This is a genomic window from Altericroceibacterium indicum, from assembly GCF_009828105.1.
Classification (GTDB): Bacteria; Pseudomonadota; Alphaproteobacteria; order Sphingomonadales; family Sphingomonadaceae; genus Altericroceibacterium; species Altericroceibacterium indicum.
The window spans coordinates 912,132-1,027,474 of sequence record NZ_WTYQ01000001.1; the positions used below are offsets into that span (position 1 = coordinate 912,132).

The following is a 115,343-nucleotide window of genomic DNA, read 5'->3' on the forward strand; positions in this document are numbered from 1 at the left end:
TTGCTTGGCCACTTCGATAATCCGGTCAAGCGAACGCCCAGCGACACAAAGCTTCCGATTGGTTTCCTGTGCAATGTAGCCCAGCGTTTGCAGCCGCGCGACATTAGAGGCGAAAGTCGTCACCAACACCCGCTTACCGGTATGCTGTTTCACTTCTTCCAGAAGCCCGCGATAAACCGCACCTTCAGAACCCGAAGCCGTGGGGTTAAAGACATTGGTGGAATCACAGATGAGAGCCAAAACGCCCTCGTCCCCAATCGCGATAAGCTCTTCTTCCGTGGCAGGAATCCCCACCAACGGTTCTTCATCCAGCTTCCAATCGCCCGTATGGAAGATGCGGCCATGCGGCGTTTCGATGATGAGCGCATTGCCTTCTGCGATCGAATGCGCCAGCGGAACATAGGTGATGCCAAACGGCCCAATTTGGAGCGAGAGATCATCTTCTTCGATGATGTTGAGCTCAACATCATTCACAATCCCGGCTTCTTGCAGCTTCCTTCTGATCAGCTCAGCAGTGAATGGTGTCGCATAAAGCGGAACACCGAAATCTGCCGCAAAATAAGGAATAGCACCGATATGGTCTTCATGCGCATGGGTCAGAACGATCCCAAGCAGATCATCCAGACGATCTTCAATAAAATCGGGATCAGCAAAAACAAGATCGACACCGGGATATTCATTCCCGCTGAACGTCATGCCAAGATCGACCATCAGCCATTTGCCCTGACAGCCGTAGAGATTGACATTCATACCAATCTCGCCCGACCCTCCCAGTGCGAGGAAAAGAACTTCATCTTCGGGGGTGTAATTCTTTTTCACTGGGCGTTCGCCCGCGCGGCAAGAAGGGCAAGGCCTTCAATGGTCAAATCTGCGTCCACTGCGTCAAAAATCTCCGTTTTTCGGTCGAAAAGGATAGCCAAGCCACCGGTTGCCACAACCTTGGCGGGCCGACCTATCTCGGCTCGTAATCGGGCAATAAGCCCTTCCATCATTGCAACATAGCCCCAGAACAATCCGATCAACATCTGATCTTCAGTGTTCCGGCCAATCACAGAGCCAGTCCTGGGCTCCTCAATCGCGACTCGCGGCAATTTCGCGGTCTGATTAACCAGCGCATCTAGCGACAGATTGATACCGGGCGCAATGATACCGCCTTTATAAGTGCCACGAAAATCAACCACGTCGAATGTGGTAGCCGTGCCGAAATCAACAATAATCAAATCGCCTTCGTGCTTGGCATGAGCAGCCATGGCATTAACCGCGCGATCAGCACCGAGCGAGCGGGGCTCATCAACATCAATCGGGAAATCCCAGGCAGCGGCCCCTTCCCCGGCAAACAACGGAGCCACGCCAAAATATTTCTGCCCCAGAACATCAAGATTATGGCGCGCGCGCGGTACAACGGTCGAGATAATCATCTGATCGACCGACTTTGGCGAAATGCCTTCAATGTTCATCAATTGGGTTAGCCAGACGGCATATTCATCGCCCGTGCGGCGCGGATCAGTTGCGATCCGCCAGCGCGCACGGATCTGCCCATCTTCGAAAAGAGCGAACACCACGTTTGTATTGCCCATGTCGACTGCCAGAAGCATATTCAATTCCTTCCCAGCATCACGTCGCCTGCGTGAAGCGTGTGAACACCGCCATCGCCATCTTCCAGCAGCAGCGCTCCATCCTCTGCTAAACCGACGAAACGACCAAAAATTCTTGAACCATCGGTAGCATGAACCGCCAGGGGACTGCCAACAGGATGTGCGACCGAAAGCCAGCGTTTGAACAGTGGCTCCAGGCCAGTGTCACGCCATGCGGCAACTTCATTTCGGAAACTGTCAGCAAGTGAATGGGCAAACACATCGCGGTCAGGGCGGCTTCCTGTGCCGGCTATGCTGGCTATGTCACGATCAGCTATCTTGGGAGCAGACACCAGATTAACCCCAATTCCGATGACAATATTGCGCCCTCGCCCTTCAAGCAAAATGCCCGCAAGCTTGGCTCCACTCATCAGCACATCATTGGGCCATTTGAGCTGAAGCCGATCTGGCCGGTCCATGATCGGCACAAGTGCTTCATAGGCTGCCAGCGCGATGACAAAAGACAAGCTTGCTGGTGGAGGGTCAGAGGCTTGCAAAGAAATACAGGTCGACCCGAAGAAGTTGCCCGGTTCACTGAGCCAGGGCCTACCTTGTCTTCCCCGGCCAGAGGTCTGTGTATCGGTGACCAGCCAGTAATTTTCAGCAATCTCCTCACCCGCCGCGAGGCGGGCGAGGAGATCTGCATTTGTAGACCCGGTTTCGGGAATAATCTCGATCAAAGGGATCGCCGTTGCTTAGGCCGCCACGAGGAACAAAGTCGCCGCAGCCTTATCAGCAATTCCGCCCAGCCATGTTGTAAGCAAATAGCCGAGTGGGGAAATGAATGCCGTGCTGATAATCAGCAGAGCCCAATGTGCCCAATCGGACTGCCCCTTCACCACATCTGCTGGTTCGTCAAAATACATCACCTTGACGATTTTCAGATAGTAAAACGCGCCAATCACACTGGCGGCAATACCGATCGCAGCCAAAGCGACAAGATTTGCTTCAACGGCGGCCTGGAACACAACGAACTTGCCCCAGAAACCGAACAGTGGCGGAATACCAGCAAGGCTGAACATCATCATTGCAAGGCAAAGCGCCAGAGCAGGCTTTGTCCGCGACAGACCAGCAATGTCTGAAATCTTCTCGACAGGTGCGCCAGCTTCATCCTTCATCATGATGATGGCAAGGAAACTGCCGGCGGTCATCGCGATATAGATAGCGAGGTAAACCAGCATTGCGCTTGCGCCCTGAACGGTCCCGGTCACGAGACCAATCAGAATAAAGCCGACATTGTTGATCGAGCTGAACGCCATCAGACGTTTGATGTTGCTCTGCCCGATGGCACCCAGTGCGCCGACAACAATCGAAGCCAGAGCGACGAAAAGCACAATCTGGCGCCATGCGTCTGCCTGCATGCCAAAGGCATCCAGCGAAACACGCATCAACAAAGAGACCGCAGCCACCTTAGGTGCAGTGGCAAAGAAAGCCGTGACCGGGGTTGGCGAACCTTCGTAAACATCAGGCGTCCACATATGGAATGGAACGGCAGAGATCTTGAAGGCCAGACCAGCCAGAACGAACACCACAGCAAACATTGCGCCAGTGGACATATCACCCGTCAGAGCCGCACGGACAGTGCCAAAGTCGGTCGAACCGGTGAATCCATAGGTCAGGCTCATACCGAAGAGCAGGATCCCGCTCGCCAATGCGCCAAGCACGAAATATTTGATGCCAGCTTCCGCTGAACGCTCATCATTGCGCAGGAAGGCTGCCAGAACGTAAGATGCAAGGCTGTTGAGTTCGAGACCGATGTAAAGTGTCATCAGATCCGTCGCAGAAACCATCAAGCACATGCCAAGCGCAGCCAGAAGGATCAGAACCGGAAATTCCGGCATCATCGAATTGGTACGCTCAAAGAACTTGGGTGCCATCACCAGAGCAGCACCAGTAGCAGCAAAGATCAACAGCTTGGCAAAGCCGGAAAAAGCGTCAGCCGTGAAGAGGCCATTAAAAGCAACGACATCGGGGCCAGCTACGCCAGCACAGACTGTGGGTGCGACGATGAAGAAACATGCACCCAGAACGAAGCAGGCAACCACACTGATGGCCCGGCTCGCCTTATCACCTGCCCAGGCAGAAACCAAAAGCAGGACAAGGCTTGCAATCGAAAGCAGTATTTCAGGCGCAATAAGCCCAAGGGATTGCTTGAGTTCCATTAGTGTGCTCCCCCCTCAACCGCTTCGTGAGCACTGTTGGCATGATCTGCCATCGCTTCGGGGTCCCTCATTTGAAAATGTGAATCGCTGACCGGAGCCGAACGGGTAACCCGTGCTTCCAATGTCATAATGTCTTTACGCATCGGAGCAAGGAAGCTCTCAGGGTAAACGCCCATCCATAATGTGGCAGCGGCGAGCGCGCTGAGCATGATCCATTCGCGAGCATCAAGATCAAGCATCGCAGCCGCATCGGCGTTCTTCTGTTCACCAAAAACAACCCGGCGATAGAGAAAGAGCATGTAAGCTGCACCAAGGATGATGCCCGTGCCGCACACCAGCGCCGCCCATGTGGATACCTGATAAATACCGGCAAGGCTCAAAAACTCACCAACGAAGCCGGCTGTGCCCGGAAGGCCAATGCTGGCCATGGTGAAGAGCAAGAACAGCACCGCATATTTCGGCATATTGATAGCCAGACCGCCGTAGCGGCTGATTTCACGTGTGTGGAGGCGATCATAGATCACGCCAACGCACAGGAACAATGCGCCTGACACAACACCATGGCTCAACATCAGGATCATCGAACCTTCAAGGCCCTGAATATTGAATGAGAACAGGCCAACCGTCACAATCGCCATATGCGCGACCGAGGAATAGGCGATCAGCTTCTTCATATCGCTCTGCACGAGAGCGATCAGGCTGGTCACCACGACCGCGATCATGGACAGCGCCCAGACGAAGTTTGCGAAATAGGCCGATGCTTCCGGCAACATAGGCAGAGCGAAACGGATGAAACCATAGCCACCCATCTTCAGCAAGACACCGGCCAGAATAACCGAGCCTGCCGTCGGCGCCTGAACGTGGGCGTCAGGCAACCATGTGTGGACCGGCCACATAGGCATCTTGACTGCGAAGCTGGCGAAGAATGCCAACCAGAGCAAAGTCTGCGCTTTCACTGGGAAATCATAGGCCATCAGGGTCGGGATATCGGTCGTACCGGCCTGGTTCACCATCCACAACATTGCGATCAGCATCAGAACTGAGCCGAGCAAGGTGTAGAGGAAGAACTTATAGCTGGCGTAAATCCGGTTATCGCCGCCCCAGATACCGATGATGAGATACATCGGTATCAGGCTGGATTCGAAGAAGATGTAGAACAGGAACATATCCTGTGCTGCGAAGACGCCGATCATCAGCACCTCCATCAGCAGGAATGCCGCCATATATTCGCCCACGCGCTTGTTGATCGATTTCCAGCTCGCCCCAATGCAGATCGGCATCAGGAACACGGATAGAATGATGAGCATCAAGGCAATGCCATCAATCCCCAGAGCCCAATTGAAACCGGCGAACAATTCAGCGCGTTCAACGAACTGCCACTGAGCACCACCAATATCGAAATTGAGCCAAAGAATGATCCCGAGCGCGAGATCGATGAGAGTGGCGATAAGCGCGATCATCCGCGCGGCGCGAGCCTCTGCAAAGAGACAGGCAACCGCCCCGACGAGCGGCACCAGCAGCATCAGCGAAAGAATTGGAAAGTCCCCCATTAGCGCACCATTACCCAGCTAATCGCGGCAATCAGCCCGAGCAGCATGACCAGCGCATAGGAATAAAGATAACCGGACTGGATTTTCTTGGCCACGACAGCGCCGCGTTCCACAATCCAGGCCGCACCATTTGGTCCGAACCGGTCAATCAAGCCGACATCACCACGCTTCCAGAAGACGTTACCGAGCCAGAAAGCAGGGCGAACGAACAGGAAGTTGTACAGTTCGTCGAAATACCACTTGTTATACAAGAAGGCATGAACCTGACTGAACTGGGCGACGAACTTACCGGGAATAGATGTGTCCTTGATGTAGGCAAGCCAAGCAACAGCCAAACCTGCAAGCATCGCGATCGAAGCCGAAATCTTCACCCAGAATGGCACACCGTGCATTTCATGGATGAGATGTTCATTGAAAGCGATTGACCCCTTCCAGAAGCTTTCGCTTTCCACAAAGAACGGGCTGAACACATAACCAGAGAAAATGGCCCCCATCGACAAGAGGATGAGTGGGATCAGCATAACCAGACCGCTCTCATGCGGATGGTAACCGGCTGTGCCATCATCTTCATGGGGTGATGGAGCGTGATGATGAACATCATGCCCGGCATCTTCCTGAGCAGCCGGATTGGCGTGATCAGAATCGTGATGGCCGTGATGGACAGCATGCTGAATATGCTCAGACTGCGCCCAGCGCGGCTTGCCCCAGAATGTGAGGAACATCAGGCGCCAGCTATAGAAACTGGTAAGCAATGCAGCAAAGGCACCAAGCCAGAAAGCTGAACGCCCCATATCGGTGCCGCTGGCGAAAGCCGCTTCAAGGATAGCATCCTTGGAGTGATAGCCTGCAAAACCTGCATGAAGCCAGTAGATGCCAACACCAGTAATAGCGAGCGTACCTGCCATCATGGCCCAGAAGGTTACCGGGATCTTCTTACGCAAGCCCCCATAGTAACGCATATCCTGTTCGTGATGCATCGAATGGATCACCGAACCGGCACCAAGGAACAACAGAGCCTTGAAGAAGGCGTGTGTGAACAGGTGGAACATGGCCACGCCATACGCACCCACGCCTGCAGCAAAGAACATGTAACCGAGCTGCGAGCAGGTCGAATAAGCGATAACCCGCTTGATGTCCCACTGCGTTGTGCCGATCGTTGCCGCAAAGAGGCAGGTGACACCACCAATGAAGGTGACGAAAGTCATCGCGTCAGGCGCAGCCTGAAACATCGGTGACAGACGGCAAACCATGAACACGCCAGCGGTCACCATGGTTGCCGCATGGATCAGCGCCGAAACAGGTGTCGGGCCTTCCATAGCGTCCGGCAACCAAGTGTGCAGACCAAGCTGAGCAGACTTACCCATCGCCCCGATAAAGAGCAGCAGGCAAAGAATGGTCATCGTGTCGAATTGCATTCCCAGGAAGTTAAGTTTTGCGCCAGCCATGCCGGGAGCTGCAGCCAGGATTTCCGGAATGGACACTGTGCCGAAGACCAGAAACGTGCCGAAGATACCCAGCATAAAGCCAAGGTCACCCACACGGTTGACCACAAATGCCTTGATCGCAGCAGCGTTCGCGCTTGGTTTTTTGAACCAGAAACCAATCAAGAGATAGGATGCAAGGCCCACGCCTTCCCAACCGAAGAACATCTGCACCAGATTGTCCGCTGTCACCAGCATCAGCATGGCGAAGGTGAACAGGCACAGATAGGCGAAGAAGCGCGGCTGATCGGGATCTTCATCCATATAGCCCCAGCTATAAAGATGAACGAGAGCCGAAACGCTGGTAATAACCACCAGCATGATCGCAGTCAGCGTATCAACGCGCAGTGCCCAATCGAAGCTGAAGGCTCCGGAATGAACCCATTGCAGCACCGGAACCACACCGGGTTCAGCCGTGCCAGCAAGATAGCTCAGGAAAATCGGCCAGCTTAGCCCACATGAGATAAACAGCGCGCCAGTGGTGATGATCTTCGCCGGGACATTCCCGATCGACCGATTGCCGAAACCGGCAATGATCGATGCCACCAACGGCAGGAAGACAATAAGTAGGATGGTGGACATGTTCTTTTATCCCTTCATCCGGTTGACGTCATCGACAGCAATCGTGCCGCGGTCACGGAAGAAGATAACCAGAATAGCAAGACCAATAGCAGCCTCGCCTGCCGCAACGGTGAGGATAAACATCGCGAAAACCTGACCAACCAGATCGTTCAGGAAGGCGCTGAAGGCCACGAAGTTCAAATTCACCGAAAGCAGAATGAGTTCGATCGCCATCAGGATCACGATCACATTCTTCCGATTAAGGAAAATACCAAGCACGCCAAGCACGAACAGGATCGAGCTGACGACGACGTAATGTTCAATGCCGATCACAGCTTCACCCCGGTCATAGTTCAATCCCTTTGCCCACTTCGGGGCGCGTGTTGACGGTTGCATCACCGGGACGGCGACGAACCTGCTTGTTGATATTCTGATGTCCGCGCACTGTGCCACGTTCACGATGCGTCAGGACGATGGCACCGACCATCGCCACCAGCAGAACGAGCCCTGCGCTTTCGAACAGGAAGAGATAACGGCCATACAAGAGCGCGCCGATACTGCGGATATTGCTTTCACCCATCAGCGGCGTGCCAACCCCGTCGGCCGTGCCAAGATGCATCGAGCCAGCGCTGTAAGCGCCAATACCCAAGATCATCTCTGAAACCAGAATGAGCGCCAGCAATACGCCGAGTGGGAAATATTTGACGAAACCGGCACGCATTTCCGCGAAGTCGATTTCGAGCATCATCACGACGAAGAGGAACAGCACCGCAACCGCGCCAACGTAAACGATCACCAGCAACATGGCGATGAACTCGGCACCGACCAGAACCATGAGACCGGCCGCGTTAAAGAACGCGAGGATCAGCCACAGCACCGAGTGAACAGGGTTTCGCGCAGTGATGACAAGTGCCCCAGAGGCAATCACCATCGCGGCGAAGATATAAAAAGCTATCGTATGGATCATGACATTCCGTCCTTGGCGAGCCGGTTAGCGATAGGGCGCATCGGCTTCAAGGTTCGCGGCAATCGCCCGCTCCCACTTGTCCCCATTCGCGAGCAGTTTCGCCTTGTCATAAAGCAATTCCTCACGCGTTTCGGTCGAATATTCGAAATTCGGCCCTTCAACGATAGCGTCCACCGGGCAGGCTTCCTGACAAAAGCCGCAATAGATGCATTTTGTCATGTCGATATCGTAGCGAGTCGTACGGCGGCTGCCGTCATCACGCGGTTCGGCTTCGATCGTAATCGCCTGCGCCGGGCAAACGGCTTCGCACAGCTTGCAGGCAATGCAGCGCTCTTCCCCATTGGGGTAGCGACGCAATGCGTGTTCACCACGAAAACGCGGGCTCAGATCGTTCTTTTCGAACGGATAGTTGATCGTCGCCTTGGGCTTGAAGAAATACTTCAAGGTCAGCGCGTGCGCCTTCACGAACTCATAAAGAGTGAAGGACTTGATGAGATGGGGGATGCTCATCCGTACCTCGTCAGCATAAGATAACCGGAAACCAGCACAACGAAGAGCAGGCTCATCGGAAGGAAGATCTTCCAACCCAGACGCATCAGCTGGTCATAGCGGAAGCGAGGGACTGTTGCCTTCACCCAGGAGAAGACAAAGAAGAAGAAGAATGTTTTCAGCAGCCACCAGATAAAGCCCGGCACCACATAAAGAATGCCGATGTCCAGCGGAGGCAACCAGCCACCGAAGAACAGCGTGGTGTTCAGCGCGCACATCAGCAGGACGTTGGCATATTCACCAAGCCAGAAGAGCGCGAAGGCCATCGAGCTATATTCAGTTTGGTAACCCGCAACGAGTTCAGATTCCGCTTCGGTCAGATCGAAAGGCGCACGCGCCGTTTCAGCCATGCCGGAAATCAGGAACAGCACCCACATCGGGAACAGTAGAATATTGAAAAAGAACCCGTTGACGATGCCAAGGCCCGCTCCCTTCTGCGCCATGACGATATCGCTGAGATTGTTCGTCCCGGCCCATAAGATCACGCAAATCAGGATAAAGCCGATCGAGACTTCATAGGAAATCATCTGCGCCGCAGCGCGAAGGGCTGAAAAGAAAGGATATTTCGAGTTGGAAGCCCAACCGGAGATCACCACACCATAAACACCGAGGGACGAAATCGCCAGGATATAGAGCAGGCCAACGTTAATGTCCGCCAGCACGGCACCTTCGGCAAAAGGCATCACCGCCCAGGCCATCAGTGCAACCGTGAAGGTGATGATCGGCGCAATCAGGAACAGGCCCTTATTTGCTGCCGATGGGATGATGGTTTCCTGAAGGAAAACCTTCAAGCCATCTGCAAAGCTCTGCAAGAGACCGAAAGGGCCAACCACGTTGGGACCACGGCGCAAAGCCATCGCGGCCCAGATTTTACGGTCAACGTAAATGATCATAGCCACAGCCAGCATCAGCGGCAGCGCAATCAGCAGAATTCCGCAAATGGTCGCGACAAACCACGCCCATTCGTAATTCATGCCAAGGGATTCAAAAAAGGCGGTCATTCGGCTGCCTCCGGAAGCGCTTCGCCATGGAGCAATTCGGCAGAGCATTGCTGCATCACCGCGCTCGCCCGAGCGATCGGGTTGGTCATGTAGAAATCCTTGATCGGATAGCTCATCGCGCCCGATGCTTTGACGGACATGTCAGCCTTGGGAAGCGCGCCGTAATCGGCCACAGCTTCGTGTCCAAGTGCCGGAACTTCTGCGATCATCTGGGCGCGAAGCTGTTCAAAGCTGTCGAAACCGACCGAAACGCCAAGCGCATCAGCCAATGCGCGCAGAATAGTCCAGTCTTCGCGAGCGTCACCGGGGGCGAACACGGCCTTGTCAGCAAGCTGAACGCGACCTTCCGTATTCACATAGGTGCCGCTCTTTTCGGTGAAGGCTGCGGCCGGCAGAATGATTTCTGCGCCATGCGCACCCTTGTCACCATGATGGCCGATATAGACCTTCAGCGCATCGGCGAATGGTTCCAAATCCATTTCATCCGCGCCGAGGGACAGCACAACTTTCGGCTTGGCCGCAGCGATATCCGCCATGCCACCCTTCTGCGCGAAGCCGAGCATGAGTGACCCCATGCGCGCAGCAGAGAAGTGGAGGACGTTAAAGCCGTTCCAGCCATCACGAACGAGGTTCCATTCAGCGGCCAGTGCCAGTGCCGGATGCAGAGCACCCTTTGCCAGAGCCGCGCCGCCAAGGATCACCGCCGGACGTTCCGCCTTGGACATGGCTTCGGCAACATGGGCCGGAAGGTCATGCAGGACAGAAACATCAGCGCCGATGAATTCAGCCGGATAAGTCGTTTCCCATTCAGGGCCGACAAGGAAAATCTTCGCGCCGCTCTTCGCCGCTTTACGCAGGCGGACGTTAAGAAGGGCCGCTTCCCAACGCACATGGCTTCCGACGATCAGAACCGCATCAGCATTTTCAATCTCGGCAAAGCCGGTGTTGAAATTGACCGCTGCGAGGTTTGACACGTCGTAATTCATGCCGGTCTGGCGCGATTCAACGAGATTGGAGCCCAATGCGTTCAGCAGCTTCCTGGCCGCAAACATGGTTTCGCAATCGACCATATCTCCAGCGACAGCGGCAATATCCTTGCCCGGCTTCGCCGCAGCGATCAGTTCGAAAGCTTCGTTCCAGCTGGAAGCCTGCAACTTGCCTGCCTTGCGGATCCACACCTTGTCGAGACGGCGGCGCGTAAGGCCATCGACCTGATAGCGTGCCTTGTCCGAAATCCACTCTTCGTTCACATCATCATTGATGCGCGGAAGAGCGCGGAGCACTTCGCGGCCACGGCTGTCAATACGGATATTGGCACCCACTGCGTCAGACACGTCGATCGACATGGTCTTCTTCAATTCCCACGGACGCGCTTCATAAGCGTAAGGCCGCGAGGTCAGCGCACCAACTGGGCAAAGATCGATCACATTGGCCGAAAGCTCATGTTTGGCAGCCTGTTCGAGATAGGTCGTGATCTGCATGTTTTCGCCGCGATAAAGCGCGCCGATTTCATCCACACCAGCCACTTCTTCCGAAAACCGAACGCAGCGCGTGCAATGGATGCAGCGGGTCATGATCGTCTTGATCAATGGCCCCATATTCTTGGATGTCACCGCGCGCTTATGTTCGTGGTAACGTGATGCACCACGGCCATAAGCCACGGACTGATCCTGAAGATCGCATTCACCACCCTGATCGCAAATTGGGCAATCGAGCGGATGGTTGATGAGAAGGAATTCCATCACCCCTTCCCGCGCCTTCTTGACCATCGGCGTATCCGTGCGGATCTGCTGGCCTTCAGCGGCGGGCAGCGCACAGCTAGCCTGCGGCTTGGGCGGTCCAGGCTTCACTTCAACCAGACACATCCGGCAGTTGCCAGCGATTGACAGGCGTTCATGATAGCAGAAACGCGGGATTTCCTTACCCGCCAGCTCACAGGCCTGAAGGACTGTGGCGCCATCGGGAACATCCAGTTCCTGGCCGTCTACGGTTACTTTAGGCATTATTCAGCAGCCTCCTGGAGGGAGCCTTCACGCGCTTCAATGCGGCGCTCCAATTCGGGGCGGAAATGGCGGATAAGGCCCTGGATCGGCCATGCCGCAGCATCGCCCAATGCGCAGATCGTATGACCTTCCACCTGCTTGGTGACTTCAAACAGCATATCGATTTCGGACTTGTCAGCCTCGCCTTCGCGCAGCCGTTCCATCACACGCCACATCCAACCTGTGCCTTCACGGCAAGGGGTGCACTGGCCACAGCTTTCATGCTTGTAAAAAGCGCTGATCCGGCTGATCGCCCGAACTATGTCGGTGGACTTGTCCATCACGATAACCGCAGCAGTCCCCAGACCTGAACCAACTTCCTTCAGGCCATCAAAGTCCATCGGGCAATCCATGATCTGTTCAGCCGGAACCAGTGGAACCGATGAACCACCGGGAATCACAGCAAGAAGATTGTCCCAGCCACCACGGATGCCGCCGCAATGCTTTTCAATCAGCTCGCGGAAAGGAATGCTCATCGCTTCCTCTACCACGCAAGGCTTTTCAACATGGCCGGAAATCTGGAAGAGCTTGGTGCCCTTGTTGTTTTCACGGCCAAAGCTGGAGAACCACGCAGCGCCGCGACGAATGATCGTCGGCGCCACCGCGATAGATTCCACGTTGTTCACTGTGGTCGGGCAGCCATAGAGGCCTGCACCTGCCGGGAATGGCGGCTTGAGACGTGGCTGACCCTTCTTGCCTTCGAGGCTTTCGATCATCGCGGTTTCTTCACCGCAGATATAAGCGCCCGCGCCGCGATGGACGAAGACATCGAAATCATAGCCGGAGCCGGCTGCATTCTTACCGATCAGGCCAGCGTCATAAGCTTCCTGAACAGCTGCAAAAAGCGTTTCGGCTTCACGGATATATTCACCGCGAATATAGATATAAGCGGCACGTGCCTGCATCGCGAAGCCCGCCACCAAAGCGCCTTCGATCAGCTTGTGCGGATCGTGGCGGATGATTTCACGGTCCTTGCAGGAACCGGGTTCGGATTCATCGGCATTGATGACAAGAAAGCTCGGGCGCGGATTGCCGTCCCGATCCTTAGGCGCTTCCTTGGGCATGAAACTCCATTTCATACCCGTGGGGAAGCCTGCCCCGCCCCGGCCACGCAGACCAGAAGCCTTTATTTCATCAATGATCGCATCACGCCCCTTGGCGAGGATCGCTTTCGTATCATCCCAGTCACCACGCTTGCGCGCAGCATCAAGGTTCCATGGCTGGAAGCCATAGAGATTGGTAAAGATACGGTCCTTATCGGTGAGCATCAGCTCATTCCTCCGAATACGATAATGGCAGCGACCAACGCGATCGCGACCAGTGCGATTGTCTTGGCAATCCCTTTAAGCACGTTCCATGCAAGGACCACCGCAACAATTGCGATAATAAGCGTAGCGAGCGAATAGCTCACCATTCCCCCCGATAGTCATGGTTTTCTTTTACCATGTCTTTCAGAGTGGTCGGCCCGCCTGAGGGTTCACTGGTGTGGCGCCCCGATTCCTGCGTGCCAGCCTTGGGCGTATCTCCTGCGGCCAGTGCATCAAGCACACTATTCAGACGTTCAGGCGTCAGATCTTCATAATTGTCATCATTGATCTGAACCATCGGTGCGGTAGCGCAATTGCCCATGCACTCAACTTCAGTGAGGGTCCACAGACCGTCATCCGTTGTGTGACCTTTCCTCATGCCGCGCTTGTAGCAGGCATCAAGAATGTCATCAGACCCGCGCAACATGCAGGGCGTCGTTCCGCAAACCTGTACATGATAGCGACCAACTGGGGCCAGATTATACATGGTGTAGAAAGTGGCCACTTCGAGCACGCGAATGATCGGCATGTCGAGATAATTGGCAACATATTCCATCACTGGAAGCGGCAGCCAGCCCTGCGTGTTCGTCTCTGCGCCAACCTGACGCTGCGCCAGATCGAGCAAAGGCATCACAGCCGACTTCTGGCGACCTGCCGGATAACGGGCAACGACCACCTTGGCCTGTTCCGCATTTTCAGTGGACCACGTGAAATTACCCCAGCGCTGGCGCAGTTCAGGGGTATCGGGTGCTGGTGCGCGTTCAGCCATTAGCGAACAAACTCCACGCGAGAGCATTTGTCGCCCTCGAAACTATAGACGGCCATAACCTCGAAGGGCTCGGCGGTTGATGAACGAAAAACCCGTTCATGCAGCACGGCATAATTGTCGAATTCAGCGCCGTAGAGGATTTCGACCCGATTTTCGGGGAATTCGGCAAACATGGCAGTCAGGCCGGAAACAATTCCCTGCCGGCCATCACGCACGACATCGCCGCGATAGCCTGCTTCACAGGCATCTTCGGTCATCAGCGCAACATAGCTTTCAGCATCCTGCGCGTTGTAATGGCCAATCATGGCTTTGGCTGTGGCAAGCTTGCTCAACGGTCACACTCCCCGAACACGATATCCATCGCACCCAGAATAGCAGTCGCGTCGGGCAACATATGGCCCTTGCTCATGAATTCCATCGCCTGAAGGTGGCTGAATGCAGTTGGGCGGATCTTGCAGCGATACGGCTTGTTGGACCCGTCAGATACCAGATAGACGCCAAATTCACCCTTCGGGCTTTCCGTGGCGACATAGGTTTCGCCAGCGGGAACATGGAAGCCTTCGGTGTAAAGCTTGAAATGATGGATCAGCGCTTCCATCGATTGCTTCATTTCACCGCGAAGGGGCGGAGAAACCTTGCGGTCAGACGTATGCACCGGACCTTCAGGCATTTCAGCCAGGCACTGCTTCATGATCTTGGCGGACTGGCGGACTTCTTCCACCCGAACCATCATACGATCATAGCAATCGCCATTGGTGCCAACCGGGATTTCAAAATCCATTCGGTCATAGACATCATATGGCTGGCTCTTGCGGATATCCCAAGGGATGCCCGCGCCGCGGATCATTGGACCGGAGAAGCCCCATGCCAGTGCATCTTCCTTGCTGACAATGGCGATATCGACATTGCGCTGTTTGAAAATGCGATTGTCCACCACGAGGCTCATCGCATCGTTGAACAGTTCAGGCAGGCGCGTATCGAGCCAGTCACCAATGTCGGTAAGCAGCTTCAACGGCACATCCTGATGCACACCGCCGGGACGGAACCATGCACTGTGCATCCGGGCGCCTGATGCACGTTCAAAGAAATTGAGGCAGTCTTCGCGAATTTCAAACAGCCACAGGTTCGGGGTCATCGCGCCAACGTCCATGACGTGGCTGCCAATGTTGAGCATGTGGTTGGAAATACGCGTCAATTCCGCAAACAGAACACGCAGATATTGCGCGCGCAGCGGAACCTCGACGTTCAACATCTTTTCGACCGCCAGAACATAGGAATGTTCCATGCACAGCGGTGAACAATAATCGAGACGATCGAAGTACGGGAGCGCCTGAAGATAGGTCTTATATTCGATCAGCTTTTCAGTGCCGCGATGAAGCAGGCCCACATGCGGATCGATCCGCTCGATAATTTCCCCGTCCAACTCCATGACGAGCCGCAGCACGCCGTGAGCCGCAGGATGCTGCGGACCAAAGTTGATCGTGTAGTTGGTGATCGCTTCATCGCCGACCGTGGTGGGCGATTCTTCTACTGTAAAGCTCATGACCCGCTCTTGTCCTTATCGACTTCGGTGGCCGACTTGGTGTCAGTCGTATCACCTTCGCGAGGCGCCTTGCCGGGACGATCCTCTGTCGCATCGGGAGCGCCGCTTGCATCCTTGCCCTTATCTGTCTGGGCAGGAGCAGCATGGCTCTTTTTCTCGGCAGCCTTGGCATCCGTCGCTTTGCCAGCGCCAGTATCGGAAGGCTTTTCGGTGGTTTTGGGCGCATCGCTCTTGGGAGCGTCAGCCTTTTCATCACCGGGCAGCACATATTCTGCGCCTTCCCACGGGCTCATAAAGTCAAAGCTGCGGAAATCCTGCGCCAGTGTCACCGGCTCATAGACGACGCGCTTTTCTTCTTCAGAATAACGCACTTCCTGATAGCCAGACAGCGGGAAATCCTTGCGGAAAGGATGCCCTTCAAAGCCATAGTCAGTGAGGATGCGGCGCAGATCCGTGTTGCCCTGAAAAAGCACACCATACATGTCGAACACTTCGCGTTCGAGCCAGCCTGCACAGGGGAACAGATTGGTCACTGTCGGCACCGGCGTATTTTCATCAGTGCTGACTTTCACCAGCAGGCGATGATTTTTCGTTACCGACAGCAGCATGTAAACAACTTCGAAGCGCTCAAGCCGCTGCGGATAATCCACCCCGGCCATTTCCATGAGCTGCTGATATTCATGCTCATCACGTAAAGTGCGGATGACATCTTCGATGCTTTCACGCTTTACGGTGAGAACCAGCTCTTCATGGACGATCTTAGCTTCGAGCAGCACAGCCCCGAGGGATGCAACAATTGCATCCTTCACGTCCTCAGCGGGAGTGAATTTGGGGGCGGAATGAAGGACAGTAGCCATTGCTTTTCCTTACCGCTCTATCGTGCCAGAGCGGCGGATTTTCCGCTGCAACTGCATCACGCCATACAACAGCGCTTCGGCTGTCGGAGGGCAACCTGGGATATAGATATCCACCGGCACCACCCGATCACAGCCACGCACCACAGAATAGCTATAGTGGTAATAACCGCCGCCATTGGCGCAAGACCCCATCGAAATGACATATTTCGGGGACGACATCTGGTCATAGACCTTGCGCAGCGCCGGAGCCATCTTGTTGCACAGCGTACCGGCCACGATCATCACGTCGCTCTGACGCGGAGAAGCGCGCGGTGCAGCGCCGAAACGTTCCATGTCATAACGAGGCATGTTCACATGGATCATTTCCACCGCGCAGCAAGCGAGGCCGAAAGTCATCCACCACAATGAACCGGTGCGGGCCCATTGGAACAGCTCTTCCGTACTTGTGACAAGAAAGCCCTTGTCGTTCACTTCCGTGGACAGGGCCTGAAAATAGTCCTGATCAGGCTGGCGTATTTCGCCCGGCCGTGCCGCAGGAACTGTTTCGCTCATTCCCATTCCAACGCTCCTTTCTTCCAGGCATAGGCGAAGCCAATAAGCAATTCGCCAAGGAACACCATCATGGTGATCCAGCCAGCCCAGCCAGTCAGATCAAGGCTGACTGCCCAAGGGAACAGAAAGGCAGCTTCAAGATCGAATATGATGAAGAGAATCGCGACCAGATAAAAACGCACATCAAACTGATGACGCGAATCTTCAAAAGCCGGGAAGCCACATTCATATTCAGCAAGCTTGTCCTTGCTGGGCTTATGGGCACCAGTCAGACGGGACACACCCATCGGCAGGAAAACAAACAATCCTGAAAGCCCCAGTGCAATGACAAGGAAAATTAGGATCGGCAGATATTGCGTGAGATCGACCAAGTTCTGACTCGACTGTTACGTTCGGTTGTGTGCGCCCTAATCCCACCTGCCCCGCTGTTCAAGGGCACAGCAAGCAATTTTCGTGTTGTTGCGAATGGCCCGCAATAACAGCGTCAAAAATGGGTGTAATTTGCTTTTATCACCCCATGTTTATAGACCATCAAACGCTGCAAAACCTTCAGCAAATGAGAGGCGTTAAAACCACATGTCCGTCTTTTCCGAAAATGATCCAATCGTTATTCTTTCTTACGCACGAACACCGATGGGTGCGATGCAGGGCTCTCTTTCCGGCGCAAGCGCTACTGACCTTGGCGCAACCGCCGTCAAAGCGGCAGTAGAGCGCGCTGGCGTAGATGGCAGCCATATTGACCGCATCTATATGGGTTGCGTCCTCCCGGCAGGCCTCGGGCAGGCTCCTGCTCGTCAGGCAGCCCTCAAGGCAGACCTTCCCAAGAGTGTTGAAGCCACCACGGTGAATAAAGTCTGTGGCTCCGGTATGCAGACAGTGATTATGGGGTCAGAAGCTCTGGCTTCCGGCTCGGTCAGTTTCGTCATTGCGGGCGGCATGGAAAGCATGACCAATGCGCCATACCTCCTCAAGAAGCACCGCTCAGGTGCCCGGATCGGACATGATATGGCCTATGACCATATGTTCCTCGACGGACTTGAAGATGCTTATGACGCTGGCGCTGCCATGGGCTCCTTCGCGCAGACGACGGCTGACGAATATTCCCTCACCCGCGAACAGATGGATGATTTCTCCATCGAATCACTCGCCCGCGCCAACAAGGCGATTGAAAGCGGCGCATTTGCTGATGAAGTCGTTCCAGTTACCATCAAGGACCGTAAAGGTGATGTGGTTGTCGATACAGACGAACAGCCCGGTAAAGGCCGCCCGGACAAAATCCCGCAGCTGCGCCCGGCATTCGCCAAGGATGGCACGATCACTGCCGCAACCTCTTCTTCGATCTCCGATGGCGCGGCGGCCATGGTCCTCACACGGGAATCGGTTGCCAAAGATCAGGGCCTTGCCCCTATCGCTCGCATCGTCGGCATGAGCGCGCATGCCCATGACCCGAAGGCTTTCACCACCGCTCCTGTGGGCGCGATTGAAAAGCTGCTTAAAAAGACCGGTTGGTCCAAGGACGAAGTTGACCTGTTCGAGATTAATGAAGCCTTTGCTTGCGTAGCAATGTTTGCAATGAAGGATCTCGATCTGCCGCATGAGAAGGTCAATGTGAACGGCGGCGCAACAGCTCTGGGCCACCCCATCGGGGCCAGCGGCAGCCGTATTCTGGTGACATTGATCAACGCACTGAAGCAGCAAGGCAAGAAAAAGGGCATTGCCAGCCTCTGCATCGGCGGCGGCGAAGCCACTGCCGTTGCGGTAGAAATGATCTAATTATTGAATGGCTTGGCGGGTGTTTCTCTTACGGAGCACCCGCACCCCATAAACGCTTTTCTTCCATCCAGCCCTTGTGACCTTCAATATCCATGCGGCACCAGCCATTCTGGCATTCACCAAGCATCCCAACAGCGCCCGGCTCCACATTCCATCGCAAGCCGGAATTCGCATCGGCATCCGCCCGCATCGCGGCAAGCCCCTTACCAATCACCAGAGCTGAGCGCTCAGGACTGAGCAAACGGGCCACGATCCAGCCTTGCGCGCCATCGGGATCTTGCACCAGACGCCAGCCCTCCTTCAATCTGACGACTTTCATCGGCAGTTTAGCGCGGTGATATACCCAATCCACCTGGTAGCTTTCACTGGGCCCAACCCGCATATTCACTTCATCGGCGCGCATCGACGCCCAATAAGGGACTTCACGGTCCTGCGCGGCAAGAGAACCGGTGGCAAAGACTGTCAGTAAGAGCGTGGCAGACACGAAGTTTCGTAAACGGCGATACATAAGCAATGCTTTAGCGTGAGTGCACGTTGCACTTCAAGCGCCGCTTGGAGAAGAACTGGCGGGTTCAGCCAATTGGCCAGCAAGTGGAAGGCGTACCATTCCGGGCAAGAAAGAAATTCAGTATCGCAATCGCGGCAACCGCTTGCTCAGAACGACAATTACACTAGCCTAGCCTAAAAAAATCAGCATGCACGGAAGAGGTTTAATAATAATGAGATACCGGCTTGCCGCGGGATTGGGAATTGCCGCTAGCTCTACTGCGGCTCTTGCTCAATCGCCCTATGCTGCTGTGAATGACAGCGGTGATACAGCCTGGCTCCTTACCTGTTCAGCACTGATTTTGTTTGCTGCCATTCCCGGATTTGCATTCTATTATGGCGGTCAGGTCAAACGCCGGATCTTCCATTCATTATTGACCCAGATCGCGATTATTGCGGCCGTTGTTTCGCTCCTGTGGGTCGCAATCGGCTACACCTTGGCCTTCGGCTTTGTCAGCAATGGCTGGATTGGCGCAGGCAATGCCGCGATGCTGAAGGAATTGGGGAGTTTGCGCGCGGCAACGCGCATTCCTGAAAGCACTTTCGTTCTGTTTGAACTGGGCTTCGCCCTGCTTGGCCCGATCATCATGCTCGGTGCATGGGCTGGCCGCGCTCGGCTATCCTGGGCAATTTGCTTTACCGCCATATGGAGCCTGCTGATTTATGCGCCGGTTGCCCATTGGGTATGGGGTGGTGGCTGGATGGCATCGCTTGGCGTGATTGATTTCGCTGGTGGATCAGTGGTTCACCTCACTGCCGGGATTTCGGCAATCGTCATCGCATTGCTAATGGGGAAAGGAATTGCTTTTCGCGAAAGTGGCGTCACACCCCCACCTCGCTCCCCGGCTACAACTCTGGCAGGCGCAGGGCTCATCTGGCTCGGGTGGTTCGGGATGGTTGGAGGCTCTGCATTGGCAGCAACGGATGATGCCTCCAGTGCCATCATCAACATGCATATGGCCTCCTGCACCGCCGCACTGACATGGATCGCAATGGAAAGAATATTCCTTGGCAAAATATCACTGAGCGGTTTTGCCAGCGGCCTCCTCTCCGGCCTCATCACCATTAGCTCAGCAGCGCTGTTCGTCTCGCCTCTGGCAGCCATGCTGATAGGCCCGGCCGGTGCACTATGCTGCTATAGCTTTGCCCGCTTGCTCAAAGCCAAATTCCAAATTGATGACACACTCAATATCTTTGCGCTCCATGGTGTTGGCGGAGCTGTTGGAATGATTTGCGCGGGTATTTTCACGAGTTCCCAGATGGGTGGGACAGGCCTGCCAGAAGACGTATCTGTTTGGACCGCATTTGGCGTTCAGCTCCTTTGTGTCACTGTTATAGCACTTTATGGTGCTGTTGTGAGCGCTTTGGCGTCTCTTGCAGTGTCCCTATTTCTCCCCATGAGGGTCAGCGAAAAAGAAGAAAGAGATGCAGACCTGACAGCCGAATGATTACAGATTATCCTTCTAAAACAAAAGGCTGGCAAAGGATTTAAAACCCTTCGCCAGCCTTTTGAAATTGAAAAGTGCTTGCCAGAAAAAATCAGTCGCCGGTCAAAATACGATCAACCAATTCCTTAACAGTTGGCGTGAAGTTATTGGAATAAAAAGGATCTTGCTTAAAGCGATAGGCTGCGTGGCCAGCAAACATCAGATTTTCGTCAACATTGCCACCATGAGCAATGTCTTGAAGGGTCTTTTGGATACAAAAGCTGCGTGGATCAGCCAGTCGGCCAGTGGTGAAGTCATCATGATCTTTCCATGAAGAGAAGCTGCAATGGGACAGGCAGCCCATGCAATCGGCCTGATCCTGCCGGATTTGGCCACGCTCTTCTGAATTTACAAAAATGACAGTATCGTCAGGGGTTTTCAGCGCATCGCTATGGCCCTCAGCAACCCAAGCGCGCGCTCTTTCACGATCTTTCGGGGTGACCCAAAAATTCTTGCCCTTCACGCCCACATCAAGCTGCACGGTATGTTCGCCGGCCTCTACGCGAGAGTAAGGAATCTGCCGCTCTGAGCGCCCCTCAAGGCTACGCAGGAATGGATTTCGAACAGCCGAACTATAAAAGCCAGTCGGCGAAAAGCGGTGCAGAAGCACATCACCGGGCTCCAGTTCACGAAGAGCGTCCTTCCAGCCTTGTGGAATAGGGCTTTCATGCGTCAACAGCGGCCGTGTGCCGTATTGAAAAGCAATCGTACCAAGCTCAGGATTATCGATCCAATCCTGCCACTCTCGCAGAAACCAGACGCCGCCGGCCATTACAATCGGCACATCATCGGAAATGCCTTCTTTGCGCATGACATCACGCAAAGCTTTCACGCGGGGAAAGGGATCTTCCGGTTTCGTAGGATCTTCAGCGTTGGAAAGGCCATTATGCCCACCAGCAAGCCAAGGGTCTTCGTATACAACCGCCGCCATCAAATCGGCAACTTTATGATAAGACCGCTTCCAAAGCGCACGAAACGCCCGGCCAGAACTTACGATAGGCAGATAGCAAACGTTAAACCGAGCTGCGATTTCCGCCAGTTTGTAAGGCATACCCGCACCACAAGTCACGCCCTGAACAAGACCAGGAGTCTGCTCAAGCACGCCTTCCAGCACTTCCTGAGCACCGCCCATTTCCCAAAGAACGTTGATGTTAAGCGCCCCCCTGCCTCCGGCAATATCATGCGCTCGCTTAACCTGAGCCACTGCGCCATCAATTGCATAGCGGATCAATTGCTGGTGGCGCTCTTTACGGGTCAATTGCTCATAGACCTGAGGAACAATTTTTCCTTCAGCGTCATAGCTGTCGGCATTGACCGCACTGATCGTACCAATACCTCCGGCAGCAGCCCAAGCACCAGAACTCGCGTGATTCGTTGCCGAAACACCTTTGCCACCCTCTACCAATGGCCAGACTTCCCGACCGGCATACTTAATCGGCCGTAAACCTTTAAAAGACATTTTCCATCCTATCGTTACCGCTAAGCGGCGACGTTGTCGTCCCTTTCGCCGGGCTGGCTGCAGGGTTCTATCGCTTCAGGCTGAGGCCTTTTGCCCACTGCCTCGAACTGGGCATAATACCCTGCAAGTTCGGGTTTACGGACAAATTCCACCAGGCGGAAGCCCACTTGTTCGAATTCACAAAAGAGTAAGCGCGGGTCAATCCCATGATCCGCTGTTGGGCGGTCAATATCGACCACCACGACCTGACCGCCTTTTCGCAAAGCAGGCCGTAAACGCCAAAGAAAAGCGTAGGGCTCTGACACCTCATGATACATGTGTACGAGAAATATTCTGTCAAAACTGCCCTTTGGCAGTCTGGGGTCATCTTCACTTCCCAGCTTAATCGATACATTATCCAAACGTTCACGTTCAACACGATCACCAAGCTGGCTCACTACCTCCGGATCAATGTCTTGCGCTAATACCCGGCCGGATTCGCCGACCTTTTCAGCTAACCGGACGGTGTAATAGCCCTCACCCGCACCAATGTCAGCAACGGTCATGCCCGGCTTGATATTGGCCAGCGCCATTACGGTTGCAGCTTCCCGCCGATCATCGCGCGTTTCCTCAGATGAGAAAGAGCTTTCCCCGCCTTGGGAAACAGGACGATAGGCACGGGGGAAGTCTCGAGCCGTCGCAAGACGGTCGGTATCACCCTTATTGCTATCGCACGCAGTACAAAACAGCGTGAGCGAAGCAGCGAGGGTTAACCTGCCAATCAATCGACGTCTTCCACTTCAACCGTTTCACCCGTTACGCGCTGCGCTAAAGCTGCTGCAATGAACTCATCGATCTTTCCATCAAGCACATCGCCGGGACTCGTAGAAATGACGCCTGTACGTAAATCTTTAACCATCTGATAAGGCTGCAAAACATAAGATCGAATCTGGTGGCCCCAGCCAATTTCCGTCTTTTCCTGATATTCACCAGAAGCTTCCGCTTCACGCCGCTGCATTTCAGCTTCATAAAGCCGCGCCTTCAGCATGTTCATAGCTGTCGCACGGTTTTTATGCTGCGAACGATCGTTCTGACTTGCAACCACAATACCGGAAGGAAGGTGGGTGATGCGAACAGCAGAGTCCGTAGTGTTAACATGCTGGCCACCTGCGCCACTGGCACGATAGGTGTCGATCCTCAAGTCACTTTCGTTAACATCAATATCGATGTCATCGTCAATCACAGGGTAGACCCAGACACTGGAAAAGCTCGTATGGCGACGGGCTGAACTGTCATAGGGGCTAATCCGGACAAGGCGATGAACACCACTCTCCGTTTTAGCGTAGCCGTAGGCATTTTCGCCTTTGATGAGCAAAGTGGCAGACTTGATACCCGCCTGATCACCGGAATGATAATCGACCAGTTCAACCTTATAACCGCGCTGTTCTGCCCAGCGAGAATACATTCGCTGAAGCATTTCAGCCCAATCCTGACTTTCTGTACCACCGGCACCGGCATGAACTTCAAGATAGGTGTCATAGGAATCCGCTTCCCCTGACAAAAGGGCCTGCACCTTGTCAGCATCTGCTCTCACGGCAAGACGTTCAAGCGTATCCAGCCCTTCCTGAACTGTATCACTATCATCTTCAGCTTCACCAAGCTCAACAAATTCAATGGCATCAGCCATTTCTAGCCTGATTTCATTGACCGTACCAACAGCGCTTTCCAGCCTGCGGCGCTCACGCATGACAGCTTCCGCTTCCTTGGGATTGTCCCACAAGGTCGGATCTTCAACGCGTGCGTTCAATTCATCGAGACGGCGCAATGCACGGTCCCAGTCAAGCGACCTACGCACTAGTGCCAGCGCAGCTTCGATACGGTCAATTTGGGCCTGCCCTTCGGCACGCATGGCAAATTCTCCAACTAGTCGCCTCCCCCTCTAAAGGAAGAACGACCGACACAAAAGGGATTGGATATCTGAGGTCGGTGACGACACAAAACGCCACAAACAAACGACCAGAGCACGCTCACAACCGAGCTGCATGTTCAAAAACTTGAAAATGTATTGAATTGTCAGTGGTGCAGCGCTTGCACAGCCTTTAGCGTCATCGAAACGTGATGACGCCAGTCAAGATCAGAATGAACCATCACAATCTTACCATCCTGACCGATAACATAAGATGTGCGGTCAGTAAGGCCTGTCGCACTGCCTTTCATTACCATTGATACATCGTAAGATTTGATGATCGATGGTGTCGCCTGAGCAACGGGGAAAGCATCACGGCATTCCTCAGTAGAAAAGCGCTTGAGAGTGGGCAGATCATCAGCCGAAAGACCAATCACTTGCGCGCCAGCTTTCTTGAAATCACCCATCGCTTGAGCGAAAGCATTGGATTCAAGAGTACAACCTTGCGTGAAAGCTTTTGGGAAGAAATAAAGCACTACAGGCCCCTTCTTCAGGGCTTTCTGCAAATCAAATGAGAAAGGCTTACCCGCCAAGGCACCAGCCGTATTGAACTCAGGCGCTTTGGCTCCTTCATTGAGAGCAGCCAAAGCAGGTGTGGCCAACAAGGACAGTGCGATTCCGCCGAATAAAGCAAGGGATGCAGTTTTCATTCCTCCATGATGGACTCGCCCGAAGCCGAAGTCCAGCATGGAGTGATGAGAACCGATCAATAGATACCACCCTGCTCTTCAGCAAAGTTACCAGGTGCCCCGCTATTCGCCTTTGGCCCAGCTTTCGCCCGCTCTTCACTGCGGCGCAATTGTGAGATCGCCAGTTCACGCAAGGCATCGATTTCATCCTGTCGCGCATTGCGGCGCGGCTCTGTATCGGGTTTGAAAGCCTCCCAAATCACAGAAGCTAGCGGTTCGTTGCTCGGCCATGCGTCAAACACACGACGCCCTGTACGTCTGTCAATCCGAACCATACGCACCCCTTCCGGAGCGAGGAACGGACGACCCGACCATTCATTACGAGTTTCCTGCACGAACTGTTTGAAGATTGGCGCTGCATAAGTGCCGCCCTGCGCATAGCCACCCATGTTACGAGGTTTATCGAAACCCATATAAACGCCCGCGACAATATCTGGTGATCCACCAACAAACCAAACATTGGTCGGGCCAGTCGTCGTCCCGGTCTTCCCGAAAAGTGGCATATTGAGGTCGCGAAGTACAACCGCTGTACCACGCTGAACGACACCCTCAAGCATATGAACGGTTTGATAGGCCGTTCTCGGATCAAGCACCTGCTTACCCTTTTGCGCCAGACGGGGCATCGGTTTGCCATCCCATTCTGGCATATTGCAGCCTGAGCAGTCGCGGGTGTCTGCGCGCCAAATTACCTTACCGTGACGGTCCTGCACATAATCAATAACAGTTGGCTGATGTTGAAGGCCATGATTGACCAGTGCGGAATAGGCATTCACCATTTTAAGAACAGTGGTGTCGCCAGCACCCAACGCGAAGGATGGATAAGGCTTATATTTACCGATACCCACGCGATTGATGGTATTAACAACATTATTCATGCCAGAATCCATCGCCACATGGATAGTCATCAGATTGCGGGACTGCTCAAGTCCCCAGCGCATCGTATGCTCACCACCGGAACGGCCACCATAATTCCGGAAGCACTTCTCCCCAAGATTAGCGCCCTGATAGAAACAATATGTGCTGTCCGGCACCATGGTTGCAGGGGTAAAGCCGTGATCGAGACCTGTGGCATAAACGAATGGTTTGATCGTTGAACCTGGTTGCCGGTCAGCCTGCGTTGCCCGGTTGAAAGATCCCAAATGGAAATCAAACCCACCCTGCATGGCAAGGATGCGGCCTGTATTGGGATTCTGTGCAAGAAACCCGCCAGATACTTCAGGGACAGTTTGAACGCGATAATTGCTGCCCTCCGGCGAAGCAACAATCACGTCCCCTGCTTTCAGAGCATCTGGAAGGTTTGTGAGCGGATATTCCTTGCCATCGGTAAACCCGATAGTGGCCGCACTACCGTTGCGCCTTGTGACAACCCCAACCCGCCAGTTCTTGTAATTGATTGAGAGGTATGAACTAGCCAACTGACTCTGCCAACCGCCATCCGAAACATTAATTGTCGCAATTGGCCCACGCCAACCACGGTTGGCATGGTAGCGCAAAAGTCCAGCACGCAGACTGTCTTGAGCAGCCTTTTGCAGTTCTGTATCGAGCGAGGTGCGAACCCACAGGCCACCTGCATAGACGCTATGCGGTCCGTCTTCCGCCTTCTCGCCATATTTAGCAATCAGTTGCCGGCGCACCTCTTCCAGAAAATAACCTGCATCCGCAGATCGAGCTTCCGGTGCATGGTCAATCAAGCCCAGTGGCTTGCTTTTTGCAGCGGCGGCCTGCGCTGCGGTAATGTGACCATTGGCTACCATCTGATCGAGCACCCAGTTACGGCGAGTAAGCGCCGCTGCTGCATGCTTTTTCCGGCTGTAGGTTTCCGGCGCCTTAGGCAAAACGGCCAAAAAGGCCATTTCATGCAGATCGAGATCGCCAACATCCTTATCGAAATAAGCCCGCGCGGCTGCTTGAACACCAAAGCTGCGACGACCCAGCGGAATCTCGTTGAGATACAGCTCCATAATCTGTTTTTTAGTCAGAACACCTTCGATCCGGCTTGCAAGTATCATTTCCTTCAGCTTGCGGGTTAGCGAATATTCATTACCGACCAGGATGTTCTTGGCGACCTGCTGAGTAATCGTTGAACCGCCCCGCGCCCGCTCACCGGAGCCCATTTTGCTGATATAATCGACAACTGCGCCAGCAAGACCGGTGTAATCCACCCCGCCATGGGTCCAAAAAGTCTTATCTTCAGCCGAAGTGTAAGCGTTCACCAATTGCGGTGGAAAATCCTGAAATTGCAATTGCACACGCCGTTCACGTGCAAAACTATGGACAATTTCACCATCAATTCCACGAACGACCGTTGGCAAAGGGGGTTCATAATCGAGCAAAGTCTTGGCGTCAGGCATATCGCGGACGACCATAACCCACCCGCCTATCAAGCCAATCACCCCAAGAGCGGCAAGAATCGCGCCCCAACGGAACAGACGGCGTTTGCGCCAATTTTCAGAGAAGAAAGCAAGGACACCGTGCGTGTCGCGCCGAATACGGTAGCGAAAATACTCGCCGGTGCTCAGTTCATTATCGGACATGGGCTGAGCCCATAGCACGCAAAATTGACCTAGCGCCAGATTGAAGCTGCAAAGGACGGGGTTTCCCCCTTTCCACAAAAGCTATGCCACCTCAGAATAAGGCTCAAACTGACTAACTTCCAGTCGTTTCGCTAACAGGATGGCGGATGAAATAAACGCGAATTGCGCGCGCCAGTACCTCAGCCACGTTTTGCTGTCCCTTTGAGGATGCCAGCGTTTTTTCATCCGCTGGATTGGTAATAAAACCCGCTTCATACAAAACAGATGGAACATCAGGTGCGCGTAAAACCCGCAAGGCTGCAGAGCGAAGAGGAGAATTCAAAAAGTGAATGTCCTTATGACCCTCGCGTAAAATCAACTCAGCGAATTCAACCGAGCGTTCTTGAGTATGGCGTTGCGACAGTTCCACCAAAATGGAACTGACTTCATCGTCCTGACCTTTTAGCAATGCGCCATTGACCTCACTCTCGGCGTTCTCACGTGAGGCAAAGCGAGCTGCCGCTTCGCTCGAAGCTTTCGTGGAGAGAGTGTAAACGCTCGCCCCTCCCAATGAAGATTCCGGACCGGCGGAATCTGCATGCAATGAAATGAACAAATTGGCTCTCAGCTTGCGTGCCATTGCGAAACGCTCTTCCACCACAAGAAAGCTATCATTATCGCGCGTTAACGCGACACGAAACCCTCCTTGCTCAAGCAGTTCCTTACGCAGCGACTTTGCCAACTGAAGTGTTAGGGTCTTCTCCAGCACGCCAGATCCGTTGGCGCCCGGATCATGGCCCCCATGCCCCGCATCAATGACAATCAGCGGACGCATCGGACCTTGCGGCCCCTCCACATTGGGAAGATTAACGGTCGCACCTACCAGAGGCAAGTCGAGGCGTATCACATAGGCTGGCACACTACGGGATTGAATTATCTGGGATGCCAGTAAGGCAAGCAGTAGCAGAACCAACAAAGGCCCCAGGAAAACCAACACTATTTGAAGGCGGTAACTCATCCTGAAGGCAATACTTGTGCAAAACGGGTAAAAATATGATAGCGAGACGGATAGGGTAATTTTACCAAGATGCGCAACAAGGTTGCTCGATTTTCAACTCAATGCTAGCAAAAGCATACCGGGCATAAAACCGCCCGGCTTTATCCGGGCAAAATATCCCGGCTTCGTACAGGTTGATGCCACAATGAGAAGTTCTAGCCCGTCAGTCCCGCCGCAGCTTGATGCTAGCGTCGCGGCAGTGACGCAGGCAGACGCGCAGACAGTAATCCTGCGCCTTCCATTGATGGCCGAAACATTTGATCCCACCGCTGCCAATAGAGGCTGCGGCGTCATTAACACTTTCGCGAAAATGAAGGCAAAGTGCCTCACAATCAGCGGAACCCCAACATTTGCGCGCGCCCTCCTATCAGATAAAGCGGCCGGGCTTCTTGCCCCGGCACCACGTATAGTGAGCAGGACGTCGCGCGCTCGGAGAATAATAAATGGCAACGCGCATGTTAGTCGATGCGCGCCACCCGGAAGAAACGCGGGTGGCGGTCCTCAAAGGAAACCGCATTGAGGAGTTTGACTTTGAATCTGCAGAGCATAAGCAGATCAAAGGCAATATTTATCTAGCAAAAGTAACCAGGGTTGAACCTTCCCTGCAGGCTGCTTTTGTCGATTTCGGAGGCAATCGCCACGGTTTTCTAGCCTTCAGCGAAATCCATCCAGATTATTATCAAATCCCGAAAGAAGATCGTGAAGCCTTGCTTGCAGAAGAGCAGGCACATGCAGAGGAAGAAGCTGCCCTTCGCGCCGAAGAAGATGGTGATGATGATATTTCCGATGATGGAAATGATGATCACGATAATGAAGACGCTGGCGTTGAGGAAATCGATACGTCTGAAAAAGATCATGTCGCCACTATAGAAGATGGCCAGCTTGACGGCGAAGCTGATGAAACGAGCGATGAAGACGACGATAGCGAAAACAACGGCCGCAGGAATCGTCGTGGTCGTGGTCGTCGGCCTCAGGCACGTCGTCAGGGCGGTTCTCGCAGCAAGGAAATGGACGAGTTGCGTGCTAAGCGACAGGCCCTGCGCCGTCGCTACAAAATTCAGGACGTCATTCATCGCCGTCAGGTTTTGCTTGTTCAGGTCGTAAAGGAAGAACGTGGCAATAAGGGTGCAGCCCTTACTTCGTATCTCAGCCTGGCTGGCCGCTATTGCGTATTAATGCCAAATTCCAGCCATGGCGGCGGGATTTCACGCAAGATATCTAACGGTGCAGACCGCAAGCGGTTGAAACAGATCGTTTCTTCGCTTGAACTGCCGCGCAGCATGGGACTGATCGTTCGCACGGCTGGCCTTCAGCGTACGAAAACTGAAATCAAACGCGATTTCGACTATCTCGCCCGCCTGTGGGACGAGATCCGCAACCGCACGATGACCTCTTCAGCGCCCGCCGTCATCCATTCCGACAGTGACCTTATTAAACGCGCAATCCGTGACATCTACAATCGTGAGATTGAGGAGGTCGTGGTCGAAGGTGACGCGGGTTACAAGGCTGCAAGGCAGTTTATGAAGCTGCTGATGCCAAGCCATGTGCGGCGTATCAAAGCATACGCTGACCCCGTGCCTCTTTTTCAGCGCTATGGTGCTGAAGATCAGCTTTCAGCCATGTATGACCCGGTCGTGCAATTGAAATCAGGCGGTTATCTGGTCATCAACCCGACCGAAGCGCTTGTTTCAATCGATATCAACTCGGGCCGCTCCACTAAGGAGCATGGTATCGAGCAGACCGCGCTTTCGACCAATATTGAGGCTGCTCAGGAGATCGCTCGCCAATTACGCTTGCGCGATATGGCTGGTCTTGTGGTGATCGACTTCATCGACATGGAACATAATTCCAATGTCCGTAAGGTCGAAAAGTGCATGAAGGATTCGCTCAAGAATGATCGTGCCCGCATTCAGGTTGGACGGATTTCAAGCTTCGGCCTGATGGAGATGAGTCGCCAGCGTTTGCGCACCGGGGTACTTGAAGCGACCACGCGTTCTTGCCCACATTGCGATGGCACCGGCCTTGTCCGTACAGCCTCCAGCGCTGGCCTTTCTGCTCTGCGCCTGATCGAGGACGAAGCCGCCAAGGGCAAAGGCACAATCATCACACTCTATGCTTCCACCGAAGCTGCGGTCTATATGCTCAACGCCAAGCGCGCCGATCTGACGGAAATCGAAGATCGCTATGGTGTCAGTGTTGAAGTCATTCCCGAAGGCGAGGATGAAGGCGCGAAAATGCGGGTTGCCAGCTCCGGTCCCCGCCCAACATCTACGCCTAAATTCGACCCTATCGTTGATGACGAAGTGGACGATTTCGAAGACGAAGACGAGGATCTGGAAGAGCAGGAATTCTCCGAGGAAGACGGCGCAGAACGGCCGAAAAAACGCCGTCGCCGGGGTGGCCGCCGCCGGAAGAAACGCACTCAGGATAGTGACGATCAGCAGGAGCAGAACGAGGATTCTTCGGATGAGGAAACCGAGCAGAACGACGCTTCAGAAGATCGCTCTGTCAGCGACGATGATGGCGAGGAACAACCGCGCAAGCGCCGTCGCCGGGGCGGCCGTCGCCGGAAGCGGCGTGATGATCAGGATGGATCGGAAGGCAATGAAAATGCTGAAGAAATTTCAGAAAACTCTTCTGAGCCAAACACAGCCATTGCGGAAGTTGCCGAACAACTTGAAGACGATATTTCAGTCGTTGCAGACCCTGCTGACAGCTCTGCCAAAAGTGTAACAGAGCCTAGCGCCATTGAAGTGGAAGAAGCACCGAAGCCTAAGCGTCGGCCACGGCGGAAAAAGGTAGAAATCACTGAGGAATCAGAGGCTTCCACTGATACTACAGCAGCATCTGTGGAAGCAGAAGGCGAAGAAAAGCCAAAGCCCAAGCGTCGCCCACGGCGCAAGAAAGCAGACGCTGAAACGACCGAAACGCCTGCTGAAGAGAACACAACAGCGACAGAAGAGGCTCAAGAGGCACCTAAACCGAAGCGTCGCCCTCGGCGCAAGAAGGTTGAGACAGAAGTGGTTGAAGACGGTCAGTCAGCCATCGTGCCAGAAGATCCTACTGGCCCTGCCCCGGCTACAGAAACAGCAAAACCTGCTCCGGCAAAGACTGCTGAAACTGTAAAACCAACACCGGCGGAAAGCCCTGCTCCAACAGCAGCGCCCAAACCAACTTCGACCGAGCCACGTGTTGAAGGTGATGGGGATGAATTGTCCGGCCCGCCACGGCGCGGTTGGTGGCAACGCACCTTCGGGAATTGATCAAAAACCCCTCCACCGGATTGCCAGTGGAGGGGTTTTTTATAATCAGGCCGTTAAAAAGCGATGGGCTTCCCATCCCATGCAAAAAACTTACCCGTGTCGGCAGGTGTTAGCTTGCCCAGAACATTGAGCAGATTACAGGCCGCTTCGTTGGGAGTAGCCAGTTGCTTATCCGGGACATTGCTCTGAAACGGTTCAGACAGCCCGGTATCGACTGTGCCCGGATGGAGTGCCACAACAATCGCCTCTTTGCGCGTTCTCGACATCTCGATCGCAAAGTTGCGCATCAGCATGTTCAGCGCCGCTTTTGATGCACGGTAGGAATGCCAGCCACCCAAGCGATTATCTTCAATCGAGCCGACTCGCGCTGATAAAACGGCAAAAATTGCCCTGCCCTGTCTGGGAATCAGCGGAAGAATATGTTTCGCAATCAGCGCAGGCCCAATCGTATTGACGGCAAAAGCCTCGGCCATATGGCCTGCATTGAGTGCCCGCAGGCTCTTTTCAGGGCCAGTCCCGTCAGAAAGTGTAAGCGCCCCAGTGCTGACGATAACCAGCTCTGGTGGAGCCTTCACCATGCTTTGTGTAGCCTGCACCAACGTATTTTCCTGCGTCAGATCGAACTGGAACGGGACAATGCCATCGCCCAAAGTCCCCGGATTTCTGCGCGATCCAGCATAGATGCGCGCGACGCCGCGTGATTGCAATTGGCGGCACAGAGCATTGCCTACCCCGCCCGATGCGCCAAAAATTGCTGCGGTGGAGGGCCATTCTCGATTATCTGTCATTGCGCTACCTTACGGCTTCCCAAGCCCGTTGCCCACCTGTCAGCACAACCGGTGCACACGCCCTATTTGTGCCCAATTGTTACCGGTTGGACAAAATATGCACATTGGCATTTGCAAGAATGGCCCTACACCGCCATAGAGACGACAAAATGTACGGGCGCTCTCGCGCTTGCAGCATTATTCACATTCGCTAGATAGGGCGCGCGCAGCGCAGGATCGAAACATGGCAACTTTCACTCTCCCGAAAAACAGCAAGATCAACGGCAAAGGCCAGCATTATAAGGCTGAGGGCGCTAGCCGCGTCAAAAAGTTCAAGATCTATCGCTGGAATCCGGATTCGGGTGAAAACCCGCGTTACGATACATTTGAACTCGATCTTGATGATTGCGGCCCGATGGTTCTCGATGCGCTGATCAAGATCAAGAATGAGATTGACCCCTCACTGACCTTCCGCCGTTCATGCCGCGAAGGCATTTGCGGTTCTTGCGCAATGAATTTGAATGGCAAGAATGGCCTTGCCTGCACCACCGCGATTGAAGACCTCAAGGGAGAAATCCAGATCACCCCGCTCCCGCATATGGAAGTGGTGAAGGATCTGGTGGGCGATTTCACGCATTTCTATGCGCAATATGCTTCGATCCGCCCTTGGCTGCAAACCGTCTCCACTACGCCTTCGGGCAAGGAACGCTTGCAATCGCCGGAACAGCGCCACAAGCTTGATGGCCTTTACGAATGCATCCTGTGCGCTTGCTGCTCCACCTCCTGCCCAAGCTATTGGTGGAATTCTGACAAGTTCCTTGGCCCGGCCATTCTCCTTCAGGCTTACCGCTGGTTGGCAGATAGCCGCGATGAAATGACTGGGGAGCGTCTCGACGAGCTGGAAGATCCTTTCCGCCTCTATCGCTGCCACACGATCATGAACTGCGCCAATGCCTGCCCCAAGGGCCTTTCGCCCGCTAAGGCCATTGCCGAAATCAAGAAGATGCAGGTCGAACGGCAAGCCTGATCGTGCCTGCCGCAGCGAATGGTGATGCGAGCGGGCTTCGGCTCGCTCCGGACCCGGAAAATCCAGGCTGGCTGAACTGGCAATTTGCCTATGCTGAAGAGCATCGCTTCAATCGTGAAGTGATGGGCAAGATGCTGCTGCGGCGTGATGATGACACTCACGCCCGCCTGCGCCTATTTCCGGTTGAGCGCCATCTCAACCCGATGGGCAATATCCATGGCGGCATCATTATGTCACTGATCGATATTTGCCTGTTCACCACCTGGCGCTTGCTGTCTAACACCGATATTGGCGGCACAGTGACGCTGGAACTCTCCAATCAATTTGTTGGCCCCGGCGTACTGGATCAACCGCTCGATGCCATTGGCGAAATCGTCCGTGAAACGGGTCGCATGGTCTTCGTACGCGGTCAGGTTGAGCAGGAACATGGTATTGTAGCCTCCTTCTCAGGTATCATTCGTAAAACCGGCCAGTAAGGCCCGAAAGAGTACCCCGATGAGCGGAATGCTGGAACGCTATCATGCGTTGATCGAAGCGGGTGAATTGCGCCCCGATCCGGAACAGGAAGCAGCCGTCAAGCGCCTCGCACAATTGCAGGCGGAGCTGGAAAATGCCCCCACTTCAGGTGGTGGATTCCTTGGCAAATTGTTCGGTTCCAAAGCCCCTGCCCGCGCCAAAGGTATTTACATGTGGGGCGGCGTGGGCCGTGGCAAGAGCATGATGATGGACCTGTTCCATGACACGCTCTCCATTCCGGAAAAGCGCCGCAGCCATTTTCATGCCTTCATGATTGAAGTGCATTCCCGCCTGCGTGATGCCCGCAAGAGCGAAAGCGGTGATCCTATTCCACCTGTGGCCAAGGCGATCGCAGAAGATTTGCGCGTGCTGGCTTTTGACGAAATGGTGGTCAACAATTCCGCCGATGCGATGATTATGAGCCGGTTGTTCCGCGCCCTGATCTGCGACGAGAATGTTGTGGTAGTGACCACATCCAACCGTCCACCGCGTGATCTTTATTTGAACGGCCTCAACCGTGAACATTTCCTGCCTTTCATTGACCTCATTCAGACACAGCTTGATGTCGTCGAACTCAATGGACCGACCGATTATCGGCTCCATCGTCTGGCTGGCCTTCACACATGGCACACACCGTTAGGTGACGCGGCAACTGCACAGGTTCGCGAGGCCTTCTTCCGCCTGACCGATTATGCCCCGGAAGATGCCGCCAACGTCCCCTCAGCCGATCTTGATCTGGGCGGCGGGCGCACCCTGCACGTTCCCAAAAGCCTCAAAGGCGTAGGGGTATTCAGTTTCAAGCGGCTATGCAGTGAGGCTCGCGGGGCGTCCGATTACATCGCCATTGCCCAAGCCTATCATACGGTGATCGTTGTGGGCATTCCGCTGATGGGTGCCGATATGCGCAATGAAGCGGCGCGCTTTGTCACTTTGATCGATGCCCTCTATGAAAATCACGTCAAACTCTTCGCTACAGCCGCCGCTGAGCCGGAAGATCTCTATGTGGCAGGCGATGGCAGTTTTGAATTTGAACGCACTGTCAGCCGCTTAAAAGAGATGCAGAGCGAAGATTACATGGCCGCCGGCCATGGAGAGGATGGTTGAAAGCGCGGTAGCGCTCCCCACATCAGCTGCAATTCCGGTGGCAACACCCCACCGAGGTGAGACAGCATTATGATTGAAATCCGCCCTTTTGATAGCCTCCACCATTCCAGCCACGGTGATTGGCTGGATACGCGCTATCACTTCAGCTTTTCGAACTATTACGACCCCAAGCGCATGGGCTGGGGGCGGTTGCGCGTATGGAATGATGACTGGATCGGGCCGCGCTCCGGCTTCCCGCCGCATCCGCACGAGAATATGGAAATCATCACTTTCGTGCGCAGCGGTGCTCTGTCGCATAAGGACAGCATGGGTAATATCGGCCGCACCGAAGCCGGCAATGTGCAGGTGATGAGCGCTGGCAGCGGCGTGGTTCATGCCGAATACAATGCCGAAGATGAGGCCGAAACCAATTTCCAGCTCTGGATCGAATCTGACCAAGCTGGCGGAGAACCCTATTGGGAGCTGCGCGAATTTCCGCAAGATGACCGGGCCGGACAATGGTTTACCCTCGCCAGTGGTTCCAGCGGTGACGAAGGCGCCCTCCCCATTCGCGCTGATGCCAAGCTGGTCGTCGCGACGCTAAAAGCGGGTGAGAGCCTCAGTTACGAAGCCTCCCCTGCCCGCCACCAATATCTGGTGCCCAATACAGGTAGCATTCGGATCAATGGGAAAGTCGCTGGCACACGCGATGGGATTGCCATTACTGGTGAAACGATACTGACCATTGATGCGCTTGAAGATAGCGAGTTGGTGATGGTGGACAGCCGTTAAACGCTGCCCATCATCGGCAAATGTCAGGCCATTCCGGCAACTTTATCCTGGGCGCGGGTAAGCCGGCTCATGACTTTCAAATCCTGATCGCTCAATTGCAATGCGGTATCAGCCCAGATTTCGGTGATTCGTTCCAATTCTGCAAGGTGCAAGGGTGAGGCCATACGGGCAGCACGCCTTGCATTCACCAGACCTGCATGGCGACGCCCGGATTTGGCGATAAAGTCACGGCAAGCCTGAAGGCCTTCCCCCGGCTCTGCCAATTGCTGCACCAGACCCAGCGAATAAAGCTCTTCAGCGGAATAGGTTTGATTGGATGTGATCATCCGGTCAGCCGCTGCTGCCCCAATCTTGCGGGTCAGGAAAGCATGAGCTCCCATGCCGGGAAACAGACCGAACAGAATTTCGGGCAGCCCAAAAGTCGCCGTTCGCTCAGCGATGATATAATCAAACGACATCAGCGCTTCAAAACCGCCCCCCAAAGCCGCTCCCTGAACCAGGCCGACAGTCAAAACTGGCAGATCGAGCGCCCGCATATTGCGATGGAGGATCTGCACGCAGCGGTGACCATAATGGACCAGTGCTTCACGATTGCGCTGCTTGATTAGCTTTTGGAAAAGGTAAAGATCCCCGCCGAAACAGAATACATTGGGGCACCTGCTGCCGAGAACCAGATAACGCAACGGAACTTTTTCTGGGCCAAAGCTGGCAGAGATAAGCCGCTGCCAATTTTCAAAATCATGCAACATCGTAGGGGTGAAGCTGGGGCGACCTTCTGGCCTCATATAAGTCCAGAGTGCCTGCATTTGCGAATCGTAAAAGACTTCTAACTCTTTGAGAGCGAACAAATCATCTTCGATAGCTAAATGGAGCGCGCTTTCTCTTACGAGATACTCATCCCCCTCGCCAAAACCGATAGCAGAACCATCGGAAAAAGTGCGTTTATCAGCCTCTACTGTTTTCAATCGCCCTGCCAATTGGTTCATATCACCCTCTGTTGAACAGACAGTACAGCCCCATGTTACTGCTGCGCCGCACAATTAAGTAAACCACACGGGTGTGATTTCGCAACGAATTATTTACCATAATGTTTCTAGACCCACGACTGTTCCCATCGACCGAAACCGTATCAGTCGAAAAAATAAGTCAACAATGGTCAGAAATGGCAACTTTACGCAGTTGTTCTGGCGAGACTTTTCTCAAGCATCAGCAATTGCCACAATAGACGGGAGTGATCTGATCTGCCTGCAATATGATCTTCAGCCAGCACAGCGAGGGTGCGCGACTCGAACCAACCAGTGTCGGCAATATGAGCGCTCTTCCCGATCGCTCTGATTGCATCAGCCAATGGCCCACGCATCCATTGCGTGATGGGCGTGACAAAGCCCTGCTTGGGACGGAACAGAATATTATCAGGCAGATGCTCGCGCATAGCCTGCTTCATCAGCCATTTGCCCTGGCTTCCCCGCACACGCATTCGATCTGGCAGGCGCGCACCGAATTCAACCAACCGGTAGTCCAGCAGCGGCTCGCGCGCTTCCAGGCTGACCGCCATACTTGTCCGGTCTGTTTTGGTGAGAATATCACCAGGTAACCAGAATTTGAGATCGGCATATTGCGCCCGGTCCAGCCCGCTACGTGCAGGCGCGTTATCCATCAGGGAAATCAATGCTGTTTCAGCACGATACCCTGCCAGTTCATTCGTAAATCGCTGCGAATAGAGCCGCTTGCGTAGTTCCGATGTGGTGGTTGCCAAGGCTGACGCATAAGCTGCCGACCCGCTGGCCCCCAGTGCGAGAAGTGTCGCCTTGGCGCGTAAGGGGCGCGGTGCCCAATCTGCTTTGGGATAGAGATGTCCAAGCGGAGTAATAACCTTATCCCGCAAAGCCCGTGGCAAAAACCGCCGGATCTGTTCTTCATGGCGGTGAAACACTTGCCGCCGATATCCGGCCAACGCTTCATCTGCCCCATCACCCGACAAGGCCACAGTTACGCTCTGGCGTGCAAGCGCGCACACCTGCAAGGTAGGCAAAGCGGATGCGTCTGCAAATGGTTCATCAAAAATAGCGGCAAGGCGGTCAATTTCTGAAAACTGATCAGCGCTGACCTTCAGCGTGTGATGCTCCGTCCCGAACAATTGCGCGACTTGCGCCGCATAGTCGCTCTCATCCAAAGCGCCGACATCAAAGCCGATCGAACAGGAGCGGACCTGTTCATCGCTTGCCTCTGCCATCAGAGTCACAACACTGGAAGAATCCACACCACCGGAGAGAAAAGCCCCCAAGGGCACATCTGCCACCATGCGTGAACGCACTGCATCGCGCATATGGCTGAGCAATTGTTCCTGAAGATCCGCCTCACTATCGCGCGAGCGCTCTGCGAAAGAGACATCCCAATATTGCCGAGGAAGCGCTGGCGGCGCATCATGCTTCAGCAGGCGGAAATGCCCGGCTGGCAGTTTCTCGACACCCTTGAGGAAAGCGCGATGATCAGGGACATAACCCCATGTCATATAGTCTTCCACCGCAAACGGATCGACATCCCGGCGCAGCAACGGATGTGCCAGAAGCCCCTTCATCTCAGAAGCGAACGCAAGGCTGCCGTCACTGAGAAGCGCCATATAGAGCGGCTTTACACCCAACCGATCCCTGCCCAGAAAAAGTTCACGCTTGTCGCAATCATATAAAGCGAATGCGAACATGCCCTGCAGACGGGAAAGGCAATGCACACCCCAGCGCTGCCATGCCGCAAGAATGACTTCTGTATCGCCATCGGTACGAAACTGTGCGCCACCAGCGGCCAGTTCCTGCCGCAACTCACGGAAATTATATATCTCGCCATTGAAGACGACAACCGCACGCCCATCAGCGGAGACCATCGGCTGTGGCGAGCCGGCCAGATCAATGATCGACAGCCGGCGATGGCCTAAACCCACGCCCGGTGCGGTCCATACACCACTTCCATCAGGCCCGCGATGGGCCAATGCATCGCACATGCGTGCCACCCGCCCCGGTTCAACCGGCTTGACGGTTCCGCAATGAAAGATGCCTGCTATGCCACACATGAAGCTTGCCCTTACGGTGTATGCGCGATGCCGTCCATCCAGGAACCAAGCGGCTTGGCGGCGTTATAGAAGGCTTCAATGGCGGCAGGTGCAGGATGATCTGGCCGATCTTCCGCTGAAATGATGAGCGCCATTGTCGCATTATTCCGTCCAAGAAGGCGGTCAGTGATATTAGCCAGCTTGAGGCGCATATTATTGCCGGTCAATACATTGCCCGTGCGAAACCAGGTAACCGCAAGCCTCTTAACGTTACCATTGGCTTGCAGCCATTCTGCGTGTCCACCATCCAGCGGTTGAACAGGTTCGAGCCAACGCCACGCCGTATCAGGAACGAGGGCCCCTTCCCCAAAACCACCAGCCTCTCTGCCATCCTCCTGACTGGAATAGAGCGCATAGGATATATCGACCCTCTCACCTGCGGCATTTTCATAGCTGCCAAGCAAGCGATGGTCTGCCCCGCGTGCCCTTGGCTCCCACCAGACCTGCGGCGTGTAATCCACTCTCTTCCAGCCAGACACCTCAGGAAGATTAATCTTTGCGGGCAAAGCGGCTTCCAACTGCATGGCATGATGGCACCAGGCCTGCCCTGCGCCGACCACACAGATGGCACAAACAAAAGCCACCCAGCCAGACATGGAAAACTGATCCAATCGCGTGATAAAGGGTGATTGCGAGATGGCCGCTGCATCAATGAAGGGATCATTTCCCGGTCGGTCAAAAAAATGCCAGGCCACACCCAGTAGCGCCGCCATAATAATCCCAAAGAAGATCCAGCCATAGAAAATGTGATCGAAGCCAGCGGCAAACTCAATACCTTGGGACTGGGCAATATAGATTGTTCCCCAAGCCCTCACACCATTGGCCAGAATGGGTAGCACTGTCGCCACGACCATAAAGCCAATCCTGCGCTTCCAGCTTTGGAAGCAAACATGAGCGACCAACAGACCAAGAGCGACCATGGCAATGAGGAACTTTACGCCGGAGCAGGCTTCAGCCACTTCAAACAGACCGCCTGGCGTATCGATGAAGACACCTTCAATCTGGGCTGGCACACCGCTTAAATGCGTGAGTGCGATGGTCAGCTTGGCCGTGATGAGCTGGAGGAATGGCACCATTTCATCGCCGAATGGAACCAACAGCGCCATATAGCACAACGGAAACAATAGACCTGCGGATACTCTTGGCCCCAGGAAAATGGTGACGCTCGCCATGAGCGAACCAACAGCGCCTATTTGCATTAAGAGGTTCAGCCCGGAAACAGCTCCCAATAACCAGACGATCACAGCGGCAGCCAACAAAATAAGTCCCGGCCACCAACCTGAAGGGGTTAGTTTTCGCAACTCCTCCCATCGCAATCTGACCAACCAGATCAGGATCAGCGGGATCAGCAGAATATGATTATAAGTGGATGAATCCCACCATTGGCCGGCCATCTCCGCCCAGTCTCGGTAAAATAGCGCGAATAGCGCAAGCCATGCCACTGCAAGCAGCAGCAGTGGTTTGCGCCAGCCTTCCGGAAGGCTTTCGGTCCATTTCAGATAGGCGGGGCGTGTCTGCAATTACGCCTCTTCAGATTGCGATCTTTGCCGAGGCCCCGTCTTGACCATGGCATTGAGGGGAGCGAGCATGGCCATCCAGCTCAGATTTTCAACCACGAAACGCCGTGCTGCATCGCCAATAGCCAACCGATTATCAGGTTTGACCGCTTTCAGGGCAGCATTCACAAAACCTGCATCGCTATCGGCCACCCAATAATGCTCACCATCTTTCCCACCAATACCGGTGGCAGCCTGCGGCGTCATCACCACAGGACATGCCATAGCCATCGCTTCGAGGACTTTGTTTTGCACCCCTCGGGCGATTTCCAAGGGCACCAAAACACAATCAGCGCTGACGAGGAAGGGGCGAACATCGGCGACCTCACCCCATACCCTGCAACCATTTTTGCCATCATGGGTGCGCAGTTCAGTTGTCGGGTTACGGCCAACAACATGAAATTCCGCTTCGGGATGCACCGCCTGAATGGCAGGCAGCAATCGTTCAATCCCGCGTAATGCAGCGGCAACATTGGGCGGGTAGTCCATCTGTCCGGTAAAGACATAATGCGGGCCGCGTTTGCGCGCCATCGCCGGTTCTGGAGGGACCAGCGATGGGTTGAAAAAATTGGAATTTGTTCCATTCCCAAGCGCGCGAATTTTAGTCGAACCAGCCAGATCGCCAGGCAACCGCTCTCGCAACAGGTTTACCTCAGCCTCGCTCACCAGCAGAACATCATCCGCACGCTCAACAAGGCGTTGTTCTTCCAGTTTGAGAAGCTTGCCTTCACGCCGGTTGACCCAGCTCATCGGCCATGAACTGTCCTCGGCATAAGCATCAAACTTTGCCGAATCTACATCAACCAGATCGACGATCACCTGACCTGTGAAGTCAGCTGGCACATATTGCCCCATCTGACCTGAGAAAACATAAATCACGTCGATCCGCTTCTCGGCTAGCAAGCGGGTGATGTAATCTTGCAAAGCGAGGGAACGAAATGCTGGCAGACTAATCGGCTCTCCATGCAGAAGTGCTTCAATACCGGCGAGCATAAGCGACTTTTTTCGGTCCACCAGCCGATGGGTGGACGTCACCGTTGCCAATTCCCCTTCGCTGGCAAGGTCACTGGTATTATCTGCAAAGCAAGCGACATGAACCGGCGCCATCTGAGCCAGCCGCTTGAGAATGTGATGCGATCGGATCTTGTCCCCTCGATCAGGAGGGAATGGGATACGATGCGCCAGAAAGAGAATTTCACCTTTCATCCCAAACCCTTCGCAATCCATGGCCCCAGCCGATTGGCAATTGGCAGCGGTAATTTTTTCCATAAGGCAATTTGCGCAGCATGGCTGGCACTGGTCGGATCAGCATCACGTTTGCTCTCCCCCGGTGCAGTCCAACTGGCATAGGCTAATGGCTGAGGTTCAAAACCCCAATTCTTTTTGAAAAAATAAGGTCCGCTTTCCGTTTTGGAACGGCCAAAGTCGAACCGGTCACAGCCGCGTTTGCGAGCGTGGCACATCAGCTCAAAATACATTCTGTCATTGGCCCGCAAATGCCGCGCGGCAAAAGTCCCGCCGCCCCAATAAGGCATGACTGCCCCATCATGATAAAACGACAATACGCTGGCAACCGGTACGCCTTCATGCCGCACCGTCAAAATATCAGCATCCAGCCGTTCGAGCATTGCAGCAAACAGGCTGCGCGGAAAAACCGGCGTTCCCAGATTGCGCACGCTTTCAGCATAAACCGCATAGTGTGCAGCACGATCTTCCGGCCCAGCACCGATTTCGACCGATAATTCCATCTTGAGGCCTTTACGGACTTCGGCCCGCTGTTTGCGCGGGATGGAAGTCAACTCTGCATCATCATCGGCAGCCAGTGGCCTAACGAAGCCGCAATGGCTGTCTGTGCGCCAGTCCCAATCTTCAGGCGCCGTGCCGCCCCGCAATTCAATCGTCGGGCAGGAAAGACGCTGCGCATGAATTTCTGCTGCCCTGCACATCAGCAAAGCGTCCTCATCTCGTCCCAACGCGCCTCCGCCAACAGCAAAGCCACTGGAGGCCAGCATCCGGCCAAAGATAGGAGAATGTATCTCGCTCAAAGGAAGCCAGGCGGCAATGGCACCATCACGCTCAAGCACCAGCCCACGCGCTTTTTGGCCTGTTCCCTCTTCGACTGCCACAAGCCATGCAGGGCGGTGAAACAGCTCCCCACCACGGGAAGCTACGAATGCTTCAATCTGCTGAATATCCAGCGGATCTTGTAAGCGCGCTGCGCGGAGCAAGACACCAGCTTCAGTGGTTTCGAAACTCACGTTTGAGCACTTTTCAGCCGGGTTTTCTCAATCTGTGCCAGTGCATCCATTCGGCCCCAGGAAAACTCCGTCATCACATGCTCCAGCTTACCTGCCATCGCCTTGAGGTTTGTGTAGTGCCGCAGTTTTGAGCGCAAGGAAGCATTTTTGACACGTGGCTGATCGGGGTCAATTTCCCACGGGTGAAAATAGAAAATCGCCGGGCGTTTCTCTGCCAGCACTTGTCGGATAGCCCAGCGGCTGAATGGATAGGGCAGCACGCGGAAAAACCCGCCTCCACCCGCCCCCAGCCGACGGCCAGCAAATTCTGCCGTTGTCACCGGAATTTCAATCAACTCAGCCCCCTTCAGCGGGTGGAAGGCAAAACGCGGCGCATCGGCCCAGCCGTAATGATCGTGCTTCAGAGGTGCCACGCTGGAGGAATAGAGATATCCTTGCTCGGCCAGAACTTCGAAAGCCCAGGGGGTACGCTGATCGATAGAAAAACTCGGCGCGCGATAACCCCGAACAGCAACACCGGCCACATCTTCGATTTGTTTACGGGCACGTTCTATATCTGCCGCGAATTGGGTGCGGTCCATTGTGAAAACGCGGGCATGATCCCACCCATGACTAGCCACTTCATGTCCCCTCTCGGCAACAAGACGCATAAGCGAACCATGGCGAGCAGCGACCCAACCCAACGTGAAGAAGGTTGCCTTGACACCGGCTTCGTCGAACAGGTCCAGAATAAAGCGCACATTCCGGTCCACCCGATCGGTCAAACCCTCCCAGTCCTTGCGATCAATGACCTTGTCAAATGCGCCGACCTGAAACCAGTCTTCGACATCAACCGACATCCCACTCACCAATGCCGGCCTATTTTGCATTTCGCCATTTGATGACACGGCATTCATAAAGGCCTGCTCCTAAGCCGCGCGACTTTCATCCATTTCCGCTTCTATCCACTCGATCAGCATTGTTAAAGTGTGGCGAATGGTGCGTTCCTGTTCAAACATCTTGGCTTCAATGCGCGCAATCTGTTCACGCATCGCATTCATTTCGTGATGAACATTACTGTCTTCTCTGGCCTTTTGCTGGCGAGCCAAATCATGCACGGCTTCTTGCAATTCTGCGATTTTCGCGTCACGTTCTGCGAGCAGATCCTCGACAAGTTTGGGGTCAAGATTAGCACGAGGGTTTTCAAGCGTATCGTTCTGACGCTCAGGCTGTTTCCGCTTGCCCTTATCTGCGACAGTTGAAGCATCATCCTCGCCGCCTTTTTCTGAAGCGAGTTCTGCCAGCACATCCTTGAGCATCGATCCATCAAGCTGCGTACGCTCTTCAACCGCACCAAGCAGAAGCAGGCGATTGACAATCTGGTTGATCCGCCGGGGAATACCACCACTGGCCGCATGGATTTGATGGAACACATCCGGCACAAAGGACGGCACGCCATTCCACCCGACCTGCGTCAGACGATGGATAATATATGGCTCCACCTCATCTTCCAGCATTGCTTCCAGATGATGGGCCGCAATCACACGCTGGCGCAATTGTTCCAGCGATGCATCGCCCTGAAGCGTGCTACGGAATTCTGGCTGGCCCAACAGCAATGTTTGCAGCAACGGGTGATTGCCCAACTGGAAATTGGACAGCATCCGCAATTCTTCCAGTGCAGACACTGAGAGATTTTGCGCTTCATCTACAATAAGAAGGCAACGCCTGCCATCACGCGCTTCATCATGCAAAAACGCTTCGATTTCACCCAGCGCAGCAGACTTATCAACCCCATCCACGTCCAGCCCGAAACTTCTGGCCACAATATGGACAATATCTTCGCCCTTGAGCTTGCCGGTGAAAGCCTGCCCCACTGTAATCTGCTCTGCATCAAGCGTATTCACAAGATGGGCCACCAAGGTGGATTTACCCGACCCGACTTCCCCTGTCACAACGATGAAGCCTTCACCTTGCGCCAAGCCATAGCCCAAATAGGATAGTGCTTTACGATGAGTCAGGCTGCGGAAGAAGAATGCAGGGTCTGGCGTAAGTTGGAATGGCTTGCCTTTCAGCCCGTAAAAATCTTCGAACATAGGTCGTATCTCCTCAGGGCCTCAAAACGAATAACGCATGCCAAGCATTGCCGATCCAACGATGTAATCAGCCAGTTCTTCGCGGGTAAATCCGTCCAACCCGATTGCAGCGGTTCCGGACAGGCCATTCATTAAATTGCGATAATAGGCGAGCGAAGTGCTCCACCCCATGCCATTCGCCTGCAACGGCAAATCGCTGTCATACCAATTGGCGTAAATATTTCCGGTCAGGCGAGAACGCGCATCGATTTGGCGTGACGCAAAAACCGATACCCAATAATTGTGATCCACCCGCCCGGAATAATCCGCATATATCGGCCCTGCCGGCGCAATATATTTGCGACTTTCAAAGCCAGCCCCAAGACCTGCCTTGGTTCGGCCAAGGTCCAGCGTATAGGTTAAGCTGACCCCGCGCATACGATAGGTCAGCGACCGAATGGGACCAAGGGAGCCAATCAGGCAATCGTTTCCTTCCCCTTCTTCTCCGGCCACACAACCGCCGAGATCACCACTGATCGGATTGCGAACCGCAGTAAAATCCGTGGATAGTGCGGAAAGGCCGTTACTCATCGCCCCACCAAAACCTGAAATCGTATCATAGACTGACAGGTTCATTCTGCTGCGTCGGCTCGGCGCGTAACTGAGAGAACCATAATACGTGCTGGAATTATACCGGCGGCCATAATGCGCCTCCAGTGTAGTGCGCCGGCTTGGCCGCCACTCAACCCCGACATCCCAGATCAGGCCATCGGCCTCATAGGCTATCTCTCGAGGCTTGCTCTTATCCGTGACATACCGGCCTTTACTGTCAATCACCGGATTGTTTTCATCATCAAGCAAGACTTCACGGCTGGAAACCTGCACATCCTCATAGCCGATGCCGCCTAACAGGGCGAATGTCGGGCTAAGGGGGGCCGTGATATCTGCTCGCAGGTAGTTGTTGCGCACCCTTTGATCGAGCGCAGATATATCTTCCTGTGACCATTGCCCGCTAAGCGCCAATCCAACCGGCAAAACATCGCCCGGCCGAGTGCTGATCCGTGCAGACGCCTGTTGAGATATGCTGTCATCAAAGGAATTGACCAGCGCCGCCCCATCATCACTGATCACAGCATTGGGTTGATTGACCTTAGTATAGCCAAAACGATAGGCGCTCTCGATCCTGGCAGGGCCGATATTCGTCGTCAGAGCTGGCCCGGCAAATACAGAATAGATTTGCCGGGTAAGGTCTCTGTCAACCAGACCGCCTGCGGTCGTGACGCCAGTGCCATTGAAGGACTGACGTGAAGCCATGCCCCCTGCTTCTATTGTCAGCGTGCGCGGAATGATCGCAGCAGATGCGCGGACAAGCCCGCTCAGCGTATCGCCATCATTGCCGTTATTGCCGTTCCAGCCAATGCGGCGCTCATAACGCAAGGATGCAGAAGCAGAGGAATGCTGCCCTTTCAGCAGTGCATCGACACCTGCCGCCAAGCGTGAATATGTGACGACATCGTTCCCCGGTGAGATTTCCGCATTCACGACCTGAGCCGCTTCTATGTAGGGGCGTATATCAATCGGGGCACTGCGGGTGGATTGAGGTAAAGAGCTACTCTCCATTGCCTCAGCACCCTGACCCTGAGCAACATCCTGCCCCTGAGCCACGCATGGCAAACCCACCGCAGCCACAGTCATCATCGCAAGAGCTCCCCCTCTCCGCACTCGCTTAGCTCCCGTAACCGTAATAGCTGCCAAAACGCCGGCCACTTGGGCTGAAATTGGTGCCATTGAGAATTAACTTCACATCCGGGCAATGAGACAATAGCGACAATGCGTCTTCCAATGCACTCTGCCCGGTTTTGTCAGCACGAACGACCACGATAGCCTGCCCGACATGTTTCGCCAGTTCCGCCGCCGGTGATGCAACAAGGGCAGGCGGGGAATCGAAAATAATCATCCGATGTGGAGCCCCTGCCGTGAGCTGATCGAGTATTGTCTTGGTCTTATTGCTCGATAGAAATTCACTATCCGTGCTGCTTTGATTGCCAGCTGGCAGCACCCATAACCCAGGTACGTCAGTCGCCAGAACACAGTCCTGCACTTTGATGTTAGGGTTCGCCAAAGCATCCATCATGCCCGGCCCTGTACTGGTAAGCCCCAAAGTGGACAGGACAGAAGGCTTGGCGAAATCAGCATCCACCAGTAGTACTTCGCTGTCTTTTTCGGCCGCAATGGCAAGAGCCAGATTGGTGGCACAAAAGGTTTTACCTTCATCAGGCAAAGGCGAACACACCAGAACACGCTGAGCGCTGGTGGCGTGATCGCGTTGCTCATTCTCCCGTGCTTTGCGCAAGACTTCACGCTTCACGATACGGAATTCTTCAAGCAGTGCGGTGGTTGGCCCACCGGGAACAATCATCCCCTTTTCCTGCAATCGCTGTCGGTCAATCGGATGGCGATTACGAGAAAACGACATCGGCTCCGGGTTTCGCGGTATAGCGACCGCTGGCCCGTTGGACAGACCTCTGGAACCGAGCCCTGAACCATCACCGCCATCAATCGGACGATCAGGCGTTGGCTTGGCTCTGCGCCGGACAGATTGGCTACCTCGTGCGGATGCAAGTTCGTCAGGAACTGGAGAAGGAGCCAGCTTTTTCGCGCCAAAAACGTCCTGAGCTTGCTCAAACAGCGACTTACGCGGCCTCTGAGCTTCCGATGGAAGCGGGGTCTTCTTTTCTTCAGTCACCCTAACCTCCTAACTTACCATGCCACGTTGGAAAAATTCCACCGCCAGCAATATCACTAAAAGCCCGCAAAGCGCAGCCGATGCACCGATAAACAATTTCAGTCTTTTAGCCTGCCGTTCTTTTGCCTCATTCGTAAGCACGTTCGAAATCGTGCCAATTACCTGCAAGCCAATATTCCGCTCCAATTTGGCGGCAGTTGCGAATGAACCGTTGATTTGCCCAAGGCCGAAAGCAACCGCCACGCCACCTGCGATACCAATAATCAGAACCCCTATCAGCAGTAATGGTCGATGAGGTGCGGCAGGAGTGAGCGGACTGGATGGCGGGTCAATCACATCAAACTTGATTGCATTATGTTCATTTTCGACCTGACCACGCAGCTTCAACTGCTCACGATCTTGCAACAGCTTGTCATATTGGCTGCGCAATACGTCATAATCCCGGCTTATCCGCTGCGCTTCTGCAGCCGCGCCAGGCTCCTTGCTCTGGTCACTTGTGATCGCGGCCAGCTCCGAGCGCAGCGCTGCCGCTCGTGATTGCAAAGCCTGTGCATTAGCAATCCGCTCGCCACGAATGGCCTGCAAAGAACTATAGGCCGGGTTAGGCGTACCTGAGTTGGTATTATCGCCATTGCCAACCTGTTTCTGCAATGCGGCTATCTGTCGTTTTGTTGCTATCACGTCAGGATGCTCATCCGTCAGACCGCGCGATTGCATAGCTGCTAAACTCGCCTGCGCCTGCGCAAGTGCGGCTGCCGGGCCGGTCCCGCCCTGCCCGGTGATGAATTTTGGTGTGCTGGCTATCTGCCCGTCAATCGCAGCGATTGAACTTTGTGCCGCGGCAAGGTCCGCTTGCACACTACGCAATTCCGATTGAGTGGCGTTCAGCCTCGACGCTATGCCTTCGGCACCGCCGATCAGTTCAGGGTTAGCAGCTTCGAACTGGAGCCGCCGTTGTTCAGCATCGGACAATTGTTTTTCACGGTCAGCCAATTGCTGGTCGAGAAAAGCCAGCGTCTGGCGCATTTGCCCCCGAGAACCACCCAGATTTTCCTCTCTGAAAATATCGATCATCCGCTGAACGATTTCTTGCGCCAGCTGAGCATTTTCATTGTCAGACAGGCTGCCACGTCCGCTGGTTGCGGTGATTTCAAAGAGATTGTCACCCTGGCTGGAAATCTTGATCTCAGTGGCCAGCTTGTTGACCGCAACTTCCATCTGCGACGGTGATGTGACCGTGTCCCCAATCCGGGTAGAACGGACAACTTTCTCAAGGTTTACAGCACTGGTCAGTGTTTGCCTGATACGCTGAATATCTTTTTGACGACTTCCCGTACCGATACCGATCTGCTGAGCAAGCACGTCATCAAACTGGATGAATATCCGAGCATTGGATTCGTAGGAATTGGGGACAAGTGCAACGGCCAGCCAGCCTAAGAGACAAATCCCCCATGCCACCGCCAAAGCGATCCAGCGGCGGTTCCATACCGTCCAAAGTGCAGCCCGCACTTCCTCCATCAGCGAGTTCAGGCCCATATTTTAAAACATGCTTTCAGGAATGATGATCACATCACCGGGTTTCAGCATGACATTGGCCTTGCTCTCCCCTTTTTTGAGAAGATCGCCAAGCCGGAGAGCATATTCTTTCTGAGTGCCGGATTCCTTGTCGAAGCGAATGAGTTTGGCGTGGTTCCCAGCGGCAAATTCTGACAACCCACCAACCGCAATCATGGCATCAAGCAAGGTCATATTGGCACGATAAGGAATGGAGGCGGGTTTCTCGGTCGCCCCAACAATGCGCACCTGCTGGCTATATGTCCCGGCAAAGGAATTCACGATCACTGTCACAATCGGATCGGCAATATATTGTGAAAGCTGAAGCCGAATATCTTCGGCCAACATTGTCGGTGTCTTGCCAACAGCAGGCATATCGGAAACCAGAGGCGTGGTGATCCGACCATCAGGGCGAACCTGTATCTTCGCGCCCAATTCTTCGTTACGCCAGACGTGAATAGTCAGCTCATCAAGCGGGCCGATCACATATTCTTCGCCAGGCCCTTCTTGCATGGCAACAAAGCTGGCGGGTGCAAGCTGTGGATCATGGCTCGCACTCATACAGCCGCTCAAGCTCAAACCTGCCAGCGCAATTACCGTGCAAAACCGTGCGGCTTTGGATTTACGCATCAAACGCCTCATTCCTGGACCTGTTCAGCGCCCGAAGAGGGGCGCTGTTCACCATCTACATTAAATTCTTGCCCTCCTAATGAAGGAGAAATGGTGAATATTGCGTTAGTCTTTTGCCACCGTCCCAATTTCAAGCGTTCTTTTCATTGAACGTCCCGTTTTGAAACGAATGAGGTCTTGAATTATATGAGAATTTCTCTTGCAGGTCCGTGCCCCAAAAACGCTTCCGGGCTCGCTGTTGCACCATAAGCACCAGCACAAAACACCGCCACGAGATCTCCAATATCTGCGTGCGGCATAGATACCTGATCCGCGAGCCTGTCTAATGGGGTGCATAGGCAGCCGACGATGTTAACTACCTCTGTCGGCTCGGCAACAAAATGGGTCGCAATAGCCACCGGATAATTGCGCCTCACCACTGTCCCGAAATTTCCAGATGCCGCCAATTGGTGATGTAAGCCGCCATCCGTGATGAGATAAGTCACACCATGGCTTTCCTTGCGATCGACAATGCGGGTCAGATAGACTCCGGTCTCACCCACCAGATAGCGCCCCAGTTCAATGGCGAACTTCGTGCTCAGGAGGCCGTCAGGCAGGGTATTAAAGCGCCCTTGAAGAGCCGCACCGATGCGCGAAATATCCAATGACTTATCTGAATGGAAATAGGGGATACCAAACCCCCCTCCCATATTGAGATGGGGCAAGGGAACGCCGATATCGTCAGTCAATTGCGCTGCCAGCGCCAGCACATTGCCCTGCGTTTCAATGATAGCATCTGCATCCAGTGCCTGACTGCCCGTGAAAATATGCAAGCCCTGCCAAACAGCACCGCTGGCAATGACTTCGCGCGCCAGTTGCGGAACGCGATGAGCATCAAGGCCAAAAGGCTTGGCCCCGCCCCCCATTTTCATGCCAGATCCGCGCAATTCGAAATCGGGATTGACGCGGATCGCCAGCTTAGGCGCAATATTTTCAACATGGCCGATAGCAAGCGCCCGATGCGCTTCATTTTCGGATTCGCAATTAATGGTCACACCCGCGAGCAGAGCCGCACGCAATTCCCTGTCACGCTTACCGGGGCCGGCAAAACTAATCCGCTCAGGCGATTGACCAGCAGCCAGCGCGAGGTCCAGCTCTCCTGCAGAGGCAATATCGAAGCCATCGACCAGACCTGACATCAATTGAAGAATATCAGAATAAGGGTTTGCTTTTATAGCATAATGAATAGAAAGCCGCTCCGGCATTGCACGCCGTAAATCAGCCATACGGCTACCAATCAATTCTTTCGAATAGACGAAAAGCGGGGTGTCGCCGGCCTGATCTACAAGTGCCTCTGCCGTCATTCCACCAATAGACAATTGGCCATCAATACTATCGAAGCCACTGGGAATAGGACCAAATGGCTTCATGGCTGAATGTCCTTTGCAAGCGCTACCCGATCGATTTTTCCGTTCGGGTTGAGCGGCATTATATCGCGCCAGTGGATCATCTGTGGGCGCATGAAATTAGGCAATTCACGCGAAAGGATAGCCGGCAATTGTTCTTCTGCCTTAGCAAGATCATCTCCATGCGCCCTCACAACAAGGTGAACAGCTTGGCCAAGGCGCGCATCTGCAACACCAAGTGCCACCGCCTCTGCCACCAGACCACTGGCTAAAGCGGCCTCCTCGACTTCCTGCGGACTGATGCGGTTTCCCGCACTCTTGATCATCGCATCCCTGCGGCCAACAAAATACAAAAGCCCTTCCCCATCCCGGACGACCCGATCCCCTGACCACACAGCAATTCCGCCATAGCTGGATTGCTCAGGTGCAGGGCGAAAGCGCTCGGCAGTTCTTTCATCATCCTGCCAATAGCCTTGCGCGACCAGCGGCCCGCAATGAACCAATTCACCCTCTTCCCCCGCAGAAACCAGTTGCCCGGTATCGTTCATGACCAGAATTTCCGCAAAAGGAACGGCTTGCCCCATCGAGACTGGATGCTCCGCCACAAGCTCCGGCCGCAAGTAAGTGGAACGAAATGCTTCCGTGAGGCCATACATCGGAAAAATCTGTGTTTCAGGTAGCTTATCTTGCAACCCTCTGACCAGATCGAGGGTTAGAGCACCGCCACTATTGGTCAGGCGGCGCATCGATCTGGTCGCATCTTCTGGCCAATCCTGCTCCAGCAATTGCACCCAGAGCGGCGGGACCGCTGCCAATGTTGTAACCTGATGGCGCGCGCAGGCTTTGACCACATCGCGCGGAAGAAGATAATCCAGCGGCACCACGGCAGCCCCTGCACGCCAGGCCGACAGAAGCTGGTTCTGGCCATAGTCAAAGGATAGCGGCAGCACCGCAAGCACCACATCGTCGCTTTCAAGCTCCAGATAATGCGCCACGCTGACCGCACCGAGCCACATATTCGCGTGGGACAGCATCACCCCCTTGGGTTTGCCGGTCGATCCGCTGGTGTAGAGAATAGCGGCAAGATCATTCGTATCGGCATCGGATGGCGGTAACCCTTCACCGTCTAGCAGAGCAGGAATGCTCGCAATGTCGAGCGCAATACAATCCTGCGGCAAATCACCCTCAACCAAAGTGGACAGGCGCGCCCCGGTTCCAAGTAAAAGCTGTGCGCCACTATCCGCAAGAATATGGGCCACCTGACCATGTTTTAGCAGAGGATTTATTGGAACATGCACCAGCCCTGCACGCGGCGCAGCCAGAGGCAGGAGGCACGTCATCAGATCCTTTGCCCCCCAACTGGCAACCCGGGCACCCTTTTGCGGGACGTTCACGCTCAACCATGCAGCCAGTTGCGCCACTTTCTGACGCAGTTCCTTATAGGTGAGCAGGTGACCGCGCAGGATCAATGCTGTATCGCTATCATGGCCATACAACACGCAATGATCGAGCGGCAGAGGTTGAGGATTGGGCAATATCGGCATGAAACTTTCAAAGGGTCAGATTTTCAGTGATTGATATCAGCTATCACGACAGCAGTGATATCTTGCAAGGTCTTCCGCTCCATCACGATGGACCTTTCACCCATATTGAATGGTTTCAATTACTCGAAAAGTATGGATCCAAACCGCTGATTACCTTGGCAAAGGATAAAGAAGAGGCGGTTGCACTTCCGCTCTTAGCTACACTACGAGGGGCAACAATTTTCGGCAATTGGTATAATTTCACCTGGCAACCACTCGCGACACCCAAGGCAGATCACCCATCTCTCCTTTCAGCCCTCGCGAAAGATCTGCGCCGCACTCTGCCTACGGTTCATTTTGACAAGGTTCCCGAAGAAAATGGTGCATCCTCTCTGATACAAAAGGCCTTTTCCAATGCTGGGTGGACCTGTTTCAAAGAAGCAAGCGACACGAACCATTATCTTGCTTTGAACCACCAGAGCTATTCCGATTACCTCGCCTCTCGCCCTGGCCAGCTTCGATCCACTCTGAAACGTAAAGCAAAACACGTCGAAACAGAAATTCTCACATTTTTTGATAGTGTTGTATGGCAATCTTACGAAAAAATCTACAGTTTGAGCTGGAAGGGTTCAGAAGGCAATCCGGCACTACTTAAAGCGTTTGCCAGGCAGCAAGCCACTCACGGTCAATTGCGGCTAGGCCTTGCGCGCCATGAAGGGCAAGTGGTTGCAGCGCAGTTTTGGACTGTTGAGGGCGGCACTGCCTATATTCACAAACTCGCGCATAATGAAGCTTTCCCAAAACTGTCAGCCGGAACCATCCTCACCGCGGCACTGATGCGCCATGTAATCGATATAGACGCCGTAGAATACGTTGATTTTGGCACTGGCAACGATGCTTATAAGGCCGATTGGATGAGCGACACCCGCTCACGCTTTCGGATCGAATGCTATAATCCTTCGAAGCCGAAAAACTGGGTGCCGATTGCCCGGCAATATGCGCGAAAGCTTGTCTTGCACCGCAGCGCTGGCTAGGGAGCGCGCAATGACAGAGAGATCTATGAGCAGCGACCCACAAACTGGCAGCGTTGTTGAAACATCCGCCACGGATACTGACGCCACTTTGCGTGCCATTTTGCGCGACGTGCTGGCGCTGGACGCGGCCAAGGTAGCTTCTTTCGATGCAGATACAGGCCTCTTCGGCTATCTGCCTGAACTGGATTCCATGGCAGTTGCTGGTCTGTTAACCGAAATGGAAGACCGCCTCGATATCATCATAGATGATGACGAAGTGGATGGTGAAATGCTTGAAACATATGGTGCCCTGCTGGCTTTCTCCGAAGCCAAGCGCGGCCAATAGAGCAGATTTAACGCCATGATTTCTGCTTGGTCAGCGCCGACAGGCGAAGCGGAAATGGTGGCTTATTTTGATCACCAGCGCCTTCACCGCTTGCTGATACTGCCCGCTCTGTTTGATGAAGCCAATAAGATGCGGCATCAAACGCTGGCTGTAATGCGCCACCTTGATCACCGCCAAATAGACAGTTTTCTGCCCGATCTGCCCGGTTGCAACGAAAGCCTCGTACCGTTGGAAGAGCAGTCACTTTCCTTGTGGATCGATGCCGCCAAGGCAGCAGCACAATCTTTCCAGGCAACACATGTATTGGCGATCAGAGGCGGTGCCCTCCTCACTCCCCCTGGCCTTCCGGGTTGGCGCTATGCTCCGGTAAGTGGGAAAAGCATCTTGCGCCAATTGATAAGAAGCCGGACTATCTCCTCAACCGAAGCCGGCCGCCGGGAAAAGAGCGCGTCTCTTTTTGAGCAAGGCAGGAAAGAAGGAATTGAACTTGCAGGCTTTTCCTTAGGCCCATCAATGATTGCGGAGCTTGAGGAAAGCGAAATTCCCCTATCCCCTCGATGGAGGGATATCGAGCAGGCGAGCCTTAATGGACCACCATTGTGGCTGCGGGCAGAACCTGATTTCGCAGCAGATCAGGCGGAGAGACTTGCCGATATCATCGCCCAAGGCCTGAAAGTGTGAGCAGAGAGCACATCACGTTTGACTGCGAGGGTGAAACCCTCACCGGGACGATCGATCACGGCAAGCGCTCAAGCGGTTTGCTGATTGTATCAGGCGGAAATGAGATACGAAGCGGCACTTTTAGCGGGCAAGCGAAATTGACGGCTGAAATAGCTGCTCAAGGGTTTCCTTGCTTCCGTTTTGACCGGCGCGGGGTGGGTGACAGCAGCGGCATCAATCGCGGCTTTACGCAAAGCGCTAAGGATATTGCTGCAGCAGTGGCGATATTTCGAGAAAAATGCCCCTCAATAAAACGCCTGGTCGCATTTGGGAATTGTGACGCTGCGACTGCTCTTGTTCTGTTCGCTCCTCAAGAGTGCGATACTCTCGTCCTCGCGAACCCATGGACGCTGGAAGACGGGCAGGACGGGTGGCAGCCCATGGCCATCCGTGAGCGCTATGCCAAAAAGCTGCGCAACCCTTCAGAATGGCTCCGTCTTGTAAAAGGCCAAGTGTCACTCAGAGACTTAACAATAAACCTTTTCAAAGTCTTACAGAAGGACACTCAACCACTTTCTCTAGCGAAAGAGCTGATAGAAAAGCTGCAACGAGAGCCGCGCAAAACCTCTATTTTAATTGCGGAGCGCGATCGTACGGGGCAAGCATTCCTCAGCTACTGGACTGGCGGCAACCATAGCTTGAGCATCTGCAACGATGCCAGCCATGCTTTTGTAGAACCACATGCCAGGCAGTGGCTGCGGGACAAATTAATCGCCAGCCTTGAGCACGAAGAGGCTCGCCAGTTCGACATGGGTGGACCAACGGAATTGTCCGACGGGGCGTAATTCCTGTAAGATATAACCCGCTTCGATTAAGGCTTTGGAATCACGCGCCCAGCTTGAGGGGTTGCAACTAATATAAACGATCCGTTTCACACCGCTTGTGGCAAGCTGAGCTACCTGCTCACGTGCGCCTGCACGCGGTGGATCGAGCACCACACCATCAAAGCGTGAAAAGTCTTCAGATCTCAGCGGGTTGCGAAAAAGATCGCGATGGAAGCTCTTGATTGGCTTAAGATTGCGCCCCGCCCCCTGCTGACAGGCAAGATGCGCATCACGGGCAGCTTCTGCGGCCAGCACTCTTGCCGGATCAGCCAAAACAAACGCAAATGTGCCGAGACCAGAAAAAAGATCCGCAATCGTTCTTGCCTCAGCCAGCCATTCCTTAGCCGCCGCGCCAAGTGCATTTTCACCGTCAACTGTCGCCTGGAGAAAAGAGCCTGATGGGTAAGGAACCGGCGCCCCTCCTAAAGTAACTGTGATGGGATCAGGCTCCCACAAGGTTTCAGGCCCATAGCCCTGATCCAATGTCAGGCGGGCGAGACCGTGATCACGGCAGAAATCGAGCATGGCCTCAGTCTGCTCCAGCCCTTCCAATGTCAGCCCTTTGATCGCACAATCAACGCCCTGATCAGTCAGCACCAATTCGATATCGAGCGCATATTTGCCCTTCCGCCGCGCAAGGAGCGCGCGCAAAGGAGCGATCAGCGCGAACAGTTCAGGCACCAGAACATGGCATTCGCGCAGGTCCACCAGCTTGTGCGAACCCGCCTCGCTAAACCCGATCACCGGCCTTCCGCCGCCATTCATGGCTCGCAGATTTGCGCGGCGGCGACTCATTGGTGGTGAAAGGTGCACATCGCCGACATTTTCAGCCTCCAGGCCCTGTCCGCTGGCCGCGTGGACAACCCGGTCATAAACGAATTGGGACAGGGCCTCTTCGTTCAAATGCTGCAACTGGCATCCGCCGCAACGGCTAAAATGGCGGCATGGTGGCACTGCATGATGCGGCCCCGGCTCGATAGAACCATCAGGCAAAATGCGGTCACCCGGCGCTGCCATAGAAATATGGCGGCCGCTTTCAGTAACACCATCGCCTTTAGCAGCGACGCGTTGAATTGTTTCTATTGTGCTCACAGGCAGGCGGCGTAGGCGTTGCGGATGGCTGGCACAAGCTCCCCTGCAGTGAAAACTGCGCCAGCCTGCCTGGCCGCTTCCCCATGGAGCCATACGCCCTGACAGGCAGCATCCATCGCACTGCATCCTGTTGCCAGGCGGCTGGCGATAATGCCAGCGAGCACATCCCCCGTTCCGGCCACAGAAAGCCAGCTTGGCGCAGGAGGAGAGACTGCGACACGGCCGTCTGGCGCTGCTACAATCGTATCTGGCCCCTTGGCTACAATGACTGCACTGCTCTTTTGGGCAAGGTGCTGCAATCGCTCCAATCGGTCACCGTCAGGCGTTTCAAAGCTCCTGAAAAGGCGATCGAGTTCGCCAGCGTGAGGCGTCAAGATGAGCGGTGCTGTGCGGCTGTCGACCATCTCCGTTCGAAGAAGAACCAGCGCATCTGCGTCACATAATGTCGGCAAGTTGCGCGCCAGTGTAGCAATCAAGCGGTTGCGGCTGCGTCCATTACGCCCCAGGCCCGGACCGATAGCAAGAGCCGACAGACGGTGATCATCCAGCGCTTCATCAAGATCATCTCGCTCCACCACCAATTCAGCCGGCATGGATACCGGCAAATCGCTGGCAAGAAGCTTCACATAGCCAGCCCCTCCATGCATGGCAGCGCGCGCCGCCAACACACCAGCACCGGGCATCATGCCGCCGACAACTGCAAGCAAACCTCTGCTATATTTATGCGCATCGCGCGGTGGAGCGGAGAGTTCTGGCTTTGGAAAAAGGCGAGCAACATGATCCGGATCGTTAATGCCGATCCGTACCAATTCACGGCGCCCCATCATGTCCATCGCAGGCATCAGCCAATGCGCACATTTCCATGCGCCCAGTGCTATCGTGCAATCATATGATGGCAAGTTCGGATCAAGCGGCGCCGCATGATCGCTTTCGACACCGCTCGGCACATCAATAGCGACGCTCAGCCTGTGTTTGGATGAAAGCTGGCGAAGCTGTTCTGCCAATTTGCTGCCAAGCGGACGGGTTAAACCGCTTCCAAACAGGCAATCGACAAACACTTCCCCCGTGGCATCATCCGTAAAGGAGCCACCATATTCGGACCGTGCCTTCTTTGCAGCTTCGGTAGAAGGTTCAAATGCCGCGATGACATTCACCGGCACACCGCGCAGACGCAGGCTTTCAGCGATGACATAGCCATCACCGCCATTATTGCCCGGCCCTGTCAGCACTGTCACAGAACGACCAGCGCAAATCCGCCAGATCACATCAGCAGCGCCTTCGCCTGCACGCTGCATCAAGGTCCAGACCGTTTCACCGGCATCGATTAAAGCCTGTTCCGCTGCCCGCATCTGGGCGACGGTGAGAATTGGGTCAGCTGGCCGGTGCATGATTTTCTATCTTTGCAGGAAAGAGATAGCGGTCTTCATCTATAGTCACTTCTATGCTGTCACCAACGACCTGCGTTGTTGCGATACCGGCTCCATCTGCAGCTGAAATGCCAGTGCCATCATCGAGTACATAGAAGCGCCGGAAGCCACCATCGGGTTGATATACCGTTAGTGTCAGAACACCATCAACCAACGTACGTTCCACTTTGCAAACCTTGGTGAAATCCGTTGCACCATCCACAGCGCAGGCCAGTGGTTCACCATGAATTTCGCTTTGCGGGCTACCTGAGCAGGCCGTGAGCAGAAGCAGTGGAACGCTATAGAAGAATATCCGCATAGAGGTCATGTCCGCGATGAAACGCCATTTCAGGCAGATTGGTTAAGCACAATCTACTGCGGACTGCACTTAGTCCAGCGCCAGTGCAACCCTATTGGCAATATCGTGGATCAGTGCCGCCCATTTGGCCTGCCCCGCTTCATCGGCAATCAAATCATTGCGAATTTCAATCGCGATGTACGGGGTTCCCTGCGCTTCGGCATGGCGGTTCATCGTCGCGTTGAGCAATTTGCCTGAATAGGGCTCATTATCGCCAGTGATATAACCCTCTTCACGAAATAAGCGGATCGCGTGGCGCGCAGCACGGTCATCCTCATTATAGAGAATACCCACTTCCCATGGGCGTTCTTCCTGCTTGCTTTCCAATTCCGCTGTAAAGCTGTGAATAGACAGGATCAGCTTGGGCGGAGCGCTGGCAATCCAGCGCGAAAATGCTTCGTGATAGGGGTGGTAGAAACGCTGAATACGTGCGTCATGATCCGCCGCGAGATTACCAGAGATCTGATGCCCGTCGCTGGTTTCGGGAATGAGGCCTGGTGAATCCACTTCCCGGTGAAGGTCAATCACCAGCCTGCTCAGCGTTGCATGATGAACCGGAATACCATGAGAGGTGGCAAGCCGTTCCACCACGCCCAGTGTTCCGATATCAACAGCGATATGCTTACCTAACACTTCTGGGCTGACACCCAGATCGATATCATTGGGGACAGCGTTGGAAGCGTGATCGCAGATGGCAACAATTCCACCTTGAGCGGGCATTCCAACCTGTTTGTAGGGCAAACCGCTCATCTTAATTTTCCACTCATTTGCCACCAATCGCTATGCTGTGACGCACACCTGCGCGCTGCTGCCTGTAATGTTTCATCGTTGGAATAGAGCGCAAAGCAGGTCGCGCCCGATCCACTCATTCGAACGAGATCAGCGTCAGTTTCTCGCAAAAAGACGAGCACATCAGCAATTTCAGGGCAAAGCGAAATGGCCGGCGCTTCCAAATCATTGCGGCCATGTTTCGCAATCTGCGAAGGGTGCCCCTCTGGCATCGGGCCACGATCCAGACCATCCCATGCCGCGAATACAGGGCCAGTGGCGAGCGGAACGCGCGGGTTCACCAACAAGACTGAAGTGCCCGCCAAATCATTCTCGATGGCCAGCAATTCTGTACCCGTGCCACGGCCAATACAAGCACGGCTCTCAACGCAGGCCGGAACATCTGCCCCAAGGCGCGCCGCACGTTCAAGCCAATCATCAGGCAAGCCATGCATGTCTCGGATGAAGCGGAAAACCGCCCCTGCATCGGCAGAGCCACCGCCCAGGCCAGCCGCAACTGGCAGGCGCTTTTCCAATTCTATGGAAAGACCTTCACTGCGTGGCAATTGGCCCAAGGCCTTGGCCACGATATTATCGAACGGGTTGTTCAAGGCGGCCAAGAACTCGCCATGCACCGTCACCCGATCTTCACTGGAATAAGCGGCTGAGAGGTGATCGCCATTATCCACAAAAGCAAACAGCGTTTCCAGCTCATGATAACCGTCCTCGCGCCGCTTACGAATATGCAGCGCAAGGTTGATTTTGGCATAAGCCGTTTCATTCATAGCCATTACGAGGCGATCTTCATTCTCTGATGTTGGCAATCACATATTGGGATAGTTAGGCCCGCCGCCACCTTCCGGCGTCACCCATTCGATATTCTGGGTCGGGTCCTTAATATCGCAGGTCTTGCAGTGGACACAATTTTGAGCGTTGATGACCAATTGCTCAACACCCTCCTTCTCCACAAATTCATAAACTCCCGCAGGGCAATAACGTGCTTCTGGCCCGGCATAGAGCGGCAGGTTGATGCGTTCAGGGACGGTGGGGTCTTTCAACACCAGATGACAGGGCTGATCTTCTTCATGGTTGGTACCTGAAAGGAAGACCGAGGAAAGCCGGTCAAAACTGATGACGCCATCAGGTTTGGGGTACTCAATTTTCTTGTAGAGATCGGCACGGCCCGTCTTCTGCGCGTCCCGTTCATGCTTCATCGTGTATGGCAGCCCAATCTTGCATGTCCGCATCCACATATCCGCGCCTGCCATAACAGTGCCGAGTGCCCCGCCAAATTTCGAAACCAGCGGCTGAACATTGCGCACCTTCGATAATTCATCAGCAATCCAGCTAGACCGCAGGGCACTATCATATTCGTCCAGCGCATCCTTTTCACGGCCACCAGCAATGGCCGCCACAGCAGCTTCTGCCGCTAGCATACCGCTCTTCATGGCCGTATGGGTGCCTTTGATCCGCGGGACATTTACAAAGCCCGCTGAACAGCCAATCAAAGCCCCACCCGTAAAGGCAAGCTTGGGAACAGACTGCCAGCCGCCCTCATTAATCGCTCGCGCACCGTAGGAAACGCGCTTTCCACCTTCGAGCACCTGCTTGATGTCGGGGTGATGCTTCCAGCGCTGAAATTCTTCAAATGGGAACACATAAGGGTTTGCGTAATCCAGCGCCGTCACAAAGCCCAAAGCCACTTGCCCATTGGCTTGATGGTAAAGGAAGCCTCCGCCCCAGCTATCGCTTTCGGACAATGGCCATCCTTGCGTGTGAATAACCCGGCCTGGAACATGTTTGGCAGGATCAATGTCCCACAATTCCTTGATACCAAGGCCATAAACCTGTGGCTGACAATCCGCCTCAAGGTCGAAATGGGCTTTCATGCGCTTGGTCAAATGGCCCCGCGCACCTTCGGCGAAGAAGGTATATTTCGCGTGAAGCTCCATCCCCGGCTGATAATCATCCTTGTGCGAACCATCTGCGGCAACGCCCATGTCTTGCGTCGCCACACCCATAACCGCACCGTTTTCATCAAACAGCACTTCGGACGCTGGAAAGCCGGGAAATATCTCGACTCCCAATTCTTCCGCTTTTTCGCCCAGCCAGCGGCACAGGCTACCGAGCGACCCCGTATAATTGCCCTTGTTGGACATGAAAGGCGGAAGAACTGCATGAGGAACGGCAAATTTACCGGTTCTGGAAAGTGTCCAGTGACAATTTTCCGTCACCGGCACTTCGGCCATTGGGCAATCCTGCTCGCGCCAGTCAGGCAGCAATTCATCGAGTGAGCGTGGATCGACCACAGCGCCGGAAAGAATATGCGCGCCGATTTCTGAACCTTTTTCCAGCACACAGACATCAAGCTCTTCATTCAACTGCTTGAGACGAATGGCAGCGGCAAGACCGGCAGGGCCGGCACCGACAACCACCACATCATACGGCATGGATTCGCGTTCGCTCACAACTAGTCCCCGTTGAAATTCATATATCTTCTCTTGGGCCTTGATCGCAGAGGCTTGGCAGGTCAAGGCTTGGTACAGCAATGACCCAAAAACCAAGCCCCTCTTTGTATGATCAATTCTTAGCTGCTCAGGAATGGTGGCAGCAATCCGGCGTCAGCGAGGATTTCACCGAAACCCCGCAAGGCTGGCTGGCTGATACGAGTGCAAAGGAAGATGCAGCCGCAGCGCGTGCACGCGCTGCGAAAGAGGCGATAGCTGCTGCGGCAAAACGCAAACCTGACCTTCCCCGCCCCGGTGGAGACAAGGACCAATGGCCAGAAACACTCGAAGCATTCCCAAAATGGTGGCTAACCGAATCATCGCTTGATGAAGGGGGGAGCTATCCAAGGGTTGCTCCGCGCGGAAAACACGGCGCCAGCCTGATGATCGTCGTGCCCGAACCAGAAATCGATGACAGGGATATTTTGCTGGCCGGCCCCCATGGCACTCTGATCGCAAATTTCATGCGCTCTGCTGGCCTGAACGACGAAAACACCTATCTTGCATCAGCTCTTCCCCGCCATACACCACTTGCTGATTGGGCAAGCCTGAACAAGGCCGGCATGGGAGATGTTCTACGCCATCACATCAATCTGGTTGAACCCCAGCGGGTTCTTTTACTCGGCAGTAACATCTTATCGTTACTAGGACACGTCACAACGCAAGGCACTGCACGTTTTGCCAAAACTGTCCTTCAAGGCATTGAAGCGCCAGCACTTGCGGGTATCGATCCGGGAATGTTGTTAAGACGCCCCCGGAGACAGGGCAATCTGTGGCAGTGTTGGCTCGATTGGACGGAGGGCGAAACATGACCAGACCTGTACTTGGTTTCTTGGCGATGACGGCAACCATGCTGTGCGTCCAGCCGGCACAAGCCAAATCAGCACGAGAATATTTTGTCGCGCATGCGGTACAGAACAGCACACCAGAACAATTGAGCCGCGAAGATCGGGCATATTATTCGCAATTGTTTACAGCGATTGACCAGCAAAACTGGGCCACCGTCGAAAATCTACTCGCGCAAAAACCGGATGGCCTGCTTACTCCGATTGCTAAAGCTGAATATTATCTCGCGGCCAACTCTCCGCGTGTGGAACTCGACAAGATACAGCAGTGGCTGACGAGTGGAAAAGATCTTCCACAAGCTGCCCAATTGGCTCGCCTTGGGCTGACCCGCGGCCTTGGCGCTATGCCTAATCTTCCTCAGGAACAGCGCTTTGTTCCACAGCAATCCATGCCAAAGCGTGTTCTACCCCGCTCGATCAGCGATGGGACTATGCCTAACAATGTTCGTCAGCAGATCCTTGACCGGATCGTGGGCGATGATCCGGATGGCGCCCGCCAATTGCTGGATGGCATAGATTCCTCGCTCAGCCCGTCTGCCCGCGCCGAATGGCGGCAGCGTGTAGCCTGGAGCTATTATATTGAAAATAAAGACCCGCAGGCGCTCGCCATGGCGCAGACTGTCAGCGATGGCCAGGGCCCATGGGTTGCCGAAGGGGACTGGGTAGCTGGCCTTGCCGCATGGCGTTTGCAAGATTGCGACACTGCGCTCGCTTCATTTGATCGCGCAGCCTATGGGGCGACCAACCCCGAATTGCGCTCCGCAGGCTTTTACTGGGCAAGCCGGGCCGCACTGCGCTGCCGCCAGCCTGAGCGCAGTGCTGAATTGCTGCGCGGCGCGGCGCGTGAAGATGAAACACTGTATGGTATGCTCGCCAGCGAGCAGCTGGGCCGTGCCTTGCCTGAACGCGTGGATCACTCTGACTTCAGCCGCTCTGACTGGCATGAATTGCAAGACATCAACAATGTCCACATCGCTGTGGCATTGATGGAAATCGGACGGGATGTTCTGGCCAGCCAGGTGCTGATCCATCAGGCCAAGATTGGTAATCCCAAGGATTATGGCGCTCTTTCTCGTCTGGCTCGTGACCTGGGGATGCCGGGAACGCAGCTTTACATGGCCTATAATGCGCCTCCAGGCTCCTCAGCTGATCCGGCGTCACGCTATCCAACGCCCAAGTGGCAACCCGTAACCGGTTGGCAAGTCGATCCAGCCCTTGCCTATGCCCACACGCTGCAGGAATCGAATTTCCGGACCACTGCGGTCAGCCCTGCAGACGCTAAGGGCTTGATGCAGATCACGCCGATCACAGTGCGCGAACATGCACCTGCTTTAAAGATGAGCGCATCCCAGGTTGACCTCACAGATCCTCAGGTCAATCTCGCTTTCGGGCAGCAAAATCTTGAAATGCTTCGCGATGCTCCTGCCACTCATGGGCAGCTCCCAAAGATCATGGCAGCTTACAATGCAGGCCTTTCCCCGGTCACACGGTGGAACAGTGAGATCAATGATCAGGGCGATCCCCTGCTCTATATGGAATCGATCCCTTACTGGGAAACACGCGGCTATGTGGCCATCGTGATGCGCAATTACTGGATGTATGAACGTCAGGCACAGGCGGATTCCACCAGCCGTGTCGCTCTGGCAGAAAATGCCTGGCCACAATTTCCTACCGGCGAAAGCGCCAAAAAAGGCCGTGTCTATATGTCGGCACAGCGTGATAGCGATGAGAGTATGAATTGAATGGCAATTGACACGGAACGGACCTTCAAGCCGATCAAAATTGCCCTTCTCACCGTTTCTGACACGCGCGGCCCTGAGGATGATACGTCAGGCGATATTCTCGCAAAGCGCATCGAAGCAGCCGGACATAATTTGGCTGCACGGGCGATCGAAAAAGATGATGCCGGGATCATTGCCCAGCGCCTTCAGAGCTGGATTGACGATCCCGAGATTGATGCTGTGGTCTCTACAGGCGGCACAGGCCTGACCGGGCGTGATGTCACTCCAGAAGCGCTGGACCGGGTCAAAACAAGAGATATTCCGGGCTTTGGAGAGCTGTTTCGCTGGATCAGCTACAACACCATTGGCACCAGCACTGTGCAATCACGGGCCTGTGCGGTCGTCGCTGATGGCACCTATATCTTCGCCTTGCCCGGATCGAATGGCGCGGTGAAAGATGGCTGGGACGGTATCCTTGCTGAACAGCTCGACAGCCGCAACCGGCCTTGCAATTTTGTTGAGTTGATGCCCCGCCTCAAAGAAGTTTAAGCCGCTGCATCAGGCAGAGCATCTTTTCGCAAACATGCTCCGCCCGTTTATTGTCATCCCAGCATTGGCTTCAGATAATGGCCAGTGAAGCTGCGTGGTTCACTGGCGACTGTTTCCGGCGTGCCTTCTGCCACCAGCTGGCCACCTCTGACACCGCCTTCCGGCCCCATATCCAGCAACCAGTCCGCCGTCTTGATCACATCAAGATTATGCTCGATCACAACAACCGAATTACCCTGATCGACCAGCCGGTGGAGCACTTCCAGCAATTTGCGCACATCTTCGAAATGCAGCCCGGTGGTGGGTTCATCGAGAATATACAGCGTTTGCCCAGTTGAGCGGCGCGCCAGCTCCTTGGCCAATTTCACCCGCTGCGCTTCACCGCCAGACAATGTGGTTGCCTGCTGGCCCACCTTGACATAACCAAGGCCAACCTCGTTCAGCATGTGCATCTTATCGCGGATAGGAGGCACGGCTTTGAAGAACTCTTCTGCATCTTCAATCGTCATATCAAGTACATCAGCAATGCTCATACCCTTGAAGCGCACTTCCAGCGTTTCTCGATTGTAGCGCTTGCCGTCACACTCTTCACAAGTGACGTAAACGTCAGGCAGGAAGTGCATTTCAATCTTGATGAGGCCATCGCCCTGGCATGCCTCGCAGCGCCCGCCTTTGACGTTGAAACTGAAGCGGCCCGGTTTGTAACCCCGCTCCAGAGCTTCCGGCAATGCGGCAAACCAATCTCGAATATTGGTAAAAGCCCCGGTATAGGTGGCCGGATTAGACCGTGGGGTTCTGCCAATGGGTGATTGATCGATCTCGATCACTTTGTCGCAATGCTGGAGCCCGGTGATCTTGTCATGCGGACCTGCAATAATGCGGGCACCGTTCAATTCCCGCGCAGCGCCCGCATGAAGCGTGTCGATTGTGAAACTTGATTTGCCCGATCCTGAAACGCCGGTGATGCAGGTGAAGGTTCCCAGGGGAATGCTGGCCGTGACATTTTGCAGGTTGTTCGCACGCGCTCCGTGAACGGTCAGTTTCTTGCCATTCCCCTTGCGCCGCTTGGCCGGCACTTCAATCTTGCGCGTTCCATTAAGATATTGTGCCGTAAGGGATTTCTTCGATTTCAATATCTGCTTGAGCGTGCCTTCAGCGACAATATTACCCCCATGGACACCCGCGCCAGGCCCCAGATCGACAATGTGATCCGCCGCACGAATGGCATCTTCATCATGTTCGACGACAATAACCGTATTTCCAAGGTTCCTCAGCCGCTTAAGCGTTTCCAGCAATCGATCATTATCGCGCTGGTGAAGGCCAATCGAAGGTTCATCGAGCACATAAAGGACCCCGGAGAGGCCTGAACCGATCTGACTGGCCAATCGGATGCGCTGACTTTCACCGCCCGACAATGTGCCCGATGTCCGATCAAGATTGAGATAATCCAGCCCGACATTGTTGAGGAAGCCAAGCCGTTCGTTAATCTCCTTCAGGATCGCTTTGGCAATCTGCTGCTGCTGATCGGTCAACTTATCATTCAGCGCTTCGAACCAGGCATAGGATTCCGCGACCGAGAGAGAAACCGGGCCGGAAATGCTTTCTCCCGCCACTTTCACCGAAAGTGCTTCAGGTTTCAGCCGGGCACCGCCGCAGGTTTCGCAAGGCTGTGCTGTTTGATAGCGCGACAGCTCATCGCGCATCCAATTGCTTTCAGTCTGCAACAAGCGGCGGTTAAGATTGCCGATAACGCCTTCGAACGCCTTCTCCACCGTATAGCTCTTGCGGCCATCCTTGAAGGTCAGCGGGATTTTCTTGCCCCTGGTGCCGAAGAGGATCACATCACGGTGCTGCTGATCCATCTCGTTCCACGGTGTGTCGAGATCGAAACCATAGGCTGCGGCAAGGCTGGAGAGCACCTGCATATAATATGGCGAAGGAGGATTGCTCTTCGCCCAGGGCACAATGGCGCCTTTCTTGAGCGTCAGATGTTCATTGGGCACCACCAATTGCGGATCGAAAAGCTGCTTTTCCCCCAGCCCGTCACAGGTCGGGCACGCCCCCTGCGGTGCGTTGAAAGAGAATAAGCGCGGAGCAATTTCTTCAATCGTGAAGCCAGACACCGGGCAAGCGAATTTCTCGGAGAAGACGATGCGATTGGCTGGAAGCCCCGCCCCTTTCAAATTGCCCGCGCCTTCATCCTCAGCGTCACGCCCCGGAACCACACCATCTGCCAGATCGACATAGGCCAGCCCATCGGCCAGTTTCAACGCGGTTTCGAAACTGTCTGCAAGGCGTGTCTCGATCCCTTCGCGCACCGCAAGGCGATCAACCACAACTTCAATGTCATGTTTGAACTTCTTATCCAGCGCAGGCGCATCGCCAATTTCGTAAATTTCGCCATCAATTCTGACCCGCGTGAAGCCAGCCCGCTGCCATTCCGCCAGCTCCTTGCGATATTCACCCTTACGGCCCCGGACCACCGGTGCCAGCAGATAGAAACGCGTCGATTCCGGAAGAGCCATCACCCGGTCCACCATGTTTGAGACGGTCTGCGCCTCAATCGGCAGGCCCGTTGCAGGCGAATAAGGAACGCCAATCCGCGCCCAGAGCAGACGCATATAATCATATATTTCAGTGACTGTTGCCACGGTCGAGCGCGGGTTGCGGCTGGTGGTTTTCTGTTCAATGGAAATGGCCGGAGACAGCCCTTCGATGTGTTCCACATCAGGCTTCTGCATCATTTCAAGGAATTGCCGCGCATAGGCGCTCAGGCTTTCGACATAGCGACGCTGCCCTTCGGCATAGATCGTATCGAAAGCGAGGCTGGATTTGCCAGAACCTGAAAGGCCTGTGATTACAATCAGCGCATCGCGTGGAAGGTCAATATCGATGCCCTTGAGATTATGTTCGCGGGCACCACGGACGGAGATTTTCGTGAGCGACATGTCAGCAGATGTTCCGCAAATGTTCGTGTGGGTCAAGAGGGCATCGCATCACCCTGTAGGATTTCGTCTCCGCATGTGGTGCGCACCTTCAGGATTGCAACATAAACCCTTAAAACGATTAAGCCCCTGGGGTGATTGATGTGGTTAACTCCAATCACCCCAGGGGCTGCATTTCCTATAATATCAGAGCTTATCGCGTCAAAGCACGCAACTAAACGCTTGCCCCAGCACCAACAGAAGCACATGAGTTTGATGTCACCGTGGACGCTATTGCGCGCTGCTTCGCACGGCGCTTGCCGATCAATTTCATACTGACAATCTGAGTTAAAACGAGCAGCGGCTTGCTGGTAGCACCCCACACCGACATCAGCGTGCCCCACCATACGAAGCTGCAGGTCAATGCCAGCAAGATATTGAGCGCAGCCGAAAAAAGCATCGCCCCGGCCCAAATATAGCCCCACATCACCACCAGATCCGGCACGGAAGCGAGCGCACGTGCAGGAATATAGCGGTTCATCCACCCTCGCCTTAGCATCACCAGGCCAACCAGCGCATAGATCACCGTTGGCTTCAACATGATGAAACGCGCATCATGGCTCACCAGCGTTGCAGTTCCGCCGGCAACGATGGTCACAAGGCTAATCCATTGCAAAGCATCAACAGGCTGGCCGTGGCTCAGCCGCCAGCCGATCTGCGTTAATGCCAGAGCGATACCAGCACCAACCGCCAGCCCAAGATTATCCGTCAGCGCATAGAGTGCAAAAAAGACCAAAGTCGAGGCGAAGTCGAGCAGGATTGCTCGCCCGCCAATCAGAAGCTCTCTCATGACTGCATACTCTCATATAACAGGGGAGGCCTGATACCCAGATCGCTGCGCACTTCATTCAGCGGGCGGGCCAGAAGCGCTTCATAATCCTGATCCACGAGCCAACGCGCCTTTGCGCCATTGCGATAGGCTTCGCGGATCGCCGGACGGGCAGATTTGGGCACTTGCAGCCAGCTCATCGCAATAATCAGCAACTGCCCTGGATTGCGGGTATGCCGGTTCATGAAGGCAAGAAGACAAAGCTCTCCCAGCGGATCACGTCCATAGCCGGTCAAAATGTGAGTAAGATCATGCGCATCCCGCATCCGTGCAAGAAAGAGCTGTTCTTGCGGCGGAGCGTTTTCTGCCCGGCCTTCTGATGCCTCGACCAGCCCTTCGGCAGAGAGGTTCTCACTCTCCATAAACGCAAGGTAAGCGCGCCCCACACTGCCTGCCGGAAGCTCAGCCAGAGAATTGCGGTCCGTCAGTACCTTAAGCAAAGACCTCTCCTCACTCAGGAAGCGCTGGCCATTCAGACTATTCCGAAAGCGCGCAAACATCCGCGCAGAGGATCTTCCGCCCAAAGCCTGGAAGATCATGAATATCTGCCGTGTGTCATCAGGGTTCGTGCGTAAAGCCTGCACAGCTCGCAGAGCAGCGAGTGGGCGAAACGGAGTTTTGATTGCAGATGTGGTTGCGTTCATGGGACACCTCTTTCATGAACGTTACATAGTTATATAAACAAAATTGTCAATAGTGGTGACAGACCGTGTCAGAAAGAAAAAAACGCATTCGCAGAACGCCCGAGGAAGCCCGCAGGGTCATCCTCGATGCGGCAGAGAAAACGATGGGAAAGAATGGGCCAGCCGGCCTGCGCTTGCAGGACATTGCACGCGAAGCGGGCGTATCGCACCCCACCATTCTCCACCATTTCGGTAGTCGGGAGGGGTTAGTGCAGGCTCTCAATGTCCGTGCCATGGACAAGCTTACGCGCGGAGTGATCGAGGGAATGGATTCCGGCCAGGATGGTATTGCCCGCACGTTCGAAACCTATCGAAACGGGGTGGCAGAACGGTTGGTCTGGTTGCTTCAATCCGGCGTGACACCACCGGAAGAACGGTTAAAACTCTTCGATGATGTCGTTGACAGCCTTCATGCGGTACGCCGTAAATTTGCCAGCCCAGGCAATGAGCCTGACATCGCCGACACACGCCATATCGCGCACCTCACGACTGTAGCCGCACTGGGAGATGCTCTGTTTGGGCAAAGGTTACGACAAGCGGGTGAACATGAAGAGGAAGAACGTACCGCCTTTGAGGCATTCGTGAGAGAGTTGATCGAAGGCTTTCTTCGCGAAAAGGCATAGGACGATTAGAAAGGTGATCCACCGCCTCTTTATCGGCATCTCGCCTCCGGATTGGCTGAAATCCCAGCTCATCGCTACGATGGATGGGGTAGAAGGTGCGCGGTGGCAGAATGAAAAGCAGTTACATCTGACCCTTCGCTTTGTGGGTGATGTTGATACGGCTTTGGCTGACAGGCTGGCCAAAGCTCTTGAAGAAGTCTGCTCTGGGTGTCCGGCTTTTCCGCTCGCCATGGAGGGAGCAGGAACCTTTGAAAAGAACAACCAGGCACAAATGCTGTGGGCAGGCGTATCGCATTCGCCAGAATTGATCGCCTTACAAAAGAGGGTTGAACAGATTTGCCAGATGGTTGGACTGGAGGCAGACACGCGCGTCTTCGTTCCGCATATCACCTTGGCGCGCCTGAATAGTTCGAGTGGGCCTGTTCAGCCCTTTCTCGATCGAAATGCGGATCTGTCGAGTGAGGTTTACAGGGTGGAACGCATCATACTTTATGAAAGTCACCTCTCACAGACAGGCTCAATTTACAAAGAAGTGAAGCATTACCCTTTGCTTTAAAACAGTTTTATATGCCGCATGAGGAACACACCGGGTAAACCACTCTATATTCATAATCAATTTGGGTTATGGGTATGGAACAGCAGTGATTTCCAATTGTTTTGCTATGTAGCGAACACCGCTCTGAAGGAGTTCACAAGATGTCCGAAAACCTCACTTCACCGACCCCGAACAATGCTGACACTATGGGCAGTTCCTCACCCCTTTCGCAATTGCCTCTCTCCGGTGGACTGCTTTCATTGGGCGGGCATAATTGGTCATGGTTTGCTCTGAGAGGTGTTTTTGCGCTTCTGCTTGGGGTAGCGGCCTTGTTCGCACCTGGTTTTACGATCTTTGCTTTCGCGCTGATCTTTGCAGCCTATAGCTTTGTCGATGGCGTGGCGATGCTGGTCACTGGCTTTCGGCGGCCGCACGCCGATTCCGCGCGCTGGTGGGCGCTGATTATCTCCGGGTTTGCCGGTGTGGCGGTTGGCGCATTGTTTCTCGCATGGCCACTGGCAACGACCTATGTCTATGCATTGTTGATGGTGATGCTGATCGTAATCTGGGCGATCCTCACTGGTGTGTTCGAGATTACCGCAGCGGTCCAACTGCGCAAGGAAATCAAGGGTGAATGGCTGATGGCCCTGTCCGGGTTCTTCTCGCTGCTGCTTGGTTTTGCCTTGCTGTGGCTGGTGCTCGAAAGCCCGGCTGTGACCATTCTGTCGGTTGCATGGCTAATCGCGCTTTATGCCTTCATGAGCGGCTTAACCTTGCTGGTCCTTGCCTTCCGCCTGCGCAATCATGCCAATTCAACACCAGATAACTAACTCAATATAATAATAATTGCCTTTTGAGAGACAGAAAAAGACGTTTCATAACTTTCTGTCTCTCACTCTTGGCATTCCGCTCTTCGTCCAGCTATTCAGTTTCCATTGAAACATTGGTTGCCGGACTTTTGGGCAACTTCAGGAGGCTTTGCGATGATTAAACGTATGCTGGCAACAACCGCTCTGGGTCTGGTGCTCAGCGCCTGTACCACTACCGGTGGCGCATCTATGGAAGATACCGCAATGGAAACGACCGAAACATCCACTGACGTCGCGATCCCTGAAGCCACTGGCGTTTTCGCTCAGGAATCCACCCTGCCGTTCCATGCGCCTGACTTCAGCAAGATCAAGGATAGCGATTATCTGCCTGCCATGAAGCAGGGAATGGCGATCCAGACCGCCGAAGTGGACGCGATCAAGAACAACCCCGCAGCACCGACCTTCGAAAACACCGTCGTTGCGCTGGAAAAATCCGGCCGGATGCTGACGCGCGTTCTGAACACTTTCTATGGTGTCGTGGGCGCCAATACCAATGACACGCTCGATGCGGTAGATGCAGAAATCTCACCCCAGCTCGCGGCTCATTCGGATGCAATCATGCTCGATCCGCAGCTCTTTGCCCGGGTCAAGGCCGTCTATGACAATCGCGCTGCGACCAACATGACGCCAGAAGATGCCACTCTGCTCGAAAAGACCTATGAACGTATGGTCCATGCAGGGGCTGAACTGACTCCTGCACAAAAAGAGCAGGTAAAGAAAATCAATGGTGAACTTTCCACTCTCACCACACAATTTTCACAGCGCCTGACAGATGCCACCAAAGCTGGTGCCCTGGTTGTAGACGATAAAGCCAAGCTGGCTGGCCTGTCCGATGGCGACATCGCTTCGGCTGCCAAGGCGGCGGAAGAACGCGGCATGGCCGGCAAATATTTGCTGCCGCTGCAGAACACCACGCAGCAGCCACAGCTTGCCGAACTGACAGATCGTTCCACACGTGAAGCGCTGTTCAATGCTAGCTGGGATCGTGCCGAAAAGGGCGATGCCAATGATACACGCGCGCTCATCAAGCAGATTGCCACGCTGCGCGCCCAGAAAGCCGCGCTGTTCGGCAAGCCTGATTGGGCAAGCTATGTGATGTATGATCGCATGGTGCAAAGCCCGGCTGCTGCGATGAAATTCATGGAGCAGATGGTCCCCGCCCTCGCCGCCACACAGCGCGCGGAAGCAGCCGAACTGAACGCGACAATCAAGGCAGACGGCAAAAACTTCACGGTCAAGCCATGGGACTGGAACATGTATTCCGAAAAAGTCCGCAAGGCGAAGTATGATATCGATGAAAATGCCACCAAGCCCTATTTCGAAATTCATCGCGTGCTTGAAGATGGTGTATTTTATGCCGCCAATCAGCTTTATGGGCTGACCTTCAAGAAGCGCACCGATATTCCGACATATAGCCCCGATGTCTGGACCTACACAGTCTATGACAAGGATGGTTCGGAACTGGGCCTGTTCTATTTCGACCCCTATCAGCGTGACAGCAAGCGCGGTGGCGCATGGATGTCGAACTTTGTGGACCAGAGCTTTCTCTTCGATGAAAAGCCAGTGATCTACAATGTACTGAACATTCCCAAGGCCGCTGCAGGCGAACCGCAATTGGTCAGTTTCGACAATGTCGAAACCATGTTCCACGAATTTGGCCATGCGCTGCACGGCTTCTTCGCACACCAGGAATACCCAAGCCTTTCAGGCACCGCTGTTGCGCGGGACTTCGTGGAATTCCCAAGCCAGATCAACGAAATGTGGGCCAGCGATCCAACGGTTCTAGCGCATTATGCCAAGCATTATAAAACGGGTGAAACCATCCCGACGGCTCTGATTGACAAGATCAAGGAAGCAGCCAAGTTCAATCAGGGCTATGCTCTGGGTGAAACGATGGAAGCTGCCATGCTCGACATGAAGTGGCATTCCCTGTCTGCTCAGCAGGCCGCTGCGGTCAATGTTGACGCTTTCGAGAAGAAGTCGCTCGACAGTCTCGGGCTTGAAACCGATCTGGTGCCGCCACGCTATCGTAGCTCATATTTCCGCCATATCTTCACCAATGGCTATGCTGCGGGCTATTATTCCTACCTCTGGACCGAAATGCTCGCCAAGGATGGCAGCCAGTGGTTCCGCGATAATGGTGGCCTGAGCCGCAAGAATGGCGATCACTTCCGCGAAACCGTGCTGAGCCAGGGTGGAACCAAGGAATATCTGCCGATGTATCGTGCCTTCACCGGACATGACCCTGAAGTAGAGCCGATGCTCGAATCTCGTGGCCTGGTCGGCGGTGACGACGCCAAGTAAGCTATTCCATTGAACGCGAAAAGGGGGGCGGAACCAGCACAGGTTCCGCCCCCTTTTTAATACGTCAATGAAACGTAAACGGCCTCAAGCTTGATAAGCCAGACCTTTAGACTTTGACGTAATCGATAACTCTCATGCGGTCCATCATAGGCCCTGCATAGGCGGGCGGTGTTGGCTGGACACCCAGTGCCCAGGCCATGATGTCCACATCAACTTCATCCAGCAGTGCTTCGAACAGCGCAAGTTCTGCCTCATCCCACTCTGCATGATATTTATCGAAGAAGCCGCCGATCATATAATCGGCTTCGCGCGTGCCACGGTGCCATGCACGGAAGCGGCAACGGGCGATACGGGTGTTTTTATCGGGCATATTGGCCATGATCGACCGGTAAGGCACTCGTCTTCACCGCGCAAGCGTCTATAGCATGCTCATGCGCCCCGATATGCTCAACCCCCTCTTCGCAGATACTGAAAGCATGGACGGAGTCGGTCCGAAAATGCGCAAGCCCCTTGCCAAGCTGGGGCTGACCCGAATACGCGATGTAATCTATCACCTGCCTGATCGCTTCGTGCAGCGCCATTGTGCCGCCACGCTCGATGATGCAACGATTGGCGAACAGCTGATCGTGCCGCTGACGCCGATCGAACATAAGGCCAGCGCAGGGCGTGGCCCCTTCCGCGTAATGGCGCAGGATGATGCAGGCAATATCTGCTCTATCACCTATTTCGGCAGAGCATCCTATACCGCGAAGAAACAGCTTCCCGTTGGCGAAAAGCGTTGGGTGGCCGGCAAGCTCGAACAATATGGGCAGATGCTCCAGATCGTTCATCCAGACCATATTGCCGACAATAGCAGTGGCGCGATGGCCAAGCTGGTGGAACCGATCTATCCTCTGGCGGAAGGGCTTACACAGCCGCGCATGGCCGCCCTTGTCACACAAGGCCTTGGGCATTTGCCTGATGTGCCCGAATGGGTCGAACCCAGCGTCATGCAAAAGGAAGGATGGCCCACCTGGAAGCAAGCACTGGTCGACGGTCATAAAGCGGAAAACAAAGCCGCACGTGATCGGCTGGCTTATGACGAATTGCTGGCCAATAGCCTCGCATTGATGCTTGTTCGCGCGGCCAATCGGGGGCGTAAAGGGCAACCACTCCAAACTGACGGACATTTGCGCAACAAGCTGCAACTGCCCTTCCCGCTCACTGGCGCACAAAAGCGTTCCATTGCTGAAATTGAAGGCGATCTCGCCCAATCATCCCCCATGCTGCGGCTGCTGCAAGGCGATGTGGGCGCGGGTAAAACGGTGGTGGCGCTGGAAGCCCTGCTGATCGCAGTGGAGGCCGGTGCGCAAGGTGCGATGCTGGCACCAACCGAAATTCTTGCCCGCCAGCATTATGAAACCTTGCGCCAGATGCTCGCTCCCACAGGCGTGCAAATTGCGCTGCTGACCGGGCGAGATAAAGGCAAGGCGCGCGAATCCATCCTGATGGGGCTGATGGATGGCTCGATCGACATCGTCGTTGGCACCCATGCCATTTTTCAGGATGCAGTCCATTATCGCAATCTTGCGCTGGTCGTCATTGATGAACAGCATCGCTTTGGTGTTGGCCAGCGCCTGATGCTGACCAAGAAAGGCCGTGTCACCCCGCATTGTCTGGCGATGACCGCCACCCCTATTCCGCGCACGCTAACGCTGGCGGAATATGGCGAAATGGATGTGTCCCGGCTCGATGAACTGCCCCCCGGCCGGCAAGCGATTGATACGCGCGTCATTTCAGCGGAGCGTCTGCCTGATGTCGTCGCCGGTTTGGAGCGCCACTTTGCACAAGGCAATCAGGCCTATTGGGTCTGCCCTATGGTGCGCGAGAATGAAAATGAGGACATCGCCGCCGCTGAAGCCCGCTATGCCGGGCTGAAGGAAAGGCTCGGTAATGATGTCGTTCTTGTCCACGGCCAGTTGAAGGCGGACGAAAAGGACGCAGCAATGGAACGTTTTGCCAAAGGTGATGCGAAATTGCTGGTCGCTACCACAGTGATTGAAGTTGGCGTGGACGTTCCCAACGCAACGCTGATGATTATCGAACAGGCCGAACGTTTCGGGCTTGCGCAACTTCACCAGCTTCGTGGGCGGGTCGGCCGTGGGTCTAAAAAGTCCATTTGCCTCCTCATTCGGGGGGAGCACCTCTCTCAGACCGGGCGCGAAAGGCTTGCTCTGATGCGTGAGACACAGGATGGTTTTCGTCTTGCCGAAGAAGACCTTCGTTTGCGCGGTGGGGGTGAGCTTCTGGGCACAAGACAGTCCGGAGACAGCCCCTTTAACGTAGCCAATCTGGAGCAAATCCAACGCCTTCTGCCCGTTGCCCATGACGATGCAAAATTACTGGTTGAACGTGACGGCGGGCTGGATAGTCCTCGTGGATCAGCCGCCAGAATTCTGCTCTATCTGTTTGAAAGAGACTGGGGCGTTCAACTGCTACGTGGTGGGTAAGACTTTTTAAGACTGAATCAACAAAAAGGGTAGCACAACGCCCTCTGCATCCCATATGAAGCCCGAAGATAAGAGTTTCAAAAAGTGAGGATGCAAAAGCTATGAACAAATATCTCCAGCATTATATCGGCGGCCATTGGGTCGATTCCGACGGTTCCGAAACGAAAGCCGTCATCAATCCCGCCACTGAAGAAGCCGTGAGCGAAGTCATCCTCGGCACATCGTCTGATGTCGATAAAGCCGTGCAGGCGGCCCAGAAGGCTTTTCCAAGCTTCTCCGAAACCACCAAGGAAGAACGCCTCGCTCTGCTGAAGCGCATTCAGGAAGAATACGCCAAGCGCGTCCCTGATATTGCCAAGGCGATTTCGGAAGAAATGGGTTGCCCGATTGATGTTGCCAGCACCGCCCAGTCAGGTTCAGGCCTTGGCCACATCGCCTCGACGATCAATGCGCTCGAAAATTTTGAAATGGTGGAATCCACTGGCGATAACCGCGTCATTTTCGAAGCGACAGGCGTTGTGGCTCTGATTACGCCGTGGAACTGGCCGATGAACCAGATTGTCGCCAAGGTTGCACCAGCGCTGGCCGCAGGCAATTGCGTCATCCTGAAACCTTCCGAACAAACGCCCGGTTCGGCGCAGATCTTCGCCGAAGTGCTCGACGCAGCAGGCGTTCCGGCAGGCGTGTTCAACCTCGTTCAGGGTGATGGCCCCGGCGTTGGCACAGCTCTTTCCAAGCACCCCGGCGTTGACATGATTTCTTTCACCGGCTCCACCCGGGCAGGCATTCAGGTCGCCAAAAATGCGGCTGATACCGTGAAGCGCGTCCATCAGGAATTGGGCGGCAAATCCCCCTTCATCGTTCTTCCCGGCACGCCGCTTGAAATGGCATTGCCAGCAGGCGCAGGCGGCATGTTGCTGAACTCCGGCCAAAGCTGCGTTGCCCCAACCCGCTTCCTGATCCACAAGGACCAATATGATGACGCGGTGAAAATGCTCGCTGGCATCTTTTCGTCCAAGGCCGTGGCAGACCCTGCCACATCGGGTGATCACATCGGCCCAGTGGTCAACAAGGCGCAATATGACAAAATTCAGGGCCTGATCGAAAAGGGCATTGAGGAAGGCGCGACCGTAGCCACTGGTGGCCTGGGCCGACCGGAGGGCATGGATAAGGGCTATTACGTCCAGCCGACCATCCTCGCCAACGTTAGCAACGACATGACCCCGGCACGCGAAGAAATCTTCGGCCCGGTTCTGGTGGTCATTCCTTATGATGATGTGGATCAGGCCATCGAAATCGCCAATGACACACCTTATGGTCTCGGCGCCTATGTGGCTGGTGATCCGGCACTCGGTGCCAAAGTTGCCCGCAAAATCCGCGCTGGTTCGGTCTTTGTAAATTCCGGCGGTCTGGACTTTGCCTCACCTTTCGGTGGCTACAAGCAGTCCGGTAATGGGCGCGAATTTGGCAAGTTCGGCCTTGAAGAATTTATGGAAAAGAAGTCGCTCATCGGTGACATTCCCGCCTGATTGGGCAGACATAGCGTTTAGCGCAAAGAAAAGGGCGGCTCAGCAATGGGCCGCCCTTTTCCGTCATCAGCTTACCCAAGCCACTCAACCCATGCACCATGCGGGTGCGCTTCACCCAGTTTGACCCATTCTTCATGTCCCGGCCAATATCGCACGGACAATTCATGGCGAAATGTCTCCCGGTTCGTTTCCAACCTGACCCAGGCCAAGGGCTTCTCTGGCGTCGCTTTGGCCCCCGCTGTTTCCATAGCCGAAGTAATCTGATCGCGGGTTTCCATTGGCATATATTGCCACATGACCGAGTGAAAAATCACTCGCGTCACCCCCTTATCAATTGGTGCCGCGAGGCATTCATCGACAAAAGCGCCTGCATCCATGGCCACCACTTCGGGTGGATTGGCAGACGCCAGATCAATCGCGGCATCGATCCGCGCCATCCGTTCTGTCGCTTCAGGCCAGACATAGCTTTTCAAACGCAGCGCCTGTTCCGGCTGCGAAAGGTCTACCGGAGCCATATCACAGCCGCGAATCGCCACAATATCCACTTGTGCTTCTGGCGGTTTTTCACCTTTCCATTCCGGCTTGATCTGCATGGGTGTGCGTTCAGGGCCGATCGTCACACCGCCCAGATCATAATGATAACGGTCCATCATCGTATTAACGCCCGCGCTCGCACCCAGCTCGTTCAGTTCAAATTTTGGCCCCAAGCGCTCAGATAACCACAAAAGCCCCGCCATAATGCTGGCAGACCGCCCCGCCTCATTGGTCTGCGGCGGGCTGTCGAGCCACGGCATCAGCCGCGCATCATACATCTCTGCCATTTGCGCGACCAGGGCATCAATCGCTTTCTGGTCCGTCATCAAGCCAGCGTAAACCGGCTCCAGACGCCTATCTTCACCCGACAGGAAAAGATGATGCAACCCGCCTGCCACACGTAATGGCAGTGCGTCTTCCAGTGACAGACCCTGCCAATTGGCAATTCTTCGGCCTGTGGCACTATTCCCTTCGATAATGGCAAGTTCCGCCCGGATCACACGCGCAGTGCAAGGAGCATTCGCTTTTTCGGCATGATCAGCCTGCCAGTTGATCGCCTCCCTGACATTTGTGATTTCCATTATCGCGCGATTGTCCATGGACATTGCCCTTTTTGTTACGTCAGCCTACATGCGCGCCTATGACTAAGCCGCTGACCTTTGCCGTGCCCAAAGGGCGTATTCTCGACGAAGCGCTGCCCGTGATGGCTCGCGCCGGAGTGGTGCCGGAAAGCGGCTTCCACGACAAGTCCAACCGCAGCCTCAGTTTTGCGACTGAAAAGAGCGATATGCGGATCATCCGCGTACGCGCTTTTGACGTGGCAACCTTCGTGGCCTTTGGTGCTGCTCAGGCTGGAATCGTCGGTTCCGACGTGATTGAAGAGTTCAACTATTCTGAGCTCTACGCCCCGGTGGACCTCGATATCGGCCATTGCCGTCTTTCTGTTGCCGAACCTGTTGAAGGTGCAGGGGCAGAACCCGTGGCCAATGCCAGCCATCTTCGCATCGCCACCAAATATCCCAACATCACAAGCCGCTGGTTTGAGCGCAAAGGCATTCAGGCTGAATGCGTGAAACTGAACGGTGCGATGGAACTGGCCCCAACACTGGGCCTGGCCGGGCGGATTGTCGATCTGGTTTCTACCGGGCGGACATTGGAACAAAATGGCCTGGTCGAGAAAGACCGGATTATGCCGATCTCAGCACGTCTGATCGTTAACCGGGCCGCTTTGAAGACCGATCAGCGCGTGGCCGATCTTGTCGACGCTTTCCGCGCCATCGCCAATAAGGCAGCCGCCTGATGCTCCGTCTCGACACCAGAAGCGACGATTTCGCCCGGAAATTTGACCGGGTCGTGAATGATCGCCGTGAAAGCGATGCTGATATTGCACAAACGGTCCGGGATATCCTTGCTCGGGTGAAAGCACGCGGCGATGAAGCCGTGGCCGATTACACTGCTCGCTTTGACCGCTACACTTTCGCCCGCGATGAAGATTGGGTGATTACGCCCGAAACCTGCAAAGCAGCTTTTGATGCGCTCGACCCCAAATTGCGCGAAGCGCTGGAACTGGCAGCAGACCGCATCCGCGCCTATCACGAAGCGCAGCTTCCTGCTGACCGTGACTATACGGATGATGCCGGTGTCCGGCTCGGTGCGAAATGGAGCGCGGTTGATGCCGCTGGCCTCTATGTCCCGGGCGGCCGTGCAGCCTATCCTTCATCCTTGCTGATGAACGCCATTCCCGCCAAAGTTGCGGGTGTTGAGCGTCTTGTCATCACCACACCGACACCCAAAGGCGAAGTGAACACGCTTGTCCTGGCAGCGGCGCATCTTGCCGGGGTCAGCGAAATCTGGCGTGTCGGCGGCGCGCAGGCTATTGGTGCACTGGCATATGGCACAGACCGCATCAAGCCAGTCGACGTGATCACCGGCCCCGGAAATGCCTGGGTCGCTGAAGCCAAGCGCCAACTCTACGGTGTCGTGGGTATCGACATGGTCGCTGGGCCGAGCGAAATTCTGGTAATTGCAGATGGCCAGAATGATCCGGACTGGATTGCTGCCGATCTGTTGAGCCAGGCGGAGCATGACCCATCATCGCAGTCCATTCTGATTACGGACGATCACACTTTTGCTGAACGCGTAGAAGATCGCGTCGATGTGCAATGTGCCATGCTGTCCACCAGTACTGTCGCGCGCAAGAGCTGGGACGACAATGGCGTGATCATCAAGGTGCAGAGCCTTGATGAAGCCCCCGCCCTCGCCAACCGTCTTGCCGCAGAACATGTTGAGCTGGCGGTGGATAATCCAGACGCCTTGTTTGCCCAATTGCGCCATGCCGGAAGTGTTTTTCTTGGCCGGTATACGCCTGAAGCTGTGGGCGATTATGTTGCCGGGCCGAACCATGTTCTGCCAACCGGCCGCCGCGCACGTTTTTCCAGCGGGCTATCTGTCCTCGATTTTATGAAGCGCACCAGCTTTATTGCTTTGGATGAAAATTCCATTGGCAAAATCGGCCCTGCCGCCGTTGCGCTCGCAGAAGTCGAAGGCTTGCCCGCCCATGCCAATTCCGTGAAAGTCCGTTTGAAATGAAAAGCACCCCAAAAGCCCGTTCCGCCGCCCGCCTGGCTTCCGTACAGGCACTCTACCAGCGCGAAATGGAGGGCACGCAACTGATCCCGCTGTTGGATGAATTTCATCAGCATCGGCTGGGCCGTGAAATCGAAGACGATCAGTATAATGATGCTGACCAGCCTTTTTTCGATGATCTGGTGCGCGGCACGGCGTCGCGGATGGAAGAGATCGACGCGCTTATTCAGGCCAAGCTTGCTGATGGCTGGACGGTGAAGCGGCTAGATAAAACCATGCTGCAAATTCTGCGTTCCGGCACTTACGAACTGCTCGCCCGGCAGGATATTCCCAAAGCTACGGCAATCAGCGAATATGTTGATGTGGCCCATGCCTTTTTTGACGCGCGTGAAGCGAAATTCGTCAATGGTGTGCTGGATGCTGTTGCCAAGGACGTTCGCGACTAAACTTTTGCGTTCAGGCTGAAATTTCAGCCAGCCGTAAAGCAACTGCTTTCAAGTCTGCTTGAAAAAGAGCCTCCTGTTCCTGCGCTGCTGCGCCATCTAGACGCAGCAGGTAGGATGGGTGCGTTGTGATCCATAATTCGCTGCCATCCTCCAGCATTTGCGGCCTCCCCCTTATGGCTGCAAGGCTGACAGTGCGGCCAAGCAGACTGCGCGCAGCGCTCGACCCTAAAGCCAAGATCAGCTTCGGCTTTACCAGCGCGCGCTCGCTCTCCACCCACCAGCGGCACATATCCACTTCTTTAGCTGTAGGTGTCTGGTGCAAACGGCGCTTGCCGCGCGGGGTGAATTTAAAATGCTTCACTGCATTGGTAAGATAGGCCTGCTCTCTGGCAATTCCGGCCTTCGCCAGATGTGCAGACAGAACTTGCCCTGCCGGGCCGACAAATGGCCTCCCTTGCATCTCTTCCTGATCGCCTGGTTGCTCTCCGATAATCATCAGAGGCGCGTCAGCAGGCCCTTCCCCCATGACGGCCTGGCCCGGTAATTCGCCGATCGGGCATCGCCTGCAGCAAGCTATTTCCTTGCCAACCTCCGCCAGAGACAATGGACGCTCCTGAAACTGTGCTTCACCGGCTAAAACCATCGCAGCTTCGCGTGCCTGTGCCCCAGCTATGAGATCCGATATCAGCGCAGCTTCAGGCATATTCTTCCAATATCGGCGCGGCATTTCCTTCACCATTGCATTCACTTTGAGGCGTGAAGGGTTGAAGGTTGAAGCATAATAGGTGCGCCACAGATCTTCCGTTGGATCGCCCTGCGGCGCATCATGGCGGCTTGCTGCGGGGCCTTCATGCAGCACCTCTCCATCCCAATGAAGCGAACCTTTGGGCGTCAGGATAGACCAGCGCATATTGGCAAAGCGACTGGTAAAAAACGCAGCATTTTCACGCAAAATGGCAAAGTCCGGTTCGAACCAGGCCACATAATGTGGCTCATCCCCATCCACTTCACGAAAGCGCAGGAAAGCCCGCATCTTGTGAATATCGCGCCGAACCTGCCGCGCCCATTCATCAGCTTGCCGCACATCTGCATCAGCGCGATCTTCCATCGCGCCTGACGCGGATTGCAAGCGCCACAGCAGAGAATATAGTACCGTAAAGCGGCGCGGGTCGGAATGAAGGATCGCCTTTTTCGCTATCGCAACGAACGCACGACTTGCACGAACTGGTTTATCGGCCGCGCGTTGCGGAAGGCCGTTTTCACTAACAGTGCCGAACAAATCACCGGCCTGACCATCACATTCCCAAATCACTTGATCAGGTGGAATATCGGCCTGCACCAACCGCCGGGCATGACCGCGCCATTCGTCAAAATCAGCAGCATCATTCAACCGGATAGTGACACACTGCAGCTGCTCCCCAATCATCCGAACAATTCCAACTGCGTTTGCTTAGGAGCCAGCAGTGTGCGGAGATCAGCGCGATCTGTCAGCATGGTGGGCCGCCAATCGAGCGCGCAGATAAAGGGACGGATACGCTTCACAGACACGGTTAGCTTAGCCACATCATCCAGCCGCAAAGTCCTGTGGCGGCGCGCTGCAATGATCTGGTTGACCGCCCGCACACCCAGACCGGGCACTCGCAGCAATTGTTCCCGCGTCGCGCGATTGACATCGACCGGAAAATAGTCCCGAAATTTCAAAGCCCATGCCAGTTTGGGATCAATATCCAGCGGCAGATTGCCATCCGCTTCCGCCGCCTGCATCACTTCCTGCGGTTTGAAACCATAAAACCGCATCAGCCAATCTGACTGATAGAGCCTGTGTTCGCGGATCAATGGAGGCCGTTTTAACGGCAAAACTGCGCTTGCATCAGGGATCGGGCTGAAAGCGGAATAATAGACGCGGCGCAGATCATAGCTGCCATAGAGCACGCTGGCCTTTGCCACGATATCCGTATCGCTTGCCCCGTCAGCACCGACTATCATTTGCGTGGACTGGCCTGCCGGAGCAAATCGTGGCGCATGCCTGAAACGCTTTTTCGCATCCTTTGCCTCGGCAATGGCGTGACCTAAATTGCCCATGGCACCTTCAATTTGCCGGGCGCTTTTATCCGGTGCCAGCCGGGTCAGACCAGCATCCGTGGGTAGCTCCACATTGATCGAAACACGGTCCGCAAAGAGCCCTGCACGTGCTACCAGATCAGGCTCTGCCTCCGGGATAGTCTTGAGATGGATATAGCCACGAAAATCATGTTCTTCCCGAAGGATACACGCGGTTTCTATCAATTGCTCCATCGTATGGCTGGCACTCTTGATGATGCCAGAGGACAGAAACAACCCTTCGATATAATTGCGTCGATAGAAATTCAGCGTCAGATCGGCAACTTCCTGCGGTGTAAAACGCGCCCGGCGAACGTTCGAACTTTTGCGATTGATGCAATAGTGGCAATCGAAAATGCAGTGGTTGGTCAGCAAAATTTTGAGCAGTGAAATGCACCGCCCATCCGGCGTGTAGGCATGACAAATGCCCATCCCCTTGTCTGTCGATCCCATTCCTTTGCCGCCAGCACTGCTCCGCTTTATCGAGCCGGAAGAAGCACAAGATGCATCATATTTTGCCGCATCAGCCAAAATGCCAAGCCGTTCAAGAAGAGAAGGTTGCGCCATTTGTTCTTTATATGTTCCAGCACCTTATTTGCATAGAGAAAATTCTTCGCTCAGCGAATTGCCCCTCAGTAACTGGCGACTGACGGCTTTTTCAGGTCGGCTACTTTCCTTGCGGAACGATGCGCGGCCTCCGCTCGTTCAAAAGAAAAGCCAAATTGAGGAGCTGTAAATGCATTATAAAGAAGGCAAATCGGAAGAACTGAAGCACAAATTCTGGAAATCTCTGGCAGATTCTTCCTTCCTGTTCCTGCAATTGGATAGCGATCCTGAAAGCGCTGTGCCGATGACAGCTCAGCTTGATAAAGATGCCAATAGCGCCATCTGGTTCTTCACCGGCCGCGACCATTTTCTTGCCAAAGGTGGCGCTGCAACAGCTACCTTTTCCGGCAAAGACCATGATCTTTTTGCGCGTTTTGGCGGCACATTGGTGGAAGAAACCAGCCGCGAAAGGCTCGATCAGCAATGGAGCAATTTTGTGGAAGCGTGGTTCCCAGGTGGGAAAGACGATCCCAATCTTCTGATGCTCCGCATGGATCTAGGCACCGCAGAAATCTGGAGCAGTGATTTGGGCCTGCTGTCAGTGGCTAAAATGGCCTTGGGCAAAGACGTCAGGGATGACGCGAAGGGCAGCCATGTAGATCACGTATCGCTCTAAAGCTCCTGTCACACCAAAGGTAAGGGCCGCCTCTCAAGGCGGCCCTTTTGCTTAGATAAAGAGATTGGGAAAGATACCGACTGCGAGAATTCCGAAAAGTGTCAGTGGACATAGCCAACAGACGAGAAATCGCCAGATGCCTTGCAATGTCGGGCTAAGGCCTGTCTCTGCATTGACGAGACGGCGATCGGAAACCCACCCAACGAAGACTGATGTCATGATAGCAGCAATGGGCATGAAGAGCTTGCTGGTCAGCCCGTCAAGCACGTCAAATACGCCTTGGCCTTCAAACAATGGAATGAAGTTCAGCGGATAGAATTCGGCCAATTCATTGGTTGAAAGTGCAGACAGGGCGCCGAGGATCATCGCGCCAAGGGCGATGGTGCAAGAGGCCGGAACACGGCGCAAGCCGGTTTTCTCCATCAGCCATGACGTGGGCACTTCGAGCAAAGCCACAGAACTGGTGAGTGCAGCCACACCAACCATCAGAAAGAAGAAAATGCCCACTAAAGAGCCGAATGGCATGGATTGAAACGCATGGGGAAGCGTTTGAAACATCAACGCCGGCCCCGCATTCACACCAAGCCCAGCGGCAAAAACGATCGGAAAGATACACAGGCCAGCAACGAGCGCGACAAATGTATCTGCTGCTGCAATGATGACCGATGTTGTCGCCAGATTGACCTTGCGCCCAACATAACCGCCATAAGTAATCATCCCGGCGACACCGAGAGAAAGAGAAAAGAAGGCCTGTCCCAAGGCTGCCAGCATAACCGAACCCGTCAACTTATGCGGTTCAAAGCTGAACAGGAACGCCATGCTTTCGTGGAACGCACCGCCAAATGCTCCATAGACGGTGATGGCGATCAACAGCACGAAAAAGGCTGGCATAAGCCACACAGCCATCACTTCGATGCCAGAAGACACGCCGCGCGCAACAAAGAACAAAGTTATACCCAGAAACAGCGCATCAAGAGCAACAGTAAGCCCGCCATTTCCAGCGAGGTTGGGCCACAGTGCCTCGATCTGCGCCGGGTCGCGGCCCTGAAAAGCCCCTCCACTGAGGCCTGTCTGGAACAGGTCGCTGGTGAAAATCCAGACGTAATGCAGAACCCAGCCACCAACGACACAGTAAAAACTTACAATCAGGAAGGCGGACAATACGCCCAGCGATGCCAAGATGCTCCAATGCCGCGAAGCACCCGATTCCCTGGCCAGCCGCCTGGCACTCTCCGGGGCGGAAGACTGGCCATGGCGGCCGATCAATGTCTCCGACAGGAGAAGCGGTAAACCGATAAGGACAACGCAGAATATATAGAAGAGAACAAAGGCCCCGCCCCCGTTTGCTCCGGCTTCAGCAGGAAATCGCCAGAGATTTCCTAATCCTACTGCTGAACCAATTGCTGCCAAAACAAACGCTGATCGCGAGGACCACCCTTCACGACCACTACCTGCAGTTTCCAAAGCCACTAAACACCGTCCCCCAAACATCGCGGAAATATATGAAATTTCTTTTGCAACGAATTCGCTCTCGCGTCGAGGGGAGCTTTTGGTAGAAGCAGGCCATGTCTACAAACTTCCAACTCGACACCGCAACGAGCCGCGCCAATCCCACACCAGCGCCCATGCGCCGCCTGACAATTCCGGCCCTGCGCAGACGCAAGGCAGATGGAAAGGTAACAGAGCCTATCGTCATGCTGACTGCCTACACAGCGCGGCAGGCGCAATTGCTCGACAGCCATTGCGATATGCTGCTGGTCGGGGATTCGCTGGGTCAGGTAATTTATGGCCTGCCGTCCACTCTGCCAGTGACGCTGGACATGATGGCCAATCATGCTGCCGCCGTAGTGCGCGGCAGCTATCATGCGGTTGTCGTCGTGGATATGCCCTTCGGCAGCTATGAAGCCTCACCACAACAGGCTTTTGCCAGTGCCGCCCGGTTAATGGAAGAAAGTGGCGCCGCAGCGGTGAAGCTGGAAGGCGGCATAGCGATGGCTGAAACGGTGGAATTTCTCACCCAGCGCGGCATTCCGGTGATGGGCCATGTTGGGCTCACCCCGCAGGCCGTCAATGTGCTGGGCGGCTATGGTGCACGCGGCCGTAGCGATGCCGAAGCCGAAAAGATTGTCAGCGATGCAAAGGCTCTGGAACAGGCCGGTGCGTTTAGCATCGTTGTCGAAGGGGTGGTTGAACCGATCGCGATTGCCATCACCCAGGCTGTTCCTTGCCCTATTATCGGCATTGGCGCATCATCCCAATGTGACGGACAAGTTCTGGTAACGGAAGACATGCTGGGTATGTTCGAACGTGTGCCACGTTTTGTGAAGCGCTATAGCAATATGGCTGAGAGTATTTCGGCTGCCGCTGAAACCTATGCCAGCGAAGTGCGTGATCGCAGCTTTCCGAGCCAGGATCAAACCTACCCATCCAAGTGATAAAAAGGGTCGGGAATCCCGCCTTGAAACCTTTGCCCTGCCAGATTAGCGGGTGGAACCTGGAAACGCTTGGGGCAGCAAGCCATTACTCTGACACATCCCGTTCAACAGGATAGCCTTTATCGTGCTTCAGTATTTTCGTGGTTCCATTATCTTCACCATCGTCTGCATGGGCCTTGCAGCATGGTATGGAATATCTTCCAGCGGAAGCCTTGAAGGCACGTTGCAGGTGCTGTGGATCGTCGCTGTTCTTTCGGTTCTCGAAATTTCACTGAGCTTCGATAATGCAGTGGTCAATGCCACCGTTCTCAAGAACATGGATGAGATCTGGCAGAAACGCTTCCTGACATGGGGCATGGCGATCGCTGTTTTTGGTATGCGGGTCATTTTCCCCCTGTCCATCGTGGCGATTGCGGCCGGTCTTGGGCCAATTGAAACCGTCAACCTGTCGCTCAACCAGCCGCAGGAATATGAACGGATTGTTTCATCGGCTCATATCGGCATTGCCGGGTTTGGCGGAGCATTCCTGGCCATGGTTGGCCTCAAATTCTTCTTTGACCACGATAAGGATATTCATTGGGTCAAATGGGTAGAAGCCCGGCTGGCCAAGTTTTCAGCCGTTCCCTCGGTCGAAATTGCCCCCCTGCTCTTGTGCATCTGGGGAATTTCGCATCTCCTGCCCGAAGCAGATGCACTGACCTTCGTTGTTGCGGGGATGCTTGGCATTGTAACCTTCATTGGCGTTGAGGCCATTGGCACTGTGCTCAACTTGCGAGAAGAAGCAGCCAGAGCGCGCGGTGAAGTCATCCGTTCAGGACTTGGCGGTTTCCTTTACCTTCAGGTGCTGGACAGTTCTTTCAGCTTTGATGGTGTGATTGGCGCATTTGCTCTTTCGAACAATATGATCGTGATCGCTCTGGGGCTTTCCATCGGCGCCATGTTCGTCCGCTCAATGACCATCATGCTGGTTAAAAAGGGCACCTTGTCCGAATATCGTTATCTCGAACATGGCGCATTCTGGGCAATTATCGCTCTGGCTGCGATCATGTTACTGTCCGCCCGGTTTCACATCCCTGAAACGGTGACGGGGCTGATCGGGGCAACGTTGATCGGCATTTCCCTCTGGGGTTCGGTTCGCCACAACAAAAAGGTCAATGCAGCGCAATCTGGCTGAGGCTACTCAGTTGCCATCATTGCCTGGTACTTGGCCATCAAGACATCGCCTTCATCCTTACGGCCAGCGGCCAGCATGGCCTGCGCTAAGGCGCGTGTTGGCAATCTGCCTGAACGTTGAAGGTGATAGGCCCGGGTTGCCAGATCCACAGCATCCTCAACCATTCCCTGTTTCAGCCGCGCCTGCGATAAGTTCGCCAGCAGCTTGGCATCGCGCTGCCCACCGGCAAGCTGGCGCGCATATGTCAGCAGCAAGTCAGCCTTGCGCCATTCATGATCCGCCATCTGTAAATCTGCGAGCAGCAAAACTGCTTCAAGCGCATTCGGGTTGCCACGCAAATATTGCGAGAGCACCTGCTTGGCCTCCAGCCGCTTGTTCATCGCCACCAAGACATAGCTCATCCGCCGGGCAAGCTGGCTGTTAAACCGCAATAAAGCAGCGTTTTGGTAGAGTTTCACGGCCTGGTCATTATGCCCGGTCAGTGCCGCGACATCACCTGCAAGCACCATCATGTCGACTGAATCGGGATAGCGTTGCAAAAGCACTTTTGATTGGGCGAATGCAGCTTCCGCTTGCCCATTTTGGAGCATCTGCCGGATCGTAGGGACAACCAGTTCAGGCCGATCAGGCTCATCCTGCCAGCGATAGAGTGTCACCGCCCCCTGTTCGCTAAGATCGATCGCTTCCATCGCTGGTGGGGCCAAGCCTATACCAGCCGCACGGTCCAGATAGGGCGCTGCCTGATCACGCTGCCCGGCCTGTTCGAAGGCTCTGCCCATCAATGTCAAAGCATAGGGAGAAGCTGTTTTCCGATGCACAATCGGACCAAGTTCATCCGTCAACTGCCCTGTCTGGTCATCTGCCATCAAAGCCCGCCCCAGCACCGCATGGGCAACAATATTGTCAGGCTGGAGGCGGGTAAGGTTCTCAAGCACATTGGCAGCGGCCATTGTATTTCCGCCATATTGCTCGATCACGCCGGAAATCAACATACCGGTTGGGACATTATCGAAGCTGTTTCGTGTCCGCCAAAAAACCCGCTGCGCTAATTCATTTTCACCCGCTCTGGCAGCCAACACCGCTTGCAACAGATAAGCTCTGGGGTTGCCTGGCTGTATGTCCAGAATTGTCCGGGTGACACGCAGCATATCCTTGTACCGCCCCAGCTCGGCCAGAGTAGAAGCGTATTCGCTCAGCAGTCCGATATCTTTAGGGTGGAGTTCAGTTCCACGCTCAAACCATGACAAACCAGCTCTGAGGCCTTCGCTATCACGGGCAAGCTGACCCATGAATTCGAGCGCACGTGGATCTTCCGGGTCTTTTTTGACGGCTGTACGTGCCGCTGCCAGAGCCAGCCGCTGCTCTCCCACCTGATATCGAAAACGGCCGATATCGACCCACAAAGCCGCGCTTCCCCCGTCTTTTTCACTCGCCTTTGCGAAGGCAGCAGCTGCTGCATCGGGATTACCATCCATCAGTTCCAACTGTGCCAGCGTATGGAAACCCCGTTCCCAATCTTGATCAGAGAACTTGCCTGGCTCCAGCCATCGGCGTGCCTTATCGCCTTCGCCTTGCATGAATTCAGATTGGCCCAGCAAAGCCGACACATCTTCCCGCTTGGCCCCTTGATCGAGTGCGTTCTGCGCCTCGATCTCCGCAGTAACCGGGTCCCCTTGGTCAAGCGCCTTACGGGATATTTCAATCGCCCTTTGCGCAGTCACATCATCAGCCGACCCCGGCGCTGTGACCATCAGCAAGCACAGAGCAGCCCCAATATGGCGACGCTTAATATTGCAAATCATACTGCTTCAACAGATCATTGAGAGCAGCGGGACTTTCAAAGAAGCCCGGATTTAAGTTCCCGTCCATTGCCTTCAGCAAACTATCGGCTTCGAATATTCCAACATCCAATCTGCTGCCAAGTTTGAGGGAATGGAATGGCTTGAAGAGATGTAATCCAATGAATTCGCTGCTCATTCCATGATCACTATCAGTAATTTCAATTGCGCTGAAATCGTATTCCTGAAATGTCCTGATATCGGCACAATGCCGTCACAAATCCGGTAATGCCTCCGAGCAGATATCCTGCTTTAGAAATCCACTCCCAAACCTCCGGCATTATCTCGCGCCTTCAGGCCACAACACCACGCGCAAGGTTTGAAGGAGGATCAGAAAATCTAAAAACGGAGTGTAGTTCTTAGCGTAGTACAGGTCATATTCGAGCTTGTTGCGCGAATCTTCGATGGAAGCACCATAAGGATAATTGATCTGCGCCCATCCGGTAATGCCCGGCTTCACCATATGCCGTTCAGCATAATAGCGCAGTTCCTGCTCAAGCTCTTCAACGAATTCAGGCCGCTCCGGGCGGGGGCCAACAAAGCTCATATCGCCTTTGAGCACGCTCCAGCTTTGCGGCAATTCGTCGATCCGAACCTTACGGATGAACCGGCCAATACGGGTAACGCGCGGATCGTTCTTTTCCGCCCATTGCGCCCCGGATTTCTCAGCATCCGTGCGCATGGAACGCAATTTGATGACATCAAACAGTTCGCCAAACAGCCCAACGCGCTTTTGGCGGTAAAATGCCGGACCTTTGCTATCGATTCTGATAAGAATCGCAAAAATCACAATGATGGGAAAGGTCACCAGCAGCAGCAGGCTGCTGGCAACGATATCAAATATCCGCTTGGCCACACTCGCGACGACCTGACCGGAAGAAAATCCGTCCGAAAAGATCAGCCCGCTTGGGTTGACAGTATCCAGATCAATCCGGCCGGTTTCCCGTTCCCAGAAGCTGGAAAACTCATTTACATTGACGCCAGCCGTCTTGATACGCAGCAGATCTTTGAGCGGTAGCGCATTGCGCCTCTCTTGCAGGGCCAACACAACCTCACTGGCAGACAATGTTTCAACATATTGCGCGAGGTCGGGAATATCTGTGCGCGAGATTGCGCCTTCCATAAATTCGGTTTCTTCGCCCATGCTGACGAAACCAATGATCGAAAAGCCGCTTTCGGGGCGTTCCCCCAACGCGCGCAATCGAGCAGCCCTCGGTCCGGCGCCAAGAACAAGCACCCGCCGACGAAACGCAGCGTTGCCAAGAATTCTTCCCAGAATAAGGCGGTTCAGCATGAGAAGAATGACAGTGAATGCCATCGCATAAAGCAATGTGGAGCGCCAAAAAGTCTGCCCCGGAACGACAAAATCCACAAAAGCAATACCAAGCGCAGAAAGGCTCACTGCCACAATCAGTCGTGCAGCCGCATAGCGCATAGAGCGGGTGGCTTCTGATGCATAAACGCCCACAGAAACCATTGCGATCAGCACCAAGGCGCTGAATGACATCAAAAGCCAGATACGCTCTATAAAGGGGCGTGATGCCATGCCGATTTGATAAGCACGAAACTCCACCGCCGAATTGCCCGCAAAGATCAACAAGGCAAAATCTACGACCCCAAGCAGCAACACAGCGTGGGGAATATAATGCTTGAATAAGCGGACCATATTGTGGAGCGACTTCCTGCGTATGAATAATGACTTTCAACCGCCTAAGGCCTATAAATGAAATGTCGGTAAACTTTGCCCGAAGACTATTAGCTCTGCCAAACGCGGTTGTCGTTCCATATCACCTGCTTAATTGCCGATTTTCTTTGCCGCGTCCTGTGCGGCATCACCAACCTGATTGGCGGCTGCGCCCACTTCGTTTGCGGCGTTCGCAACAGCATTGTCTTTGGCAACTTCTGCGCCGCCAAATGTTGATATTCCCCAAATCGCAATCGCACCAAATACCAGGACAGCGATCAAGATCACTATCCATGAATTCCCACTGCGAGGCTTGTCAGCAATCACTGTGGTATGCGTATGGGTGCGACCCTCAGGTGTCTCTACTTCCGTAATACGTTCTTCAGTCATAGGATATTTCCTTTCAGATAAAGTGCTTAACGACTTTTCTGACTGACCGGTTCCAGAACCGTTTTTACGAAGTGCAATCTACATGCCGTAAGTGAGCACCAATAAACCCGACAATGTGGTGACCATTATGAGCACCAGCGGCAGCCCCGTCCGTAGATAATCACCGAAACTATAGCCGCCTTCTGCCATGATCAGCATGTTGGTCTGGTAGGCAATCGGCGTGGCATAACAAAGGTTGCAACCGAACAGCACCGCCAGAATGAGCGGTTCCTGCGGAAGCCCCAATTGATTGGCAATGCTGAAGGCAATCGGTGTGCCGACCGTTGCAGCCGTCGCGTTTGAAGCAAAATTGGTCAGCAAGGTGACAAACAACATGATGCAAGCCAACACGGCCGCTGGCGGCAAATATTGCAGGCCACTCGACATCACTTCACCAAGCCATTCCGCCGCACCACTATCCAGAATAACCCGGCCAATGGCGATGCTCGCTGCCACCAGCACAATCACTTTGGCAGACAAAGCGCGCCCCACCCGGTCAAACTTTACGCAGCCTGTGGCAAACATCAGGATCGCACCACCAAGCGCTGCCACAGCAATCGGCAGAAGGCCGATGGAAGCAAGGCCGACCGTGCCAAACATGATGGAACCTGCCAACACCGCTTTGGAGCGGCGGGGCATGACTTTGCCACCTTCAAGCTGGAGCAGACTGTCCGTCTGGGCGAAATTCTGTAAGCCATCGCTCAGGCCCATGACCAGCAGCACATCGCCTTCCGCAATGCGGATGTCCCCAGTGTTCGCATCCCGATCAAATTGCAAAGGGCGTTCAGGCTTATGCACACCCAGCACCGCGACGCCGTAAAGGTCGGCGATACCCGAAGTGGACAAGGTGCGATTAATCAGGCGGGAATCGGCGGTGACCACCATTTCCACCACTTGAATGTCAGAACGTTTCTGCGAGGCATTGTGCCTGATCCGGTCAATAATCCAGCCCGGCGCAACCTGCCCTTTTAGCAGCCGCAATGCCTCTTCCAGCGACTCATGTGTCCCCGAAATCAGTAATCGCTGGCCGGCTTCAAACGGACCATCCGGTTTCTCATCAATGCTGAAGTCAGCTGGCAGAAGTTCGACAACTTCTTCATAGCTCTTGCCGACGAGATTGCTGCCTGCAGGAACACGCAAACGGGTCGAAAAACGCCTGACCTTCTGGCTTTGCGCAATGCTGTTATCCGGCAGAAGCCGTGGCATCACCAGCCAGAGATAAGGAAAGGCAACCACTGCCGCTGCAAGCACGATGGGCGTGAAGTGAAACACACTCATCGGCGGCATACCCAGATCGCGGGCAATGGAGACCACCAAAAGATTGGTCGAAGTGCCAATCGTCGTCGCCATACCGCCAATCAACACTGCTGCATTCAACGGAATCAGGGTTTTCGACGCTGGCATGGCCCCACGCGCTGCCAGGCTGACAAACACAGGCAACAGCAGCACCAAAATCGGTGTGTCATTGACGATCATCGACAGGAAAGCGGCAATCGCCAGCGATAGCAGCAGACCGACCGAGCGGTTGAGCTTCCACACACGCTCCAAAATGCGCGATGCCGGGTCCAGAGCGCCTGTGACGACCAGCCCTCGCCCCATAATCATCAGCGCGCAAATTGTGATCAGCGCGTAATGGCCAAAGCCTGAGAATGCGAGTTGCAGCCCGTCTGTCGGCTGTGTGTTCGGCAGTGGGAAGAAATACAGGCCCACAGCAATCACTGCGATGGTCAGCAGCGATACGATCTCTGTGGACAGCCTGCCACGTGCAAATTCGATGAACATGGCCACCGTAACGGCCATTGCAGCGATCGCGTGTAAGGAAGGCATCCCCGGCATATCCATCAAAAGTAATGCCTAATTGCCGGGAATGAAAAAAATGCGGTGGTGCCCCTGGCCCGACTCGAACGGGCACTTCCGAAGAAACTCGATTTTGAGTCGAGCGCGTCTACCAATTCCGCCACAAGGGCCCCTTCCACGCACGGCCGATTAGCCGAGCCGGGCTGAGGTATCAAGTACCAACAGCCCATAAATTTTTATTGTTGAACAGGCCCCTTCAAAGCACCCACCAGATATTTGTGCAAGCGGGAATGCAGGGGGTCATTGCCAGCGATGATTTGCTTGTCACAAATCTGTTCAGAGCGGCCACGATAATCGGTCACAAAGCCGCCGGCTTCGCGCACCAACAAGCAGCCAGCAGCGCTATCCCACGGGGAAAGATGGCTTTCCCAAAAGCCATCGAAACGGCCTGCTGCCACCCAGGCAAGATCAAGCGACGCCGCGCCATTGCGGCGAATGCCAGCCACCTGCGGGCCGATGGCCATGAAAATCCGTGTCCATTCACCAAAGTCACCATGGCCCATGAACGGCGTGCCGGTGGCGATCAGCGCTTCGGAAAGATGGCGGCGGCCAGAAACGCGCAAACGAGCATCCTGTAACCAGGCGCCACGGGTCTTTTCAGCCCAGAACGTTTCATCCGTGATCGGCTGATAAACCATACCAGCCACCACTTCACCCCAACCACTGCCATCAAGCTTGGGTTCTTGCACGGCGATGGAAATGGCAAAATGCGGAATGCCGTGGAGGAAATTGCTGGTGCCATCGAGCGGGTCAACGATCCAGCGCGGCTTGGTGGGATCGCCTTTGATCTCACCGGCTTCTTCCATCAGGAAGCCCCAATCGGGCCGCGCCTGAAGCAATTCGTCATAGATGGTGCGTTCAGCAGCACGATCCGCCTTTGACACAAAGTCCGAAGGGCCTTTGCGACTAACCTGCAAATGTTCGACTTCGCCGAAATCGCGGCGCAAGCGGTTGCCCGCTTTTCGCGCTGCGCGCTCCATCACTCGAATGAGGCCCGAAAGTGCCATGACCGTGTTCTATCCTTGAATGGGCGTTAGCGGTTTGGAGCCGCTTCGCCTTTTTGTGCTGGCTGTACGCCGCAAACCGCTGAAGCAGCATCGAAAACTTGCTGCGGATTATCATCGGAAAGCTCTTTCTGCTCGGCAATCACTTTGCCAGCAGCAAGGCTCACCTGACGCAGACTGTTGTTATAGAGGCAAGACAGAAGCTGCCCCCGAACATCCTGCGGTGTATCTTTAGAACTGAGAACCTGGTTGAAACTGGAAAGGATGATCGCCCCACGGCGAACATCGGCAGGATCATTCCCAGGCTGCGTTTTACCCGCCTGCGTGGCCTTATCCTGCGCAAGAACCGGCCCTGCGTTCAACGCAAGCATAGCAGTGGCAATTGTGGCGGACAGGAGCTTGGCGGGTAAATGCATAAATCAGTCTACTTTCTTGACATATTCGCGTGAATAGACGTCGACCACAATCCGCGTACCGCTTCCGATATGCGGTGGGACCATGACCCGGACGCCATTTTCGAGGACGGCAGGCTTATAGCTGGAACTGGCCGTCTGGCCCTTCACCACTGCATCTGCCTCTACGATAGTTGCCTCAACCTGCTCAGGAAGATCCACGGAAATCGGACGCTCGTCATACATTTCAAGCGTCACATCCATGCCATCCGTCAGGAAGGCGCGCGCATCACCAACAAGATCAGCATCAAGCATGATCTGCTCATAATTTTCGGTATCCATGAAGACGAGCTTATCGCCATCTTCGAACAGGAACTGGAAATCCTTCGTATCCAACCGCACCTTCTCCACCGTATCCGCACTACGGAAACGGGTGTTGGTTTTGCGGCCATCAATCAGGTTTTTCATTTCGACCTGCATATAGGCCCCGCCCTTACCGGGTTGGGTATGCTGAATCTTGGCGACTTTCCAGATGCCGCCTTCAAATTCCAGAATATTGCCGGGACGGATGTCCACACCACTGATCTTCATGGGATATCGCTCTTTACAGGTCTTATCGGGATGAACGCGCGCCCTAGCGGTTCAGAGGCTCCGGGGCAAGCGGGCTGGCACATTAGCTCTTCAAGTGTTAACCGCCAATCCCCAGATAGGCCCTACCAATCCGGCAAACAATCCGCTCTCCCGATCCTTCAGGTGATGTCATGCAACCCGCTTCAAGACCCATAATTCTAGCGCTTTGTGCACTGGCAGCAGCTTGGCTCCCGGCTGCAGCATCGGCAGAAAAGCTCGCCACTTTGGAACGTGGGCAGTGGTATTGCGAAATGCCGGGCGACGCTTCAGGACCTGCGGGACTGGAACTCAAGCAGGAAAATTTCAGAATTCTCAGCGCATCACGCTACAAAACGTCAGAAGGTTCTGGCATCTATTTGCGGCAAGGCAAACATGTGCTGATGACCAGCGGCCCGCGCAAGGGAGACCGCTATCAGCTCGTGGCTGAGCGAATCGTTCAGAAGCTCGACAGCAATGGGAACCTCACCCCGCTACGCTGTGTTCAGCACAATTCTGACCAACGCCTTTAAGCGCTTCAAGAGATCACAAAAGCACCACAAAGCTCTCGAAAAAATACTTAAGTCTGTTGTTTGGTCAGGAGCGGATAGGGATTAAGAGCCGTTGCCGGTTCCCACCACATCGCATCGGGCGATGTCCGCAAAATGGCAAAATGGAGATGCGGCGCATCTGGATCAGCATTGCCGCTTGAACCGACCGAACCCAGACGCTGCCCGCGCCTGATCCGCTGCCCCTCCTGAAGCCCCTTCGCAAATTCGGCGAGATGGGCGTAGTAAAAAATGGTCCGCTGATCTTCTGAACGGACATAGATCGTATTGCCACCCGCATCGGAGGTGAATAAACGTTCCACCCTGCCTGGCGCAGCGGCGACTACTGAAGTTCCCGCAGGAGCCATGATGTCGATGGCTTCATGGAGCTTCTGGTTTGGCGTATTTTCGTCTTCGAAATTATTCACCAGATCGGCGGGCCGGACATTCAGCACCGGGATCATCAGATTGCGCATTTCGCCGCTGCCAGGCTGCGAAATCGCTTCGTCGTGTGGCACGGCTGCCGAAGCACCATCATCAGGCAAGGTCACTTTGGTAGCTGAACCAGAGAGCGATTCCACCCTCGGCTCCACTGCGGCATCGCGCTGGACAGGGGCCATCGCCTGTTCATCCTCAGGCGACACCATAATGAAACCGCCAAACACCACCCAGGCCGCCGAAGTCAGCGTGGCGGTGATGGCGATGGTCGAAAGCCGGTCAAGGAAGCGTGATGCCATAATGCACCGACTATACGCGAAGCGGCGGGACTGACCAGCCCGCCGTGCATTATCTTATGCTTTAGTCCCAAGCAGCTGCGTGAATTTACGCACCGCTTCGGCTTCGTCGCCATTCCACACCGCACCGCTCACCGCGATGAAATCAGCACCTGCTTCGGCCAGGGCGACACAATTTTCCGGCGTAATACCACCAATCGCCACACAGGGAATTTCGAACATGCTCTGCCACCATGTCAGCATTTCAAGATCGGCCTGATGCTCGGTCACTTTGGTTTCGCTGGGAAAGAAGGCTCCGAAGGCGACATAATCTGCGCCCCTGTCGCCAGCTTCCATCGCCAGATGGCGGCTTGAATGGCAGGTCACGCCAATCTGGGCTTCACGGCCCAATTCTTCGCGCGCTTCCCTGGGATCACCATCTTCTTGCCCCAGATGCACGCCATCAGCGCCAAGGCGTTTGGCCAGTGCCACCGAATCATTGACGATAAAGGCCACATCACGCGCCGCGCAAATGGCCTGAAGCGGCTCTGCAAGGCGCGCGGCCTCGTGTTGATCGATATCCTTCACACGAAACTGGAAGGCCGCAACCGGGCCAGCATCCAGCGCTCTTTCAAGGCGAGCCGGAAAGTCACCCGTCACGTCGAGCGGGGAGATGAGATAAAGTTGGCAATCAGACATGGAGGCAGCTTCTAGAACGCTGCGGGCCAATCGCCAAGATGGCATAACACGCGCAAAGCGCCTAAATGCGAGAGCATGACGCAATTGCCTCTTCTGCGCGCCAGCCTTGCCTGCGCCGCTTCATTGGTTCTGGCCGCCTGCGTGCCTAGCACCCAAACACCCTCAACCACCCCTTCTGCGCCCATGCCCGGCGATGTTCCCGGCGCGTCCTATGCACGGCTTGGAGAGAGCGTTTACGTGGACGGGCCGAAAGTCACCCCCTTGGAAGTGCTGGAAGACAGCCGGTGCCCCACAGATGTGCAGTGCATTCAGGCAGGGCAAGTGCGCCTCAAAGTCCGCATTGATCTGGGGTCAGGCAGCCAGATGCGCATTTTCACGCTTCCGGGTAAAGACGGCAGCAATGTCCAGCACATTGCCGATGGCGCGATGGAACTGATCAGCGTAACGCCCGAACGCACATCAAGCGAAGCGCTAGCGCTTGCCAATTATCGCTTCGGCTTCACCTTTGCAGGCGGTTTGTGATCCTGCCCCCTTCCTTGCTGAAAGAAACAATATGGCCCGGCTGATCCTGTTCAACAAACCCCATGGGGTGCTGTGCCAGTTCACCGATAAGGGGACAGAAGGCTCCACCCGCCCCACCCTGTCAGCCTTTATCGACCAGCCGGGTGTCTATCCCGCCGGACGGCTTGATCTGGATAGCGAAGGCTTGCTGCTGCTTACCGGTGATGGCCAGTTGCAGTCTCGCATCGCTGAACCGAAATTCAAAATGCCCAAAACCTATTGGGTGCAGATTGAAGGCGAGATCAGCGATGACAGCCTCGAAGCGCTGCGCAAAGGCGTGAAACTGAAAGATGGCATCACCCTGCCCGCGAAAGCCGAACGGATGGACACACCCGACATCTGGCCGCGCGATCCGCCGGTGCGGTTTCGCAAATGCGTGCCCGATTGCTGGATCAAACTGACCATCAGCGAAGGCCGTAACCGGCAGGTCCGCCGCATGACCGCCTCCATCGGCCACCCCACCTTGCGCCTTGTGCGCTGGCAAATCGGCGAATGGACGCTCGACAATATTCCACTGGGCGAATGGCAGGAAGTCGAAGCCGACCTCCCCGCCCCGCCCATCACCGCCAAACCTTACAAGCGGCCAAAAACAGGTGGGTATCAGGGCAACCGCAAGACATGGAAACCGCGTGTGGGGTGAGCGGTAAAACAAAACGGCATTTTGCCATACTCCGCTGACACGCTGTATATGAATGGCCTAGTGACAGCTATCTGCGGCTTAAGGCAACAGCGACTATAGCAACGATTAACGATAGAATGGAGACAGCGAGTGCCCAACGGGCCGTGCTATTTTCTCTGCGCCGAAGCTCAGCTGCGATGACTGTACGTAAAATACTATCATTCGTTTTCACTTGCGGCATGTAATGCAAATCATAGTCACTGAGACGGCGAGCAAGAGTTGGACTAAGCTCATGCAAACCTGTTAAATCTCGTATACTAATCGTCCCACGACGATCCCACGGTTTCCACCACGGCCCAAACATGCGCACATCAATTATGCGACCTGTGTATGCCAGCTTAACTTTCATTTTCTGAACAATACATCCATTGCTCCTTCGTAAGTTCAGCTCTCAATTACTGCTGCCGTTGCGGCGAAAAAAGTGCTGCTATTATAGTTTTCAACAGTATTAAATTTGGAACGGACTTATGGAATCTGCCCCTGCGTCTAAGAATCCATCTCTTCTTTAGGCTCCCACAATTCAATTTTCGTGCCATCTGGATCGACAATCCACGCAAAGCTACCGCTGGGATCGCTGGTGTCGATTTTCAGGGTCGTTACGCCCTTGGCTTTCAGCCTCTCCAAAAAGGCCGGGAGATCGTCCACTGCGAAATTCAGCATGAATTCGCGTTCGGATGGGGCAAGGTAGTCGGTGGTTTCGTCAAAGGCATTGAGCGTCAGAACCGGAGGATGTTTGGGGGCGTTATAGGGCAGCAAGGCGCCGCCCCATGTTTCGAGTGTAATGCCCAGAACATCGCGATACCATGCCATCAGCGCGGCGGGGTCTTTGCTCTTGAAGAAAATCCCGCCAACACCGGTGATCCGGCCCTGAGGTTCATCCATGCAGGTTTACTCCCATAATTCTAAGGCTACGCTGCCCTGATTGAACAGAGCAAGCAGTAATTCCATTGCCGCTTCGCAAGTTTGCAAAGCCTCATCCGCGATGAATTGCTGGTTCTCGCATAAGAGCTGCGCCAGTTTCGCGGCCTCATCCGTGCAAGCGAAACTCTCGCCATCCACGAATAGCAAAATCGCGCCATTTTCCTGCCGGTAAAAGGCAAAGCGACTGGCCGGGTTGCGGCACAGAGGCACGGATTGACCGAGGCAGGCCCGAAGATCAGCCATCTCGATCGGCTCTTCCGGGCGCCAGTCGATTTCGGGATATTTGGGCGTGCTGTTATATTCGCCGAACCAGCGGGCAAATGCCTCACGGTCCTGCATTTTTTCCAGCACCATCGCCTGAAGCCGGCTGATGGCAGCGCCAGAAATTTCGCCGGGATTTTCCTGAGGCTGCAAATCGGGATCGGTGTAGCGATCTTCATCCAGCAGATTGTCGAGCACTTCATCGCAAAAATTGTCGATCAATTCATAGCGCGATGGCGCGCGGAAGCCGACCGAATAGGTCATGCAATCATCGCCAATCGCCACGCCATTATGCGGGATGCCTGGCGGGATATAGAGAATATCGCCTGCTTCCAGAACCCATTCCTCGGTCGGCTCGAAATCCTTGATCAGGCGGAAATCATCATTCGGGAGCAGCGGCGTATCGGAATTGCACATAGCTCCGATTTGCCACCGGCGGCGGCCCATCCCCTGAATGAGAAACACGTCATATTGGTCAAAATGCGCGCCCACGCCGCCGCCATCACTGGCGCAGCTCACCATCACATCATCGATCCGCCAATCAGGAATGAAGCGGAAAGGCGCGATCAAGGCCGCAACATCGGGCACCATATGATCGACCGCTTGCACCAGCAAAGTGGATGGGTGGGTGCCAAACTGGCTGAATTTCTCTTCATCAAGCGGCCCATGCTCGACATTCCAGCCCCGGCCTTCATCGCCATCACCCGTGCCGCCGCCCTGCACCAGCAACCGCGCTTCCACGCCATCTTCGCACGCAAGGCCTGCCAGTTCATCGGGCTGAAGCGGGTTTTGCCAATTCACCCAAGGGTTTCTAATTAGCAGAGGCTTTTTCTGCCAATAGTCACGCAGGAAGGTTTCAGCATCGAAATCACGAAATTGCATAGATACTCGCTTAGAGGCTGCCAGCGCGATTGCGCAGCATGGGGCCGCCGGGTTTCGGCAGGGCATGACAGCTCTTTAGGGGATTGCGCGAGGTTAAGACAGCCCAAGCCTGAAATGCAAAATGCCCCCTCCGCAAGCTTACGAAGAGGGCATTTTGCAATGGTGTTACAGTGCGATCAGGCAGCGGTTTTCTGGGTCGATGCCTTGAAGATCTCGTTGATCGCTTCAGCCAGAGTGGCGTCAAATTCATCATCGCTCATGGAAACGCGCAATTCTGCGAGCAATGCGCGGGAGAAGCTGGCGATCATGCCGTTATTCTTCGCCAGCTCATCGCAAGCTTCCGTGCGGGTGAAACCGCCAGAAAGCGCCACCACCCGCAGAACCTTGGGGTGGTCTACCAGTGTTTGATAAGTGTTGGGCACTGCCGGGATCGACAGTTTCAGCATCACTTGCTGGCCATCAGGCAGTGCATCAAGCTGCTTCACGATTTCCGCGCAGAGGATTTTTTCACCCTCTGGCCGGTCATCAGCAGTGATGGAATATTCCGGTTCGAGAATAGGCATCAGCCCGCCTGCAATGATCTGCTTGCCGACTTCAAATTGCTGGGCCGCAATGGCCGCAATGCCGGTGGGCGATGCAGCATTGATGACCGAACGCATCTTGGTGCCATAAACGCCCAGAGCCTTGGCGCGGGCCAGAAGTGGATCGAGTTCAGGCATGGGTTTCATCAGCTGAACGCCGTCAGCTTCATCCTCCAAGCCCTTGTCTACCTTGAGGAAAGGCACCACGCCGCGATCTTGCAGCGCGGTGGGCACGGGCTTGCCACCAGCCATACCGTCCATGGTCTTTTCGAACAGGATGGCGCCGATCACCCGTTCCCCTGTGAAGCTCGGGGAGGTGATGATACGGCTGCGCATTTCATGGATTTTAGCGAACATTTCATCGTCGCCATTCCATTCATCATCCGCAACACCATAGGCCCGCAGTGCCTTGGGTGTGGAACCACCGCTCTGATCTAGCGCGGCGATAAAGCCATGTCCGTCAGCGATTTTCGTGCGCATATCCTGTTCATTCATTGGACAAGTCCCCCTCAGTTTAGACTAAATCTCAAATATACAACGCCACAACACCTGGCAGTTCCTTGCCTTCCATCCATTCGAGGAAAGCGCCACCTGCCGTTGAAATATAAGTAAAATCCTTCGCAACCCCTGCATGGTTCAGGGCCGAAACAGTATCCCCGCCGCCGGCGACAGAAATCAGCGAACCTTCCTTGCTCAGCGCCGCTGCCGTTTTGGCAAGGGACACGGTCGCTTCGTCAAAAGGCCTGGTTTCGAAAGCTCCCAGCGGGCCGTTCCACACCAAGGTGCGGCAGGTCTTGAGGACATCCGCCAAAGCTTCAACGGCCTGCGGACCGATATCGAGGATCATCTCATCAGCCGCCACTTCATGCACATTGCAGATGCGCAGGCTTGCAGGATTTTCCGCAAATTCCTTCGAGACAACCACATCATACGGCAGATGCACGGTGCAACCGGCGGCATCTGCGGCATCCATGATCTTTTCCACCGTGCTGGTCAGCTCATGTTCGCAGAGCGACTTGCCCACATCGACCCCACGCGCGGCGAGGAAGGTATTGGCCATGCCGCCGCCAATGATAAGGTGATCGACGCGGGTCACCAGATGTTCGAGCACATCAAGCTTGGACGAAACTTTCGCCCCGCCAACCACAGCCGCCACCGGCTTTTCCGGTGTGCCAAGCGCCTTTTGCAGCGCTTCCAGTTCCTTCTGCATCGAACGGCCAGCGTAAGCCGGCAGCAAATGGGCAAGGCCTTCGGTGCTGGCATGGGCGCGATGCGCAGCGGAAAAGGCATCGTTCACATAGATATCGCCATTTTCGGCGATCGCCTTGGCGAACTCAGGATCGTTGGCTTCTTCACCCTTCCAGAAGCGGGTGTTTTCAAGCAGCGCAATCCCGCCATCGGGCAGAATGCCGATCGCCTGCTTTACCACATCGCCAGTCACTTCTGGCACGAACATCACTTCGCGGCCCAGCACATCGGCAAGCGCGCCCTGGATCATGCTGAGCGACATGGTGGAGTTGCGTTCACCCTTCGGACGGCCAAAATGGGCAAGGAGGAGAACCTTTGCGCCGGCATCTGCCAATTCCAGAATAGTCGGTGCAACGGCCTGTGCCCGGGTAAGGTCCGTCACGGCCCCATCCTGCATCGGCAAGTTCAGATCGACGCGCAGCAGCACGACCTTGCCTTTAACGTCGCCAATATCGTCCAGCTTGCGAAATTCACTCATGCTTCGATCCTTATTTCATCACCCAGCGCGACAGGCCCGCCTGTAATAACACGGGTCAGAAAACCGCCACGCCAATCGGGCGCCAGCGCGGCCTGTAAGCCGGGCGCGATTTCATCCATGCGCCAGCATGGGTTACATTCCATAGTCACTTCGAGGCAGCAGCTTTCGCCAATATAGATCAGCGTGCCTTCTGCTCGTGGTATTTTCAGATTTCCGACCAGCAGATTGGCGCGGCGCGTCCACCAGGGGAGCGAAAGGCCAAGATCTGCCATGGCGCTGGCCCAGCTATCTGCTTCGATCAGCGAAATCTGCCGCTTATTGCGCCCCGGTTTGAGGGCCCCGCGGAAATCTCCGGAAATTCCGGTCTCTGGAGCGATCGAGGTGCTTTCCAGCACCTCGATATCCCCGCGCGTCTCAAATCGCCGCGCTATTCCTTCAAGCCTGCCGATCATCGGCACGCCCCGCTCCTCAGAGCAAACCAGCCATCACGCCAGCGGTATCGATCATGCGGTTGGAGAAACCCCATTCATTGTCATACCATGAAACCACACGGGCCAGCTTGCCTTCCATGACGGAGGTTTCAAGACTGTCCACCGTGGAGCTGGCTGGGAAATGGTTGAAATCCGAGCTGACAAGTGGCTGATCGGTATAAGACAGAATGCCCTTCATCGGGCCTTCCGAAGCCGCAGCCTTTAGTGCCGCATTGATTTCTTCAACGCTCGTATCGCGCGATGGCACGAAGACGAGGTCTACAAGGCTGACATTGGGGGTCGGCACACGGACTGAGCTACCATCCAGCTTGCCATTCAGTTCCGGCAGAACCAAGCCCACTGCACGGGCAGCGCCAGTGGTGGTTGGGATGATGTTCTGCGCACCACCGCGAGCACGGCGCATATCGCTGTGCATCTGATCGAGCATACGCTGGTCATTGGTGTAGCTGTGGATCGTGGTCATCATGCCGCGTTCGATACCAACCGCGTCATTCAGAACCTTGGCCACCGGAGCGAGGCAATTGGTGGTGCAGCTGGCATTGGAGACAACAATGTCTTCCGCTGTCAGGTCCTGATGGTTCACACCAAACACAACCGTGCGGTCCGCACCCTTGCCCGGCGCAGAGATCAGCACGCGCTTGGCACCGGCATCGAGATGCGGCTGGCACGCTTCCTTGGACTGGAAGAAACCCGTGCATTCCAGCACGATTTCAATGCCCATATCCTTATGCGGCAGATCACCGGGATTGCGTTCAGAGGTCACAGCAATCTTCTTGCCGTTGACGGTGATCGAATTGTCATCCGCAGTTACTTCACCGGGGAAGCGGCCATGGGTAGAATCATACTGGAACAACAAGGCATTGGCCTTGGCATCTGCCAGATCGTTGATCGCCACGAGTTCAAGATCGTGGTCATCACGTTCGAGGATAGCGCGGGCTACAAGACGCCCAATACGGCCAAAACCGTTGATCGAAACCTTCGTCGCCATTTAAATAACTCCTCTTAACGTCCTAATTTTGCGAGAATTTGCGGAACGATCGCGTCCACTGTGAACCCAAAGCGCTCAAACAACTGGTCTGCCGGGCCGGAAGCTCCGAAACGATCCAGACCAATGTTGAGGCCGTTAGCCATCGTATAGCGTTCCCAGCCAAACGTCGTGCCGGCTTCGATCGATACACGCAAAATCGTGTCAGGCTGAACATCGGGAAGGACATCCCGGCGATATTCAGCGCTCTGTTCATCGAAAAGTTCAGAGCATGGCATGGAGACCACATCGGCACCGATGCCCTGATCTTCAAGGCGTGCAGCCACATCAAATGCAAGCGACACTTCAGAACCAGTGGCAATCAGGATAACCTTGCGTTCCGCCACGGCCGCTTTGGCACGGTAAGCGCCCTTGGCCGTGAGGTTTTCGCTGGCATCATCCCGGAAACCCGGAAGGTTCTGACGCGACAAGGCCAGAAGCGATGGGCGCTTGGTTTCCTTGAGCGCGATTTCCCAGCACTCGGCTGTTTCCAGCGCATCGGCAGGGCGGAACACCAGAAGGTTCGGCATCGCGCGCAGCGACTGGAGATGTTCAACCGGCTGGTGGGTCGGACCATCTTCACCAAGACCGATGGAATCATGCGTCATTACATAGACAACGCGAAGTTCTTGCAGGGCTGACAAGCGAATGGCCGGGCGGCAATAGTCGGAAAAGACCATGAATGTGCCGCCATAAGGGATAATCCCGCCATGGAGTGCCATGCCGTTCATCGCTGCCGACATGCCAAATTCACGAATACCGTAATAGACATAGCGGCCCGAATAATCATCACCAGACATTGGCATCGTGGCCTTCGTCTTGGTGTTGTTCGAACCGGTAAGGTCAGCCGAACCGCCGATCATGGCAGGCACATCGGCCGTCAAAACCTGAAGCGCATTTTCGCTCGACTTGCGGCTGGCGACAGTGGGCTTATCGCTGGCGAGGCCCTGCTTGTACGCGTCCCAGCCGGTCAGCTCAGGCAATTCACCGCCCATCCGTGCGGTAAATTCTGCACCACGATCATTCTTGCCAAGGCGGGCTTCCCATTCAGCGTGGGCAGCTTTGCCCTGTTCGCCAGTGGAGCGCCAATCGGCAAGAATATCTGCCGGCACTTCAAAAGGCGCAGCATCCCAACCAAGAACCTTGCGCACTTCAGCAATTTCAGCATCGCCCAGCGGCGCACCATGTGTGGCGGAAGTGCCCTGCTTATTGGGCGACCCCTTACCAATGATGGTGCGGCAAGCGACGAGCGACGGGCGATCATCAGCCACAGCTTCATCAATCGCACGGGCGATATCGGCATGATCATGGCCATCGCAGCTCACCACATGCCAACCGGTCGCTTCATAGCGGCCCTTGATGTCTTCGCTGGTGGAAAGGCTGGTGCTGCCATCAATGGTGATCTGGTTATCGTCCCACAGCACGACCATGCGGCCAAGCTTGAGATGGCCTGCAAGGCCAATCGCTTCGTGGTTGATGCCTTCCATCAGGCAACCATCGCCCGCAATCACCCAGGTCCGGTGATCGACCAGATCGGCCCCAAATTCTGCATTGAGGTGACGTTCAGCAATGGCCATCCCTACAGCCATCGCCAGGCCCTGACCCAGCGGGCCAGTGGTCGCTTCCACCGCTTCGAGCAGGAAGTTTTCCGGATGGCCGGCGCAAGGGCTGCCAAGCTGACGGAAATTGCGAATGTCATCCATCGTCGGCTTGTCATAGCCGGACAGGTGCAGCAACGCATAGATCAGCGCCGAGCCATGGCCTGCGGAGAGGACAAAACGGTCACGATCAGCCCAGCCTGGTGCTGCGGGATCAAATTTCAAATATTTCGACCAGAGCACGGTGGCGACATCGGCCATACCCATCGGCATACCGGGGTGGCCGGAATTGGCGGCCTGAACCGCATCCATCGCCAGAGCTCTGATTGCGTTGGCCATAGGCGCAAGGCGGGCGGGATCAAGGCTCATCATCAAGGCTCCTGCGTGGCGCCGGGTTACGGATTTTCTCGGGTTGCGAATCGGCGCGAGGCTTCTCTTGCGGACAGGCTTCGCCACGTCAAGCAGGGCCCTTGGCTGATTGCGCTGTCAGATAGAATTAACGCTCATTCAATATATGTTCACAGCTTTGATGGCCAAGCCTTTGCCCCCAAAAGATCTTTCTCTTATTCAAGCGACAAATGGACAAACAACGCATCACTCACGCACTGCACCGTATTCATCAGGCAACAGCACGTCTTGAAGAATCCGCCCTGCGTTTGCAGGCAGATCAAACCCTGGCTCGCTCTATCCCACACGATGATGGTATAGCAGATAAGTATGAAGCCTTAAGGTCAGATGTCGCTGCAACGCTAAACGATCTCGACACCTTGATAGAAAGCCTTGAAAAATGAGCAATATCGAGCTGACGATTGGTGGTCGCCCCCACCGGATTGCCTGCACTCCAGGGCAGGAAACACATATCCGCGAATTAGGCCAGTTGATCGATCAAAGCCTTGCGCAAGTGCCTTCCGTATCCGGCCAGTCTGAAGCCCGCAGCTTCCTTTATGCATCGTTGATCTTGGCGGATGAAGTCTTTGAATTGCGCCAAACAGTGGCGCGACAGGAGGCGAATCTTTCTGCTGCCCTCCCCTCTCAGCCAGACCCTGCGGGCGAGCAATTAGACCTCGAAATTGCCGAAACATTGGAAAATGTTGCCGGAAAGCTCGAATCCCTTGCAAGCCATCTTGAGGAACCGGCCACAAACGCCTAGATAGATGCGTGACGGGTACTGCCCGGCACGAGCTGCATGAAAATCCCTGAGGCTATAAGCAATCCAAGGGAGCTGTCCCTACCGGGGTCGCTTTGGTTACACTGAGGCCCTATGTATACGGCGCCCACCTGACGTCGAGGCGTCGGAGGATTTCCCGGCAAACGACCCATGGTGGTCCCGTCACCCACCAGGCTTTTTCGAATATATGCGATGAAGCGCATGGAGTATTTCTGCGGCGCTCGTCGCCATATGTCAGCTAAGGGGGTAGCCGAAAATGGGCGATAAGGTCATCGAAGACAAAAAAGCACTGCGCCAGCAATTGCGCGCCAAGCGGCTCGATCATGCCGCCAGCCTGCCGCCTGCGATGCAGGGCCTTGTCTTCAACCGCCCACCTGCTGCCATTCTCGATCTACTGCCCGTGGGTGCGACAATCGGCCTTTACCATTCCATACCCGGTGAAGCGCCGACAACGCGGTATGCCGCATGGTTCTTTGAACAGGGCTATACGCTGGCCCTGCCCTATTTCGCTGATGCCATGGCCCCCATGCAGTTTCGTATCTGGGACAATCCGCATATTGATGAGCATCTCGAAACCGGACCCTTTGGTCAGCAGCCTCTGGCGCAGGCCGCTGAAGTGGTGCCCGAAGTTCTGTTCGTGCCATTGGTCGGCTTTACCGAGGATGGGGACCGGATGGGCCAGGGCGGCGGCCATTATGACCGTTGGCTGGAAGCCCACCCCGAAACGGTGGCGATTGGCCTTGCCTGGGATGTGCAGAAGGTGGAGCAACTCCCCGCTGAACCGCATGACCGGCCTTTAAGCGCCATCATCACCCCTACACGCCTCTACGGGCCTTACTGATGCGCCAGAAGCCCACCTTGCGCATTCCGCTGGGGATTCTGGGCCTGCTGACCTTTCTGACGCTCTATGCTGTTGGTGTGATGCTGCTATCGCCATGGATCGGCGCTTTGCATGCGCTGCTTCAGACGGTGGTTTACATTATTCTGGGCGTCGCCTGGCTACTGCCCTTGCGGCGCTTCCTGATCTGGATGGAAACTGGCCGCTGGAGCGCCTGAAGTGCAGACAGCAAAACGGCCCCCGAAGGAGCCGTTTGTTCATTTATACTGCGATAAATGGCGCGAGTGACGGGACTTGAACCCGCGACCTCCGGCGTGACAGGCCGGCGCTCTAACCAACTGAGCTACACCCGCACAGGTGCTTTATGTCATTGCCCGAAGGAACCAGACGAAAACAGCGCCGGAGCGCTACCGATTTCGTCTCGATTGCTCGAACGATCCCCAAGTGGCGCGAGTGACGGGACTTGAACCCGCGACCTCCGGCGTGACAGGCCGGCGCTCTAACCAACTGAGCTACACCCGCTTAAAAGCGTGTTGTTCCGCTTGGGTGCAGCGCCTCTATGTCAGGGAAGAGAAGCTGTCAACGCTGCTATCGTGCAAAGTCGCAAATTCTCTGAAAAACTATCCACAGCCTCACCGATAATGCGCAATTTCCCGCGTTTTTCCGCCCATTCTGGCCGTGTTAAAAACTGTCATAAAAATGGCCCCGCCATTGCTGACGGGGCCAATGTCTTTACGCTATGAAAGTTTCGTTCAATTCACCAGAATCAGCGCCGGTGTTTCCAGCAGCCGTTTGATCGCCTGAACAAAGCTTGCAGCATCATAGCCATCGACCACACGGTGATCACAACTGATCGAAATATTCATCAGCTTGCGCTTTGCAATCCGCTCCCCGCCCATACCATCGGGAATGAACATAGGCCGTTCCACAATCCGATTAGGGCCGATAATGGCGACTTCCGGCCGGTTGACCACCGGCGTGCTCGCCACCCCGCCCAACGGCCCGAGCGATGTGATGGTGAGCGTGGAGCCAGACAGTTCGTGCGATTGGGCCGTGCCATCACGCGCCGCTTGTGCCAGGCGCGTAATTTCCGTGGCGAGCTGCCACAGATTGCGGCTTTGTGCATCGCGGATCACCGGCACCATCAGCCCGGCATCGGTTTGCGCTGCCATCCCCAGATGCACCGCGCCATGGCGGGTCACCAGATTGGCTTCATCATCATAGCGCGCATTGATCATCGGAAAATCCGGCAAAACCTTGCAAATCGCCGTAATCAGCAAAGGGAGCATGGTCAGCTTGGGGCGATCCCCGCGATTGGCATTGAGGTCAGCCCGCAGCTTCTCGAAATCGGTGACATCGCATTCCTCGACATAGGAGAAATGCGGAATGTTCCGCTTGGAAGCCGCCATATTTTCGGCAATGCGCCGCCGCATCCCGATGACCTTGATCACTTCATCAGGCCGCGTCTCGCCAGCAGGTGCATAGCCCTGGCTTTCCCCATAAGCGATAAAGCTATCGAGATCGCCATGGCGGATGCGGCCATCCTGTGCGGGGCGAATATCTGCCAGATCAATGCCAAGATCCCTGGCCCGCTGGCGGACCGCCGGGCTGGCCTGAACCTTATGCGACAAATGTGCCGCTGCTTTGGGCGCTGGCTTTGGAGCAGACGCAGGCTTCGAGGCCGGAGCAGGTTCAGGTGCTGGCTTTGGGGCCGGAGCAGGTTCAGGCGCTGGCTTCGGCGCTGGAGCGGGTGCTGGAGCAGGCTCAGGCGGCGGCGCTGGAGCGGGTGCTGGAGCGGGCGTAGGTGCCGGAGCCGCTACTTCCTCATTCGCCTCAGCCACATCGTCAGGCAGCTCGCCATCGACTTCGATCACCACCAGCGCTGAGCCGATGGCGATCACATCGCCCTCTTCGCCCGCCACTTCGAGGACTTTGCCCGCCACCGGGCTTTCCATCTCGACCGTCGCCTTATCGGTCATCATATCGGCAAGGCGGCCATCTTCTTCGATCCGGTCCCCCACTTTCACATGCCAGGCGACAATCTCGGCCTCTGCGATACCTTCGCCAATATCGGGCAGATTGAATGTAAAACGGGCCATGGGCTTACTCGCTCATCAAAGTGTCGATAGCCTCGCCAATGCGGATTGGACCGGGGAAGAAGGCCCATTCGAGACTATGGGGGTAGGGCGTATCGAACCCCGTCACACGCTGCACCGGCGCTTCAAGATGATAGAAACAGCGTTCCTGCACCAATGCGGAAAGCTCCGCGCCGAAGCCTGCCGTGCGGGTCGCCTCATGCACGATAAGGCATTTGCCGGTTTTCCTGACCGACTTTTCAATCGCCTCAATGTCGAGCGGCACCAGCGTGCGCAAATCGATCACTTCGGCATTCACGCCCTTTTCGCGGCAAACGGACTCCACCACATGCACCATCGTGCCATAGGCCAGCACCGTCATCGCTTCGCCTTCACGAACGATCCGCGCTTTACCTAAGGGAATGGAATAATACCCTTCCGGCACTTCGGAGGCATCATAGGATTTCCATGGTGTATTGGGGCGATCATAATAGCCATCGAAGGGGCCATTATAAATCCGCTTTGGTTCAAAGAAGATTACCGGATCATTGTCTTCAATCGCGGCAATCAGCAGGCCCTTGGCATCATAGGGCGTGGATGGAACCACCGTCTTCAGGCCCGAAACATGGGCAAACAAGGCTTCCGGGCTTTGGCTATGCGTCTGGCCACCAAAAATACCGCCCCCAAAAGGCGTTCGCACCGTCATGGGTGAGGTGAATTCCGCCGCTGAACGATAACGCAAACGCGCCGCTTCACTCACCAATTGGTCAAGGCCGGGATAGATATAATCGGCAAACTGGATTTCGGGCACGGGGCGCAGGCCATAGGCCCCCATCCCCACAGCCGCACCGATAATGCCACATTCGCTGATCGGCGTATCGAACACGCGGGTTTTGCCGTGCTTTTCCTGCAGGCCAGCCGTGGCGCGAAACACACCGCCGAAATAGCCGACATCCTGCCCCATAATCACCACATCGGGATCACGGGTGAGCATGATGTCCAGCGCGTCATTGATCGCCTCGATCATGTTAAGCCGGCGGGTGGGTGCATCGGCCAGGGTTACGGGATCGTCTTCTTCATGGATCATTCCGGCCATTTCAGTTTCCTCTCCCGCAAAGCTGCTTCGCTCTGCTCTCTCAAATGCCAGGGCAATTCTTCGAATACATCTTCGAACATGGTGTGGAACGGATGGTGCAGACCATGGCCAAGGATGCCATTCTTCTCCGCCTGCTTGGTCGCGGTGCGGACCTGTTCGGCCAGTTCCTTATCCATCGCCTCCTGCTGCTCTTCGGACCATTCACCAATCGCGATGAGGTGATCTTTAAGCCGCGTCACCGGATCACCCAGCGGCCATTCCTCACGCTCGCGCGCAGAACGATAGGCTGAAGGGTCATCCGATGTGGAATGGCCTTCAGCGCGATAGGTGAAATGTTCGATCAATGTCGGCCCGTGATTGCTGCGCGCCCGATCCGCTGCCCAGCGCTCTGCCGCATAGACCGCCAGCGGATCATTGCCGTCCACCCTGAGGCCCGCCACGCCATAGCCAATGGCCCGCGCGGCAAAAGTCGCCCGCTCGCTTCCGGCAAAACCGGAAAAGCTCGAAATCGCCCATTGGTTGTTGACGATGTTGAAAATCGTCGGGGCATTATAAACAGCGGCAAAGGTCAGGGCGGAATGGAAATCACCTTCTGCGGTGGAACCCTCGCCCGTCCAGCTTGCCGAAATCCGGCTGTCATTACGGATCGCGCTCGCCATGGCCCAGCCCACCGCTTGCGGCAGTTGGGTGGTCAAATTGCCCGACACCGTAAAGAAGCCATATTCGCGGCTTGAATAGAGGATCGGAAGCTGGCGACCTTTGAGCTTATCAGCACGGTTGGAATAGATCTGGTTGACCATATCAACCAGCGGATAATCCCGCGCGATCAGAATGCCCTGCTGGCGATAGGACGGGAACGTCATATCATCAAAATCAAGCGCATGGGTCGCTGCCACTGAAGTCGCCTCTTCCCCGATGCACTTCATATAGAAGCTGGTCTTGCCCTGCCGCTGCCCGCGATACATCCGATCATCAAAGGCGCGCACCAAAGCCATATCGCGAAGGATGGCGCGCATCTTGTCAGGCGATAATTGCGGGTCCCAGGCACCATGGGCCTGATTGTCATCACCTAGCACCCGGATGATAGTATCGCAGAGCGGAAATGTCTCTTTTGGCTCGCAGGATTCATCGGGGCGTGGCTGATCGCCTGCCTCGGGGATGTCGAGATAAGAAAAATTAGCTGTATCGCCCGGCCGACCTCTCGGTTCGGGCACGTGAAGGGACAATCGTGGACGATTAATCCCGGCCTGTTCGGCTTGCTTCACCATTCGAGGCTCTCCCGCTCGCTATGGAATATATCTTTATATTGAAGACATATTATTGCGCTTTAGCGAAACAGTCAATCGTCAGGATCGTCGGTGCCGAGGCCGGTGATGGTCAGCCTTCAGATGGCGCTTTTCAGACCTTTTCAGTACCTCTTAGACCGCGATAGGTGCCTTTATGGCCCCTTTCGGCTCGTAACCGGTGACTTCAAAATCCTCGATCCGATAATCAAAAATCGACTCTGGCTGTCTCTTTAAATGAAGCCGTGGAGAGCCCACAGGTTCCCGTGAAAGCTGTTCTTTCACCAGCGCCTCATGGTTGAGATACAGGTGCACATCGCCCCCCATCCAGACGAATTCCCCCGGCTCTAGACCGGTTTGCGCCGCCAGCATCCTCTGCAACAGCGCCGCCGACCAGAGATTGAAAGGAAGCCCCAAAGCGACATCGCAGGACCGCTGAAAAAGCAGGCCATTGAGCTTCCCTTCCGCGACATGGAACTGGTAGGTCTTGTGACAGGGCGGCAAAGCCATCTGATCAAGCTCAGCCACATTCCAGCCTTCGATAATGTGGCGCCGACTCCCAGGATTATTTTTAAGAGATTCAATAAGTTGAGTGATCTGATCGATCCCCTCCCCGCGCCGAAACAAGCCATCGCCAGCAGGCAAATAGGTAGGCCAATCCACCCATTGCTTGCCATAAACCGGCCCCAGATCACCCCACCGCTCTGCAAAATCCGCATCCTCAACAATACGCTTTTCAAACGCTTCCTGAGAGATCTCGTCCTGCGTAACTTTGCGATAACGCGCCAGTGGCCAATCGCTCCAGATCGTCACTCCCTGCACCAGAAGTTCGCGGATATTGGTCCCTCCGGTCAGGAACCAGAGCATCTCGCGCGTGGCGGTTTTCCAATAGACCCGCTTGGTCGTCATCAAAGGCATTTGCCCATCTGACAGATCAAACCGCAAGCTCGCCCCAAAGATCGATCGCGTGCCCACACCCGTCCGATCAACCCGCTCGCTTCCCCCTTCCCAAATCGCCCGCATAAGATCGAGATATTGCCATTCATAATGGCGGGAAAGCGAAGAATCAGAGTTTTGGAAGGGGCTATTCATAGGGGCTGCCTAGCGCGCAAAAAGAGGTCTTGCCAGAGCGTAAAGCCACTCCTATACGGCCCACCTGCCTCGCACCGCTGCGCTTTCAAGGCCCGGCGGTAGCATCGGTCGGGGAGTAGCTCAGCCTGGTAGAGCACTGTCTTCGGGAGGCAGGGGCCGGAGGTTCGAATCCTCTCTCCCCGACCATTTTAGCGCGCTAAGCCGCAGATTTCCGCCTTTTAGCATGGGTTTCCGCACCGTGTTGGTCACACGACCAATACACATAGCGGGAGCACATGCGGGAAGGTCGTTATCGATGAGCCGCATCCCCTTCACCATCCGGATCGAGGGCCGCTATTCGTTCCGCCGCCGCATTCATTTCCGAAATATTATCTCCAAGCCGCTAACCTTGGCGTTGCAGACTGCCGATCCGTGTGCCGCGCGCGAGCGCGCGGCGATCCTTTCGGCGCGTTTCGTAATTGTAAGGGCGGATGTGAAGACCATGCCGGAAGGCCAGCGCAACCTGACCGGTGTCGAGATCGAGGCCATTTTCCGCCGGGAACTCGAGCAGCAGCTCGGCTCTTGGCTATCGGCCGCCTACGAAAACGCCCCTTGGTCGTCCTCGGTCACGGAGGAAGCAGCGCGCCACGGCGAGGCTTACCGGCAGCTTCGCCTACCTGACCCACGTTACGAAATGGATCCCTGCGAAATCGCCAGGCTCGACGCCGCCGCCAACTCGGCACAGGGCGCAATGGAACTGACGCCTGAATGGGCACGCCCACTGGTCGATCAGATACGCGATGCTCTATCCGACGAATACGTTAGTGCTGCCCTGAAAGCGATTGGCGCGACGCCCAGCGAATCCAACATTGCTGCTGCTCGGACCCACATGATCCGTGCGGGCGCTTCCGCCAGCGCACGGGCGCAACGCGTATTCGACGAGGACGTCCTGGACTCGGCCGATCCTTTGCGGACTATGATGGCGGACCTGGGCGAATTGTCTGCCGAAGTGAAAGCCCTTTTGTCCAAGACCGAAGGTCTCACTGCTCCTGCTGCGAACACGAGCCTACCCTCCCCCGCGCCAAATACAGAATGCCCTTTCGCGATCTACGATAATCGCCGGTTCAGC

The 115,343-nt window shown here is 54.9% G+C and carries 108 protein-coding genes, 4 tRNA genes and 1 pseudogene (2 of these 113 cut by a window edge); 35 read left to right on the plus strand and 78 right to left on the minus strand.

Annotated elements, in window-relative coordinates:
- The 19 genes in view from GRI39_RS04465 to ndhC are tightly spaced (at most 24 nt apart) and all read right to left on the minus strand, a layout consistent with a single transcriptional unit that may run on beyond the window.
- On the minus strand, positions 1-819 hold the beginning of the coding sequence (locus tag GRI39_RS04465) for a ribonuclease J (RefSeq protein ID WP_343033284.1). The gene continues 831 nt to the left of window position 1, outside the view; the window shows 819 of its 1,650 coding nt (coding positions 1-819); it begins with the start codon at positions 817-819; the stop codon falls past the left edge of the window.
- Positions 816-1,595 (minus strand): type III pantothenate kinase, encoded by a 780-nt coding sequence (locus GRI39_RS04470; RefSeq protein WP_160738437.1) that lies wholly within the window; start codon positions 1,593-1,595, stop codon positions 816-818. Before GRI39_RS04470 ends, GRI39_RS04465 begins: the two co-directional genes overlap by 4 nt.
- Positions 1,596-1,597: 2 nt before the next feature.
- Complete coding sequence (locus tag GRI39_RS04475) at positions 1,598-2,314, minus strand: biotin--[acetyl-CoA-carboxylase] ligase (RefSeq protein WP_160738438.1); 717 nt, start codon at positions 2,312-2,314, stop codon at positions 1,598-1,600.
- A gap of 15 nt (positions 2,315-2,329) precedes the next feature.
- Positions 2,330-3,796, minus strand: coding sequence for an NADH-quinone oxidoreductase subunit NuoN (gene nuoN, locus GRI39_RS04480; protein WP_160738439.1), 1,467 nt, complete (start codon positions 3,794-3,796; stop codon positions 2,330-2,332).
- Positions 3,796-5,346, minus strand: coding sequence for an NADH-quinone oxidoreductase subunit M (locus tag GRI39_RS04485; protein WP_160738440.1), 1,551 nt, complete (start codon positions 5,344-5,346; stop codon positions 3,796-3,798). The genes nuoN and GRI39_RS04485 overlap by 1 nt, the downstream gene beginning before the upstream one ends.
- Entirely contained in the window at positions 5,346-7,409 is a 2,064-nt protein-coding gene (nuoL, locus tag GRI39_RS04490) for an NADH-quinone oxidoreductase subunit L (RefSeq protein WP_160738441.1), read from the minus strand. The genes GRI39_RS04485 and nuoL overlap by 1 nt, the downstream gene beginning before the upstream one ends.
- A 6-nt stretch (positions 7,410-7,415) precedes the next feature.
- The gene (gene nuoK, locus GRI39_RS04495) at positions 7,416-7,721 is read right to left on the minus strand and encodes an NADH-quinone oxidoreductase subunit NuoK (RefSeq protein ID WP_160738629.1); all 306 of its coding nucleotides are present in this window, start codon (positions 7,719-7,721) and stop codon (positions 7,416-7,418) included.
- Positions 7,722-7,734: 13 nt separating this feature from the next.
- Positions 7,735-8,355, minus strand: a complete 621-nt coding sequence (locus GRI39_RS04500) for an NADH-quinone oxidoreductase subunit J (protein ID WP_160738442.1) — start codon at positions 8,353-8,355, stop codon at positions 7,735-7,737.
- A gap of 24 nt (positions 8,356-8,379) precedes the next feature.
- Positions 8,380-8,865, minus strand: a complete 486-nt coding sequence (gene nuoI / locus GRI39_RS04505; RefSeq protein WP_160738443.1) for an NADH-quinone oxidoreductase subunit NuoI — start codon at positions 8,863-8,865, stop codon at positions 8,380-8,382.
- A complete protein-coding gene (gene nuoH / locus GRI39_RS04510) occupies positions 8,862-9,905 on the minus strand; it encodes an NADH-quinone oxidoreductase subunit NuoH (RefSeq protein WP_160738444.1) in 1,044 nt (347 codons plus the stop codon). The genes nuoI and nuoH overlap by 4 nt, the downstream gene beginning before the upstream one ends.
- Complete coding sequence (gene nuoG, locus GRI39_RS04515; protein ID WP_160738445.1) at positions 9,902-11,908, minus strand: NADH-quinone oxidoreductase subunit NuoG; 2,007 nt, start codon at positions 11,906-11,908, stop codon at positions 9,902-9,904. The genes nuoH and nuoG overlap by 4 nt, the downstream gene beginning before the upstream one ends.
- Entirely contained in the window at positions 11,908-13,218 is a 1,311-nt protein-coding gene (nuoF, locus tag GRI39_RS04520; protein WP_160738630.1) for an NADH-quinone oxidoreductase subunit NuoF, read from the minus strand. The genes nuoG and nuoF overlap by 1 nt, the downstream gene beginning before the upstream one ends.
- Positions 13,215-13,358: a hypothetical protein gene (locus tag GRI39_RS14365; RefSeq protein WP_170324270.1), complete on the minus strand. Its 144-nt coding sequence runs from the start codon at positions 13,356-13,358 to the stop codon at positions 13,215-13,217. The genes nuoF and GRI39_RS14365 overlap by 4 nt, the downstream gene beginning before the upstream one ends.
- Positions 13,355-14,023 (minus strand): complex I 24 kDa subunit family protein, encoded by a 669-nt coding sequence (locus GRI39_RS04525; protein WP_160738446.1) that lies wholly within the window; start codon positions 14,021-14,023, stop codon positions 13,355-13,357. The genes GRI39_RS14365 and GRI39_RS04525 overlap by 4 nt, the downstream gene beginning before the upstream one ends.
- Positions 14,023-14,328, minus strand: coding sequence for a nuclear transport factor 2 family protein (locus GRI39_RS04530; protein ID WP_160738631.1), 306 nt, complete (start codon positions 14,326-14,328; stop codon positions 14,023-14,025). The genes GRI39_RS04525 and GRI39_RS04530 overlap by 1 nt, the downstream gene beginning before the upstream one ends.
- A 23-nt stretch (positions 14,329-14,351) precedes the next feature.
- Positions 14,352-15,566: an NADH-quinone oxidoreductase subunit D gene (locus tag GRI39_RS04535; protein ID WP_160738447.1), complete on the minus strand. Its 1,215-nt coding sequence runs from the start codon at positions 15,564-15,566 to the stop codon at positions 14,352-14,354.
- A complete protein-coding gene (locus GRI39_RS04540; protein WP_160738448.1) occupies positions 15,563-16,423 on the minus strand; it encodes an NADH-quinone oxidoreductase subunit C in 861 nt (286 codons plus the stop codon). The genes GRI39_RS04535 and GRI39_RS04540 overlap by 4 nt, the downstream gene beginning before the upstream one ends.
- A 9-nt stretch (positions 16,424-16,432) precedes the next feature.
- Positions 16,433-16,981 carry a NuoB/complex I 20 kDa subunit family protein gene (locus tag GRI39_RS04545; protein WP_160738449.1) on the minus strand — a complete coding sequence of 183 codons (549 nt, stop codon included), beginning with the start codon at positions 16,979-16,981 and terminating at the stop codon, positions 16,433-16,435.
- On the minus strand, positions 16,972-17,346 hold the full coding sequence (gene ndhC, locus GRI39_RS04550) for an NADH-quinone oxidoreductase subunit A (protein WP_160738450.1): 375 nt from the start codon (positions 17,344-17,346) through the stop codon (positions 16,972-16,974). The genes GRI39_RS04545 and ndhC overlap by 10 nt, the downstream gene beginning before the upstream one ends.
- Positions 17,347-17,551: 205 nt before the next feature.
- On the opposite strand from ndhC, the gene GRI39_RS04555 reads away from it, so the two are divergent.
- Complete coding sequence (locus tag GRI39_RS04555) at positions 17,552-18,748, plus strand: acetyl-CoA C-acyltransferase (RefSeq protein WP_160738451.1); 1,197 nt, start codon at positions 17,552-17,554, stop codon at positions 18,746-18,748.
- A 28-nt stretch (positions 18,749-18,776) separates the two neighbouring features.
- Here GRI39_RS04555 and GRI39_RS04560 read toward each other — a convergent pair whose 3' ends face one another.
- Positions 18,777-19,256, minus strand: a complete 480-nt coding sequence (locus tag GRI39_RS04560) for an SH3 domain-containing protein (RefSeq protein ID WP_160738452.1) — start codon at positions 19,254-19,256, stop codon at positions 18,777-18,779.
- A gap of 211 nt (positions 19,257-19,467) precedes the next feature.
- Here GRI39_RS04560 and GRI39_RS04565 point away from each other — a divergent pair, with 211 nt between their 5' ends.
- Complete coding sequence (locus tag GRI39_RS04565; RefSeq protein ID WP_160738453.1) at positions 19,468-20,742, plus strand: ammonium transporter; 1,275 nt, start codon at positions 19,468-19,470, stop codon at positions 20,740-20,742.
- Positions 20,743-20,833: 91 nt separating this feature from the next.
- Here the strand turns inward: GRI39_RS04565 and GRI39_RS04570 are convergent, their stop codons facing one another.
- From GRI39_RS04570 to GRI39_RS04595, 6 genes are all read right to left on the minus strand, one after another.
- On the minus strand, positions 20,834-22,240 hold the full coding sequence (locus tag GRI39_RS04570; protein WP_160738454.1) for an NAD(P)H-dependent flavin oxidoreductase: 1,407 nt from the start codon (positions 22,238-22,240) through the stop codon (positions 20,834-20,836).
- Positions 22,241-22,260: 20 nt separating this feature from the next.
- Entirely contained in the window at positions 22,261-23,004 is a 744-nt protein-coding gene (locus GRI39_RS04575; protein ID WP_160738455.1) for a class I SAM-dependent methyltransferase, read from the minus strand.
- A complete protein-coding gene (gene prfB, locus GRI39_RS04580) occupies positions 23,001-24,128 on the minus strand; it encodes a peptide chain release factor 2 (RefSeq protein WP_160738456.1) in 1,128 nt (375 codons plus the stop codon). The genes GRI39_RS04575 and prfB overlap by 4 nt, the downstream gene beginning before the upstream one ends.
- A gap of 164 nt (positions 24,129-24,292) precedes the next feature.
- Positions 24,293-24,835: a peroxiredoxin gene (locus tag GRI39_RS04585; RefSeq protein ID WP_160738457.1), complete on the minus strand. Its 543-nt coding sequence runs from the start codon at positions 24,833-24,835 to the stop codon at positions 24,293-24,295.
- A gap of 56 nt (positions 24,836-24,891) precedes the next feature.
- Positions 24,892-27,408 carry a penicillin-binding protein 1A gene (locus tag GRI39_RS04590; RefSeq protein ID WP_160738458.1) on the minus strand — a complete coding sequence of 839 codons (2,517 nt, stop codon included), beginning with the start codon at positions 27,406-27,408 and terminating at the stop codon, positions 24,892-24,894.
- 112 nt (positions 27,409-27,520) lie between these two features.
- A complete protein-coding gene (locus tag GRI39_RS04595) occupies positions 27,521-28,405 on the minus strand; it encodes an N-acetylmuramoyl-L-alanine amidase family protein (RefSeq protein ID WP_160738459.1) in 885 nt (294 codons plus the stop codon).
- 482 nt (positions 28,406-28,887) lie between these two features.
- Here GRI39_RS04595 and GRI39_RS04600 point away from each other — a divergent pair, with 482 nt between their 5' ends.
- Positions 28,888-31,707: an Rne/Rng family ribonuclease gene (locus GRI39_RS04600; RefSeq protein WP_160738460.1), complete on the plus strand. Its 2,820-nt coding sequence runs from the start codon at positions 28,888-28,890 to the stop codon at positions 31,705-31,707.
- A 53-nt stretch (positions 31,708-31,760) separates the two neighbouring features.
- On the opposite strand, the gene GRI39_RS04605 is transcribed toward GRI39_RS04600, so the two are convergent.
- Positions 31,761-32,495 (minus strand): SDR family NAD(P)-dependent oxidoreductase, encoded by a 735-nt coding sequence (locus GRI39_RS04605; RefSeq protein ID WP_160738461.1) that lies wholly within the window; start codon positions 32,493-32,495, stop codon positions 31,761-31,763.
- 223 nt (positions 32,496-32,718) lie between these two features.
- On the opposite strand from GRI39_RS04605, the gene GRI39_RS04610 reads away from it, so the two are divergent.
- The 4 genes from GRI39_RS04610 (at position 32,719) to GRI39_RS04625 (ending at position 35,892) form a co-directional block, all read left to right on the plus strand.
- A complete protein-coding gene (locus tag GRI39_RS04610; protein WP_160738462.1) occupies positions 32,719-33,501 on the plus strand; it encodes a succinate dehydrogenase iron-sulfur subunit in 783 nt (260 codons plus the stop codon).
- Positions 33,502-33,503: 2 nt separating this feature from the next.
- Positions 33,504-33,977 (plus strand): PaaI family thioesterase, encoded by a 474-nt coding sequence (locus GRI39_RS04615; protein ID WP_343033285.1) that lies wholly within the window; start codon positions 33,504-33,506, stop codon positions 33,975-33,977.
- 19 nt (positions 33,978-33,996) lie between these two features.
- The gene (zapE, locus tag GRI39_RS04620; RefSeq protein ID WP_160738463.1) at positions 33,997-35,121 is read left to right on the plus strand and encodes a cell division protein ZapE; all 1,125 of its coding nucleotides are present in this window, start codon (positions 33,997-33,999) and stop codon (positions 35,119-35,121) included.
- A 69-nt stretch (positions 35,122-35,190) separates the two neighbouring features.
- Positions 35,191-35,892, plus strand: a complete 702-nt coding sequence (locus GRI39_RS04625; protein ID WP_160738464.1) for a pirin family protein — start codon at positions 35,191-35,193, stop codon at positions 35,890-35,892.
- A 23-nt stretch (positions 35,893-35,915) separates the two neighbouring features.
- Here the strand turns inward: GRI39_RS04625 and GRI39_RS04630 are convergent, their stop codons facing one another.
- The 13 genes from GRI39_RS04630 to GRI39_RS04690 all read right to left on the minus strand — a co-directional run bounded on the left by GRI39_RS04630 (position 35,916) and on the right by GRI39_RS04690 (position 52,719).
- The gene (locus tag GRI39_RS04630) at positions 35,916-36,878 is read right to left on the minus strand and encodes a crotonase/enoyl-CoA hydratase family protein (protein WP_160738465.1); all 963 of its coding nucleotides are present in this window, start codon (positions 36,876-36,878) and stop codon (positions 35,916-35,918) included.
- Between the two features lie 185 nt (positions 36,879-37,063).
- Positions 37,064-38,956: an XrtA/PEP-CTERM system amidotransferase gene (locus GRI39_RS04635; protein ID WP_160738466.1), complete on the minus strand. Its 1,893-nt coding sequence runs from the start codon at positions 38,954-38,956 to the stop codon at positions 37,064-37,066.
- Between the two features lie 11 nt (positions 38,957-38,967).
- Positions 38,968-40,515 (minus strand): exosortase A, encoded by a 1,548-nt coding sequence (gene xrtA, locus GRI39_RS04640; RefSeq protein ID WP_160738467.1) that lies wholly within the window; start codon positions 40,513-40,515, stop codon positions 38,968-38,970.
- Positions 40,516-41,757: a TIGR03087 family PEP-CTERM/XrtA system glycosyltransferase gene (locus tag GRI39_RS04645; RefSeq protein ID WP_160738468.1), complete on the minus strand. Its 1,242-nt coding sequence runs from the start codon at positions 41,755-41,757 to the stop codon at positions 40,516-40,518.
- Positions 41,754-42,809, minus strand: coding sequence for a FemAB family XrtA/PEP-CTERM system-associated protein (locus GRI39_RS04650; RefSeq protein WP_343033286.1), 1,056 nt, complete (start codon positions 42,807-42,809; stop codon positions 41,754-41,756). The genes GRI39_RS04645 and GRI39_RS04650 overlap by 4 nt, the downstream gene beginning before the upstream one ends.
- On the minus strand, positions 42,806-43,678 hold the full coding sequence (locus GRI39_RS04655; protein WP_160738634.1) for an XrtA system polysaccharide deacetylase: 873 nt from the start codon (positions 43,676-43,678) through the stop codon (positions 42,806-42,808). The genes GRI39_RS04650 and GRI39_RS04655 overlap by 4 nt, the downstream gene beginning before the upstream one ends.
- Positions 43,679-43,717: 39 nt before the next feature.
- Positions 43,718-44,881 (minus strand): XrtA/PEP-CTERM system-associated ATPase, encoded by a 1,164-nt coding sequence (locus tag GRI39_RS04660; protein WP_160738469.1) that lies wholly within the window; start codon positions 44,879-44,881, stop codon positions 43,718-43,720.
- A 21-nt stretch (positions 44,882-44,902) separates the two neighbouring features.
- On the minus strand, positions 44,903-46,558 hold the full coding sequence (locus tag GRI39_RS04665; protein ID WP_160738470.1) for a porin family protein: 1,656 nt from the start codon (positions 46,556-46,558) through the stop codon (positions 44,903-44,905).
- A gap of 28 nt (positions 46,559-46,586) precedes the next feature.
- Complete coding sequence (locus GRI39_RS04670) at positions 46,587-47,606, minus strand: AAA family ATPase (protein ID WP_343033287.1); 1,020 nt, start codon at positions 47,604-47,606, stop codon at positions 46,587-46,589.
- 9 nt (positions 47,607-47,615) lie between these two features.
- The gene (locus tag GRI39_RS04675; protein WP_160738636.1) at positions 47,616-49,136 is read right to left on the minus strand and encodes an XrtA system polysaccharide chain length determinant; all 1,521 of its coding nucleotides are present in this window, start codon (positions 49,134-49,136) and stop codon (positions 47,616-47,618) included.
- 9 nt (positions 49,137-49,145) lie between these two features.
- Positions 49,146-49,790, minus strand: coding sequence for an XrtA/PEP-CTERM system exopolysaccharide export protein (locus tag GRI39_RS04680; RefSeq protein ID WP_160738471.1), 645 nt, complete (start codon positions 49,788-49,790; stop codon positions 49,146-49,148).
- A gap of 182 nt (positions 49,791-49,972) precedes the next feature.
- The gene (locus GRI39_RS04685) at positions 49,973-51,199 is read right to left on the minus strand and encodes a pyridoxal-dependent decarboxylase, exosortase A system-associated (RefSeq protein WP_160738472.1); all 1,227 of its coding nucleotides are present in this window, start codon (positions 51,197-51,199) and stop codon (positions 49,973-49,975) included.
- Positions 51,196-52,719 (minus strand): acyl-CoA ligase (AMP-forming), exosortase A system-associated, encoded by a 1,524-nt coding sequence (locus tag GRI39_RS04690; RefSeq protein ID WP_160738473.1) that lies wholly within the window; start codon positions 52,717-52,719, stop codon positions 51,196-51,198. Before GRI39_RS04690 ends, GRI39_RS04685 begins: the two co-directional genes overlap by 4 nt.
- Positions 52,720-52,745: 26 nt before the next feature.
- Here GRI39_RS04690 and GRI39_RS04695 point away from each other — a divergent pair, with 26 nt between their 5' ends.
- The 4 genes from GRI39_RS04695 to GRI39_RS04710 are packed head-to-tail and all read left to right on the plus strand — an operon-like array spanning position 52,746 to position 55,562.
- Positions 52,746-53,732 (plus strand): GNAT family N-acetyltransferase, encoded by a 987-nt coding sequence (locus tag GRI39_RS04695; RefSeq protein WP_160738474.1) that lies wholly within the window; start codon positions 52,746-52,748, stop codon positions 53,730-53,732.
- A gap of 25 nt (positions 53,733-53,757) precedes the next feature.
- Positions 53,758-54,057, plus strand: a complete 300-nt coding sequence (locus GRI39_RS04700; protein ID WP_160738637.1) for a phosphopantetheine-binding protein — start codon at positions 53,758-53,760, stop codon at positions 54,055-54,057.
- 15 nt (positions 54,058-54,072) lie between these two features.
- The gene (locus GRI39_RS04705; RefSeq protein ID WP_160738475.1) at positions 54,073-54,738 is read left to right on the plus strand and encodes a hypothetical protein; all 666 of its coding nucleotides are present in this window, start codon (positions 54,073-54,075) and stop codon (positions 54,736-54,738) included.
- Positions 54,735-55,562 (plus strand): hydrolase 1, exosortase A system-associated, encoded by an 828-nt coding sequence (locus GRI39_RS04710; RefSeq protein WP_160738476.1) that lies wholly within the window; start codon positions 54,735-54,737, stop codon positions 55,560-55,562. Before GRI39_RS04705 ends, GRI39_RS04710 begins: the two co-directional genes overlap by 4 nt.
- On the opposite strand, the gene GRI39_RS04715 is transcribed toward GRI39_RS04710, so the two are convergent.
- Genes GRI39_RS04715 through GRI39_RS04740 form a run of 6 tightly spaced genes read right to left on the minus strand, consistent with a single transcriptional unit; the run spans position 55,485 to position 61,693 of the window.
- Complete coding sequence (locus GRI39_RS04715; protein WP_343033288.1) at positions 55,485-56,693, minus strand: class I SAM-dependent RNA methyltransferase; 1,209 nt, start codon at positions 56,691-56,693, stop codon at positions 55,485-55,487. The genes GRI39_RS04710 and GRI39_RS04715 overlap by 78 nt on opposite strands.
- A complete protein-coding gene (locus GRI39_RS04720) occupies positions 56,690-58,081 on the minus strand; it encodes an NAD(P)H-hydrate dehydratase (protein WP_160738478.1) in 1,392 nt (463 codons plus the stop codon). The genes GRI39_RS04715 and GRI39_RS04720 overlap by 4 nt, the downstream gene beginning before the upstream one ends.
- The gene (locus GRI39_RS04725; protein ID WP_211371428.1) at positions 58,065-58,427 is read right to left on the minus strand and encodes a hypothetical protein; all 363 of its coding nucleotides are present in this window, start codon (positions 58,425-58,427) and stop codon (positions 58,065-58,067) included. Before GRI39_RS04725 ends, GRI39_RS04720 begins: the two co-directional genes overlap by 17 nt.
- A 60-nt stretch (positions 58,428-58,487) precedes the next feature.
- Positions 58,488-59,207, minus strand: a complete 720-nt coding sequence (locus GRI39_RS04730) for an N-formylglutamate amidohydrolase (RefSeq protein ID WP_160738480.1) — start codon at positions 59,205-59,207, stop codon at positions 58,488-58,490.
- Positions 59,204-60,016 (minus strand): 4-(cytidine 5'-diphospho)-2-C-methyl-D-erythritol kinase, encoded by an 813-nt coding sequence (locus tag GRI39_RS04735; RefSeq protein WP_160738481.1) that lies wholly within the window; start codon positions 60,014-60,016, stop codon positions 59,204-59,206. The genes GRI39_RS04730 and GRI39_RS04735 overlap by 4 nt, the downstream gene beginning before the upstream one ends.
- 33 nt (positions 60,017-60,049) lie before the next feature.
- Positions 60,050-61,693, minus strand: coding sequence for a 4Fe-4S dicluster domain-containing protein (locus tag GRI39_RS04740; RefSeq protein ID WP_160738482.1), 1,644 nt, complete (start codon positions 61,691-61,693; stop codon positions 60,050-60,052).
- An 80-nt stretch (positions 61,694-61,773) separates the two neighbouring features.
- Between GRI39_RS04740 and GRI39_RS04745 the strand changes: the two genes are divergently transcribed.
- The 3 genes from GRI39_RS04745 to moaB are packed head-to-tail and all read left to right on the plus strand — an operon-like array spanning position 61,774 to position 64,847.
- Entirely contained in the window at positions 61,774-62,544 is a 771-nt protein-coding gene (locus tag GRI39_RS04745) for a uracil-DNA glycosylase family protein (RefSeq protein WP_160738483.1), read from the plus strand.
- Positions 62,541-64,319, plus strand: a complete 1,779-nt coding sequence (locus GRI39_RS04750; RefSeq protein WP_160738484.1) for a lytic transglycosylase domain-containing protein — start codon at positions 62,541-62,543, stop codon at positions 64,317-64,319. Before GRI39_RS04745 ends, GRI39_RS04750 begins: the two co-directional genes overlap by 4 nt.
- Complete coding sequence (gene moaB, locus GRI39_RS04755) at positions 64,320-64,847, plus strand: molybdenum cofactor biosynthesis protein B (RefSeq protein ID WP_160738485.1); 528 nt, start codon at positions 64,320-64,322, stop codon at positions 64,845-64,847. It abuts the gene before it with no gap.
- Between the two features lie 53 nt (positions 64,848-64,900).
- Here moaB and uvrA read toward each other — a convergent pair whose 3' ends face one another.
- From uvrA to GRI39_RS04770, 3 genes are all read right to left on the minus strand, one after another.
- Entirely contained in the window at positions 64,901-67,795 is a 2,895-nt protein-coding gene (gene uvrA / locus GRI39_RS04760) for an excinuclease ABC subunit UvrA (RefSeq protein ID WP_160738486.1), read from the minus strand.
- Positions 67,796-68,006: 211 nt separating this feature from the next.
- Positions 68,007-68,621: an inner membrane-spanning protein YciB gene (locus tag GRI39_RS04765; RefSeq protein ID WP_160738487.1), complete on the minus strand. Its 615-nt coding sequence runs from the start codon at positions 68,619-68,621 to the stop codon at positions 68,007-68,009.
- Positions 68,618-69,304 carry a Coq4 family protein gene (locus GRI39_RS04770; protein ID WP_160738488.1) on the minus strand — a complete coding sequence of 229 codons (687 nt, stop codon included), beginning with the start codon at positions 69,302-69,304 and terminating at the stop codon, positions 68,618-68,620. Before GRI39_RS04770 ends, GRI39_RS04765 begins: the two co-directional genes overlap by 4 nt.
- Before the next feature lie 65 nt (positions 69,305-69,369).
- Here GRI39_RS04770 and GRI39_RS04775 point away from each other — a divergent pair, with 65 nt between their 5' ends.
- The 4 genes from GRI39_RS04775 (at position 69,370) to GRI39_RS04790 (ending at position 73,674) form a co-directional block, all read left to right on the plus strand.
- On the plus strand, positions 69,370-69,966 hold the full coding sequence (locus GRI39_RS04775; protein WP_160738489.1) for a TetR family transcriptional regulator: 597 nt from the start codon (positions 69,370-69,372) through the stop codon (positions 69,964-69,966).
- 13 nt (positions 69,967-69,979) lie between these two features.
- The gene (gene thpR, locus GRI39_RS04780) at positions 69,980-70,522 is read left to right on the plus strand and encodes an RNA 2',3'-cyclic phosphodiesterase (protein WP_160738490.1); all 543 of its coding nucleotides are present in this window, start codon (positions 69,980-69,982) and stop codon (positions 70,520-70,522) included.
- Positions 70,523-70,662: 140 nt separating this feature from the next.
- On the plus strand, positions 70,663-71,331 hold the full coding sequence (locus tag GRI39_RS04785) for an HdeD family acid-resistance protein (protein WP_160738491.1): 669 nt from the start codon (positions 70,663-70,665) through the stop codon (positions 71,329-71,331).
- A gap of 153 nt (positions 71,332-71,484) precedes the next feature.
- A complete protein-coding gene (locus GRI39_RS04790) occupies positions 71,485-73,674 on the plus strand; it encodes a M3 family metallopeptidase (RefSeq protein ID WP_160738492.1) in 2,190 nt (729 codons plus the stop codon).
- A gap of 106 nt (positions 73,675-73,780) precedes the next feature.
- On the opposite strand, the gene GRI39_RS04795 is transcribed toward GRI39_RS04790, so the two are convergent.
- Positions 73,781-74,044: an FAD assembly factor SdhE gene (locus GRI39_RS04795; protein WP_160738638.1), complete on the minus strand. Its 264-nt coding sequence runs from the start codon at positions 74,042-74,044 to the stop codon at positions 73,781-73,783.
- 61 nt (positions 74,045-74,105) lie between these two features.
- Between GRI39_RS04795 and recG the strand changes: the two genes are divergently transcribed.
- Together recG and GRI39_RS04805 are read left to right on the plus strand one after the other, a co-directional pair.
- Positions 74,106-76,163 (plus strand): ATP-dependent DNA helicase RecG, encoded by a 2,058-nt coding sequence (gene recG / locus GRI39_RS04800; RefSeq protein WP_160738639.1) that lies wholly within the window; start codon positions 74,106-74,108, stop codon positions 76,161-76,163.
- A gap of 101 nt (positions 76,164-76,264) precedes the next feature.
- Entirely contained in the window at positions 76,265-77,692 is a 1,428-nt protein-coding gene (locus GRI39_RS04805) for an aldehyde dehydrogenase family protein (RefSeq protein WP_160738493.1), read from the plus strand.
- A gap of 71 nt (positions 77,693-77,763) precedes the next feature.
- Here the strand turns inward: GRI39_RS04805 and GRI39_RS04810 are convergent, their stop codons facing one another.
- A complete protein-coding gene (locus GRI39_RS04810; RefSeq protein ID WP_160738494.1) occupies positions 77,764-78,807 on the minus strand; it encodes a DUF2332 domain-containing protein in 1,044 nt (347 codons plus the stop codon).
- A gap of 59 nt (positions 78,808-78,866) precedes the next feature.
- On the opposite strand from GRI39_RS04810, the gene hisG reads away from it, so the two are divergent.
- Genes hisG through nusB form a run of 3 tightly spaced genes read left to right on the plus strand, consistent with a single transcriptional unit; the run spans position 78,867 to position 81,258 of the window.
- The gene (gene hisG, locus GRI39_RS04815) at positions 78,867-79,526 is read left to right on the plus strand and encodes an ATP phosphoribosyltransferase (protein WP_160738495.1); all 660 of its coding nucleotides are present in this window, start codon (positions 78,867-78,869) and stop codon (positions 79,524-79,526) included.
- Positions 79,526-80,815: a histidinol dehydrogenase gene (gene hisD, locus GRI39_RS04820; RefSeq protein ID WP_160738496.1), complete on the plus strand. Its 1,290-nt coding sequence runs from the start codon at positions 79,526-79,528 to the stop codon at positions 80,813-80,815. The genes hisG and hisD overlap by 1 nt, the downstream gene beginning before the upstream one ends.
- The gene (gene nusB / locus GRI39_RS04825; protein WP_160738497.1) at positions 80,812-81,258 is read left to right on the plus strand and encodes a transcription antitermination factor NusB; all 447 of its coding nucleotides are present in this window, start codon (positions 80,812-80,814) and stop codon (positions 81,256-81,258) included. Before hisD ends, nusB begins: the two co-directional genes overlap by 4 nt.
- A gap of 10 nt (positions 81,259-81,268) precedes the next feature.
- On the opposite strand, the gene GRI39_RS04830 is transcribed toward nusB, so the two are convergent.
- On the minus strand, positions 81,269-82,684 hold the full coding sequence (locus tag GRI39_RS04830; RefSeq protein WP_160738498.1) for a UdgX family uracil-DNA binding protein: 1,416 nt from the start codon (positions 82,682-82,684) through the stop codon (positions 81,269-81,271).
- A complete protein-coding gene (locus tag GRI39_RS04835; RefSeq protein WP_160738499.1) occupies positions 82,681-83,925 on the minus strand; it encodes a putative DNA modification/repair radical SAM protein in 1,245 nt (414 codons plus the stop codon). The genes GRI39_RS04830 and GRI39_RS04835 overlap by 4 nt, the downstream gene beginning before the upstream one ends.
- 169 nt (positions 83,926-84,094) lie before the next feature.
- On the opposite strand from GRI39_RS04835, the gene GRI39_RS04840 reads away from it, so the two are divergent.
- Entirely contained in the window at positions 84,095-84,580 is a 486-nt protein-coding gene (locus GRI39_RS04840) for a pyridoxamine 5'-phosphate oxidase family protein (protein WP_160738500.1), read from the plus strand.
- Between the two features lie 51 nt (positions 84,581-84,631).
- On the opposite strand, the gene GRI39_RS04845 is transcribed toward GRI39_RS04840, so the two are convergent.
- Complete coding sequence (locus GRI39_RS04845; protein WP_343033289.1) at positions 84,632-86,050, minus strand: sodium-dependent transporter; 1,419 nt, start codon at positions 86,048-86,050, stop codon at positions 84,632-84,634.
- A 95-nt stretch (positions 86,051-86,145) separates the two neighbouring features.
- Between GRI39_RS04845 and panB the strand changes: the two genes are divergently transcribed.
- Positions 86,146-87,015, plus strand: coding sequence for a 3-methyl-2-oxobutanoate hydroxymethyltransferase (gene panB / locus GRI39_RS04850; RefSeq protein WP_160738502.1), 870 nt, complete (start codon positions 86,146-86,148; stop codon positions 87,013-87,015).
- Between the two features lie 124 nt (positions 87,016-87,139).
- A complete protein-coding gene (locus tag GRI39_RS04855) occupies positions 87,140-88,189 on the plus strand; it encodes a DUF475 domain-containing protein (RefSeq protein WP_160738503.1) in 1,050 nt (349 codons plus the stop codon).
- Positions 88,190-88,191: 2 nt separating this feature from the next.
- On the opposite strand, the gene GRI39_RS04860 is transcribed toward GRI39_RS04855, so the two are convergent.
- The 9 genes from GRI39_RS04860 to efp form a co-directional block, all read right to left on the minus strand.
- Positions 88,192-89,991 (minus strand): tetratricopeptide repeat protein, encoded by a 1,800-nt coding sequence (locus GRI39_RS04860; protein ID WP_160738504.1) that lies wholly within the window; start codon positions 89,989-89,991, stop codon positions 88,192-88,194.
- Entirely contained in the window at positions 89,975-90,166 is a 192-nt protein-coding gene (locus GRI39_RS04865) for a hypothetical protein (RefSeq protein WP_160738505.1), read from the minus strand. Before GRI39_RS04865 ends, GRI39_RS04860 begins: the two co-directional genes overlap by 17 nt.
- Positions 90,167-90,307: 141 nt before the next feature.
- Positions 90,308-91,693, minus strand: a complete 1,386-nt coding sequence (locus GRI39_RS04870; RefSeq protein ID WP_160738506.1) for a TIGR03013 family XrtA/PEP-CTERM system glycosyltransferase — start codon at positions 91,691-91,693, stop codon at positions 90,308-90,310.
- A 129-nt stretch (positions 91,694-91,822) separates the two neighbouring features.
- The gene (locus GRI39_RS04875; protein WP_160738507.1) at positions 91,823-92,101 is read right to left on the minus strand and encodes a hypothetical protein; all 279 of its coding nucleotides are present in this window, start codon (positions 92,099-92,101) and stop codon (positions 91,823-91,825) included.
- 78 nt (positions 92,102-92,179) lie between these two features.
- Positions 92,180-93,976, minus strand: coding sequence for an SLC13 family permease (locus GRI39_RS04880; RefSeq protein ID WP_160738640.1), 1,797 nt, complete (start codon positions 93,974-93,976; stop codon positions 92,180-92,182).
- Between the two features lie 46 nt (positions 93,977-94,022).
- Positions 94,023-94,107 (minus strand) — tRNA-Leu (locus tag GRI39_RS04885).
- Between the two features lie 66 nt (positions 94,108-94,173).
- On the minus strand, positions 94,174-95,004 hold the full coding sequence (locus GRI39_RS04890; RefSeq protein ID WP_160738508.1) for an inositol monophosphatase family protein: 831 nt from the start codon (positions 95,002-95,004) through the stop codon (positions 94,174-94,176).
- 26 nt (positions 95,005-95,030) lie between these two features.
- A complete protein-coding gene (locus GRI39_RS04895; RefSeq protein ID WP_160738509.1) occupies positions 95,031-95,417 on the minus strand; it encodes a hypothetical protein in 387 nt (128 codons plus the stop codon).
- Positions 95,418-95,420: 3 nt separating this feature from the next.
- Positions 95,421-95,984 carry an elongation factor P gene (gene efp, locus GRI39_RS04900; protein WP_160738510.1) on the minus strand — a complete coding sequence of 188 codons (564 nt, stop codon included), beginning with the start codon at positions 95,982-95,984 and terminating at the stop codon, positions 95,421-95,423.
- Between the two features lie 170 nt (positions 95,985-96,154).
- Here efp and GRI39_RS04905 point away from each other — a divergent pair, with 170 nt between their 5' ends.
- Positions 96,155-96,532 (plus strand): elongation factor P, encoded by a 378-nt coding sequence (locus GRI39_RS04905; protein ID WP_160738511.1) that lies wholly within the window; start codon positions 96,155-96,157, stop codon positions 96,530-96,532.
- 47 nt (positions 96,533-96,579) lie between these two features.
- On the opposite strand, the gene GRI39_RS14695 is transcribed toward GRI39_RS04905, so the two are convergent.
- Both GRI39_RS14695 and thiE read right to left on the minus strand, forming a co-directional pair.
- Positions 96,580-97,284, minus strand: a complete 705-nt coding sequence (locus GRI39_RS14695) for a M23 family metallopeptidase (protein WP_160738512.1) — start codon at positions 97,282-97,284, stop codon at positions 96,580-96,582.
- A 54-nt stretch (positions 97,285-97,338) separates the two neighbouring features.
- Positions 97,339-97,959 carry a thiamine phosphate synthase gene (gene thiE, locus GRI39_RS04915; protein ID WP_246204864.1) on the minus strand — a complete coding sequence of 207 codons (621 nt, stop codon included), beginning with the start codon at positions 97,957-97,959 and terminating at the stop codon, positions 97,339-97,341.
- 75 nt (positions 97,960-98,034) lie between these two features.
- Between thiE and GRI39_RS04920 the strand changes: the two genes are divergently transcribed.
- Both GRI39_RS04920 and GRI39_RS04925 read left to right on the plus strand, forming a co-directional pair.
- Entirely contained in the window at positions 98,035-98,481 is a 447-nt protein-coding gene (locus GRI39_RS04920) for a hypothetical protein (protein ID WP_160738514.1), read from the plus strand.
- A gap of 31 nt (positions 98,482-98,512) precedes the next feature.
- A pseudogene (locus GRI39_RS04925) lies at positions 98,513-99,055 on the plus strand (pseudouridine synthase); the annotation flags it as partial.
- 630 nt (positions 99,056-99,685) lie between these two features.
- Here the strand turns inward: GRI39_RS04925 and GRI39_RS04930 are convergent.
- The 7 genes from GRI39_RS04930 to tkt form a co-directional block, all read right to left on the minus strand.
- Positions 99,686-100,081 carry a VOC family protein gene (locus GRI39_RS04930; RefSeq protein WP_160738516.1) on the minus strand — a complete coding sequence of 132 codons (396 nt, stop codon included), beginning with the start codon at positions 100,079-100,081 and terminating at the stop codon, positions 99,686-99,688.
- 6 nt (positions 100,082-100,087) lie between these two features.
- Positions 100,088-101,263 (minus strand): ribosomal protein uL16 3-hydroxylase, encoded by a 1,176-nt coding sequence (locus GRI39_RS04935; RefSeq protein WP_160738517.1) that lies wholly within the window; start codon positions 101,261-101,263, stop codon positions 100,088-100,090.
- 176 nt (positions 101,264-101,439) lie between these two features.
- Positions 101,440-102,339 (minus strand): fructose bisphosphate aldolase, encoded by a 900-nt coding sequence (locus GRI39_RS04940; RefSeq protein WP_160738518.1) that lies wholly within the window; start codon positions 102,337-102,339, stop codon positions 101,440-101,442.
- 31 nt (positions 102,340-102,370) lie between these two features.
- Positions 102,371-103,570 carry a phosphoglycerate kinase gene (locus GRI39_RS04945; protein WP_160738519.1) on the minus strand — a complete coding sequence of 400 codons (1,200 nt, stop codon included), beginning with the start codon at positions 103,568-103,570 and terminating at the stop codon, positions 102,371-102,373.
- The gene (locus GRI39_RS04950) at positions 103,567-104,022 is read right to left on the minus strand and encodes an MOSC domain-containing protein (protein WP_160738520.1); all 456 of its coding nucleotides are present in this window, start codon (positions 104,020-104,022) and stop codon (positions 103,567-103,569) included. Before GRI39_RS04950 ends, GRI39_RS04945 begins: the two co-directional genes overlap by 4 nt.
- Positions 104,023-104,038: 16 nt before the next feature.
- Entirely contained in the window at positions 104,039-105,049 is a 1,011-nt protein-coding gene (gene gap, locus GRI39_RS04955; protein ID WP_160738521.1) for a type I glyceraldehyde-3-phosphate dehydrogenase, read from the minus strand.
- A 14-nt stretch (positions 105,050-105,063) separates the two neighbouring features.
- Entirely contained in the window at positions 105,064-107,052 is a 1,989-nt protein-coding gene (gene tkt, locus GRI39_RS04960; RefSeq protein ID WP_160738522.1) for a transketolase, read from the minus strand.
- A gap of 209 nt (positions 107,053-107,261) precedes the next feature.
- Between tkt and GRI39_RS04965 the strand changes: the two genes are divergently transcribed.
- The 4 genes from GRI39_RS04965 (at position 107,262) to GRI39_RS04980 (ending at position 108,907) form a co-directional block, all read left to right on the plus strand.
- The gene (locus tag GRI39_RS04965; protein ID WP_160738523.1) at positions 107,262-107,474 is read left to right on the plus strand and encodes a hypothetical protein; all 213 of its coding nucleotides are present in this window, start codon (positions 107,262-107,264) and stop codon (positions 107,472-107,474) included.
- Positions 107,471-107,833 carry a cell division protein ZapA gene (locus GRI39_RS04970; RefSeq protein WP_160738524.1) on the plus strand — a complete coding sequence of 121 codons (363 nt, stop codon included), beginning with the start codon at positions 107,471-107,473 and terminating at the stop codon, positions 107,831-107,833. Before GRI39_RS04965 ends, GRI39_RS04970 begins: the two co-directional genes overlap by 4 nt.
- A gap of 274 nt (positions 107,834-108,107) precedes the next feature.
- The gene (locus tag GRI39_RS04975; protein WP_160738525.1) at positions 108,108-108,692 is read left to right on the plus strand and encodes a 5-formyltetrahydrofolate cyclo-ligase; all 585 of its coding nucleotides are present in this window, start codon (positions 108,108-108,110) and stop codon (positions 108,690-108,692) included.
- A complete protein-coding gene (locus GRI39_RS04980) occupies positions 108,692-108,907 on the plus strand; it encodes a DUF2842 domain-containing protein (protein WP_160738526.1) in 216 nt (71 codons plus the stop codon). The genes GRI39_RS04975 and GRI39_RS04980 overlap by 1 nt, the downstream gene beginning before the upstream one ends.
- A 58-nt stretch (positions 108,908-108,965) precedes the next feature.
- On the opposite strand, the gene GRI39_RS04985 is transcribed toward GRI39_RS04980, so the two are convergent.
- From GRI39_RS04985 to thyA, 6 genes are all read right to left on the minus strand, one after another.
- Positions 108,966-109,042, minus strand: a tRNA-Asp gene (locus tag GRI39_RS04985).
- 92 nt (positions 109,043-109,134) lie between these two features.
- Positions 109,135-109,211: transfer RNA gene (locus GRI39_RS04990), tRNA-Asp, on the minus strand.
- Between the two features lie 230 nt (positions 109,212-109,441).
- Positions 109,442-110,788: a dihydrolipoamide acetyltransferase family protein gene (locus GRI39_RS04995; protein WP_160738527.1), complete on the minus strand. Its 1,347-nt coding sequence runs from the start codon at positions 110,786-110,788 to the stop codon at positions 109,442-109,444.
- 4 nt (positions 110,789-110,792) lie between these two features.
- Positions 110,793-111,851: an alpha-ketoacid dehydrogenase subunit beta gene (locus GRI39_RS05000; RefSeq protein ID WP_160738641.1), complete on the minus strand. Its 1,059-nt coding sequence runs from the start codon at positions 111,849-111,851 to the stop codon at positions 110,793-110,795.
- Positions 111,848-113,128, minus strand: a complete 1,281-nt coding sequence (locus tag GRI39_RS05005) for a 3-methyl-2-oxobutanoate dehydrogenase (2-methylpropanoyl-transferring) subunit alpha (protein WP_160738528.1) — start codon at positions 113,126-113,128, stop codon at positions 111,848-111,850. Before GRI39_RS05005 ends, GRI39_RS05000 begins: the two co-directional genes overlap by 4 nt.
- Before the next feature lie 150 nt (positions 113,129-113,278).
- Complete coding sequence (gene thyA, locus GRI39_RS05010) at positions 113,279-114,235, minus strand: thymidylate synthase (RefSeq protein ID WP_160738529.1); 957 nt, start codon at positions 114,233-114,235, stop codon at positions 113,279-113,281.
- A 109-nt stretch (positions 114,236-114,344) separates the two neighbouring features.
- On the opposite strand from thyA, the gene GRI39_RS05015 reads away from it, so the two are divergent.
- Together GRI39_RS05015 and GRI39_RS05020 are read left to right on the plus strand one after the other, a co-directional pair.
- Positions 114,345-114,421: transfer RNA gene (locus GRI39_RS05015), tRNA-Pro, on the plus strand.
- 109 nt (positions 114,422-114,530) lie between these two features.
- Positions 114,531-115,343: the start of a site-specific integrase gene (locus tag GRI39_RS05020; RefSeq protein ID WP_160738530.1), read on the plus strand. It continues 1,257 nt past the right edge of the window; only the first 813 of its 2,070 coding nucleotides appear in the window; its start codon is at positions 114,531-114,533; its stop codon lies beyond the right edge, outside the window.

Coding starts and splice junctions, on each gene's coding strand:
- GRI39_RS04470 (WP_160738437.1), bottom strand. CDS start 1,595: ATGCTTCTGGCAGTCGACATGGGCAATACAAACGTGGTGTTCGCTCTT.
- nuoN (WP_160738439.1), bottom strand. CDS start 3,796: ATGGAACTCAAGCAATCCCTTGGGCTTATTGCGCCTGAAATACTGCTT.
- GRI39_RS04485 (WP_160738440.1), bottom strand. CDS start 5,346: ATGGGGGACTTTCCAATTCTTTCGCTGATGCTGCTGGTGCCGCTCGTC.
- nuoL (WP_160738441.1), bottom strand. CDS start 7,409: ATGTCCACCATCCTACTTATTGTCTTCCTGCCGTTGGTGGCATCGATC.
- GRI39_RS04500 (WP_160738442.1), bottom strand. CDS start 8,355: ATGATCCATACGATAGCTTTTTATATCTTCGCCGCGATGGTGATTGCC.
- nuoI (WP_160738443.1), bottom strand. CDS start 8,865: ATGAGCATCCCCCATCTCATCAAGTCCTTCACTCTTTATGAGTTCGTG.
- nuoH (WP_160738444.1), bottom strand. CDS start 9,905: ATGACCGCCTTTTTTGAATCCCTTGGCATGAATTACGAATGGGCGTGG.
- nuoG (WP_160738445.1), bottom strand. CDS start 11,908: ATGCCTAAAGTAACCGTAGACGGCCAGGAACTGGATGTTCCCGATGGC.
- GRI39_RS04525 (WP_160738446.1), bottom strand. CDS start 14,023: ATGGCTGAACGCGCACCAGCACCCGATACCCCTGAACTGCGCCAGCGC.
- GRI39_RS04530 (WP_160738631.1), bottom strand. CDS start 14,328: ATGATTGGCCATTACAACGCGCAGGATGCTGAAAGCTATGTTGCGCTG.
- GRI39_RS04535 (WP_160738447.1), bottom strand. CDS start 15,566: ATGAGCTTTACAGTAGAAGAATCGCCCACCACGGTCGGCGATGAAGCG.
- GRI39_RS04540 (WP_160738448.1), bottom strand. CDS start 16,423: ATGGCTACTGTCCTTCATTCCGCCCCCAAATTCACTCCCGCTGAGGAC.
- GRI39_RS04545 (WP_160738449.1), bottom strand. CDS start 16,981: ATGGGAATGAGCGAAACAGTTCCTGCGGCACGGCCGGGCGAAATACGC.
- GRI39_RS04555 (WP_160738451.1), top strand. CDS start 17,552: ATGTCCGTCTTTTCCGAAAATGATCCAATCGTTATTCTTTCTTACGCA.
- GRI39_RS04560 (WP_160738452.1), bottom strand. CDS start 19,256: ATGTATCGCCGTTTACGAAACTTCGTGTCTGCCACGCTCTTACTGACA.
- GRI39_RS04565 (WP_160738453.1), top strand. CDS start 19,468: ATGAGATACCGGCTTGCCGCGGGATTGGGAATTGCCGCTAGCTCTACT.
- GRI39_RS04570 (WP_160738454.1), bottom strand. CDS start 22,240: ATGTCTTTTAAAGGTTTACGGCCGATTAAGTATGCCGGTCGGGAAGTC.
- prfB (WP_160738456.1), bottom strand. CDS start 24,128: ATGCGTGCCGAAGGGCAGGCCCAAATTGACCGTATCGAAGCTGCGCTG.
- GRI39_RS04585 (WP_160738457.1), bottom strand. CDS start 24,835: ATGAAAACTGCATCCCTTGCTTTATTCGGCGGAATCGCACTGTCCTTG.
- GRI39_RS04590 (WP_160738458.1), bottom strand. CDS start 27,408: ATGTCCGATAATGAACTGAGCACCGGCGAGTATTTTCGCTACCGTATT.
- GRI39_RS04595 (WP_160738459.1), bottom strand. CDS start 28,405: ATGAGTTACCGCCTTCAAATAGTGTTGGTTTTCCTGGGGCCTTTGTTG.
- GRI39_RS04600 (WP_160738460.1), top strand. CDS start 28,888: ATGGCAACGCGCATGTTAGTCGATGCGCGCCACCCGGAAGAAACGCGG.
- GRI39_RS04605 (WP_160738461.1), bottom strand. CDS start 32,495: ATGACAGATAATCGAGAATGGCCCTCCACCGCAGCAATTTTTGGCGCA.
- GRI39_RS04610 (WP_160738462.1), top strand. CDS start 32,719: ATGGCAACTTTCACTCTCCCGAAAAACAGCAAGATCAACGGCAAAGGC.
- zapE (WP_160738463.1), top strand. CDS start 33,997: ATGAGCGGAATGCTGGAACGCTATCATGCGTTGATCGAAGCGGGTGAA.
- GRI39_RS04625 (WP_160738464.1), top strand. CDS start 35,191: ATGATTGAAATCCGCCCTTTTGATAGCCTCCACCATTCCAGCCACGGT.
- GRI39_RS04630 (WP_160738465.1), bottom strand. CDS start 36,878: ATGAACCAATTGGCAGGGCGATTGAAAACAGTAGAGGCTGATAAACGC.
- GRI39_RS04635 (WP_160738466.1), bottom strand. CDS start 38,956: ATGTGTGGCATAGCAGGCATCTTTCATTGCGGAACCGTCAAGCCGGTT.
- GRI39_RS04645 (WP_160738468.1), bottom strand. CDS start 41,757: ATGAAAGGTGAAATTCTCTTTCTGGCGCATCGTATCCCATTCCCTCCT.
- GRI39_RS04655 (WP_160738634.1), bottom strand. CDS start 43,678: ATGCAAAATAGGCCGGCATTGGTGAGTGGGATGTCGGTTGATGTCGAA.
- GRI39_RS04660 (WP_160738469.1), bottom strand. CDS start 44,881: ATGTTCGAAGATTTTTACGGGCTGAAAGGCAAGCCATTCCAACTTACG.
- GRI39_RS04665 (WP_160738470.1), bottom strand. CDS start 46,558: ATGATGACTGTGGCTGCGGTGGGTTTGCCATGCGTGGCTCAGGGGCAG.
- GRI39_RS04680 (WP_160738471.1), bottom strand. CDS start 49,790: ATGCGTAAATCCAAAGCCGCACGGTTTTGCACGGTAATTGCGCTGGCA.
- GRI39_RS04685 (WP_160738472.1), bottom strand. CDS start 51,199: ATGAAGCCATTTGGTCCTATTCCCAGTGGCTTCGATAGTATTGATGGC.
- GRI39_RS04690 (WP_160738473.1), bottom strand. CDS start 52,719: ATGCCGATATTGCCCAATCCTCAACCTCTGCCGCTCGATCATTGCGTG.
- GRI39_RS04700 (WP_160738637.1), top strand. CDS start 53,758: ATGAGCAGCGACCCACAAACTGGCAGCGTTGTTGAAACATCCGCCACG.
- GRI39_RS04705 (WP_160738475.1), top strand. CDS start 54,073: ATGATTTCTGCTTGGTCAGCGCCGACAGGCGAAGCGGAAATGGTGGCT.
- GRI39_RS04720 (WP_160738478.1), bottom strand. CDS start 58,081: ATGCACCGGCCAGCTGACCCAATTCTCACCGTCGCCCAGATGCGGGCA.
- GRI39_RS04725 (WP_211371428.1), bottom strand. CDS start 58,427: ATGACCTCTATGCGGATATTCTTCTATAGCGTTCCACTGCTTCTGCTC.
- GRI39_RS04730 (WP_160738480.1), bottom strand. CDS start 59,207: ATGAGCGGTTTGCCCTACAAACAGGTTGGAATGCCCGCTCAAGGTGGA.
- GRI39_RS04735 (WP_160738481.1), bottom strand. CDS start 60,016: ATGGCTATGAATGAAACGGCTTATGCCAAAATCAACCTTGCGCTGCAT.
- GRI39_RS04745 (WP_160738483.1), top strand. CDS start 61,774: ATGACCCAAAAACCAAGCCCCTCTTTGTATGATCAATTCTTAGCTGCT.
- GRI39_RS04750 (WP_160738484.1), top strand. CDS start 62,541: ATGACCAGACCTGTACTTGGTTTCTTGGCGATGACGGCAACCATGCTG.
- moaB (WP_160738485.1), top strand. CDS start 64,320: ATGGCAATTGACACGGAACGGACCTTCAAGCCGATCAAAATTGCCCTT.
- uvrA (WP_160738486.1), bottom strand. CDS start 67,795: ATGTCGCTCACGAAAATCTCCGTCCGTGGTGCCCGCGAACATAATCTC.
- GRI39_RS04765 (WP_160738487.1), bottom strand. CDS start 68,621: ATGAGAGAGCTTCTGATTGGCGGGCGAGCAATCCTGCTCGACTTCGCC.
- GRI39_RS04770 (WP_160738488.1), bottom strand. CDS start 69,304: ATGAACGCAACCACATCTGCAATCAAAACTCCGTTTCGCCCACTCGCT.
- GRI39_RS04785 (WP_160738491.1), top strand. CDS start 70,663: ATGTCCGAAAACCTCACTTCACCGACCCCGAACAATGCTGACACTATG.
- GRI39_RS04790 (WP_160738492.1), top strand. CDS start 71,485: ATGATTAAACGTATGCTGGCAACAACCGCTCTGGGTCTGGTGCTCAGC.
- GRI39_RS04795 (WP_160738638.1), bottom strand. CDS start 74,044: ATGCCCGATAAAAACACCCGTATCGCCCGTTGCCGCTTCCGTGCATGG.
- recG (WP_160738639.1), top strand. CDS start 74,106: ATGCGCCCCGATATGCTCAACCCCCTCTTCGCAGATACTGAAAGCATG.
- GRI39_RS04805 (WP_160738493.1), top strand. CDS start 76,265: ATGAACAAATATCTCCAGCATTATATCGGCGGCCATTGGGTCGATTCC.
- GRI39_RS04810 (WP_160738494.1), bottom strand. CDS start 78,807: ATGGAAATCACAAATGTCAGGGAGGCGATCAACTGGCAGGCTGATCAT.
- hisG (WP_160738495.1), top strand. CDS start 78,867: ATGACTAAGCCGCTGACCTTTGCCGTGCCCAAAGGGCGTATTCTCGAC.
- hisD (WP_160738496.1), top strand. CDS start 79,526: ATGCTCCGTCTCGACACCAGAAGCGACGATTTCGCCCGGAAATTTGAC.
- nusB (WP_160738497.1), top strand. CDS start 80,812: ATGAAAAGCACCCCAAAAGCCCGTTCCGCCGCCCGCCTGGCTTCCGTA.
- GRI39_RS04830 (WP_160738498.1), bottom strand. CDS start 82,684: ATGATTGGGGAGCAGCTGCAGTGTGTCACTATCCGGTTGAATGATGCT.
- GRI39_RS04835 (WP_160738499.1), bottom strand. CDS start 83,925: ATGGCGCAACCTTCTCTTCTTGAACGGCTTGGCATTTTGGCTGATGCG.
- GRI39_RS04840 (WP_160738500.1), top strand. CDS start 84,095: ATGCATTATAAAGAAGGCAAATCGGAAGAACTGAAGCACAAATTCTGG.
- panB (WP_160738502.1), top strand. CDS start 86,146: ATGTCTACAAACTTCCAACTCGACACCGCAACGAGCCGCGCCAATCCC.
- GRI39_RS04860 (WP_160738504.1), bottom strand. CDS start 89,991: ATGATTTGCAATATTAAGCGTCGCCATATTGGGGCTGCTCTGTGCTTG.
- GRI39_RS04865 (WP_160738505.1), bottom strand. CDS start 90,166: ATGAGCAGCGAATTCATTGGATTACATCTCTTCAAGCCATTCCATTCC.
- GRI39_RS04870 (WP_160738506.1), bottom strand. CDS start 91,693: ATGGTCCGCTTATTCAAGCATTATATTCCCCACGCTGTGTTGCTGCTT.
- GRI39_RS04875 (WP_160738507.1), bottom strand. CDS start 92,101: ATGACTGAAGAACGTATTACGGAAGTAGAGACACCTGAGGGTCGCACC.
- GRI39_RS04880 (WP_160738640.1), bottom strand. CDS start 93,976: ATGCCGGGGATGCCTTCCTTACACGCGATCGCTGCAATGGCCGTTACG.
- GRI39_RS04890 (WP_160738508.1), bottom strand. CDS start 95,004: ATGGCACTTTCGGGCCTCATTCGAGTGATGGAGCGCGCAGCGCGAAAA.
- GRI39_RS04895 (WP_160738509.1), bottom strand. CDS start 95,417: ATGCATTTACCCGCCAAGCTCCTGTCCGCCACAATTGCCACTGCTATG.
- efp (WP_160738510.1), bottom strand. CDS start 95,984: ATGAAGATCAGTGGTGTGGACATCCGTCCCGGCAATATTCTGGAATTT.
- GRI39_RS04905 (WP_160738511.1), top strand. CDS start 96,155: ATGCAACCCGCTTCAAGACCCATAATTCTAGCGCTTTGTGCACTGGCA.
- GRI39_RS14695 (WP_160738512.1), bottom strand. CDS start 97,284: ATGGCATCACGCTTCCTTGACCGGCTTTCGACCATCGCCATCACCGCC.
- thiE (WP_246204864.1), bottom strand. CDS start 97,959: ATGTCTGATTGCCAACTTTATCTCATCTCCCCGCTCGACGTGACGGGT.
- GRI39_RS04920 (WP_160738514.1), top strand. CDS start 98,035: ATGACGCAATTGCCTCTTCTGCGCGCCAGCCTTGCCTGCGCCGCTTCA.
- GRI39_RS04930 (WP_160738516.1), bottom strand. CDS start 100,081: ATGGATGAACCTCAGGGCCGGATCACCGGTGTTGGCGGGATTTTCTTC.
- GRI39_RS04935 (WP_160738517.1), bottom strand. CDS start 101,263: ATGCAATTTCGTGATTTCGATGCTGAAACCTTCCTGCGTGACTATTGG.
- GRI39_RS04940 (WP_160738518.1), bottom strand. CDS start 102,339: ATGAATGAACAGGATATGCGCACGAAAATCGCTGACGGACATGGCTTT.
- GRI39_RS04945 (WP_160738519.1), bottom strand. CDS start 103,570: ATGAGTGAATTTCGCAAGCTGGACGATATTGGCGACGTTAAAGGCAAG.
- GRI39_RS04950 (WP_160738520.1), bottom strand. CDS start 104,022: ATGATCGGCAGGCTTGAAGGAATAGCGCGGCGATTTGAGACGCGCGGG.
- gap (WP_160738521.1), bottom strand. CDS start 105,049: ATGGCGACGAAGGTTTCGATCAACGGTTTTGGCCGTATTGGGCGTCTT.
- tkt (WP_160738522.1), bottom strand. CDS start 107,052: ATGAGCCTTGATCCCGCCCGCCTTGCGCCTATGGCCAACGCAATCAGA.
- GRI39_RS04965 (WP_160738523.1), top strand. CDS start 107,262: ATGGACAAACAACGCATCACTCACGCACTGCACCGTATTCATCAGGCA.
- GRI39_RS04970 (WP_160738524.1), top strand. CDS start 107,471: ATGAGCAATATCGAGCTGACGATTGGTGGTCGCCCCCACCGGATTGCC.
- GRI39_RS04975 (WP_160738525.1), top strand. CDS start 108,108: ATGGGCGATAAGGTCATCGAAGACAAAAAAGCACTGCGCCAGCAATTG.
- GRI39_RS04980 (WP_160738526.1), top strand. CDS start 108,692: ATGCGCCAGAAGCCCACCTTGCGCATTCCGCTGGGGATTCTGGGCCTG.
- GRI39_RS04995 (WP_160738527.1), bottom strand. CDS start 110,788: ATGGCCCGTTTTACATTCAATCTGCCCGATATTGGCGAAGGTATCGCA.
- GRI39_RS05000 (WP_160738641.1), bottom strand. CDS start 111,851: ATGATCCATGAAGAAGACGATCCCGTAACCCTGGCCGATGCACCCACC.
- GRI39_RS05005 (WP_160738528.1), bottom strand. CDS start 113,128: ATGGTGAAGCAAGCCGAACAGGCCGGGATTAATCGTCCACGATTGTCC.
- thyA (WP_160738529.1), bottom strand. CDS start 114,235: ATGAATAGCCCCTTCCAAAACTCTGATTCTTCGCTTTCCCGCCATTAT.